Genomic DNA, 115,343 nt, shown 5'->3' with positions numbered 1-115,343 from the left:
CTATATTCAAAATTTTATTTTATTATATCACAATTATAGAAAAAAAGTTAGTTTTGCTTCCATTTTTGGAATTAAAAACTAACTTTTTCACCTATTTTTCTAAATTCTTCTGGATTTTCTGATTAGAGAAGATTGTCAATTAAGTCATCCACTTCATCTTTTTCAGCCTGCGGTGTTATCTCAGTAATCATGATTCCAGCCACTGCTCGCTCAACTAATCCTTCAACATCCATACGTGCTTCATACTGCTCTGCATTCTTAATCTTAGGATTGGTCTTAGGACGATCTGGCGCAAAAATCGTACAGCAGTCCTCAAACGGCTGGATAGAAATGTCAAAGGTATCGATTTCCTGGGCGATGTCAATGATTTCCAACTTATCCATTGTCACAACTGGACGGATGATGGGAGTGGTGGTGACTGCATTGATAGCCTGCATGCTCTCCAAGGTTTGGCTGGCTACTTGACCAAGACTTTCCCCATTGATGATTACTAAACCATTTCGTACCTCACGAATACGATCGGTAATCCGCATCATAAAACGACGGGTCAAGGTCATGAGATAGGCTTCTGGCGCTTTGGCCTTGATTTCCTCTTGAATCTCTGTGAAAGGTACTTCGATAAACTGGATATTTCCCCCAAACTTGGTTAATTTACGGGTCAAATCTTGGGCTTTTTTAAGAGCACCAGGACTCGTGTAAGGTGGGCTGGCAAAATGAACAGCCTCAATATCCACTCCACGTTTCAAAGCAAGATAACCTGCAACAGGTGAGTCGATCCCTCCTGACAACATGAGCATCCCTTTACCTGAAGTACCCACAGGCAAACCACCTGCTCCTCGAATAGTCTCATAGGAAAGATAAGCTGCTTCCTCACGAATCTCCACCTGAAGATTGATGTCCGGATTTTTCATTTGAGCTTGGACATTTGGAATAGCTTCGAATACAGCTCCACCAAGTGTTTGGTTGAGTTCACGACTGTCGAGTTCAAAGTTGTGGTCGCTGCGCTTACTAGAAATCTTAAAGGTCATGCCTTCCTTGTAGATATCTTTCATAATCTCTTGGACAGCAGACTTCAGAACTTCTACAGACTTTTCGACCTTATATACTGGAGAAAAATTCTGAATCCCGAAGACTTGTTTGAGAGATTCTGCAACTGCTGTGTAATCAGCTCCATTCAGGTAAGCGTGGGCACGGTCGCGATCAGCGGTTACCTTAACTTGGGGATAGATGGACAAGACGTCCGAAATATTATTACGAAGTTTATTGATGAAACGCATGCGGTTTTTGCCCTTGGTTGATAACTCTCCGTAGCGAATCATAATTTCTGAATACTGCATGAATGCTCCTATCTTACTTTTCTAGTTTGATTGTAAATTAATTTTAGCTTGGTCAAAAACTGCTCAACCTGACTCATATCATTTTCAAGGTCTAGGCTAAGACGCACAGCTGACTGGGCCTTATCTTTGTCCACTCCCATAGCAATCAAGGTCCCTGCAGGTTTTCCAGCCTTGGATGAACAAGCCGAGGTTGTGGAAATGAAAATATCATAGTCTTCAAAGGCGTGAACGATGACTTCACCACGAACACCCTTAATCCCAAAAGTCAGGATATGAGGGGCAAAGTCATCCTCATCTGAAAAGACAAAAATATCTGGATAATCCAGAAGGGCTTGACGAATGACTGATTTCATCTGCCCTGTCTTATTAGTAAAGATATCTAACTTTTCCATAGATAAACGGATAGCTTTGGCTGTCGCTGCAATCCCTGCCACATTTTCAGTTGTTGAACGATAATCGCGCTCTTGACCACCACCTGTCAAAAGAGGCGTAATTTTCTTACCAGACTTGATATAGACAAAGCCAACACCTCTGACACCATGAAACTTATGACTCGAAAAGGTCGCAAAATCCACTCGATCTGTCAGATATTTTTCAGTCGGAATCTTAGCGAGTGCCTGAACTGCATCAACGTGGAAGGAAATAGTTGGCTTGTCTGCCAACAGTTCTGAGATAGCCTCAATAGGCTGAATAGACCCAATTTCATTGTTTACTGCCATAATGGAAACGAGGGTCGTATCAGGACGTATCAAATCTGCTAATGCTTCAACATCCATAAATCCTTTCTCATCAACTGGAGCAATATCCACCTCAAAACCTTGATTTTTTAGCCAGAGAGCTGACTCCTTGACTGCTGGATGCTCAATAGCTGATACGATGATGTGCTTGCCAAACTGGGCTTTTTCAAAGGCCACACCCTTGATAACCCAGTTATCCCCTTCTGTTCCTCCAGAGGTAAAGAAGATTTCATCGCTCTTCTTGCCGATTAAATCTGCAATTTGCTGCCGGGAAGCATCTAAAATTCGTGTTGCCTGATCTCCCAAACGATGGAGACTAGACGGATTTCCTACAATTTTTGAAGCAACCTGCATGTAGGTTTCAAGTGCTTCAGGATAAGGCTTAGTTGTCGCCGAATTATCAAAGTAGATCATGTTTTCTCACGCTTTCTAAAATCACTCCTTCTATTGTATCACGAAAAGAGACCTGCGACAAGAAAGGGAGGTTTCTCTTTTTTTAAGATTTTTTTAAAGAAATGAGGTATAATAAATCATAATTAAAGGAGAGTATCATGTCTAACTATCGTAGAACTTCAAAACCAAAAACAGAACACATCAAAAAGGGATTTACTGTCTTTCAAAAAACGATTGCTACCATCGGTAGTATCCTTGGTCTAATCACCGCTACTATTACCATCATGAACGCTATGGATAATAACAAAAACAACAAGAAAGAACCGACGACAACTCAAACAACTGTTGTCAAGGAAATTCAAAAAGAATCCCCTCAGGAAAATACTACACCTAACAAGGACAACACTTCTACTAAAGAAAATACTCCGCAAGAAGAAACTTCTCAATCCAATAAAAAAGAGGAGAAAAAAGAAGAACAGAAAACAACAACTCAGGACTCTTCTACACCTGCTACAAATAAAGAAACAAGCGATAACGGAACACAGTCAAATACGACGAGTTCTGAAACTAAAACGAATCAGTGAGCACAAAATAGCTTCCTTCCAACTTTGGAAAGAAGCTATTTTTTATTGTTGCAATACTTTTCGTGGTTTGGTTCCTTCCGCTGGACCGATGACACCTGCCATTTCGAGTTCTTCCATCAGGCGGGTTGCACGGTTAAATCCAACCGACAAACGACGCTGAATCATAGAAGCGCTGGCTTTCTGCGTCTCGATAACCAGAGCCTTGGCTTCCTCAAAGAGCGGATCGCCACCAGCTTCACCGTCAGAGAAATCTCCCTCATTATCTGGGACATCTCCTGGGTCAAAGCTTTCATCGTAGTCAGCATCTGCCTGAGCCTTGATGAAGTTTACAATACGTTCAACATCATCATCTGAGATAAAGGATCCTTGTAGACGGACTGGGTGATTTTCATCGATTGGTTTAAAGAGCATATCTCCTCGACCGAGCAGTTTTTCTGCTCCATTTTCATCCAAGATGGTTCGCGAATCTGTGCCTGATGAAACTGCAAAAGCCACACGAGATGGGACATTGGCCTTGATAAGACCAGAGATAACATCAACCGATGGACGTTGCGTTGCGAGAATCATGTGAATCCCTGCGGCACGCGCCTTCTGTCCGAGACGAATGATGGCATCTTCTACTTCCTTGCTAGCCACCATCATGAGGTCTGCCAACTCATCTACAATGACAACAATTAAAGGCAGGGGTACTTGTTTATACTCAGATTGGCTATTAAATTCCTCGACCTTGGCATTGTAACCAGCAATATTTCGTACTCCAACCTTAGCAAAGAGTTCATAACGGTTTTCCATCTCATCCACAACCTTTTGCAGAGCCTTGCTGGCCTTGCGTGGATTGGTCACAACTGGAATCAAGAGGTGAGGAATGTCATTGTACACCGATAACTCAACCATCTTTGGATCCACCATCATAAACTTGACCTGGTCAGGTCTTGCTTTCATAAGAATGCTAGCGATAATACCGTTAACTGCGACTGACTTCCCTGATCCCGTCGAACCTGCAACAAGTAGGTGGGGCATCTTGGAAAGGTCAAAGGTTCGAGCAGTTCCATTGACCGCCTTACCTAAAGGAATTTCGAGGAGATTTTCTGGTTTAGTTTGAGACTGTTCCCAGAGTTCACGGAAGGAGACGGTCGCAATCTCAGAGTTGGGCACTTCAATTCCGACAAGGGATTTCCCGGGGATCGGAGCTTCAATCCGAACATCCTTGGCTGCTAGAGCTAGCGCTAAGTCGTCTGCCAGATTGGAAATGCGGTTAACCCGTACCCCAACGGCTGGCTTGACTTCATATTTTGTAACAGATGGACCGATTTCAGCCCGTTCCACCGTTACCTTGATACCAAAGCTGGCAAAGGTTTCTTCTAGGATTTTGATATTTTCTCGAACAATCTTCTTTTCCTTGGACTGGTCTTTGGGTTTATCTGGCGCAAAGAGTTGCAAGCTTGGTAGTTTATATTCGAGGGCTTCTTTGGCAGAAAAATCAACCTGCACCTCTTCATCCTCAAAGTCTTCTTCCACATCTGGAACTTCAACGTCAGTTTGAGGGAAGATAATCTCCGGTTCGATCCATTCCTCCTCAGGAATTGGAGGAAGATCGTAGTCTGGTGCTTCCGATAAGATTTCTCCCGTTTCAGGATCTACAGGAGGAAACGGTAATGCATCCTGTTCTTCTTGTTCTCTCTGAATTCTGGCTGCTTCTTCAGCTTCTTGACGAGCCTTCTCTTCTTCTCTCTTGATGAAGCGTTCCTGTTTTCTCTGTTCCTGTTTTTCCATGAAGGATCTAAACTGAGCTCCAATAAAGGCTGCGACATCGTAAATAGACCAAGGACTAACTAAGAGTGCCCCAACTAGAATCAAGAGAACTCCAATAAAGTACGATCCGATATTGGAGAAAAGAAAGGATATGGGGATATAGAGTCCAACACCAAGCAAGCCTCCACCGGCGAAGCTAGTTACTCGCATACCAGTCAAGTCCGTCATAACTTGAGACAGGGTCCCTTTTAGAACTGATTGCTCCAAACCATATTTCCAAACCAAGTAGGCCTCAAAAATCAAGAGTAAGCCAGCGAAGATACAGAGAAATCCTGACAGAAGTCCTTCTTGCTTACGTATCCATTTAAATAGAAAGAGATAAATGAGGAGGGCACCAATGGCCACATAGGCCAAACTTCCGACCACCAGTCGAATGAGATTGTAAAGTGTGACACCTGCCGCGCCGAGTTTGAGGGCTGCAATAATCAATAACAAGGCAATTCCTAAAGAGATCAACATCCTCTGGATAGCCTGTTTTCTTTCAAGTTCTGCTTTAGACGGTCTCCGTCTTGTTTTTGTAGTATTCTTGTTTGCCATTCTTTTATTATACCATATTTCACAGCCATTTCGAATAGAGAAAAAGATTGCACCAAATGGTAACAATCTTTCTATTCTAATCCTTTTTATGCTTGTGGTTTGCGTAAGTAACCATAAACCACACCACTTACGATTGCTCCAACCAAGACAAAGGCAAGGTAAAGAAGGGCATTTGAAGTGAGGGCGATGACGAAGATTCCTCCGTGTGGTGCCATGAGTTTGATACCAGCAAGACCAACGAGTCCGCCTGCTACTGCTGAACCAAGGATGAAGCTTGGAATCGCACGAGCTGGGTCAGCGGCACCAAATGGAATTGCTCCCTCAGTGATAAATGACAAGCCCATGATGATGTTTGTCAAACCAGAGTTGCGTTCTTCTTTGGTAAATTTATCTTTGAAAAGAAGGGTTGCGACAAAGATTGCAAGTGGTGGAACCATTCCTCCAGCCATAACTGCTGCCATGGCTACAGAACCACCTGAAGAAACAGTCGCTGCAAGCGTACCTGTACCAAAGACATAAGCAGCTTTGTTGACTGGTCCACCCATGTCAACAGCCATCATGCCTCCAAGAACGATACCAAGAAGGACAGCTGAACCTCCTCCAAGACCGCCTAGGAAGTCATTCATAGCAGTGTTGATTGCTGCCATCGGGATGTTAACAGCCAACATGACAAATCCTGTCAAGACTGTTCCAAGAAGTGGCAAGAGAAGGATTGATTTAGCACCTTCAAGTGAACGAGGAACTTTTACGTATTTCTTGATAGCAAGAACCAAGGCACCTGCGATAAATCCACCAACAAGGGCACCTAGGAAACCAGATGAGACACCTGCAAGAGTTGAAGTTGCTTCACCACCTGCGGCATAAGGAATTTTACCAAAGGCAAAACCTTCTTTAGCAATAGCACCAGCCACGAAACCAGCTACTAAACCTGGTTTTTCAGCGATAGAGTAGGCTACGTATCCTGCAAAAACTGGAAGCATCAAGCCAAAGGCTGCTCCACCAATTTTCATGAACATAGAAGCTAGTTCATGGTAGGATCCGAGATTGCCAAGACTATCCTGTGGCACACCAAAAGCTCCGTCGATTAAGAAGGCGAGGGCAATCATGATACCACCACCGATAACGAATGGCAACATTTGAGATACACCACTCATCAAGTGTTTGTAGAAAGCACCACCGATACTTTGTTTCTCATTAGATGCTGTTGCAGCTTTTGCTCCATTAGCAGCACGATAAACTTCAGCATCTCCTGAGAGAGCCAAGTTAATCAATTCTTCAGTCTTACGGATACCGTCTGCAACTGGACGGTTAACCAATGGTTTGCCATCGAAACGATCCATTTCAACGGCCTTATCTGCAGCGATGATAACAGCTTTAGCCTTGCGGATATCTTCTACAGTTAGTTGATTTCCAACACCGCTAGCTCCGTTTGTTTCAACCTTGATCCCAACACCCATTTCGGCAGCTACTTTTTGAAGAGCTTCTTAGGCCATGTATGTGTGGGCAATACCTGTTGTACAAGCTGTAACAGCTACGATAAAGTCACCAGAGTCATTAGCAGGTACTTGGACAGGCTCCTCAACTTTTTCTGAAGCTTGGTCAAAGAGTTCGATAACTTGATCTGCAGATGTTACTTGACGAAGTTTGTCAGCGAAACCATCTTTCATCAAGTATTGAGACAATTCTGCCAAGGCTGCTAAGTGAGTATCATTGGCACCTTCTGGAGCTGCAATCATGAAGAAGAGGTCTGTTGGTTGCCCATCCAAGCTTTCGTAGTCAACACCCTTGTTTGACTTAGCAAAGAGAACCGTTGCTTCTTTGACAGCAGAATTTTTGCTGTGAGGCATAGCAATTCCGTCCCCCAAACCAGTGGAAGTGAGAGCTTCACGCGCTAAAATTCCTTCCTTAAAGGTTTCAAAATCCGTCACGTAACCGTGATCTACCAGACTTTTAATCATTTCTTCGATGACAGCTGTTTTTTCAGTTGCCTGTAAATCCAGCAACATGACATCTTTTCTCAATAGGTCTTGAATTTTCATCGTTTTTCTACCTCAACTTTTTCATATGTTTCTTTAATAAATTCCGCTGTTGCCAAGTCATCCGAGAAGGTCGTTGCTGTTCCACAAGCTACTCCCCATTTGAAGGCTTCTACTGCGTCTTTAGATTTTACAAATTCACCGGTAAATCCAGCGACCATAGAGTCACCAGCCCCGACTGAATTTTTGACTGTTCCCTTGATAGGTTTTGCGAAGTAAGCTCCCTCAGATGTGACAAGAAGTGCACCGTCCCCAGCCATGGAGATAATGACGTTTTGAGCTCCCTTGGCCAGTAACTGACGAGCATAGTTCTCGATTTCATCTAAACTTTCGAGTTTCACTCCAAAGATAGCTCCAAGCTCGTGATTGTTTGGTTTAACCAAAAGTGGTTGGTAGTCCAAACTATCAATCAAGGTCTGTCCTTCAAAGTCACAAACCACTTGGGCACCAGTCTTGCGTGTCAATGCAATCAAATCCTTATAGATAACATTGCCTAGGTTCTTAGCACTCGAACCCGCAAACACAACCGTATCTTCTGCTGTCAGACTTGAAAGAATGGCTTTTAACTCTTCAAGTTGTTCGGGCTCAACATTAGGACCAGTCCCATTGATTTCTGTTTCTTGGTCTGCTTTAATCTTGACATTGATACGAGTATCTTCAGCTACTTGGACAAAACGAGTTTCGATTTCTTCCTCTGTAAGGGTATCTGTGATAAATTTACCAGTAAAGCCTCCAATAAATCCGGTCGCTGTATTGGGAATACCCAAACGCTTCAAAACACGACTAACATTGATTCCTTTCCCACCAGCAAACTTATCATCACTGTCCATTCGATTGACACTGCCGACTTCTACTTTGTCTAAGCGAACGATATAGTCAATGGATGGATTGAGTGTGACTGTATAAATCATACTTCAATTACCTCCGTTTTCTCCTTAATAGCCTGTAAGAGCTCATGCCCTTGACTTGTGATAACGATAGCGCGTTTGAGTGGTGCTACCTTGGCAAAACAAGTTTGACCAATCTTTGACGAATCGACCAAGACGTAGGTCTGTTTGGCATTCTCTAAAATAGCCCGCTTAACAGCTCCCTCCTCCATATCAGGAGTCGTATAATAACCATCGTCAACACCATTCATCCCGATAAAGGCACGGTCAAAGTGCAATTGGTTAATCTGGTTAAGGGCAACGCCCCCGATACATGCATCTGTTGCCATCTTGACACTTCCTCCAACCATGACAGTTGGAATCTGCTTTTCAACCAACTGAACCGCATGGTGAATGGAGTTGGTCACAACTGTGATATTCTTATTAACCAATTCCTTGATTAAAAAAGCAGTTGTTGTGCCAGCATCGATAAAGATAACATCTTTCTCCTTAATAAGAGAGGCTGCTTTCTGAGCCAGTAGCTTCTTCTCTTGAAGGTTTTTGACAGATTTTTCTTGGATGGTTTCTTCTTCCTGCAAGGAGTGGGGTAATTCTGCTCCACCATGCACACGGCGAAGCTTGTTTTCTGCCTCCAACTCATCCAAATCTCTTCGTACTGTCGATTCTGATGTTTCTAATAGATTAACCAATTTTTCTAGGGAAACTACATGATGTTGATTTAACTCCTCTAAAATCAGTTGCTTCCGCTCAGTTTTTAACACCAAATCACCTCCTGTTATCGTTTACACTATTCATTCTAGCACAATTTCTATCAAAGTCAAGCATTTTTTATCATTTTCTTTCAAATTCTATCATTTTTCTTATTTCCAAAATTTTTATTGCAAGATAAGTGGCTTTATGGTAGACTATTTGAGTAAGTATTGGAAGATTACTCAAGAGGCTTAAGAGGCCGTGTTGGAAACGCGGTAGGCGTGTAACAGCGTGCGTGGGTTCGAATCCCATGTCTTCCGTAGAAAAACAAAAACTGCATTTCGGTGCAGTTTTTTTATCACAAGTATTTAAAAATCAAATAATACAAACACTATATGATTTCATAAAACAAAAGGATATAGATTTCTAGGATACGACAAAAATGTTGTATCCTTTTTTAGCAAAAGAATACCAAGGAATACAAAAGGCAAAAACAAAAAACGTTGATTTAACAACGTTTTTCCAAGTTTAGCGAAAGAATAATGGAGCCGGTGGGAGTCGAACCCACGTCCAAACACCTGCCAACATATTTGTCTACAACCATAGGTTATGTATTGTTTTAACAGTCCCTCGACACATAACTCAAGCCTAGGAACTGCGAGTCTATTAATCTCTTATCAAACCACTAGACAAGGCTTGATCGTATCTCGCTAATCATAAGACCTGTCATTGAACACGAGCAATCCAAATCAGGTCACGCCTGCTGGTTTTTAGGCAGCTAAAGCGTAAGAAGTGTTATTTTTTGCAGTTATATTTAACTGAGCGTTTACGTCGCCACACGGGTTGCAAAATATGCCTCATAATGCCTGTCGAATCCGTAACGACCCCAAAAGACGATAGAACCATTATAACCTATCTTCATGAAAAATGCAAAATCAAGCCACCTCTTTAGAAAAGAACCCCTTTTAAGGCTTCCGATAAGACTTGATAACCGGCTACACTTAGATGGAGGCCATCTGTTGTATAGTCTTTTTTGAGTTGTCCTTCTGAATCTGTCAAACTATCATAAATCGACACAAAATCTACCTGCATATAGGCGGATGCTAGAGCCTCATAGGCTTGATTCCATTCTCTAATCTTTTCATTGGTTCGGATATAAACAGTCTGCTTGTATTCTTCTCCCTCATTGACTGGCAAAATGGAAAGGAGCTTTATTTGTGACAGCGGATATTCTCGGGCAATCGATTGGATTACACGCTCGAGATTATCCAAAGCATCATTCATGGGAATATCTTTTCCAATATCATTTGTCCCAATTAAGAGAACAATTTGATCGACAGCATCACCATAAAGATGGGCATCCAAATTCTCTAATAAAAGTCCCGTCTGGTAGCCTCGGATACCACGATTAACAATCGTCTTGGCAGTTCCCAACAACTCTTGAAGAGGGTAATACTCCACTATCGAATCACCAATAAAGATGATATCTGGCTCTAGAACAGATACTTGATTCAATTCACGATACTTGGTTTGAATCTTTGCCTGCTCCTTTAAGAGCCAATTCTCTAATAACTGTACTGCCATCCTATCCCTCTTTCTCTAACCAATTCTCTAGAACTTGATACACACCCGCCTGGCTGTTGGCTGGTGCCAGGGCAGTCGCAACTGCCTTGACATTATCATCTGCATTTTCCATGGCATAGGCAATACCAGCCAGCTCTAACATTTCGATATCGTTTTCGCTATCACCAAAAGCCATGATTTGTTCCGATTTCAAATTCCAGCGCTTGAGTAATTCTTCCAATCCCCATGCCTTGTGAATACCAGTTTGGAGGATGTCAATACACCCATAACCGCTAGAAACGGCTCTTATATGACCATTAAAGAGGTCATTGATTTCCTGCAAAACAGAACTAGAGCGTTCTTCACCAACAACCATACTCATCTTTAACACTCCACCGAAGAGGTCAGCTTGCAAGTCTTCCACAAAATTCATTCGTTGATAAAATTTTTCAATCATCTCTGGTGTCATAAATTTTTCTAGGTCTGTAAAAACAGTCCCTTTCTTGACAAAACCACCCTTCATACCTGTTACGACAAACTGATCTCGGCACTCTCTCCCTTTAAAATGAACTAAAGCCGTGTCAACCATAGCATCATCCCAGGTCTGCGCTTGAATCAGTTTATTGTTTTCAAAAATACGCGCCCCATTGGCAACGACCAGAACTACTCTACTCGCCAAGTGTTCTAGTAATTGCCTCATACGGTGAACTTCATTCCCCGTCGCAATGACAAAACGGATATCCCTTTGATCCAGCTGATCTAAAATCTTTTCCAAGCGGGGTAGATCTAGCTGCCCTCTCGGGTCTAGCAAGGTTCCATCCATGTCTGTTGCAATTAATTTAATCGTCATCATATCTCCTTTAGAGTGAGCGTCTACCACTTCAACCCTACATGTTCATTCATTTCTTTATAGGCCGTGTCAATTCGTTCCTTGGTCGCCTCGTCCAACTTGTCACGGTGACTGCCTCCCTCGATGAAGTCCTCTAGGATATAGGTCTGATAGAGGAAGAGCGGATAGCCTTCTGGAGAGTAAGTCCCTTTGGGTGTTCGATTGACCCATGTCGGATGTGCCTTTGCCGTTTCAATCCTAGTCTTGCCATCTTTTTTCTTAATGGTTACATCCATGAGAACACCGCGCTCCGTCCACTTGGCATTTTCCTCATCTTGCATGGTTTCAATGCGTTGATTTGAGAGGAAATTCCCCATGGAGTAGATGATCAGTTTTTTGTCACCATCTTTTTCAACTGTTTCAGCAGGTTCAACGACGTGAGGGTGCCCTCCAAAGATAATATCGGCTCCCCAGTCAATCATCTTATGGTACAGTGTTTTCTGTTCTTCCGTTGGTTCTAGCTGGTACTCAATTCCCATCTGAGGCATAATAACAGTAATATCTGCTTCCTTCTCAGCACGCTCGATTTCTGCCTTCATCTTATCTTCATTCAGATCAGAAAGATAGCGATTATAGTCCTCTTGAGAGATATACTGCTCAATGCCATTAAAACCGTAGGAATAGGCCAGGAGAGCTACCTTGATACCATTGACTTCCTTGATGACTATAGGTGCTTGGTCTCGGGATTCATGTGTGTAGACTCCGATGGGTGTCATTCCAGCCTTTTCAATAGCTTGAGCTGTTGAAACTACTCCCTCAATTTGAGAATCCAAAATATGATTATGAGCCAAATCTAGAACTTGGTAACCTGCATCCTTGATCGCATCCATGACTTCTCCTGGTGCATTAAAGAGAGGATAACCTGCCAAGTAGTGGTCCTTGTTCACTGTTCCTTCAAAGTCACCAATTACCAAATCCGCTTGCTTGAGCCAGGGTTTTACATACTCAAAATTTTCATGGAAATCATAGGTTCCATCTTCTTTAAGAGCTGTTCGGTAGATAGGGATATGGTAGAGAAGGTCGCCATTTGCCATGATACGCGCCGTCGTTTCGCCAGACTGATTTTCCTTGGATGGACCAGATGTACTAGCAGAATCAAGAGTTTGACTACTAGGACTTGTTGCCTTGTTGCCTTGTACTGCTCGAACTAATAAGTTTACCCCCATGGATAAGGAAACTGCAAGCAATAACACAATAATAAACTGGGCATTGGTCCAGGATTTATAATTCCGAAAGAAATCCACACTAGTTCTCCACACCCCATAAAGAGTTCCCTGAGACCATCTATCTTGTCGCTTTTCCATCTTTATTCCCCCTTGCCTTTTGGTGCAAGTCTTTTCTTTTATTATACCACAGACAAAAGAGGAATACCGTTTATTATATTATTTTTTAGGAACTTCTGCGACTTTCTTTCTCGCCTATTTTGTGTTATCATGTAGAGGTAATGAAAGGAGAGAAAATGTCTGCTATAGAACGTATTACAAAAGCTGCTCACTTAATTGATATGAACGATATTATCCGCGAGGGGAATCCAACTCTACGCGCAGTTGCTGAGGAGGTTACTTTTCCACTGTCTGACCAGGAAATCATCCTTGGTGAAAAGATGATGCAATTCCTCAAACATTCCCAAGATCCTGTTATGGCTGAAAAGATGGGGCTCCGCGGTGGTGTTGGATTGGCTGCTCCCCAACTCGATATCTCAAAACGCGTTATTGCTGTTTTAGTGCCCAATATTGTGGAAGAAGGTGAAACTCCACAGGAAGCCTACGACCTGCAAGCTGTTATGTACAATCCAAAAATCGTCTCTCACTCTGTTCAAGATGCTGCTCTTGGCGAAGGAGAGGGTTGCCTATCTGTTGACCGTAACGTGCCAGGCTATGTTGTTCGTCATGCTCGTGTCACTGTTGATTATTTTGACAAGGACGGCGAAAAACACCGTATCAAGCTCAAAGGCTACAACTCTATCGTTATCCAACACGAAATTGATCATCTAAACGGAATCATGTTTTACGATCGTATCAATGAAAAAGACCCATTTGCTGTCAAAGATGGACTCCTCATCCTCGAATAAAGAAAATCCCGTTGCAAGACGGGGTTTTGTGTTATAATAGAGGCATGAAAACAAATGATATTGTCTATGGCGTCCACGCCGTTACCGAAGCCCTCCTTGCAAACACTGGAAATAAACTCTACCTCCAAGAAGATCTAAGGGGTAAGAATGTTGAAAAAGTCAAGGAACTGGCTACAGAAAAGAAGGTATCCATTTCTTGGACTTCAAAAAAATCCCTGTCTGAGATGACCGAAGGCGCTGTTCACCAAGGTTTTGTTCTACGAGTGTCCGAATTTGCCTATAGCGAGCTGGATCACATCCTTGCAAAAACACGCCAAGAAGAAAATCCACTTCTGTTGATTCTGGATGGTCTAACTGACCCTCACAACTTAGGCTCTATCTTAAGGACTGCTGATGCGACCAATGTTTCAGGTGTCATCATTCCCAAGCACCGTGCTGTCGGTGTAACTCCTGTCGTTGCCAAAACAGCCACAGGTGCTATTGAACACGTACCGATTGCGCGAGTGACCAACCTCAGTCAAACCCTAGACAAACTCAAGGATGAGGGATTCTGGACCTTTGGAACGGATATGAACGGTACTCCTTGCCACAAGTGGAATACAAAAGGGAAAATTGCCCTCATCATCGGAAATGAAGGAAAAGGCATCTCCAGCAACATCAAAAAACAGGTTGATGAAATGATTACTATTCCAATGAATGGACATGTTCAAAGCCTTAATGCCAGTGTCGCTGCAGCCATTCTCATGTACGAAGTTTTCCGAAATCGACTATAATAAAAAGTTTCCAATCACTTGATTGGAAACTTTTTTGCTTAACTATGTTCTGTAATAAATTTATAGGCTTCTTGACCCGCGATAGCCCCATCTCCAACTGCTGTTGTTACTTGGCGAAGATCTTTTTGGCGAACATCCCCAACCGCAAATATACCATCAACGCTAGTTTTCATATGATTGTCTGTTAGGATCCAGCCTGCCTGGTCTTGAATATTCAAATCTTTAGCAAAATCACTAACAGGGTCCAAACCGACATAAATAAAGACACCTCCGAAGGCTTGCTCTGTTACTTGACCTGTTTTCACATTTTCAAATACGACAGATTCTACTCGATTTTCACCTTTAATTTCCTTAACTACAGAGTCCCAGATAAAGTTGACTTTTTCATTTGCAAAGGCACGGTCTTGCAAAACCTTTTGGGCACGAAGTTCATCGCGACGGTGAACAATAGTGACAGTCTTGGCAAAGCGTGTCAAGAAGAGGGCTTCTTCTACCGCTGAATCTCCACCACCGACTACGAGCAAGTCTTGGTCACGGAAGAAAGCTCCATCACAGACTGCACAATAAGAAACACCGCGACTGTTCAGTTCTTCTTCTCCGGGAACTCCTAAGAGACGGTGTTTTGACCCAGTTGCCACGATGACAGTACGTGTTTCGTAAACTTGATCATCAGTGATTACCTTCTTAAAGTCACCCTGATCTTCAATATTTTCAACATAGCCATAAAGATGCTCCACTCCAAGGTTTTCAAGTGGTTCAAACATCTTTTCAGCCAATTCAGGTCCACTGATGTTGGCATAACCTGGATAGTTTTCAATGTCAGATGTGTTATTCATTTGCCCTCCTGGCAGACCACCTTCAATCAAAGCCACTTTCAGATTGCTGCGAGCAGCATATAAGGCAGCGGTCATTCCCGCAGGTCCAGCACCGACAATAATCGTATCGTACATTTCGATTCCTTCTTTCTTGTTGTAACTATCTTTATTCTAACTCATTCTTGCTAGTCACGCAAGGATTATGCCTTGAAAACCAAGAGTAAACTCATGACGGCAAAGGATAACACCGGAACGACCAAAACACCAATCATAATCATATCATAGAGATGAGCTTGGCGAGCTTTGGCTGTCTTGTCCACACCAGACATGGCTCTCAATCCAATCCAAATCCCCAGAAAAATCACGACAAGGATGGTCGTTAAGATCAAACTCTCGAAATACAAAGAAAATAGATGCAGTAGCATGATCTCTCTCGTTTCTATCTTTTTTAAAGAGTAAACTCAGCTAGTCCAACTAACTGAGTTTTCCTTTTTCTATTATATCAAATATAAGTCCGTTTGTAACTAGCGAAGAATTCTTTTGTTCGTTCTTCTTTCGGATGATTGATGATTTCATCCGGTGTGCCAGACTCGATGATTTTCCCTTTATCTAGGAATAAAACCTTGTCAGCTACTTGGGCTACAAAAGACATATCGTGACTGACCAAAATCATGGTCTGACCTGACTTGGCAGCATCTGCAATAGACTTTTCTACTTCACCGACCAATTCTGGGTCGAGGGCTGAAGTGGGTTCGTCCAAGAGCAAGACATCTGGTTTCATAGCAAGCGCACGCGCAAGGGCAACCCGTTGCTTTTGTCCACCTGATAAGTGGCGAGGATAATGGTTTTCACGGTCAGAAAGACCAACCTTGGCCAACTCTTCCTTAGCGATTTTTGTTGCTTCCTCGTCCGATAATTTTTTAACGACAATCAAACCTTCCTTGACATTGTCAAGAGCAGTTCGGCGTTCAAACAAATTAAACTGTTGGAAAACCATAGACAACTTGCGACGAAGGGTTAGGATTTCTTCTTGGCTAATCTGAGAAAAATCAACTTTAAAATTGTCAATCTGAATCGTTCCACTATCTGGAGTTTCAAGATAGTTTAAACTTCGAAGAAAGGTTGATTTCCCAGCTCCAGATGAACCAATCAAAGCCACTACCTCACCTTTTTGGATATCCAAGTTCAGATGATTCAAGACTGTCTGTCCTGAAAAGGATTTGCTTAAATTCGAAATCTTAATCATTAACGAAGGTCTCCTTTCACATCTGTAGACACTGTATCCGGTGCTGAGATAGCCATTTTTCTCTCGATGAAACGGCCGAGGCTTTCAATTCCGATATTGACCACCCAATAAACAAGGGCTACGGAGATGAAACGTTCAAAATAGCGATAATCAGCTCCACCTAAAATCTGAGCTTGGGCAAAGACCTCCACAACACCTGCGCTAAAGGCTAGAGAAGTTCCCTTGGTCAAACCGATAAGGGAGTTAATCAAAGTCGGTGTCGCAACTACCGCCGCATTTGGAATAATCACGCGACGATAAACTTGCGCTCGCGTCATACCCAAACTGCGTGCCGCCTCAATTTCACCTGGATTAACAGAAAGGATGGCCGCACGAATCGTTTCACTTGCATAGGCCGCCTCATTAAAAGCAAAGGCCACAATCGCAAAAAGTGCCGCTGGAATCGCATTGATATTGAGACCAGTTCCCCATTGTTGGTTGATAGCTTTCAGTGCTAAAGGAATTCCGTAGTAGGTCAACATAAGTTGAACTAGGATTGGGGTACCTTTTAAGAAGCTGACGAAAAAGGCCTGCAAGGGATATAAAATCTTAACACGATTGATCTTAACAATGGCAAAAATTAGGGCAAGTAGCAAACCAAAGAGTGCACCTCCAAGCGTCAACATCAAGGTTGTAGGCAATTGTTGGACAATCCTTGGAATTCCATCAAAGACCGAACGCAAACTAAAGAGCTTACCATCCGGAATGAGTTGCATCAAACTTTGGTACCAATCTGATGCTAAAAATGTTGTAACAGTCATAAAAACATCCTCTCCTGATAATGATTCATTCTATCATACTTCTGCTCGCAAGCAAATTATTTGCTACGGGCTGCTCAGACTTTGTCTATCTTCTAGTTTATCACACTTTAAAACAGGGAGGCTATATATTTTACCTATCAAGGAGATAAATAAAAACTATCTCAAACCTAAGTCCTCATAGGTTTTTCTATAGCCAATTTGTTTAACAGCACCATTCTCCACCAAAATTGGACGTTTCAATAACATACCATCACTCGCTAGAAGCTTGGCTGCTTCTTGTTTTGACAAACTTCCCACCTTATCTTTTAGGCCCAGTTCGCGGTATTTGATCCCGCTGGTATTGAAAAATTGTTTCACTTCAAAACCGGAAGTTTCCAACCAGTTCAAAATCACGTCTTCACTTGGTGTTTCTTCTACGATGTGGACATCTTGGTATTCCAGTCCAAGTTTATCCAATTCATTTTTTGCTTTCTTACAAGTTGAACATTTTGGGTATTCGATAAATTCTAACATCTTCTTTTCTTTCTATTCTTTATTTTCTTGAAATGCTGCACCTTCATGTTGCAAGAGCCAGGCTTTCTTTTCGACTCCAGATGCATAGCCTGTCAGACGATTGCCTGATCCCAGCACACGATGGCAGGGTACGAGTATGGACCAAGGATTACGCCCCACTGCTCCGCCAATCGCTTGAGCAGAAGCCACTTGCAGATCTTGAGCTATTTGTCCGTACGTCACTGTTTGACCATAAGGAATGGCTTGTAAGTAAGTCCAGACTCGCTTTTCAAAATCTGTTCCAATAGGAGCCAAAGGTAAGTCAGATAGATCCTGAACACTGCCTTCGAAATAGGTATCTAAATAGGAAATAACCTGGTCTAGGACGGGATGTTTCTTAACTACTTCTATACTATCTCCAGCGATTCCCCTCTCAAAATGAGTTTGGTCCTGTACCCAAATTCCATACAGATATTGCTCGTCAGCAACTAAGGATAAGGTTCCAATCGGCGACGGGTAGAGCATTTTTGCGTACTTTTTCTGCTTCATTTTTTTAATTTCTGATAGGCCAAACGTTCCCCATCAACTGGAACCCCTTACCAACCTGTTGGAAGCCTAGCTTTTCAAAGATATGCTGCATGGCCTTGTTTTGTGCATGCGTATCTGAACGAAAATCTAGATAATCAAAACCTTCAATCAAGCCTTCTAGGAAAGTCTGAGCAACACCTTGTCCTTGGACATCTGCTGCCACAGCGATACGGTGAAAGACCAGATATTCTGATTCTCCCCCCTGCCAACTCCCTTCATAAATGGCTTCATAGGCTTCCTCTGGGCTCTTGGTCACAGCAGCATAAGCTAGCAGTTCTCCTTCTTCCAAGGCCACATAAGCTTGACCTGAGATGATATCATCGATAATGATGTCGGCATTTGGATAGCCATTTTGCCACTGGTCACTACCAGACTCAGCTAAGCACTTTTTGGCATCCTCCATCACCTGCATAATCGCATCTACTTCGTTTGGAAAAGCTAAACGAATCTCCATCTTTTCCCCTCATTTCTAACTATTTTCTCTCATCATAGCATAATTTAAAGCTTTCTACAAGCAGTTGAAACTTGACTTTTGTTTTTTATTATTTTATAATCTAGTTATCAAAACTAGATAAAAAGGAGTTGGAAATGAATTCTAACTTTTCCTACCCAAAATGGGAAGACATTCCAAACATTGACCTCTATCTGGACCAAGTTTTACTTTATGTCAATCAAGTCTGTGCCCCTATCTCTCCAGATAAGGACAAGGGACTAACAGCATCCATGGTCAATAACTATGTCAAACATGGTTACCTGACAAAGCCAGACAAGAAAAAATACCAACGCAAACAGATTGCACGTTTGATTGCCATCACCACTCTCAAGTCTGTCTTTTCAATCCAAGAAATCGCTCAGACACTGAATACTCTACAAAGTCAAGCCAGTTCAGACCAGCTCTACGATGCTTTTGTGGACTACATGAACCATGGGATTGATCCAGATAATCCTATTATCCAAACCAGCTGTCAAACGGTTAAACTCTATCATCAAACTCTAGACTTAATCCTTATCAAAGAAGAGGAGAAAATCCAATGAATACCAGTCTAAAGCTCAGTAAAAAACTCAGTTTTGGAGAGGAAATTGCTAATAGTGTGACCCATGCTGTGGGTGCCGTTATCATGCTCATCTTGCTCCCTATTTCATCCACCTATAGTTATGAAGCACACGGGTTTTTATCATCCTTTGGTGTTTCAATCTTTGTTATCAGTCTCTTTCTCATGTTCCTCTCGTCAACCATTTACCACTCTATGGCCTATGGTTCGACCCACAAATACGTCTTGCGAATCATCGACCATTCTATGATTTATGTGGCTATCGCAGGCTCTTATACGCCGGTCGTATTGACTTTGATGAACAACTGGTTTGGCTATCTGATCATTGCCATTCAGTGGGGAACGACCATCTTTGGCATCCTCTATAAAATCTTTGCTAAAAAGGTCAATGAGAAATTCAGCCTTGCTCTTTATTTGATCATGGGCTGGTTGGTTCTGGCTATCATTCCTGTCATTATCAGTCAAACAACGCCAATTTTCTGGAGTCTCATGGTAACTGGCGGACTCTGTTATACAGTTGGAGCTGGATTTTACGCTAAGAAAAAACCTTATTTTCACATGATTTGGCATCTCTTTATCCTAGCAGCATCTGCACTTCAATATATCGCGATTGTTTATTACATGTAAAAAAGTTGAGAATCTTTTCTCAACTTTTTTCTTTACACATATTGATAAAATACTGGTGCAAGCGAGCATCATCTGTTAACTCAGGATGAAAAGAGGTCACCAGCATATTCTTTTCTTGAGCTGCAACGATTTGATCATCAACTGTTGCTAGAATTTCTACACCCTCTCCAACACTACTGATAATCGGACCACGGATAAAGGTCATGGGAATCTTGCCAACTCCCTTACATTCTGCTTCTGTATAAAAACTTCCTAGTTGGCGTCCATAAGCATTACGCTCTACTACTATATCCATAGTCGCTAGATGACTTTCTTCCTGAGAAGTAATTTTCTTAGCCAGCAAGATTAAGCCCGCACAAGTTCCAAAGACTGGTAAGCCAGAAAGAATGGCTTCTCGGATGGGAATCAGCATAACTTGGTCACGCAAGAGTTTGCCCATGGTTGTAGACTCACCGCCAGGCAATATCAAACCCGCCAAGTCACTCTGATGTTTCTGAAAATCATCTAAATTCCTGATTTCGACACTAGCGACTCCTAGTTTATCTAGCACTTTTGCATGCTCTGCAAAAGCACCTTGCAAGGCTAATATTCCGATTTTCATCTATTTTCCTCGCTCTGCCATGAGAATTTGAATTTCATTCTCATTAATACCAACCATGGCTTCCCCTAGGTCTTCAGAGATTTGAGCCAGAATTTGAGGATTTTGGTAGTTGGTTACGGCTTTGACAATAGCACTTGCTCGTTTAACAGGATCTCCTGACTTGAAAATACCTGAACCGACAAAGACGCCCTCTGCCCCCAATTGCATCATCAGCGCAGCATCTGCTGGTGTTGCCACACCTCCAGCTGCGAAGTTAACAACTGGCAACTTCCCATGTTCATGAACGTATTGGACCAATTCTACAGGAACTTGCAAGTCCTTGGCAGCAACATAAAGTTCATCCTCGCGAAGATTTTGAATACGGCGGATTTCTTGATTCATCATGCGCATATGTCGAACGGCTTGAACGATGTCTCCTGTCCCCGGTTCTCCTTTTGTCCGAATCATGGAAGCTCCCTCAGCGATACGACGCAAGGCTTCACCCAAATCCTTAGCTCCACAGACAAAAGGAACTTGGAATTCCTTCTTATCTACATGGAAACGATCGTCTGCTGGAGACAGCACTTCACTCTCATCGATATAGTCAATCTCAATAGCCTCTAAAATCTGAGCTTCAACAAAATGCCCAATTCTGACCTTGGCCATCACTGGAATGCTGACCGCTTCTTGGATTTCCTTAATCATCTTTGGATCGCTCATACGGGAAACCCCACCAGCTGCACGAATATCAGCTGGAATCCGTTCCAAGGCCATAACAGCTGCCGCACCAGCAGCCTCTGCGATACGAGCCTGTTCAGGGTTTTGAACGTCCATGATAACCCCACCTTTGAGCATCTGTGCTAAGTTTTTATTTAGTTCATAACGATTTTCAGTCATTTCTTAATCCTCATCATTTGTATTGGTAGCTACCATTTCATTTTAAGCCAGATTAGAATGAAGTACAAGATAAAAAAAGGATAATTGTATGGGTACAGATTGATACTCAATGAAAATCAAAGAGCAAACTAGGAAGCTAGCCGCAGGTTGCTCAAAGCACAGCTTTGAGGTTGCAGATAAAGCTGACGTGGTTTGAAGAGATTTTCGAAGAGTATAACTAAAAAGCTATCTGACCTTAACTTAAGGCCAGATAGCTCGTCAATTTTTATTTTTCAGCTGTAAGTGCAGCCATTGTAATGTAGTTGTATGGTTTGTTGAAATGTGGCAAGAAGAATAGGTCTGTCAAGGCCAATTTATCAATGGTTACATGCTCTTGGATAGCAAGCGAGAACATGTGGATTCCCATACTGATAGCAGCATCATGTGAAACCATTTGTGCACCAAGGATTTCGCGACTGTCTTTGTCAAAGACAATCTTGATGGCAACTTCGTGGTTGTCATGTTTGATAAATTCTGGTTTTTGAAGATCGTTAAAGCCAGTTTCAGTTGCGTTATAGCCTGCAGCTTTGGCTTTTTCAAGAGTCAAACCAGTCGAAACCATGTGAAGACCGTAGATAGAGATACCGTTTGATCCTTGAACTCCGATTCCTTCTAATTCATGTCCACAAGCGTTATAAGCACCAACGATACCAGTACGAACAGCATTAGATGCAAGAGCGATGTAGCTTGTATCTTTACGAGCATTGTCATAAACAGTGGCACAGTCACCAACAGCGTATACACCTGGGATAGATGTTTCTTGTTTCTTATCTACAAGGAAGGCACCGTTACGGAAGAGTTCAATCTTACCGTCAGCAAGAGCTGTGTTTGGACGGAAACCAACAGCAAGAACCACCATATCTACATCAAATGTTTCTTTGTCTGTTACCAAGCGTTCAACTTTTCCATCACCTTGAATTGCTTTGACTGTTTGACCAAGAGCCAAGCGGATGTTGTGGTCTTCCAAGTTCTTTGCCATCATTTGAGTGAAGTCTTTGTCATAGTAGCCGTTCAAGACAGTGTCTACGATATCGACAAGCACTACTTCTTTTCCAAGACGCTCGAAAGCTTCGGCAAGTTCTACACCGATGTAACCACCACCAACAACGGCAATGCGCTCAAGGTGTTTGCTCTTGTCTTCAAGTTTTTCAATAACTTCTTCAGCGTTTTGGTACAATTTAACAAATTGTACATTTTCAAGAGTCGCTTTGAATTCGCGGTTGCCCTTAACGATTTCAACACCTTCGATTGGAGGCAAGATTGGAGTTGAACCGGTTGCAAAGATCAATTTATCATAAGACTCTTTGTGCTCTTTACCTTCAACTTCTGCAGTCACAACTTTGTTATCGTAGTCAATTGAAAGAACTGGTGAGTTCATGTAAACTTTAGCACCTTTTGCTTCCAATTTTTCTTTATCAGAGTAGAAGAGACCTTCTGGGCCATCAATTTGTTCCCCGATCCAAAGCGCCATTCCACAACCAAGGAATGAAATATTTGAGTTTTGATCAAATACTACGATTTCGTTCTCATGTCCGAAGTTGTCCAACATCGTATTAATACAAGCTGTACCAGCGTGGTTAGCACCAACTACAACGATTTTACTCATAGAAAAATTCCTACCTTTAATTTTTGATTTACCTTCCTAGTATATCATTTACTGTTAGCGTTTACAAGGCATTTGCTCAGAATTCTCTTTTTTTCAGAAAAAAATACACTTAACATTGATAAATCTAATTTTTCTATCGTTTTCATATTAATTCTGAGCATATTTCTTGACTTTTTGTCAAAATTTATTTGTGAAAACGCTGACTTTATGATATGCTAGATACATGGAAAGAAAATGTAAGGGGTTTAATTTTTCTTTAACGACCTTATATTGAATGATTTCCTATAAAGAGAAAGGAGCTGGTAGCTTGCCTCTTCATTCACGTTCTGAACGGCTAATGGGAACAACTATCACGATTTCATTAGTAGATGAACAGGCTGATTGCCTACTTCAAGGAGCCTTTGATTTACTCAAGGAGCTCGAATACCGCTTCAACGCCAATAGTCAAGAATCCGAACTGATGGAAATCAACTACCAGGCTGGAATCGCACCTGTTAAGGTTCATCCTGACCTGTTTGAACTGATTGCTCTTGGACTGGAGCATAGCCTAGCTCCGTCTAGCCATCTAAATATCAGTATTGGTCCCTTGATTCAAACCTGGCGAATCGGATTTGCAGATGCACGGCTTCCAGACTCTAAAGAAATCGAAGCTGTCTTGCCTCTAGTTGACCCGCATTTTATCAAGTTGGATCCGACTAGCTCTACTGTCTTTTTAGAGAAGAAAGGAATGAAGCTTGATTTAGGTTGTTTAGCTAAGGGCTATAGTGCAGATAAGGTTGCCCAGTATTTGAAAGAACACGGTGTCACCTCTGCCTTGATCAATCTCGGAGGAAATATCCTCACCATCGGGAATAACCAAGCCAAAGAAGGGAATGCCTGGCAGATTGGGATTCAAGATCCGCGAAATCCTCGTGGCAACCATCTCCTAACCATTCCTGCTTCTAACAAATCCGTTGTCACTTCAGGTATCTATGAACGCCACCTGACAGTAGATGGAAAAGACTATCATCATATCTTTGATAGTGAGACAGGATTTCCTGTCGAAACCGATCTCGCTAGCCTAACGATTGTCTCTGATAAATCCGTAGATGGTGAGATATGGACAACACGCCTTTTCGGAGAACGAAGCGCTTCTATCCTCTGGCAAGTCGAAAGTATAGATGGGATTGAAGCCATCCTCATCGACAAAGAGGGACGCCTTGCATGTTCTTCAGGCCTTCAAAATTGTATTATGTAAAAAGAGAAAGGAAATCTCATGCTAAAACTTATTGCTATTGTTGGAACGAACTCTAAGCGTTCTACAAACCGCCAATTGCTCCAATACATGCAAAAACACTTTGCGGATAAAGCTGAAATTGAACTCGTTGAAATCAAGGATATCCCTGTTTTCAACAAACCAGCAGATAAGCAACTTCCAGCTGAAATTCTTGAAATTGCAGCTAAAATTGAAGAAGCTGATGGTGTGATTATCGGTACTCCTGAGTACGACCACTCTATCCCTGCAGTTTTGATGAGCGCTCTTGCTTGGCTATCTTACGGTATCTACCCACTTTTGAACAAACCAATCATGATCACTGGTGCTTCTTACGGTACACTTGGTTCATCTCGTGCCCAATTGCAACTTCGTCAAATCTTGAACGCTCCTGAAATCAAGGCAAATGTTCTTCCAGATGAATTCTTGCTCTCACACTCTCTTCAAGCATTTAACCCAAATGGTGACTTGGTTGACCTTGATGTCATCAAGAAATTGGATGCCATCTTTGATGACTTCCGTATCTTCGTGAAAATTACTGAAAAATTGCGCAATGCACAAGAATTGCTTCGCAAAGATGCAGAAGAATTTGACTGGGAAAATTTGTAAGATAGGAGACCGAAAGAATGAAATTTGTTGGACTTGTTGGATCAAACTACGATCAATCATATAACCGCAAACTCTTGGAATTTATCCGTCGCAATTTCAAATTCAAATTTGAATTAGAAGTTCTTGAAATCGACGAAGTTCCAATGTTTAACCAAGACGAAAAATGGGACGAAAGCTTCCAATTGCGTTTCTTGTATAACAAGATTACACGTGCTGATGGTGTCATTATCGCCACTCCTGAGCACAACCACACTATCTCAGCTTCTCTCAAATCTGTACTTGAATGGCTTTCATACGAAGTTCATCCATTTGAAAACAAGCCTGTTATGATTGTGGGTGCATCATACTATGACCAAGGAACATCACGTGCCCAAGTTCACCTTCGTAAAATCCTTGACGCTCCAGGTGTCAATGCCTACACGCTTCCAGGTAACGAATTCCTTCTTGGTAAAGCTAAGGAAGCTTTTGATAACAACGGAAATATCACCAATGAAGGAACTGTTAAATTTCTTGAAACTTGCTTAGATAACTTTGTAAAATACGTAGGAGTCGTTTCGAAATTGAAAAAACCAAAACCAATCGAACCAGAAGACTTGGATTGTGGAAAACCAATTGCAACAACCATTACAGAAGTTGATCCTGACGATCCAGAATGGGTAGAAAAAGTTGCAGCAATCACTGGAGCTGTTTCTGGTGATACCTATGTCAAATTGGACCACGGTATCCTGACAGTTAACCAAATCGATATGTTCTTGAAAGCTATGCCATTTGAATTGACATACGCTGACGACAACAACCAATTCCTCTACTACAACAACGCTCACCAAGATCCAGATACCATGTTTGCTAAACGTGTACCACCTCAATCAGGTAACCGTATGTCTACTGTTCACAATTCTCTTCCACCAGCACGTATGAAGAATGTAGAGTGGGTTATCGGAACACTTCGTAACGGAAACCAAGAATACGTCCGCACGATCGTTCCAGGTTCTCCTGCAGGTGTTATCAACACTCACAACTACCAAGCAATGTACTATCCTGATGGATCATACGCTGGTATCAATGAAATCGTCTTTAACTTCCAACCATGGCTTGACTGGTACCTAAAAGAAACGGGTCAACGTTTGGTGGGTCCATTTGCTCCTGCTGCTGGAGGTCATGGAGACGCCGATGCAACTTCTGGCGCTTCTGATTCAGGTGACGCTGGAGGCCACGGTGGAGACGCAGACGCTACTTCTGGTGCAAGCAACTAAGAAACCAAAAAGGAGCCATTTGGCTCCTTCTTTTTTATTGAAAAAGAAAAGGGGCTTGTAAATTATCTACAACCCCCTTTCGTTTTATGAGTTAGGATCATCTAAACTACGGCCGTGTAAACCTTTTTCACGTTGTACCTGACGTAGTTTTTCTGGTGTGACGTCATTTCCTTCCTCGTCCACAATTTTTATTCCCTCGACGTGGTGACGAACAGAACGACGATAGCCTTCGATGTACTCCTCACGAAGTTTAGCTTGTTCCACTTTTTCAGCAGAAGTTAAGCCTTCTGTTTTTTTCTTTTTAGCAAGCTCATTGATACGAGCGATTTTTTTCGGGTCCATTTCTTCTCCTTTGTGATAAGATACAGTCCGTTTGACTGAGTTTATTTAGTATTGATTTGGTTAAAACGAGCGAGCTTAGCTGCTTTCTTGGTTAATTGTGACAAGATAGCCAAACGATTTTGTCGGACAGCCTGGTCTTCAGCCATTACCATGGTATTTTCAAAGAAAGCATCAATTACTGGGCTAAGCGCAAAGAGCTGTTCTAATTGCTGACTTGCAGTTCCTGACAAAACGAGTGATTCTACTGCTTCCGCCAAGGCTTTCTCTTCTTCATTCTCAAAGAGAGCAGGATCGACCGTGTCAGAACCTTCTGCCTTCTCAGCCAAGTTGAAAGCACGTGAGAGGGATTCGACAGACGATTTGAAATCTTCTTTCTTGCTTGCTTCTACGAGAGCACTTGCTACTTCTAGCATATCTGCCACAACAAAGTTCGAACTTGCAAGAACTGCTTCCTTGATATCTTTTGGAGTAGAACCCATCATCTTATCAACACGGGCCTTGATAAAGTCCATAACCTCAGCTTTATTTTCATAAGTCAAGCTGTCAAATTTCAAACTGTAAAGGCTATCAATCAACTCATCCATAGCAATGTGCCAACCAAAAGCATCCAAGATACGAACTACACCTTGCGTCGCACGACGAAGGGCATAAGGGTCATTAGAACCTGATGGAATCAAGCCTACTGAGAAGAAACTCAAAATCGTATCCAATTTGTCTGCAATGGCTAGAATGGCTCCAACCTTGCTCTCTGGAAGTTCTCCGTCAGCAGATGTCGGCATGTAGTGTTCACGAATGGCTGCTGCAACTGCTGGAGTTTCCCCAGCAAGGAGGGCATATTTCTCACCCATAATCCCTTGAAGTTCATCAAACTCACCAACCATCCCCGTCAACAAGTCAAACTTGTAAATAGCTGCTGCACGAGCAAGGTCAACTGTTTCATCCACTGACAAGCCAGCTTTTTCTGCCAAGAGAATGGCAATCTGCCCCGTACGAATCATGTGTTCACGAAGAGAACCAATCTTTTCGTGGAAGGTGACGTTGTTTAATTTTTCAACAAGGTCTGATATAACCAATTTTTGGTCTTCACTCCAGAAGAATTCTCCGTCTTCCAAACGAGCAACTAAGACTTTTTCATTACCCTTGATGACATTTTCCAAATACTCTGCATTTCCGTTACGGACAGAAATAAAGTTCGGTAAGAGTTTTCCATCTTGATCACGAACAACGAAGTAACGTTGGTGTTCTTTCATTGAAGTCACCAAAACTTCTTCTGGAACTTCAAGGTATTTGGCATCAAAACTTCCCATGAAGGCAGTTGGGTATTCAACCAAGTTCAAGACTTCATTCAGCAAGTCGCCATCAATTTCGATACGTACACCATGTTTTGCCTCGATTTCTTTGATTTGGTCAACAATCATTTGCTCACGTTCACGAGGATCTGCGATTACAAACTGTGCGCGAAGGTCTTCTTCGTAGCTCAATGCTGACTGAATCTTGGTTTCTTGTCCCAAGAAACGATGACCACGACTGACACGCGCCCCCTTGATATCAAGGAAGTCCAAGTCAAATTCTTCTTCATCTAAAAGAACAGTTAAAGTGTGAACAGGGCGGATGTATTCAAAGGTATTGTTAGCCCAGTGCATGCTGACAGGGAAAGTTAGGGATTTTAAGACATCTACAACACCAGGAACAATGGTTTCAACTGCTTGACCAATTTCTTCCTTGGTAACATAGACATATTCTTCACCCTTGATTTCACGGAATTCAATATCTTCAACCGTCAAGCCTTTCCCACGGACAAATCCTTGAGCTGCTTTGGTGAAGTTTCCATCACTATCCAAGGCAATTTTCTTTGCTGGTCCCTTGAAATCTTCTGTCAAATCAGACTGCTTGTCTGCAAGCCCAGTCACACGAACAGCCAAACGACGTGGTGTTGAGAAGGTTTGAATGGCTTCAAAAGACAGGCGGTTTTCCTTGAGGAAGGCTGCCATTTTTTCACCTAGTTGTTTTTCACTTGGAGTTACTACGTAGGCTGGTAACTCTTCAAGACCGAGTTCTACTAATAAGTTTTTTGTCATGTTTTTTCTCCGAAAAGTATCTTTTTATTTTCCAGTTTGCCTTATGTGATTGGCACGCAAGCAACCAACTTCGTTGTTTCATTGCTAAAATTGGAGCCGAAAGTCTCCAATTTTGCCTAGTATCCTTAGCTTCACTAAGGATACCTTCATCACTACGGCAACTGGCTAAGAGCTCACTCTGTTCGCCCATTTTCGTAATTTGTCACTCTCTTTATTCTGCGTCTTCTGCTAAGAGTTTAGCTCGTGTTGCTTCATCCAAAAGTGGGTAGCCTAGGCGTTTGCGTTCTGCGACAAAGGTTTTGGCTACGACACGGGCCAAGTTACGGATACGAGCGATATAGCCCGCGCGCTCCGTTACGGATACGGCACCACGCGCATCAAGCAGGTTAAAGGTGTGTGAACATTTGAGAACATAGTCATAGGCAGGGTGAACCAAGCCCTCTTCCAAGGCACGACCAGCTTCTTTTTCAAACTTATCAAAGTTTTCAAGCAACATTTCCTGGTCCGAAATTTCAAATGAATATTTTGAATGCTCATACTCAGGCTGGATGAAGATTTCTCCGTATTTTACACCATCAGCCCACTCGATATCATAGACAGAGTCTACTTCTTGGATGTAAGAAGCCAAGCGCTCCAAACCATAGGTAACTTCCGCAGTCACAGGGCCAGTTGCCAATCCACCGACTTGTTGGAAATAAGTGAACTGAGTAATTTCCATCCCATCAAGCCAAACTTCCCATCCAAGACCAGCTGAACCAGTTGATGGGTTTTCCCAGTTGTCCTCAACGAAACGAATATCGTGCTCCAAAGGATTGATACCCAATTTTTCCAAAGACTCAAGGTAAAGCTCTTGGATATTTGATGGAGAAGGCTTCATAACAACTTGGAATTGGTGGTGTTGGTAAAGACGGTTAGGGTTTTCCCCGTAACGACCGTCAGCGGGACGACGTGATGGCTCTACATAAGCCGCATTCCATGGCTCAGGCCCGATAGCACGAAGGAAAGTGTACGGACTCATGGTTCCCGCACCTTTTTCATTATCATAAGCCTGCATAAGCATACAACCTTGGTCATTCCAAAATTGTTGCAAAGTCAAAATAATTTCTTGAAATGTTAATTTCTTAGACATTGAATACTCCTTAATAAAAAATGATTTTTTGCGACACGAGTCTGCCTCGTCGATCATACGAGGCAAGACGAGTTAGTACTGCGTCTAGCTCAGACACCCTAGTGCTGAGCGTGGGGCAGTCCGACTGTAAGGAGGTCTCTGCCACTGACGCAGTGGAAAGTCAATTTTTTAGACATTATTTACTCCTTTAATTTATATTATCTTTTTAGATTTATTCATCAAGCAACCAAGAAAAAGCTGGATCCTGAAAAATATGACGTTTGGGAAGCGTTTGTAAATTCTGATTGCATTCGTCTATTGTACCTAGTTTCAAAGCACAGACTTCTGGTATATTTTCTTGAGCAGTGAAAATTTGACTATGACAGTTCTGACAGTAATAGCGTTGTTTTCCTGGAGATGAACTATAGGTAACCAACTGTTCTTTTCCATGCAATACTAGGTTTTTACTGCTAACTTTGGCATTCACTGTATAGGCAGACGCAGTTGCTTTCCGACAGAATGAGCAGTGGCAAAAAACTAATTCCGACAATTCCTCATCTAAAGTGTAGGTCACTGCTTTGCATAAACAAGATCCTTTAAGCATTATGCTCCTTTCTACTTAGGCATTAGACGAAATTCAAAAAGAACCGAATTTCAACACCCAAGCCTTGCGACTAGGGGCGTCTGAAACGCGGTTCCACCCTAATTTATTACTTCATTGTTTTTAAAAATACGACAGAAAGCGCCAGTTTCTTACCTTGTTCTACTTGGCTCCCACTACCCCAAGCTCGCTGAAGAACGCCATAAGACTTTCTTTCCTAGCTAGTATTATAGCAGATTTTCTAGCTAGTGTAAACCAAAAATGAGTCTGAAAACAAAGTTCCAGACTCATTTATTAGTAAAGCTTCAGAAACTCCTGTTTAAGGATGTCTTTTCGCTTTTGGTTTTTTGCCATGTAAATTTCTCTTGGCTTGTTTCAATGCTGTAATGGCATCTTTGACATCTTCTTGGCTCGCTCCTGGATCTTTAAGGAGTTCCTGTGCCTCTTTAAAAGTTAAAAGATAAGCTGCTTTTTCTTTCTTGTCAGCATAGATAAATCTCGCGTTCTTTTCTTGGAAAAGGCGTTCATCCTTGACCAGTTTCTTCAGACTAGAGAAGTCAGTAGCTTTGCCATTTAATTTGCTTTTAGCCGTCGCTAAGGCAATGAGAGATTGGTCAATTTGATCCTGTTTGACTTTAGGATCTACAGCTAGTAAGGCAATTTCTTGGAAGGCACGATCATAAGCTCGACGTACTTTTTCCTTGGCATTAGCATATCGTCCAGTTTTAGTCGTTGCATAGTATGCTTTCATAGCTTCTTTCAAAGCTGTAACGTTCGAATCTTTTCCATCCAAAGCTTTACCAGCAGCCTCAAGGCTAGCGAGAACGCTATCAATCAATTCTTGCTTTAATTTGCTTGACAAGGCTGACTGTGCCACTTGGAAAGCTTGATCATAAGCTTTTCTCTTATCTGCACTACTATTAAAGTAACGAGACGTTTCTACCAGTTCTTTTTGTTGATTTACCGCAGCAAGCAAGGCCAACTTAGACACAACAGATAGACGCAAAGCATTATTTCGACCTGGCTGAACGAGCAAGGAAACGAGATCTTCAAGGAGTTCATATCCAGTTGGCAAGGTGACTTGTACAGTATAACGACCTGTAGCAACTTTCTTACCAAAGGCGTATTGACCGTATTTTTCAGCAGGAAGAGTGATACTTGTCCCATCTTCTCCTTTCAGAACCACAGTAGTCGTCTTTGGAACTGCTTGATTGAAGGAAACAGACACAGGTGCATATTCTAGGAGATTTGCTAGGAAGGTAATGGTTTGGAAACTATTTTCTTCCGTCAAGTCAAACTCTTGGGACAAGGCACTGATAAATTTCAATTCCGTTCGATCATAACTGAAAATTTCTGCTGTATAATGACCAAACTGTAAGAAATGAATCGCTTTTGTCTTGTCAACATCAACATATTGTCCCTTGCTATTTTTGATTCGATAGACGTATAGGGTATCAATATCTTGGTTTGTTTTCGCATCCTTCAAGGCGATTTTCACTCGACCACTATTTTGATCGCGCACAAGTTCGGCAAGCGAGATATAGTCTACATTTCCTGCATAGTCCTCAACAAGATAGTAAATATTAGCCTTGTCAACATCCTTAGGAAGTGTATAACTACCATCAGCATTGGCCTTAATCAGATGGGTGTTCTCAAGCGCACGAGTTCCAGACTGGTCTTTCCCAGATAGAACCATAGTCCCTTTCTGGTCAAATGGTGTGAGGTAGAAGACTTTTTCTGAAAGGATACCGCCTTGACCCACATCTTTTGGTTTGCGAGCTACGAATTCTTGATTTCCATCTTTAAAGCGAATATAACCACTTGTGATGACTGGTTTTTGAGTATCAATTTGAATTTTAAAGGTCGTGTATTGTTCTTTAGCTCCTGGAACGTCTGGTGTATAACTGATAACATAATCATATAAACCATCTGCAACAGTATTGCCATCAAAATCCTGACCTCTCCAAGCGGTATTATCTAGAATATAACTCTTCAGATTTCTACTGTCACCATCAAAATAATTCTTACGAAGATCCTTTGCATCGCCCTCCCAAATAGGATGTTCATGTTTAGTATCCGTAGCCGCATAAACTGTTGCACGAAGATTTACAAGATTTCTCAAAGCAACCGTTTTGTATTCAACTAGGTCTTTGTTTCCATCATCATTTGGAGAAATGGCAATACGGACATTCCCTTTTTCGTCCAACTGAAGAACATGCTTACCTTCAGCATTTTGTTCAATCCCAAGAACGGTAATTCGGCGTCCTTGGCGTTGACCTTTAGAAACTAGAAGGTCATTTTGCAAGGTGGCTAGATAGGTCGCATCATTAGAGTAGTTAACTGCAGGATTTTCCTTGTCTACTTCTGTGTAAAATCCATTTTTTCCTTCTCGTACAAGGTTGTAAATTGGTTTTTCGACAGCGGGGAGATTTTGAAATTCACCTCGGAAGCCCATAAATGCAAGACTCACAATATCCCCATCATCTGCTGGATCTACAAAGCGAACAAAACCTTCAAGGAAATAGCCATTTGGCATTTGTTTGCTGAGTTGATCAGCAAATTTTCGAGCATCCACTTTAACAGTGACTGTTTGACTGCTGTGGGCTTTGACCGTCACTTCAGGCCAGACTGTCTCCGTTAGTTTTCGAGGTCGAAGGGTGAATTTTCCATCTTGGACCTCGTCTGTATTGGTATTCACTACCATCTTGAGAGTACGGTCAGTATCTGAAATATTGTGTACAGTGACCTTGAAAGTAAATTGATCTCCAACATTTCCCAAAGTCACGCTTGGATAACCATTTTTACCCGTTACATAGAGGTCTGTTGACACTGCAGCAGCTGTATCCACAATACCAGAACCTTGCTGACGAGGAGAGGTATAAGTGCCTGTATCCTTATTAACATGTGGTTTTGCAGTTGACATGATCAAGGCCTTGACAGTCTCTGATACTTGCTCAGGAGTCAATTCTGGATGGTGTTTTTGAAGGTATTCCTTAACCAAAACTGCAACACCCGTAACGTGAGGAGCCGCCATACTGGTTCCGCTGATACTACCATAGGTATTGTCATTAAAGGATGAGTAGATATTGCCGCCAGGAGCTGTCACGTCTGGTTTCAATTGTCCATCGGTAGTCACTCCCCAACTTGAAAAGTCAGATAGCTGATTGGCTACATCAGAAGGACGATTATCCATCTTGTCATTAAAAACAATCTTGTAGTTCCCAGATTTTAAGGCTTCACCATACTGTTTAGAAATAAATACAGAAGGAATTTTCTTTGCTTCATCATCAATAGCCATATTGATGTTTGCGCCCTCTACATTATTGTAGATCAAAGCACCAACTGCACCGTGTTTTCGTGCATTTTTGATCTTCTCTGAAAAGTTCATAGCTCCTCGCTGAATGAGGGCAAGTTTCCCAGTTAAATCCAACTTCGCAAAGTCTTCTTCACGACCTAACCCTGCTTCGACGTATTCGTACTCTTTTCCTTTTTCAAAGTCCTTATCTGCTTCAGGTTGATTATAATCAAATTTTCCGTTATGAAGGCCGGCATTTCCCTCTAGACCTTTGACTTCAAAAACCGCTGTTGTCAATGTTTTGTTGTTGACAGAAGCAACTGAAATCGAATCCTCAACAGTGGATGGATTTCCAACCAAGCCATAGTCTGGGTTTTCAGCTAGCGGTTTTGAATAACCATTTCCGAATGTATTGCTATTTCCTGCTGAGATAAGAACAGACACTCCCTTGGCACGAGCCCGTTTGATGGCATCCACAATATCAGAACCAGCATCGACCATAGAACCAGTGCTAGATCCCAAACTCATATTAATGGCATCTGCTCCCAAGGCAACTGCGTCATCAATCGCCTTTACATAAAGGGCAGAACTGGTTGTTTTTTGGCGGTCTGAAAAGACACGCATAAACATAACTTGAGCTTCTGGCGCCACACCATAGACCTTTTCACCATTCGGTGCTTCTTTATCAGGGTTTCCAGCTGCAATCCCTGTGACGTGCATCCCATGAGAAGTTCTTTCTGCTTCTTTGATCTTATCTGTTCCGTCAAAGTAATCGTAGGCATAGACAACCTTATCACTATACCATTTACCGTAGTCGATGCCAGCAGCCTTTTTAGCTGCTTCGATGGCTTCCTTGTTTTTAAATTTTGCTTTTGACGGGTCCGAAATTCGAAGAACCTCATGATTCAAATCAAGCCCAGAGTCAATAATGGCAACAACGGTCCCTGTCCCCTTGTAACCAGCCTTCCAAGTTTTTGGTACTGTAATGATATCATTGCTTGAAAGACTATTGGGTTTTGCAGACTCAGTCTTTTCTTGTTCTTTTTCAGTAGTTGCTGTTTCTCCAGTAGTTTTCGGAGCTGTCGTTGCTGGAGCCTCTTTTTTCTCTACGGTAGAGACCTTCTCCGTGGTAGGCGCGGTACTGGTATCGACTGTTGTTTCTTTTTGGACGACACCTTGATTTTCATCATTTGTAACTGCGCTATCTTTTCCTGATCCTTGAGCTTCAGCAGTTTTATCAATCGGAGCTTCTACCTTAGCATCTTGTTTACTAGCATCCTCTTTAGAAGTTTCAACTTCTTGTTTCTCTCCAACTACTAGAGCTATCCCATTAGTGGTAGTTAAGTCAGTCGCAGAGTTTGAGTGTTTATCGTCATTTAGCTCTGTCTTGATTGCCTGAGTTTGAGCTTGATTTTCACCTGTACTCTGCTCATTGGCACTGACTTGACTTGCTCCAAAAACCAAAGCAGTTCCTAGTAAAACCGAAGCAAGACCAAATTTGTATTTCCGCAATGAAAAACGTTGTCGTCTATTCATACATAATCTCCTTTTTCTTTAAAGTATACCTATTATAACGCAAATAATCATAAATTTTCATAAAAATCTGAATTGTCACAAAAATGTAATATTTACGTATATATTTTACTTGATTAATTTTATCATTCGTGTTATTTGTTCTATCAAACCAATATTTTCTACATTCGTTCCTATATTTCAATCCATAAAATTATTTTATTATACAAACAATTTAGATTTTTTATACACAAAAAGACTAGGATTTAAAATTCCTAGTCTTTGTTATTTCGGTATAAATCGATTTTACAAACTAAAAATCCATCTCATCCACACGAGGTGCGCCAGAAGTCACCGAGATTTTCTTTAAGATTTCTCGTTCTTCTTTGCTGAGTTCAATCCCAAAACAGTCAAGATTGCTCTGGATACGAGAGGCTGTCACTGACTTAGGTAGGGGTAAAAAACTTTCTGCCAAACTCCAAGCCAAGGCAATTTGAGCCACTGATTTCCCATGCTTAGCAGCAATTTCTTGGACTTCTTTCTGTTCAAACAGCTCTCCTTGCCCAAATGGTCCCCAAGCCTCTAAGAGAATTCCTTTCTCTCTACAGTAGTCAACCACTTCCTCTTGATAAACTCCTGGTGCCAAGCGCACCTGATTGACCGCTGGAATGATTCTTGCTGTCTCAAGTAAGGTATCCAAATGATGGGGAAGGAAATTACTAACGCCGATAGCACGAATTTTACCTTCTTGGTACAGGTCCTCCATCGCTCTCCAGACTTCAGCATTGCGAGTTTTCCATTGATCATTTTCTCTTAGTGGTTTTGGATTTGGCCAATGGATAAGGTACAAATCTAGATAATCCAATCCCAGTTTTTCCATTGATTCTTCAAATGCTTGGCGAGCTTCATCATAGCTGTGATTGATATTCCAGAGTTTGGTCGTTACAAAGATTTCTTGTCGTGGAATACCGCTATCTCGAATAGCACGACCAACGCTCTCCTCATTTTTATAGATAGCTGCAGTATCGATATGATGATAGCCGGTCTTTAAAGCTTCTAAAACGGCTTGGTAGGCTACCTCTCCATTTTCAGCTTTCCATGTTCCAAATCCTAGTACGGGAATTGAAACTCCATTATTAAGGGTGTATGATTTCATCGTTTTTCCTTTCTATGTGAAGAAAATCTAAAGAAACAAAATTCTGATTATCAGAACACTTGCTCCTTTAGATTTTAACAATTATTGATCACGATCGTAATAGATCTCGTGAGCTTTCAAGCGAGAATTGAGCAATTCAGGAACAGTCACAAAGGTATATCCTTCACCCTTTAAATACTCAATAACACTTGGTAGAGAATTAACAGAAGGACCATGGATATCATGCATAAGAATGATAGAACCATTGCGAACTTGGTGCTGAATCTCTGTCAAAATAGCAGCTTCATTCTTACTCTTCCAGTCCAAACTATCCACATCCCACATGATAAAGCTTAAGTCAAGGCCGTTTCGAATATCATCAGTGATGGCACCATAAGGTGGGCGCATCAGTTTAGAGCTTGATCCTAAAACTTGAGTTAGCAAATCTTCTGTATCGGTGATTTGCTTTTTAGCATCTTCGAGGGATAATTTAGAAAGGACAGGATGATCCCAGCTATGATTTCCCACAACATGGCCTTCTGATTTCATTCGTTTCAGAAGATTTTCATTACCTGAAATGTTTTTTCCAAGTACAAAGAAGGTTGCCTTTACACCGTACTTAGCCAAGGTATCCAAGGCTTGTGGAGTTGTAGTCGGATTTGGACCATCGTCAAAGGTCAAGGCTACAACCTTTTTATTTTTCTTTGCAAAGTAAGCTTGGTAGAGTTCAGCATCCTTTTCTAATAGATAAGAGGACTCAATGACATCAAAGAAACTGGATATTGGTAAAGCAATTTCCTCAACAGTCTCTCCAGGGTTAGCAGGATAAAGGATAATTTGACTATCTTTATAATCAAAACTCCAAGATGCCAAATCCTGATCTGTGAAGTTTTTGACAACCTGATCAATTTTTGTCTGGTCAAGTTTCTTATCTTCTAGAGTTGTTTTGATTTGACTCAGCAAGAGTTCCTTAGCCTTGCTTGCATCCTTGAAGAGTTTACTGAGGTTAAAATCTTTCCCATCTTCGGTCAAGAAAATTTTCCCTAAGGAGGTCTTTTCTTTTTCTTCAACCTTTGATGCAGACAAATCGTAGATTTGCTTGCTGATATTACGAGCAACAACTCCCTTTAAGACAGGATCCAACTGCTCAGTATAATAAAAGACCAAATCCTCTTTATCTTCCAGCTTTTCTTTGATATCCTGGTTGATTTTTTCTCTAACAGACGCAATGACTTCCTCTCCTTGCAGAGGGTAGTAGGCAATCACCTCAGCTTGACCTTTTCGGAAATGGTCCTTCTGACTACCTGAGTTGAATTGCTGGTCCTTTTCGCTTTTTAGCGCTTCAATTTTTTGTTCGTAAGATTGCTTTTGTAACAGCTTATAACCAATAGCACTCCCTAATAGAATCGTAGCAATTCCTAAGATTCCAACAAGGGAAAGCAATAGCCTTCTCGTTTTATCGTGAGAAACACGTTTCGCTCTATTTTTTTTCATATTTCCATCATATCAAATCAAGACTATTATTTCAATGATAAACAGGGATTCTGTCTTCTTTTTAGGGAAATAAAAAAGCTTAGAAATCTCTAAGCTTCTATTTTAAAAACGAATCGCTTCACGTGTTTTTTCATATGAAGTTACAAAACGGTTTGTAACCCCTGGTTCAGCAACTTCCAATGCTTGTGAAATTTTTTCAAATGATGCCTGGTAGTCAAATTCTTTTTCAAAAATTTCAAGCGCTTCGTTAAAGGCCTCTTGGATACGCTCATCGAATGAACGGTAACGGTTTGAGTATTGCAAGAGTTGCTCAGTCAAGGTTGCATATTGAACGATATCATAGGTTTCTGTTTCAAGTGCTTCCATATCATTTGTTGCAATTTCAAGAACGCGTTTAACCGATTCAATATTGACTTGTGGTTGTTCTAACTCTGCCATCAAATCTTCAGTGTTATGACTTGCAGTAAAGAAAAGTTTCAAGAAAATTTGAGGGATTCCTGGCAAGTTTCTCTTCTCCATGTAACGTTTGATCGTATGCAAACGGTTCACATAGACATTTGCTCTTTGGCGAGCATTGAGGTCGTCTTTTTCGATTTGCGCAAGTCGTTCACTAACAGAGATTTGCTCATCCTCAATATCCTTGAGGTTGCTTTGAAGCATTTCCAACTGTTCTTCAAGAGCAGAGTAGGCTTGTGTTGACTCACCTTGATCCTCTGTAACTTCCATGATTGCCTTATCAAGTGCAGCCAATTCTGCTTGAAGACGACGAACATGATTGCCATCACTTTCAGGAAGAAGGTAGATTTTAGTCAAGCGTTCAAGGTCTTGAACAAGCACCTGATTATTTTCTTTCAAATGATTGAGATAAGTTGGTAATGTCGAAAGAAGACTTTCAACCACTTTTTGAGCTGCAATTTCACGAGTGAAGATATTGTAAAGTGCGTTGATTTCTTCTTGAATGCGATTATTTTCATACTCTGCATTGTCCAATTCCAACTGACGAATATTTTCTTGATTATTTTTCAAAGATTCATGCAAAAGTTGGAAACGAGACTCGATATCTGTTTCTGTAAAGTGGTAGTTGGCATCCAACAGCTTGCGATAGCCTTCTTCCAAATCTGCCAATTGTTCTGGCAGTTCTTTTGTCAAGGTTTCAACAAGAGCTGGAATTCGCTCAACGATGTGTGTCAAAGCAAGAATATGATTTTCAGTTGAATCAAGAATTGCTGCCGCTTCAACTGGGTCACCTGATGAGTTCAAGGTAACGAATTGAGAGAATTCAGATTGAATGTTTTCCAATTGTTTCTCAATCTCAGGAAGGGCCTTACCATATTTCTCCGAATCTTCTGCAACGGTATGTTGAAGGGATTCAAACAAGTCCAAGGCATGAAGGACACGGCCACTATTCTTAGATTCTTGCTTTTCAAGTTCTGAGAGAGCATTGCGAATAGCAGCAATGTCTTCTTCAATCAAGCCGATTTGGCTCTCAATTTGATCAAGTTTGTGTGTTGCCTTAAAGAAACGGAAAGAATTGTTGTAGCTTTCAGCTTCAAAAAGATGATTCTCAATATCAGCAAATGAGTTTAGAGATAAATCAACCCATTTTTGATTCCATTCACGGAAGGTCACCTGACTTTGACCAATCAAGTGCATGTTTTTAACGGCTTCAACCTCATCATTTACAGGAAGGTTGTAGAGTTCTTCTTTTCTTTCTTCAAGGGCCGTTAATCTGCTTACATTACGCTTACGTAAAAAGATGGCTGTTACATAAGCTAAGATCAGAATGACTGCAATCGCAACCATTAGATAAATTAGTTGTCCATTAGACATATCAAACTCCTTTTATACTAGAAACAATCGTAATGATTATATCATATTTTTTAAACCAAGGGAACTATTTCCCACATTTTTTAGACGTCAAGTGTACTGTAAACAGCGTTTTCTTCGATAAATTCGCGACGAGGTTCTACTCGATCCCCCATCAACATATCAAAGATTTTATCTGCTTCGGCAGCATCATCTACCGAAACACGCGCCATCAAGCGATGTTCAGGATCCATGGTTGTTTCCCATAATTGGTGGTCATCCATTTCTCCCAAACCTTTATAACGTTGGATGGTTGGTTTTGAACGCCCTTCACTATGACGTGCTAAGGCTTCTTGGAGTTTAATTTCTTGATCTGCACCAGGTTGAATGTATTCTTTGATCTCACTTCCAACTTTAACCCCATAAATCGGTGGTTGGGCAATGTAGACATAACCAGCCTCTAAGATTGGTTTCATATAGCGGTAAATCAAGGTTAGCAAGAGAGTTCGAATGTGGGCTCCATCAACATCGGCATCGGTCATCAAAACGAGTTTTTGGTAACGAGCCTTAGTGACATCAAATTCTGCACCAAATCCTGTTCCCATGGCTGTGAAAAGGCTTCGAATTTCTTCGTTGGCAAGGATTTTATCCATGCTAGCTTTTTCAACGTTCAAGATCTTACCACGAATTGGAAGGATAGCCTGGAACTCACGGTTACGACCAGATTTAGCTGATCCACCAGCTGAGTCTCCCTCAACAATGAAGAGTTCGGTTTCAGCTGGGTTATTTGAAGAACAGTCTGCTAGTTTTCCAGGAAGATTGGAAATTTCCAAACCAGATTTCTTGCGTGTGACTTCACGCGCACGCTTGGCAGCTACACGAGCCTTGGCAGCCAAGATTCCTTTTTCCACGATACGCTTGGCAATCTGCGGATTCTCCATGAGGAAATCAGAGAAGGCATCGCTGAAGAGGCGATTGGTAATCTTGACTACTTCACTATTCCCCAGTTTGGTCTTGGTTTGTCCTTCAAACTGCGGGTTTGGATGCTTAACTGAGATAACTGCAGTCAAGCCTTCACGGACATCTTCCCCTGTTAGGTTATCTTCATTGTCTTTTAGTAGTTTATTCTTGCGGGCATAGTCATTGATAACACGTGTCAGTGCTGTACGGAAACCTTGCTCATGCGTACCACCTTCATGGGTGTGAATGTTATTGGCGAAACTCATGACGTTTTCGTGGTAACCGGTTGTGTACTGCATGGCTACTTCAACTGTGATATCATCCATCTCACCGTCTGTGTAGATTGGTGTATCAAAGATAACATCCTTGTTCTCGTTGATATATTCAACGTAGCTAGCAATCCCACCCTCATAGTGGTAATGTTTAGTCTGTTCGAGACCTTCACGCTTATCTGTTATGGAGATTCGAAGACCTCGGTTCAAAAAGGCTAGTTCTTGAATACGTTTGTTTAATTTTTCAAAGTCAAAAGTTGTTGTTTCTGTAAAAATCTCTGGATCTGGTGTGAAGTGAACTGTTGTTCCTGTTTTATCCGTATCTCCAACCACCTCAAGATCAGCAACAACATGACCACGACGGTATTCTTGGTAATGAATCTTACCGTTTTTATGGACATGAACATCTAGTTGAGTTGAAAGAGCGTTTACTACTGATGAACCTACACCGTGCAATCCACCTGAAACCTTGTATCCGCCACCACCGAATTTTCCTCCAGCGTGAAGAACTGTAAAAACGGTCTCAACAGCGGGACGTCCTGTCTTTTCCTGAATATCAACAGGAATTCCACGCCCATCATCCACTACGGTGATGGAGTTATCTGGCTCTATAAAGACTTGGATGTGACTGGCAAATCCAGCTAGGGCTTCGTCAATTGAGTTATCAACGATTTCCCATACTAGATGGTGAAGACCTTCTTTTGAAGTAGATCCAATATACATACCTGGACGCATACGAACAGCTTCAAGTCCCTCCAAAACTTGAATTTGACTGGCATCATAATCCTGTGCCTGTTGATTTTTGATTTCTTCTGTCATTTTTTCCCTTTTCTTACATGTCTATTGCTTGTCTCAATGTCGCAACGTTATTAAAAAGATAGGCATCTAAGCCAGCAGCTTTACCTGCTTCTACATCAATATTTCTGTCACCAATGACCAAACCAGATGTAATATGATATTTATCACGTAAATAAATCATGGACTCAGGATCTGGTTTTCGTTTAAAGCCAGAACTGGCAGTCACCACCTCGGTGAAGTAGTTCGCTATCTGGGTCTTAGCAAGAAGTTCTAGCACTTGGTCATTTCGATGAGAAACCAAGAAATGGCGACCACCCTTGTCCGAAATGTCTTTGAGTAATTCTGGAATTCCCTCAAACAAAACTGGATGCTCTAGCTCACGCGCTTCATTTTCTTTGTAGTTCTCTAAAAAATCCTCGATATCTGGTGCAAACTTCTCGATGGCAAAAGCTGTCGAAACCTTCAAAGCTTCGTAGACACGGTCGTGTTCTTGCTCTATTCCATATTGGGCTAAGGTTTCTACAAAGGCTGCAGTAGAAGTCTCATAATTATCCAATAGGGTACCACCTAAATCCCATATATAGTCGTGATATTTCATACCCTTCATTATACCATTTTTTTATGAAAAAAGCGATGATTTCCTAGATTTTTCCAAGTAAAAAACGAGAGCCGAACTCTCGTTTTACTGTTGATTTCCAAAGACATCTCGATAGAGCATGCCGTCTCGTAAACTTTCAGCATCTCCTCCCAACTGCTCTACCAACTCATAGGCAAAGGCAAGTGCGGTTGATGGTCCTCGGCTAGTTGTTAGATTGCCATCTACAACCACTGTTTGCTTTTGATAAGTTCCATCAGTAATTTGCTCCTGAACTCCGTCATAACAAGTAAAGTGCTTGTCTTTCAGGACACCTGCTTGTTGAAGAGCAATTGGGGCTGCACAGATGGCAGCAATTTTCTTTCCTGCTCGGTTAAAGGCTTGAATTTCAGAAATGAGGGCTTGATTATCCCGTAGGTGAGCTGAGCCTGGCATACCTCCTGGAAGAACGACCAAGTCATAGTCGGACAAATCACCATCAAAGACACGGTCGGCTTTTACCTGAATGTCATGCGATCCTGTCACCTGCTCTTCAAATCCTACCATATCACAAGAAATGTTTGCTCGACGCAAGACATCAACTACTGTAAAGGCTTCAATTTCTTCAAAACCCTGGGCTAAGATAACTGCTACATTTGCCATAGTGGCCTCCTTATTTGATTTGTTTTAGGACGACTTTCTTTCGTTTGAATGGAATTTTTCCACTTTTCTCCTCCGCTAGGTTTGTCTGGTAACTCATAGACAAGAGGAGACCGACACCGATGAGGTTACTAATAATTGCGGATCCCCCTTGAGAAATAAATGGCAGAGGAATCCCTGTCAAAGGAAGTAAGCCTGTCACGGCACCGATATTTTCAAAGATATGGAAGAGCAACATCATGATAAAACCAGTCGAGATATAGGTGTAGAACTGATTGTTTGACTTAAGTGTAATCTTCAACATCCGATAGATGAGAAGCAAGTACAGAGCAACCACAAAGACTGAACCAATAAAGCCAAAGTCTTCAGCAATTACGGTGAAAATCATATCGCTCTCGCGTACTGGAATGAGGAGATTGGACACATTGAAACCTTGTCCAAACAAGCCACCACTTCCAATCGCAATTTGTCCCTGCGCCTGTTGATATGTTGTTGTTTGTGCAAAGTCAAAGGGATTGAGCCAAGCCAAGATGCGGTTGATCTGGTAAGTTGGCATCCCAATCTGATGCAAGAAGGCACGTCCATCCTTGCTTATAAAGATGGCCATGAAGCCTGCAACAGCAGTCACTCCTGTCGCAAAAACAGGAATGATAATCTTCCACGAAACACCTGAAAGGAGAACCATACCGGAAAAAATAGCTACAAAGACCAAGGCAGTCCCCAAGTCACTTTGTAGGGCTAAGAGGATCAAGACTGGGATGGTAAAGGCGATCATCCAACCAATCAGTAGGAAATCCAAGGGAATAGTCCGTCGCCATTCCTTGTGTTTTTGAGTGAATCTTACAATGGCTCGAGCCAACATCAAGATATAGGAAATCTTCATGAACTCCGATGGCTGGAAAAGTGTCGTTCCACCAATCGATACCCAGTTCTTGGCACCTGTTGACGCTACAAGATTTGGATTGTAGAAAACAAGGGGGAGGACCATCAAAGCCAACCCTAGACCATAAAGATAGGGAGTCACCTTCCATAAAAACTCGGTATTAAAGAACATGACCACAAATCCAATAACAAGCCCCAAGGAAATCCAAGCGATTTGCTGACCTAGAATTGGTAATACATTATTTGGATAGTCATGACTAACTGCTATATAAATGGCCACTACTCCAATCACCAGTAAACAAAACACTGGTAGGAGGAGGCTATAATCGACTCGAGAGTCGAAGGAACGTTTCATATTTTTTACCTTTTCTCTTTCTGGGATTTTTCTTTCATTCTATTGCGACGGGATTGGAGAAAATCAGCTACAGCAGGCTCTAGCTGTTCTCTAGAAAGAACCTGAACAGCCCTTTCTTTTGACAAGGTCTGGGCGATTTGTTTGCCGTAACGCTTGCTGACAACACGACTGTCTAAGATTACAGCAACCGAACCTTGATCAGATCGTCTAACAGTACGGCCCAGAGCTTGTTTTAGTCGAATGATCGCCATCGGTAACTGATAATCATAGAAAGGATTTTTCCCTTCTTGACGCAGTTCTTGGTTTAATTTTTTGGTTAACGGTTCTTGGGGATTTTGGAAAGGCAATCTCGGAATCACTTGAATCACGTAAGGATGGGTTGAAAAATCAACCCCTTCCCAGAAACTACCTGTTCCAAGCAAGATCTGGCGTTCACCTTTTTCAAAACGTTTTTTTAGTTGGCTTGGTTCCCCATTTTTATACTGAGCTAGATGCGGTTGGTCGAGCAGGTCCGAAACTGCCAGCAGCATTTCTTTTGAGGTAAACAAGACCAATAAGGGTTCTTGAAAGGCTTGTAAGCTTCGAATGACAGAAGCCACTTCACTAGCATAGTCAAAAGGCGAAACTTCTGTCACAAGAGGAAAGTCATTGACTAGAAAGACTTCTTGTTGCTCCTGCTTTGCTACATCAAGCCTAACAAGTGGAGCTTCTGAAAAGCCCAATAAATCTGCTAGGGAAACCCGATTGCTGATTTCAAGAGTGGCCGATACTCCTAGAAGTCTACAATCTTCTGGCAATAGGTCTGCTAGTATAAAGCGGCCTTTTTTGCTTGAACAAATCAAGACATCCTTGCTCGATTTTTCTGCTGTAGCAAGCCAAAATTCACGGTCCGACGTAAAAAAGTTTGCAATCTCTCTATACTCTGGGAGAGCTAACTCTGAAAAATGTTGGCGCAAGTGTTCGAGAGAATCCAACCACTTTCCATTCTTCAGACCTGACTGATAGTGCTCTATCAAGTATCGACATTCAAAGCTAATACTCTCAAGCAAGCGTTTCTGAATCAAATCTTCCTCTGTCTCCAAGGACTTTTCAATTTGAGTTACAAGATCCTCAAGGCGATAAGCCTGCTGGGCTAGATTTTCAAGAGCTAGGAGCATTTTTTGAGCTTCATCCAAGATCAGCAAACGGTTGTTGACAAACTCTGGATTGTCTTCCAAACGAGTGACCAGATAGGCATGATTTGTCAAGAGAACACGACTAGTCTTGGCTTTTTCCTGCCCTCGTTTCCAAAAATCCTCTGTGGCAAATAAACTTTTCTTTGAAAGCTTGCCATCGTGGACTAGTTCTGGTAGAAAATGCTGGTAGCGATAAAGCTGCCCGATTTCGTCCAAATCACCAGTCTCTGTCTCTGTTAGCCAGATGAGCAGTTGCATTTTAAAACGTGTGAAAAGGCGATTGGACTCCGTTCGATGGAGGACTCGGTGAAAAGCATCCAATTTCAAGTAATTTTGAGGACCCTTGAGACTATGAATTTCCAGATGGAAAACCTCTTTTAAGCGCTGACCTTCTTCTTGCATGATTTGATTTTGAAGAATTTTGGTCGGAACGCTCACTAAGATACCTGCTTGACTCTCCAAGTTCAAAGCTGGGAGGAGATAACCATAAGTCTTGCCCAGTCCCGTTTGGGCTTGGATAAAGGAAGTCTGGTGTTCTTCCAATAATTGCTCAATCTTCTCCGCAAATTCCAGCTGTTGTGGACGCTCCTCCAGCCCCAATAAAGAAATGTTTTTAGCAAAATCTTTGGATAACTTTCGTGGGACTAAGGCTTTGCTTTCCTTTCTGAGGAAAAGCCCATGAAGCTCCATCAAGTCGGGCGAAGATAAGAGAGATTGTTGCTGGTAAACCTCCTCAATCAACAGATAACTTTCATAGAGAAGGTTGTCTGCGAGGTCTAACAAGCTTTCTAAGAGCCCTTTAGGTAGCTCAAAAAGTTTTTGACGCATGTAAAGCAAGAGTTCAGCTGTTGCCTGAGCATCTGACAGGGCAGTGTGGGCATGTTCCAGCTCAATTCCCAACTCTTGACAAAGTATACCTAAGTTATACTTTTCAAACTGAGGATACAGAACCTGGGCAAGCTCAACTGTATCCACCCGCGGTGTGCGCAATTCATATCCTTCAAAAAAGAGAAATTCCGCAAGAAGGTTGGCATCAAACTGTACATTGTGCGCAACAAAAATACCGTCCTTAACCAATTCAAAAATTTTTCCGGCCACCTGAGAAAACTCTGGTGCCGCAGCCAAACGCTGATCGGTCAGACCCGTTAATTCTTTGATATGAGAATCCAAGGGTTCATGGGGATTGACATCGGTCGCATACTGATCAATGATTTCACCATGCTCAATCACCACAATGCCTACTTGAATAATTTTTGCCTTGCTTCCGGTGCTGGTCGCCTCTAAATCAACGACCACATACCGATTATTCCTCGCATTCATCATTAAAAATTATATCAAAAAAAGCATGATTTGACACCCCTCAACTTTGATAACAATCTCGCTTTAATTGCGAGTTTGACTAAAAATCAAGACCTTAAAAGTGAGAATTTCACGCAAGTACAGCAGTTGGTCGCTGGTTCTGAGGTATTTGAAAACTTTATCAACAAAGCTACATCAACATAAAAAGACAACCAAGATATTAGCTGCCTTTTTGAGATATTTTTTTCATTGCTCTCGGAAGTAGCTTGCTAATTTCTGTTGGCAAGACAAGATAGTTTTCTTGAGCTAGTTCTTGCGCGATAGCTGAATGAAGATAGGTCGCTACCACCACTCTCTCATAGAGACTGACTTGATGAAACTGACCTGCAAAACCTGCAATCATCCCAGCAAGTGTATCTCCCATCCCACCAGTTGCTTGATAAGGGCCTCCGACTTCTAATTGATAATATTCAGGCTGCCCAGCTTGCCAGATACGAGTCGCTGGACCCTTCTCAACTAAAATCGTCCCTTGAGGAAACGCTGAAAGAGCACTAGCAGTCGTCTCTTTATTTTGATGGTCAAGAACTATACCAGACAATCTTTCCCATTCCTTTTGGTGGGGGGTTAGGATGAGCTGACTAGATGGGAATGTCAAATGAGCTTTTGCTAAGATGCCCAAAGCACCGCCGTCTGCAATCAAAATCTGGTCTTTTCTAAGGCTGTCACAGACCCGTTTTACGAGTTCTTCTCCGAATGCATCCTCTCGCAAACCCGGACCTAACAAGACAACTTCTGCCCTCTCTATCTGTTCCTTTAGTAATGCTGTATCCTCTAGAGAAAAAGCCATAGCTTCAGGTAAATGACTGTGCAAAGCCGGAATATTCTCCTTATCCGTACCAACAGTCACCAACCCTGCCCCACTTTTGACAGCTGCAATGGCTGACATGATGATAGCTCCCCCATAAGGATAGGTCCCTCCTAGTAAGAGCAGGTGACCGTAATCTCCCTTATGACTGTGACGAGAACGTTCCATAATGACTTTTTCTAGTAAAGTTCGATCAATCACTTTCATCGTTTTTTCCTCTCACTCCATTATACTACAAAAGGAGGGCAAACCTCCTTCTACACTATTTTCCCTTAAATTCCGCAAAGGTCTGTAATATTTTAGCTGCTACTGCTGGAGAAGGTTCTCCTTTTAGCTCTAATGTTTCATCTGCATATGGAGTAAGGCCAGCAAAATCTCCAATCTGGACAGAATAGAGAGACGTCTTAAACAGTTCAATATCGTTTTGGTCATTTCCAAAAGCAATGAAGTTCTCCCCACACAACTTTTCAACAGTTGTCGCCTTATGAGTATCCAAGGGATTAACATAAAGGCACTTTTCATGCGCATGATAGGAGAGATGAGCCTGTCCTAGTCTTTCTAGCTGACCAAGCAGATCATCAAGCAACTCCTCGTGGTCACCCATATAAACGACTACCTTAATCGGAGTACCCAAATCCTCGAGTTTCTGATGACGAGCTACCTTTAGGGGATCCACACTGGAAATAAATGGAATCTTCTCTACAATCTGCCCACTATAATCAAAGCAATCATCTACAAAGAAAGGGAGATTATAAGTCTGACAATAATCCACTAGCGCCTGATAAACTCTAGCATCGAGATTCCTTTCGAAAACAGCCTTCCCTAGATGATAGGCTACGCCACCATTCAACCCTATAACCAAGCGCTGACTGAGTTCAGGACCTAATAAACCCAAACAATCCCGATAAGAGCGGGCTGAGGCAAACACAAGCTCATGCCCATAATCTTCAGCCTTTAACAGAACCTGCTGAATCCCCTCATCTATGGTCATGTAGTCAAAAGACAGTGTCCCATCCAGATCAAATACGAATTTCATCTTCCTAGTCCTTGTTTAGTGTCCGAAGCGCTGCCTGATAGGTTTGCTCCATTAGCATGGTAATAGTCATAGGACCAACTCCACCAGGTACAGGTGTGATGTGACTAGCAAGTGGTGCAACAGCATCATAATCAACATCTCCACAAAGCTTGCCATTTTCATCTCGGTTCATCCCAACGTCAATGACAACCGCTCCTGGTTTGACAAAGTCAGCAGTCACAAACTTGGCGCGACCGATTGCAACCACAAGAATATCCGCCTTAGCAGCAACCTTAGCAAGATGATGGGTACGTGAGTGGGTCAAGGTCACAGTCGCATTTTTAGCCAAAAGAAGCTGAGCCATGGGCTTTCCAACAATGTTTGAACGACCAATAACAACCGCATTTTTACCTTCTAGATCAATCCCATACTCATGAAACATCTCCATAATTCCTGCAGGTGTCGAAGGAATCATAACTGGGTGACCAGACCAGAGGCGACCCATGTTTAGGGGATGGAAACCATCCACGTCTTTTTCGGGATCAATGGCTAATAAAACTGCCTCTTCATCAATATGTTTTGGTAAGGGCAACTGGACCAAAATCCCATGCCAAGCTGGATCTTGATTGTATTTGGCAATCAAGTTCAACAATTCCGCTTGGGTAATGGACTCAGGAACTCGCACTACTTCACTACGGAAGCCAGCAGCAAGAGCTGACCGTTCCTTGTTACGAACGTAGACTTGGCTGGCGGGATTGTCCCCCACCAAAATCACCACCAATCCTGGAACTAGACCTGTTTCTTCTTTTAGTTTGGCCGTCTTTTCAGCCAACTGTCCTTGTAACTTAGCTGCTAAAGCCTTCCCATCAATAATCTGTGCCATATCTCTTCTCTTTTCTATCAAATATCCTCTATTATATCAAAAATTAACTCGCCATTCTAACACTTCTTGCCTAATGGACCTTATAGTCAAAAACTATAAGAAAAAGCTCGTATCGAGCTTTTTAGCCTATTTACGTTAGGCGAATATGTCAGGCTTTCTTTTTAACTTTTGGAGCCGGTAAGACTTCATACATCTCCTTTATTAATCTCGTTAGAAATGACTTATCTTCAATGTCTTCTATCAAAATCATCTCCTTAGCTCCTTCATAAGGACATTCAAGCCTAGTCTGTCCCAGTTGATCCATGACTACCTTCACAGACTTCAGTAACAAACGATTATCATAGATTCCCCCAATAATCTTCCCACGATAATAAAGGATATACTCTCCCATCATTGGACGATAACTCATCTCCTCTAGCTCTGATAGCTGTTCGAGAATAAAATCTAAATATTCTTTACTGGAAGCCATGATGCCTACTCCATTTCTTCTAAAAATGAGGTCTTACAAAACCTTACTCAAAAATTCCTTGGTCCGTTGTTCTTTTGTTTGATCGAAAATCTCTTCTGGCGTTCCATCTTCGACAACAACGCCATCCGCCATAAAGATAACACGGTCTGCTACCTCACGCGCAAAGCCCATTTCATGAGTCACAATCACCATGGTCATCCCTGATTTGGCAAGGTCTTGCATAACAGCTAGAACTTCTCCAACCATCTCAGGGTCCAGGGCTGAAGTCGGCTCATCAAAGAGCAAAACATCTGGTTCCATAGCAAGTCCACGTGCAATGGCAATCCGTTGTTGCTGACCACCTGACAAACTCTGTGGATAGGACGTCGCCTTATCTGGCAAACCAACTTTTTCTAGCAGTTCCTGTGCTCTCTTCTCCGCAACTTCCTTGCTTTCACCTTTGGTTTTAATTGGTGACAAAGTGATATTTTCTATCACTGTCATATTGGGAAAGAGGTTGAATTGTTGGAATACCATCCCCATCTTTTCACGCATGGCAAAAAGGTCATTTTTCTTATCAGTGATATCAACTCCTTCAAAGATAACCTTACCTTTACTTGCTTCTTCAAGGAGATTCATCGAACGAAGGAGAGTTGATTTCCCACTCCCTGACGGACCGATAATGACCACAACTTCTCCTCGTTTAATCTCAAGATTGATGCCTTTTAAAACTTCATTTTTCCCAAAAGACTTATGTAGTTCTTCAATTTTAATCAAGGTTTCTGTCATTATTTCTTGTCTCCTTGTCCAATATGTTTTTCAAATGCTTTCAACGCCACTGTCAAAACAGAGGTCATAATCAAGTAGTAAAAGGCTGCAAATAAAAGAGGAGTCAACGGTAAATAAGTTGTTGTCGCTACAGTCGTTGCACCATTCCACAACTCCATCACCCCAATCGCAGACAAGAGGGAACTATCCTTGATAATGGTGATAAATTCATTTCCCAGAGCTGGAAGAATATTTTTGATAGCTTGTGGCAAAATGACATAACGCATGGCATTTTTCGGACGAATACCTAGAGAGTAAGCGGCCTCTAACTGCCCTTTAGGAACCGCATTGATCCCCGCACGAACAGTTTCTGAAACGTAAGCACCACTGTTCATAGAAATAATCAGAATACCAGGAATCAAACGAGAAAGATCAACTCCTAAAATTCCCACTTGGATAGTCGGAGCATTGATATGCATAAGAGCAAAGGCAATCATAATCTGAACCATCATTGGAGTACCACGGAAAATCCAAACATACACATTGGCAAACCAAACGAGCGGTTTAAAGCGTGAACGTTGGGCAAAGGCCAGTAACACACCTATAATGGTTCCTAAGCAGACAACAAGGATGGAAATCAATACGGTAATCAGAGCACCATAGTTAAAATATGGTAAATACTTTGGTAAAAAAGAAAAATTCATATTCAATCAACTTTCTATGTATTGGATTGTATGATTATAACATGAATTGAATTAAAATGCAATCTTTTTTCACCAATTTTAACAATTAACTTGTTAGAGTGGAGAAATAGAGAGAAATCACAGTTTTTTTCTAGTCAACTACCTCTTGTTTATGGTAAAATAGAAACGATAAGAAATGGAGGAGAATCAAAATGGAATCACATTTGGTTAGAATCATTAACCGCCTAGAAGCAATGACAAAAGATGGTGGAAATCTAAAACGTAATTTTGAACGTGAAGGTGTTGTTGTCGCAGAAGTTACATACAGCCACGACGAAGAAAACGGATCACTCTTCACCCTTCGCGATGTAGAAGCTCGTGAAACTTATACCTTTGATAGCATTGATTTGATTGCAATGGAGATCTACGAACTCCTTTACTAATATAAAAACAACGGGCAGTAAGGCCCGATAAATGAGAATCCTTTTTGTCACCGCAAATGGGATTTTTTCTTACCTTCAATGTCGCTTGATTCTCCATAAATCCTTCTTTTAAAAACGACCACTTCCCAATCTTTTTACTTGCTTTACACCTTAATCATGCTATAATGAAAGTATAAAACTTTGACTATTCTTGACCTTTTTCTTAGGCCGAGAATAAGAATGAAATGAGGTAGATGTATGCTCTGTCAAAACTGTAAAATTAACGACTCAACAATTCATCTGTATACCAATATCAATGGACAGCAAAAGCAAATTGATCTCTGTCAAAATTGCTATAAAATTATCAAAACAGATCCAAATAATACCCTCTTTAAAGGAATGACTGACTTAAACAATCATGACTTTGACCCATTCGGCGACTTTTTCAATGATTTGAACAATTTCAAACCTTCTTCTAATAACATCCCTCCAACTCAATCTGGTGGGGGATATGGAGGAAACGGTGGTTATGGACCTCAAAACCGAGGTCCGCTTCAAACACCACCTAGCCAAGAAAGAGGACTCCTTGAGGAATATGGTATCAATATTACTGAGATTGCTCGTCGGGGAGATATTGACCCTGTTATCGGTCGAGATGAGGAAATTATCCGCGTTATCGAAATCCTCAACCGTCGAACCAAGAACAATCCTGTCCTCATCGGAGAACCGGGTGTTGGTAAAACAGCCGTTGTGGAAGGTCTAGCTCAGAAGATTGTCGATGGCGATGTTCCCCATAAACTTCAAGGCAAGCAGGTCATCCGCCTGGATGTGGTCAGTCTAGTACAAGGAACAGGGATTCGAGGCCAATTTGAAGAACGTATGCAAAAACTCATGGAAGAAATCCGCAAACGTGAGGACATCATCCTCTTTATCGACGAAATCCATGAAATTGTTGGCGCAGGATCAGCAGGTGATGGCAATATGGATGCAGGCAATATCCTCAAACCAGCCCTTGCCCGTGGTGAATTGCAACTGGTCGGAGCCACTACTCTCAATGAATACCGCATCATTGAAAAAGATGCTGCTCTAGAGCGCCGCATGCAACCTGTCAAGGTAGATGAACCAACTGTCGAAGAAACCATTATCATCCTTAAAGGAGTTCAAAAGAAATACGAAGACTACCATCACGTCAAGTATACTGATGCTGCTATCGAAGCTGCTGCAAATCTTTCCAACCGCTACATCCAAGACCGCTTCTTGCCAGACAAGGCTATTGACCTGTTGGACGAAGCTGGTTCAAAGATGAATCTAACACTGAACTTTGTTGATCCTAAAGTGATTGATCAGCGTTTAATTGAAGCCGAGAATCTCAAGGCTCAGGCTACTCGAGAGGAAGATTTCGAAAAGGCTGCTTATTTCCGCGATCAGATTGCCAAGTACAAAGAAATGCAAAAGAACAAGGTGACCGATCAGGATACTCCTATCATCAGTGAGAAAACCATTGAACATATCATTGAGCAGAAAACCAATATCCCTGTTGGAGAACTCAAAGAAAAAGAACAGTCTCAGCTTATCCATCTAGCAGACGACCTCAAGGCCCATGTTATAGGTCAAGATGAAGCTGTCGATAAGATTGCTAAAGCCATCCGTCGTAATCGTGTTGGACTTGGAACTCCTAACCGGCCAATCGGAAGCTTCCTCTTTGTCGGACCAACTGGTGTCGGTAAAACAGAACTTTCCAAACAACTAGCCATTGAGCTCTTTGGTTCTGCTGACAGCATGATTCGCTTTGATATGAGTGAATACATGGAAAAACACAGTGTGGCTAAATTAGTCGGAGCCCCTCCAGGTTATGTTGGCTATGATGAAGCTGGTCAGTTAACGGAAAAAGTTCGTCGCAATCCCTACTCTCTCATCCTTCTCGATGAAGTCGAAAAAGCCCATCCAGATGTGATGCACATGTTCCTTCAAGTCTTGGATGATGGTCGTTTGACTGATGGGCAAGGACGTACAGTTAGCTTCAAGGATGCCATCATTATCATGACCTCAAATGCAGGTACGGGTAAGGCCGAAGCTAGCGTTGGTTTTGGGGCAGCTCGTGAAGGTCGAACCAACTCTGTTCTCGGTGAACTCGGCAACTTCTTTAGTCCAGAGTTTATGAACCGTTTTGATGGCATCATCGAATTTAAACCTCTCAGCAAGGACAACCTTCTCCAAATCGTCGAACTCATGCTAGCGGATGTCAACAAACGCCTCTCTAGTAACAATATCCACCTCGATGTGACAGACAAGGTCAAGGAAAAGTTGGTTGACTTGGGATATGACCCAAAAATGGGAGCACGGCCACTCCGTCGCACCATTCAAGACCATATCGAGGATGCCATCACTGACTTCTACCTTGAAAATCCAAGCGAAAAAGACCTCAAGGCAGTTATGACAAGCAATGGCAAAATTCAAATCAAATCTGCCAAAAAAACTGAGAAAACAGAAGAGATTGCTTCTGAAATAGAAGAATAAACTTCATAAAAAGAACAGGAAACAAGATTTCCTGTTCTTTTTTAATTCTCTTCTTGAACTTGATAGCGAAGAATTGTTTTTAATTTGCTTGGCTCCGTTCGATGAAGATTAGTGAGATAAATTTCTCGATGGACTTCCGAAGTTCTTTTGAGCTTATGAAGTTGACAAAAATGCTCCATCTCTGCAAAAGTCTCATTTTCAGTATCAAAAGGTCCTACATGAAGCATAGCAAGGCTTTGGCCTTCTTCCATTTTTTCAAAACGAATAGACTCATAGAGTAGACTTGGCTTCTTGATTTTGACCTCTTCCAAAGCTTTTTCATATAGTTCTCTCGTAATAAAATCGGGTTGCCCAATCATAATGCTATAAGAAAGCTCACTTTTTACCAGTTCTCCCTCCTTCTCCTTTTTCCATACACCTTCTAAAGGAAAGACAGTAAAATCAGTGTAAACCTCATCCATAGGAGCTTTTTTATACTTCATCTTTATCGCATAGGCTAAGGCATATAAGGCCCCTACGCGTTCTGAAAAATCTTCTTGATTTGGATCACCTTTACCATCAATCACGATATAGGATTGACCTGGTACCTGCAGGATGCTGGGCCTGGCTTTCACTTGATAAAGATCTTTCGATTCTTTTCTCCATTCGTATTTCATTTGGTTCTTCTCCTTTCTATCTCTAGTATAGCACCAAAACCCTGACATCTTTTGTCAAGGTTTGTAAAGTTTTTGGATTTTTTCTAATCTAGAAAGCAATTCCTTCTTCAGATGATTGGGGGCGAGTATTTCCACTCCATCTAGATAAGACAGGAGGTAAGTATACAGACTTTCATGCTCTGGTAGGACTGTCTTGACATAATAACATCCATCTTTCCCCAAGCTAATCTCATCTTCTGAAAAATCTTCATAAACCCGGAAAGCAAGCTTGGGGCTAAACTTCAAGGAAACTTCGATTTGATTTGCCACTTGATCTGAACTATCGACGCAATCCATCACATTTTTCTGCTTCACAGTTTCAGTTGTTAGGTGATAATTCCTAATTCTGGATAATTTGAAAAAATGCCACTCTTCTTTCAAACAACAGTAGGCATAAAGATACCAATCTCTCTTTTTAAATATGAGTCTAAAGGGCTCGACTGTACGAATCGTTTTCTGACCACTTCCACCTAGATAAGTGATCACCAGTTGCCTTTTCTCTAGAATAGCATGTTTGATGTTATCGAATAATTCTTTTTGACCTTCTCGCTTTCTCCAGTCAGTCAAGTCTACTTCTATCCAAGGGCTGGTAGAAACTTGAAAAATAGATTCCAATTTTTCAAGTAACAGGTCTTGCCTATCATCGGTCAGGGCTTGAATTCCTTGCAAAGCTGACAGAAGTTCTAATTTTTCATCCTCCGATACGAGAGTACGATCCAGAACAAAGTCCTTCATTAAAAAGATTCCGCCCGCCTTTCCAGGTACTGAATATAGAGGGATTCCCGCCATACTCAACCGCTCAATATCGCGATAAATCGTTCGTACAGATACTTCAAATAATCGGGCTAATTCAGGAGCCGTTATGCTACCTTTTTCTAAAAGTAGATATAGGATACGAAATAGTCTTGATTCTGCCATAAAATCACCTCTCTTTTATTATACCAGTTATAGTACGAGAGTTGGAAAGTTTAACTAGATAAGTATTGATCAAGACAAAGTAGCTATTTCTACACAAGTTCGTTGGTTTATTCTTGACAGCTAGCCCCTTGTCCATTATGATAATAATAAAGATACTAGAGAATGAGGAAAATACAATGTCAAACCCAACTTTTGGTGATAAAAAAGAGAATGTGACCTACCAGCCCCGCTATGGTGTGTACGCAGTTATTCCGGATGCGGAGAAAAAACAAATTGTCCTAGTTCAAGCCCCCAATGGTGCTTGGTTCTTGCCAGGCGGAGAGATTGAAGCAGGCGAAGATCATCAAGAAGCACTGAAGAGAGAACTAATCGAAGAACTTGGCTTTACAGCTGAGATTGGAACCTATTATGGGCAAGCTGATGAGTATTTCTACTCTCGCCACCGTGATACCTACTACTACAATCCAGCTTATCTCTATGAAGCTACTTCTTTCCAAAAAGTACAAAAACCATTGGAAGATTTTAATCATATTGCTTGGTTTCCTATTGATGAAGCAATTGAAAAACTCAAACGTGGTAGCCATAAATGGGGAATAGAAGCTTGGAAAATCCAGCATGGAATTGGCTAAAATACACGATTTTATCCAAAAAGTGCTATAATAGAGTTAGAAAATCGGAGGAACTGTTATGAAGCTTATCAACACGACTAATTCACACTCGCAACTTGTTAAAAGCCAATTAGAAAGTACTGACGCAACTCTTGTCGAGGTCTATTCTGCCGGAAATACAGATGTGGTTTTCACACAAGCCCCGCTTCACTATGAAATCCTCATTTCCAATAAACACCGTGCTATTCGTGAACCTGAAATTGAAACCATCCAAGACTTCTTCTTAAAGCGTAAAATCGACAAAGGAAGCATTGACGAAGCCAATATCAAGACCCTCTATTCGGATAAATTGATTGAGATTTCAATCCCTATAAAATAAGAAGACCAGCCAAAAGCTGGTTTTCTTTTGCAAAAAAGATTGGTAGTGCACAGCTACCAATCTTTTAGTTTTATTTCACCGCTTCTTTCAAAGCATCTACCTTGTCCAAACGTTCCCATGGAAGGTCAATATCTGTACGTCCCATGTGTCCATAAGCCGCTGTTTGACGGTAAATTGGACGTTTGAGGTCTAGCATTTGGATAATTCCTGCAGGGCGAAGGTCGAAGATTTGACGCGCTGCTTCTTCAAGCTTGCTTTCAGCTACTGTTCCTGTACCAAAAGTATCGATACGAACAGAAACAGGCTGTGCCACCCCAATAGCATAAGCCAATTGCACTTCTGCCTTCTTAGCAAGACCTGCTGCAACAATATTCTTAGCAATGTAGCGAGCCGCATAAGAGGCTGAACGGTCCACCTTCGTCGCATCCTTACCAGAGAAGGCACCACCACCATGGCGAGAGTAGCCACCATAGGTATCCACGATAATCTTACGACCAGTCAAACCTGAGTCCCCTTGAGGTCCACCGATTACAAAGCGACCAGTTGGATTGATGAAGAATTTGGTTTGCTCATCCAAGTAAGAAGCTGGAATAACTTCCTTGATAACTTTGCTAATCACATCATTGTGAATTTGTTCATTGCTAACTTCTGGGTCGTGCTGAGTTGAAATAACGACTGTATCCACACGTACTGGACGATCATTTTCATCATACTCAACCGTAACTTGTGATTTAGCATCTGGACGAAGATAGCTGATTTCACCAGACTTACGAAGTTCTGCCAAACGACGAACCAACTTGTGGCTAAGTGAGATTGGTAATGGCATGAGTTCCTCTGTCTCATCTACTGCAAATCCAAACATGAGCCCTTGGTCACCAGCACCAATCAAGTCCAGTGGATCTTGATCTGCATTCCCACGAACCTCTAAAGCTTCGTTAACACCTTGGGCAATATCTGGTGACTGCTCAACAAGTGACGGATGAACCCCCACCGTCTCCGCAGAAAAACCATACTCTGTATTGGTATAACCAATCTCTGCAATGGTATCACGAACCACACGGTTGATATCCACATAAGCATTTGTAGAAATTTCACCAAAAACATGGACGGAACCTGTGTAGACAGCTGTCTCAGCAGCAACGTGCGCATCTGGATCCTTTGCTAAAATAGCATCCAAAATCGCATCTGAAATTTGGTCTGCAATCTTATCCGGATGCCCCTCAGATACAGATTCAGACGTGAATAATTTACGTTCTGACATAAAAATGTCCCCCCTTAAAAAATATTGTTATAGAGTTACAAAGTACTGATAGGAAAACTACTAGTAATGAATACCTACCATCTTATCGGGACTATATAACCTTATCATTATACCACTTTTTACTCATTTTTGCATTCTTTTCGATAATTTATAAAACAAAGTTACAAAAAGGAGCCATTCAGCTCCAATTTTGTTTTTAAAATGTTTGGCGTTTGGCTTTTCGCTCTGCACGGCCACGTGCGCGATTTTCAGCACGCTTGGTTTTGCGGCGTTTTTCATCCACCGCCCATTGAATCTTCTTCTTATAGCCAGGTTTGACTTTTTTCTTTTTCTTTTTGACCAAACCAATCATTTCGATATCAAGCTTATCCTGCTTCTTTTCACGGTTGGCACGACGATCACGGTCATAGGTATCTTGAAACTCTCCGTCTTTGACCATCTTAGGAATAAACTTGATTCCTAATTTCTCCAACTCACGGATATCCGAGTCATCGCTTGGCTGATAAAGGGTAATCGCTGTACCAGGTAGACCATTACGTCCAGTTCGTCCAACACGGTGAACAAAGAAAGACAAGTCTTGCGGAATGACATCATTGATAACATGGCTGACCCCTTCAATGTCAATTCCACGCGCTGCCAAGTCTGTTGCAACAATGTACTCAAAATCCAGATTTTTCACCTGATTCATGATCCGTTTGCGTTCACGAGGAGCAATATCTCCATGAATCTTAGCCACCTTCAATCCTTGAGCAGTCAAGTAGGCATGTAACTCATCAGCACGCGTTTTGGTGTTAACAAAAATCATTGCCAAATAAGGCTGCATCAACTGAGTCAGCTGGTAAATTTGAGCATTCTTGTCGCGGCCCTTGGTCGAAATCAACCAATTATCGATCGTATCTGAGATAACTGTTTTAGTCTTGATTTTTTCCATGACAGGATTTGACAAGTATTTTTTCAAGAACGGTTGCAATTTTTGTGGAATAGTTGCTGAAAAAACCATGAATTGCAAGTCTTTTGGAAGGCTTCCTGCAATCTTATCAACAGTTTCCAAGAATCCCATATCTAAGGTCATATCGGCTTCATCGATAACAAAGGTCTTAGCCTTGTGAATAGCCAAATCACCAGATTTGACCAAATCATAGATACGACCTGGAGTCCCGATGACAATGTGGGGCTGGCTACTCGCTAATTTATCAATCTGACGCGCCTTATCCGTACCACCCACATAATTAACCACACGAACTTCGATATCTGAGTGAGCTGCAATCTGACGAGCTGCTTGGTAGATTTGAGTAGCCAACTCACGACTTGGTGCAGTAATGACCGCTTGCACACTATCGCTAGTTTCATCTAATTGCTGGAAAATGGGTAATAAGAAAGTATGAGTCTTTCCTGAACCAGTTTTTGACTCGCCCACCAAGTCACGACCTGCCAAGACAATAGGAATCAACTTTTCCTGAACTTCGGTAGGAGTCGTAAACTTCAACTCCTCCAAGGCTTCTACTATATAATTTTTAAATTGAAATTTCTTAAATGACATACTATCCTCGATTCTATCCTTTCAATTATACCATATTTTGTCCTATTGCAGTAGCCCCATTTGAGTCTCAGTCCTGTAGTAAAGATTCAAGTAGCTTAAAAGGTTGGAACCTCTGATTCCAACCTCTTTCATTATTTCCAGGTCAATACAGCATTCAAACCATAATGATCACTGACTTGTGGACTATTTTGGCCATCAAAAACTACTTGTAAACTCTCTACTTCTAACTCTTTGGTCGTAAAGACGTAGTCGATTCGTAATGGCTCGGTATTGCCTTTCCAACCATCAATTTCTGGTGGAACGGTGTAGCTACCACTTCTTTCTTTCGCAACTTCAAACGCGTCTTGCAATCCTAATGGGCTAGCTAAAATCGCTTGATAGCCTTCCTGACCAGCTGGATTATTAAAATCACCTGCTAAAATCAGAGGTTTGTTCAACTCTTTTAGTACAGCCTCAAATCGTGCCCATTCTTCTTGGAAACCTTTATCCCACCAAGAGAGATGAACGCTTGCAAGAGCAAGTTCCTTACCTTCAACCTCTGTCTCAGCCAAGGCAACACGGCGAGTATGGTAGTCCGTTGGATCATCTACATCTGATACTAAAATCTCACGCGCCTTAATAGGTGTTTTGGATAAGATTGCTACGCCTTCATGGTAGCGGTCATATCCAATATGATTGTAAGCCCAAGTCCAGTAGTAGTTTTTCCCTTTCTCAGCCAATTTTTCAACCAGAAGTCGGACATAGTGATCCTGATGAATGGGTTCTGCTGATGGTAAAGCTTGATAGTAATTGTTAACCTCTACCTCAGGCGAAGTCATTTCTTGATTGATTTCTTGGAAACAAATCAAATCATAGTCCTTTTCGAGGATGTCTTGGAGTAAGATTTGGAATTTTTCCTCTGATTCCTTCTCCATCCAACTGTGGGTATTGAGTGTTAGAAATTTCATGCTTTTCTCCTAAAACAAGAGGTTGGAAAACAGCTTCCAACCCCAAGTATATTACAATTCTACTTTAGCAACTGCTGTTTTAGCTGCAAGAGAACCTGTTTGTTCTAATTTAACTGATTTGAGGACATCACCATTTGTGAAGACAACCACTGTTGATGTTTTACGTCCTGCTTCTCGAATAGCATCCAAGTCAGCTGTAACAAGAAGATCACCAGCAGCCACTTTTTGTCCTTCAGAAACATGAACAGTAAATGGTTTTCCTTCAAGACTTACTGTATCCAAACCGATATGAACAAGCACTTCAAGACCTGAGTCTGTGACAAGACCAAGAGCGTGTTTTGTTGGGAAGATACTTGATACAGTACCAGTAACTGGAGATACAATGTTGCCATTTGCTGGCTCTACTGCAAATCCATCACCCATCATTTTTTGAGCAAAAACTGGATCTTCCACTTGTTCCAAGGCAATAACTTGACCGTCAGCTACTGAGTAAACTTCCTCAGTTACACCTTTGAAATGGACAGTATTTTGTTGAGTTTCTGTCATTTGACTTGGAAGAGTTTCAGGAATTACTTCACCTGAGTCAAGGATATCTTGGATATCAGATTTCAATACGTCAGCTTTTGGTCCGTAGATAGCTTGGACTCCTTGTCCTTTCATGACAAGACCCATAGCTCCTTCTGCTTTCCATTGTTCCTCAGTACCAACGCGATCTGCGTCTTTAACAGTTACACGAAGACGAGTCATACACGCATCCACATCTACGATATTTGCACGGCCACCAAGAAGGTTAATGATATTTACGGCTTGAGAAGCTGCTGCAACTTTTGGAGTTCCAGGAGCTGCTTCTTCTGATGCTCCTTCAGCAGTTTCGTAGTTTCCGTTACGTCCTGGAGTTGCGTAGTTAAATTTCTTAATCATGAAGTTAGCAATGAAGTACATGATAACCGCAAAGAGAACAGTTACCCAGATAAAGTTAACGATATCCATACCAATACCAGCATTAATTGCCAATGGTGTACGAGTCAAGAATTCAATTGAACCGAATGAGTGGACACGAAGGTGAACAATATCTGCCATAGCAAAGGCAGCACCTTGAACTACTGCATAAACAAGGTAAAGAGGCGTTGCGATGAACATGAACATATACTCGATAGGTTCAGTAACCCCTGTCAAGAATGTTGCAAGAGCTGTCGCAATCATCATACCCTTGTATTGGTGTTTCTTGTCAGCATCAACATTGCGGTAGATAGCAACGATGATACCCATCAAGATACCAAATGAACCAATCATTTGTCCAACTTTGAAACGAGCTGGAGTGACTGTTGTAAGAAGGTGTTGGTATTGGTCAGCATTTGAACCCTTAAGGTTAACAAGGTCAGTTACCCATGCAAGCCAAAGTGGATCTTGACCAAATACTTGTGTTCCTTTTGCTGCACCAGTTAACACTTCGTATGTTCCACCAAGAGCTGTGTAGTTCATTGGGATTGTCAACATGTGGTGAAGACCGAATGGCAAAAGCAAACGTTCCAAAGTACCATACAAGAATGGTGCAAGAACTGGAGCAGTTTCTTGTGAGTTGGCAATCCAAATACCGAAGTTGTTGATACCTGTTTGAACTACTGGCCAAAAGGCAGCAAGTAAAATTGCAGCAATAGTTGAACGAAGAATAACGACGAATGGTACAAAACGTTTCCCGTTGAAGAATGAAAGGGCATCAGGAAGTTTACGGTAGTTGTAGTATTTGTTATAGGCAGTTGCCCCTACAAAACCAGAGATAATCCCTACGAAAACCCCCATGTTAAGCGCTGGTGCCTCAAGAACGCTGATAAAGTAGTCAGCAACCTTGATTGAACCACCAAAGAAGGTAGTAACCATTGCTTCAGGGTTTTTCAACATATCACCTGTAACACCGAAGATAGTACCTGTAATACGGTTAATCAAGATAAAGGCAAGTCCGGCTGCAAATGCACCACCTGCACGTTCTTTTGCCCAGCTTCCCCCAATAGCAAGGGCAAACAAGATATGAAGGTTACCGATAACCCCCCAACCAATTTGCTCAAGGATTCCACCTGTAATCACTAGAGGAGCAAGGTTTGGGTCGATCATCACGATTGATTTACCGATTGAGATCATCAATCCCGCCGCTGGCATAACGGCGATAACCACCATTAAAGCCTTACCGAATTTTTGCCAAAATTCGAAAGACAAGACATTTTTGAATGTAGCTTTCATCATTCAAATCTCCTTTATTTTATTTAGGCAAACGTTTTACGAAAACGTTTGCATTTGGTTATGTATTAATTATACCACTTTTATTTTTTTTGTAAAGGCTTTTATAAAAAAATTGTCTATTTTTTTTAATTTTTAAAAAGGAAAAAGAGAAGTTTACGAAAACTTCTCTTTTAAAAATGTATTATTTTTCTGATTTGTTCTGCAATTTGCATTTAAATCCAACTAGATCTTCAAGAATCGACGCATCGAAATCCCCGAACCAATTGAACCAATGAAAATTCCAATTATAAATAATAGGACTGTCATCAAAGGAATAAACACATCTGGTGTAATCATTGACAAGTTTTGACCTACCAAGGATTTATTGACCGATTGATAAACCATATTGTAAACAAAGAAAACAAGGACAGAAGGAATCGCTGCACCAAGCAAGCCAATAAAAGCACCTTCTAGCAAGAATGGACCACGGATGTAGCCATTTCTCGCTCCTACCAGACGCATAATCTGAATCTCACGACTACGTGAAATAATAGTGATACGAATGGTATTGGAAATGAGGAAGACTGCGATAAAAATCAAGAGCCCTGCAATAACCAATCCCCAAACACGGATAAAGGAAGCCAGTTCAAAAAGTCGTTGAGTGTTGGCTCCACCATCTTGAACCTCTGATACTCCCTCAATTTTCTTAGCTTCTTCAGCTACCGTTTTAACATCACTCGGAGAATTTGTATCAACGATATAAGCATCATAGAGAGGGTTTGCATCCCCTTCAAAGACCTTCCAATCGTCACCCATTGTTTCCGTTAGTTTTTCGTACTGTTCTTCTTTACTTGAGAAGGTAACACTCTTAACAGCAGGTATAGCTTTCAAAGCATCATAAACCTTGTGGTAGTCATTATTGGTAACTGTCTGACCTTCTTTTTCAATCGTTTCACTGTTATCAGCTACATCCTTACGAATGTATACCATGACCCGAACGTTGTTTTCAATATCGGTAGCCAGTTTTGCTGTATTAAAAATTACAGATGCAAACAGGGCAACGAGGGTCAAGGTAATCATAACCGAACTCACTGCTGCTACTGTCATCCAGCCATTTCGTTTTAAACTTTTTAATGATTCAAATAAATGGCGAAAAAATCTACTAATCATCGTATCCATATTCTCCTTTAGCTTCGTCACGAACGACACGGCCATTTTCAATGGCAATGACACGGTGGCGCAAGGTATTTACAATCTGGCTATTGTGAGTCGCCATCAAGACAGTAGTACCTTGGAGATTGATGCGTTCCAACAGATTCATAATTTCCCATGAATTATCTGGGTCCAAGTTTCCTGTTGGCTCATCGGCAATCAATACTTTAGGATTGTTGACAATCGCACGCGCAATCGCAATCCGTTGCTGCTCTCCACCTGAGAGTTCATTAGGGAAAGAGCGAACCTTATGTTTCAAACCAACCAGGTCCAATACTTCCATAACACGTTTTTTGATGTTGCGACGGCTCTCACCGATTACTTCCATTGCATAGGCAATATTCTCATAAACGGTCTTCTTAGGCAAGAGTTTGTAATCCTGAAAGACTACCCCGACACTACGACGTAGTAATGGGACATCTTTCTTCTTAATTTTAACTAAATTAAAGCCTGCAACTGATAGGCTTCCTTTTTCGATCTTTACTTCACGATATAAAGCTCGAATAAAGGTTGACTTCCCTGCCCCAGAAGGTCCTACAATATAGGCAAACTCTCCTGGTTCAATGGTAACAGACACTCCACGCAGGGCAGTCGTTCCATTGTCATACTTTTTGACAACATCTCTCATTTCAATGATTGACATATGAGTTCCTTTCTATCTTAGCTGATTCGCCACTTGAGGTAGGCATCGATAAAACCATCAAGATCTCCATCCATCACCTTATCTACCTGAGCAACTTCAAAGCTTGTACGGTGATCTTTTACCATAGTATAAGGCGTAAAAACATAAGAACGGATTTGGCTTCCCCATGTGATTTCTTTTTTCTCACCTTTAAGGGAATCGACTTCCGCAGCTTTCTTTTCTTGCTCCATTTGATAGAGCTTAGCCTGCAACATCTTCATGGCACGATCTCTATTTCCATACTGGGTACGATCGACCGTTGATTGGACGACAGTTCCCGTAGGAATGTGTGTCAAACGCACACCAGTTGAAACTTTATTGACGTTCTGTCCTCCAGCACCACCTGAACGGAAGGTATCCATTTTGATATCATCTTCACGAATCTCCACTTCGATGGTATCATCCAACTCAGGCATAACCTCTACGGATGTAAAGGAAGTATGGCGACGTTTGGCAGAGTCAAATGGCGAGATACGGACCAAACGGTGAACACCCATTTCTGATTTAAGTAGGCCATAAGCATTGGGTCCTTCAAAAGACAAGGTCACAGATTTGATACCTGCTTCATCACCAGCTTGGTAATCCAAGACTTCTACTTTAAAGCCTTTGGCATTTCCATAACGAGTATACATACGAAGCAACATATCGCCCCAGTCCTGTGCCTCAGTACCACCAGATCCTGGATGGATTTCCAAGATTGCATTATTATGGTCATAAGGTTCTGACAAGAGAAGGGTCATCTCGTAGCTGGTCATCATCTTATCCAGTTCCGTCAACTGTTCGACCAGTTCATCATGGACTGACTCGTCTTCTGCTAAAAAGTCCAATAAAATCTCAACTTCATCCTGCAACTCTTCCATTTTACGGAAGGTGTTGTAAGTGTTTTTTAATTCATTTAATTCTTGCGACGTTTTTTGGGCCGCGATATTATCGTTCCAAAAATCAGGTTCTGTCATCTTGTTTTCCAAGATGGCAATCTCTTCCTCTAAGCCTTCGAGGTCAAAGAGACCCCCTAAAAGAAGCTAATTTTTCACGATTAGCGTCAATTTTTTGACGAATTTCTGAAATGTCCATAGATACTCCTTTTCATATCGTTTTATTATACCATAATCTCTCATTTCTTTCCATATTTTGCTCTTCACCGCTTTTGATGGCATAAGAAAAGAGGCTCTAAAGCCTCTGGTTTAAAGGACTTTTGCAGAGGTATGAGTGATCTCCTCTACTTGAATTCCTTCTTTTTCAAACTTATCCTTTAATGCAGTCAAATCGATTTTTCCATCAATTTGAACTTCGATGACGACCTTGCCATCCTTACGTGGAATGTTTACAGTATGGGAAATATTTAAATCCTCATCTACAATTAAAGCTACAATTTTCCCCAGTACTCCTACTTCATTTTCTGTAATGAAACGAACACGAATCCCCTCTTCTCCGTATCCAGCGATTTCCAAGAAAGCCTGAAAAACATCGCGATCTGTAATGACGCCGTAGACCTGATGATTGTCTACGACTGGTAATATCCCAATTTTATTTTTCAGCATAAGGTAGGTCGCATCTTCTAGACTAGCATAGCCAGAAACCGTCACGACATCTCGAATCATTACATCTTTTACTTTGGTTTTATTCAGAAGATAATTCATCTCATAGATAGAGAGACTGGTTGCTTTAGATGGGCTGGCTTCCGCGATGGTTCCTTCTGTTACCAATCCGACTAATTGATCGTTTTCGATAACAGGTAAACGGTGCAAACCTTGCTCGCGCATCAAATCTGCTGCGTGTGCTACAGTCGTATCTGGACTGATATAAACTACCTTACGGGTCATGAAATCTTTAACTGCCATGAGACTTCTCCTTCTATATTGCTACTTTTATTATACACTTTCTTAGAAAATCTATCAAACGCTTTCATCTCTTTTTCAAGATTTTGAGTCTTTTACAAAAAAGAGCTCTAATTTAGAGCTCTATATTTGCAAGTTAGCAAACATTATTTATATTTCTTTCAGTTGTTAAGGATACTAGCAACTAGTATTGAAAACCTATTATCATCTCCGTCCGCAACCTAAACTAGGCTCCCAGACTAGAGGAGAATTTCTTGCGCAATCCTTATCTGAGACTAAAACAATCCACTGGATTGGATGATTACTTACGTAATCCTTATCTGCCGACTAAAAAGGTCCCCCGGACCTTTTTAGCCACCTAGATATGCTTTTCTGACTTCATCTGATGCTGCGAGTTCTTTTCCTGTTCCTGATAGGACAATCTTTCCTGTTTCAAGTACATAACCACGGTCAGAGATAGCAAGGGCCTTGTTAGCGTTCTGTTCAATTAGAAGAACTGTTGTTCCTTGCTTCTGAATATCTTGAATGATATCAAAAATTTCTTGTATAAAGATAGGGGCAAGTCCCATTGACGGCTCATCCAAGAGAAGGAGCTTAGGTGTAGACATAAGAGCGCGTCCCATAGCCAGCATCTGCTGTTCACCGCCTGAAAGAGTTGCCGCATCTTGGTTTTTGCGTTCTTCCAGACGAGGGAAGCGTGAGAAAACTTTTTTCAAGTTGGCTTGATTTTCTTCACGATTTTTCTTTAAAAAGGCTCCCATTTCTAAGTTTTCCATAACAGTCAATCCTGGGAAAACATGGCGTCCCTCAGGAACTTGTGAAAGCCCACCTGCCACGATTTTTTGTGCAGGCAACTTTTGAATTTCTTTTCCTAAAAACTGAATTTTACCAGCACTTGGGCGAACCAAACCTGAAAGGGTACGAAGAATGGTTGTTTTACCAGCACCATTGGCACCTATCAAGGAAACAACTTCACCTTCATTAACCTCGAAACTTACATCACGAACTGCTTGGATCATACCGTAATGCACAGAGAGGTTTTCAACTTTTAACATAGACATTAGGCTTCACCTCCTAGATAAGCTTCGATAACGCGTTTGTTGTTCTTGATCTCATCCGGAGTCCCATGAGCAATCAACCGACCATATTCAAGAACATAGATACGCTCAGTGACTTCCATAACCAAATTCATGTCGTGTTCGATGAGCATGATGGTAATTTTAAATTCATCTTTGATACGACGGATCAATTCTGTCAATTCAGCTGTTTCTTGAGGATTCATCCCAGCTGCAGGTTCATCCAAAAAGAGGATTTTAGGTTCAGTTGCCAGAGCACGAACGATTTCTAATCGACGTTGTTGGCCATAGGCCAGATTCTTCGCAAGAGTATCTGCATCACCATCCAAATCAAAAATCTTCAGCAAATCCAAAGCTTTGTTTTTTAATTCTTCCTCGTTCTTATAAAAAGCTGGTAGGCGTAGGAAGCTCGCAAGGACATGTTGTTTATGATGATTGCTAAATGCAATCAAAACATTTTCCAAAACTGTCAAGTCCTTGAACAAACGAATATTTTGGAAAGTACGACTGAGTCCAAGTGAAGCAATCTTATAGGGAGTTTTCCCATTTAGGAGGTGACCATCTAGTGTCACAGTACCCTCGCTTGGTTCATAAACACCAGTCAAGAGATTGAAAAGGGTTGTTTTACCAGCCCCGTTTGGTCCGATCAAACCAACCAATTCTCCCTCGTTCAATTCAAGAGTGACATCTCCAACAGCTGTTAGACCGCCAAAATGTTTGGTTAACTGTTTAACTTCAAGTAGTGCCATTAGTTTTGTCCCTCCTTCTTCGATTTTTTAAAGAAACGTGATAGACTCAATTCCCATGTCCCAAGAAGTCCACCTGGTCTGAAAATCATGACCAATACAAGAGCCAAAGCGTAGATAATCATACGTACGCTAGCTACATCTTGAAGGAGCATATTTAAAATTCCTAAAACAATCGCTGAAACGATGGTACCAGTAATAGAACCAAGTCCACCAAATACAACGATAATCAACACGTTGATGGAATTAATAAAGGTGTAATCTTTTGGTACAACAGATCCGATAAAACCAGCCTGAAGTGAACCAGCAATACTTGCTGTAATGGCTCCAAAGACAAAAGCGATAATCTTGATCTTTGTAGTGTTTACCCCAACGGACTCTGCAGCAATCTCATCCTCACGAACAGATAGAGTAGAGCGTCCAATTGGACTACGTAAGAAGTTGAGAGTTGCAATAGTTGTGATCACCACAAATAGATAAACCATTTGCCAGTTGGTAAAGTTTGGAATACCCAAGATACCAGCGGCACCGTTGGTCAAACTTCCACCATTAATGATAAAGATACGAATGATTTCTGAAACACCTAGTGTCGCAACAGCCAGGTAGTCACCCTTTAAACGGAGTGTTGGAATCCCAACGAGCAAAGCGACTGCACCAGAAATCAAGGCGCCCAAGGCCATTGCTCCAAAGAAGGCACCATAGGTTGGTGATTTTGAACCAATAATCGCTGCTGCATAAGCCCCAATCGCCATAAAACCTGCATGACCAAGTGAGAATTGTCCTGAAAAACCAACGATTAAGTTCAAGCCTACTGCAAGGATGATATTAATCCCAATTTGTTCTAAAATTTGGACATGGAATAGATTGAGAACACCAGCAGAAACCAGTACACTAATCAATCCATAACCCGCTAACAGAAGGAATAACCAGAGAATATTTACTTTAAGATTTGTCTTCATTGTTTACACCTTCTCTTTCACATTCTTACCAAGGATACCCGCAGGTCGAACAATTAGAATCAAAAGCAAGATTCCATACACGATAGCATCACGGAAATCAGACATACCGAAGGCAGTAGCAAATGTTTCCAACAAGCCAATCACAAATCCCCCTAGAGCTGCACCAGGAATAATTCCGATACCACCAAGTACGGCCGCAACGAATGATTTTAGACCCGGAGTCACGCCCATCAAAGGTTCAAGAGAGTTGTAGTAAAGGGCAATGAGGACACCTGCTGCACCAGCAAGAGCTGAGCCCAAAGCAAAGGTAAAGCTGATTGTGCGATTTACATTAATTCCCATCAATTGAGCTGCGTCACTATCAACTGATACCGCACGCATGGCTTTTCCCATTTTTGTTTTTTGGACGATCAATTGCAATAAAACCATCAAGAGTACAGAAACTGCTAAAATCATCAATTGAACATTTGTCAAGCTAATTGGTCCCAAGTCAAAGCGGACTGTTTCAATTGCTTGAGGGAAGGCACGAGTATTGGCGCCTACTAGATAAACCATTCCGTATTCCAGTAGGAAAGACACTCCGATGGCAGTAATCAATACAGCAATACGTGTAGAGTGTCGTAAAGGACGGTAGGCAAGAAACTCAATCACAACACCAAGTAGTGCGGTTCCTGCCATTGAAATAATTAAAGCTAAAAAGAAATCCATTTGGAAAGAATTAATCAAAAAGTAACCAATAAAGGCACCCATCATGTAAATATCACCGTGGGCGAAGTTGATGAGTTTGATAATTCCATAAACCATGGTATAACCCAGAGCCAAAAGTGCATAAACACTACCCAGAATTAGACCATTCACAAGTTGTTGGAGCATAGCATTCACTCTTTTCTATCCTTATTTTTTAGAAAATTTCATTATTTTCACAAGTTCATAAACACCGAAACAGGGAGTGAGTCAAAGGCTCATTCCCCATTTTAAGTACTATTCTAATGTTATGGTTTTACAACTTCTGCTTCTTCAACTTTACCATTGTTCATGGTCATCATGTAAGCAGTTTTCACTGTATTGTGGTCAGCATCAAAGCTTGTTTGACCAGTTACACCATCAAAATCTTTGGTTTTAGCAAGGTTGTCCTTGATTTCACCTGAGTTTTTAGCACCTTTTGCAGCATTTGCTACTAGGTAAACTGAGTCATAGGCCAAAGCTGAAAATGTTGAAGGCTCTTCGTTGTATTTAGCACGGTATGCTTCAAGGAAAGCTTTAGCTTTTGCAGAAACATCAACAGTAGTTGAGAATCCTGAGATGAAGTAAATGTTTGATGCTCTTTCAGCAGTTGCTTGTTGAACAAATTCTTCACCGTTAAATCCATCACCACCAATGATTGGCTTATCAATTCCCATACCACGAGCTTGGTTTACAATTTTACCAGCTTCTGTGTAGTAACCTGGAACTACGATAGCGTCAAACTCTTTCCCTTTCATTTTAGTAAGGGCTGCTTGGAAGTCAGTATCACCTGCTACGAATGTTTCATCTGCTACAATCTCACCCTTGTAGGCTTCGCGGAAAGATTTAGCAATACCTTTTGCATAGTCACTAGCATTGTCAGTATAAAGAACAACCTTCTTAGCATTCAATTTGTTTGTTACATAGTTAGAAATAATCTTCCCTTGGAAGCTATCTTGGAATGTTCCGATAAATAGATAATCTTGACCTTTAGTCAAACCGTCTTGAGTAGCACTTGGTGAAATCAATGGCACTCCAGCTTTAGTAGCGTTAGCTACAGCTGCAGCAGTTGCACCAGATGTCGCAGGTCCTACAATAGCTGCTACTTTTGATTGGGTAACAAGGTTTGTTGTAACAGAAGCTGCTTCAGCAGTTTCTGACTTATTGTCTTTGTCTACAACTTCGATTTGTTTTCCATCAATTCCACCTGCAGCGTTGATTTCGTCTACAGCAAGTTGGGCACCTTTTTGTTCAGCTGTACCATAAGCTGCAACAGCACCTGTCTCTTCAAAGTTAAAACCGATTTTAATTGTTTTCTCGTCTACTGGATTTCCAGTTGTGTTTGACGCTCCTGACTTGACCTCTCCACAGGCAGCAAGAAGAGCCATACTAGCAAGAGCCACAAAAGATAGGGCAATTTTTTTCTTCATTTTTAATCTCCTTATAGTTGTTTCAAAAATTGTATGTTAAGAATATACCGAATTATCAGAAAATTGTCAATGTATTTGTTCAACTTTTTAAATGATAACGTTTTCTTCAGTCCGATAGAGATTCCCAACGAAGGGAGTTTCTAGCTCTTGAATATGGCAACGTCTAATTTTCTTGATATATCTTTCCTTACCTAATCTCTCAACTAAGTCATCTAGCTCCTCAGTTGGAACATAGAGCTGCAAGTAACGATGTTTTTTGGAATGGTAACAGATATCACCGTATTCCTGAAGTTTTTTTGCATCTCGATTATAGTAGAGATAGATGATTAATCCTGATCGATTTGTTTTTTCAAACATGAGGGATCCTCTTTCTAAGAAATCTTCTCCTATTATATCAAAAAAAGCAAACTCCGTCGAGTTTGCTTTCTAGGTTGCTTAGCTTAAAGAATTATTGGCCATGATTTCATCAATAAAGCCATATTCAAGTGTTTCTTGGGCACTCATCCAGTAATCACGTTCCGCATCTGCATGAACTTGCTCGACTGATTTACCAGAGTTATCTGCAAGGATTTGCTCCAAAGTCTTACGAGTTTTGAGCAAGTGCTCTGCAGCGATTGCCATATCGGTTTGTTGGGTACCACCACCTGTACCACCCATTGGTTGGTGAATCATGTACTCCGCATTTGGAAGCATGAAACGTTTGCCTTTTGCTCCACTTGATGCAATGACAGTCCCCATGGATGCAGCCATCCCCATAACGATAGTTTGGACATCTGCTTTGATAAAGTTCATGGTATCAACGATTGCCAAACCAGCTGAAACAGAGCCTCCAGGTGTGTTGACATAAAGGTAAATATCTTTTGTGCTGTCTTGGGCATCCAAGAAAAGTAACTGGGCGATAACGGAGTTGGCCATGTTGTCTTCAACTGGACCTGTTAGCATGATGATGCGGTCTTTCAGAAGACGAGAGTAAATATCATAGGAACGTTCTCCACGGCTTGTTTGTTCAATAACTACAGGAATCATTCATTTCTCCTTTTATGTTTTATGTTGAATTTTCTTAGTCTTGCGACTCAATACAGAACTATTATATCTTTTTGGTCAAAAAAGGTCAAATTTTTGCTCTATTCTCTAAACAGAAACAAAAACTCAACCTCCTTTCAAGTCAAAAACGAACTTCTAGTTTCACTATTTACTTTGGGATTTTATTTAGTACCGAACAAGCGGTCTCCAGCATCTCCAAGACCTGGAACGATATAACCGTGTTCGTTCAAACGTTCATCCAAGGCTGCTGTAAAGATTTCTACATCTGGGTGGGCTTCTTGGAGGGCTTTCACACCTTCTGGAGCAGATACTAGGCAGACAAACTTGATATTGGATGCGCCACGTTTTTTAAGGGAATCTACTGCCAAGATTGCTGAGCCACCTGTTGCCAACATTGGATCAACGACAAAGATTTGACGTTGGTCAATATCCTCAGGCAATTTCACCAAGTATTCAACTGGTTGAAGGGTTTCTTCATCACGGTACATACCGATATGACCAACTTTGGCTGCTGGAACCAAGCTCAAGAGGCCATCTACCATGCCGATACCTGCACGCAAGATTGGGACAATCGCCAATTTTTTACCAGCCAATTGTTTTTGAACGGTCTTTGTGATAGGTGTTTCGATTTCCACATCTTCAAGTGGAAGATCACGAAGTACTTCATATCCCATCAACATTGCAATCTCATCTACTAGTTCACGAAAAGCTTTTGTAGAAGTATCTGTACGTCGCAAGATTGACAATTTATGTTGAATGAGTGGATGATTAATGACTTCAATTTTTCCCATTTTCTGAGTTCCTTCTTTCAATTTATTCTTCTTATTATATCAAAAAACGGTTTAAAAAGCTTTCTAAACCATTTATTTTTATTAATTTTTAAATCAAATCTGCCTCTTGAAGAGCTGTCTGAACAGTCTCTAATGGTAAATGGGTTAACTCGGTGCCTTTTTCTTGATAAAGGTACTGGGCATAGTCATCCATTCGGTACTGGTTGATATAAACCACGCGCTTGCAACCAACTTGTAGCAGTTGTTTGGTGCAGTTCAGACAAGGGAAGTGGGTCACATAAGCTGTAAATCCTCTGGGAACCCCTCGCTCAGCCCCTTGGAGAATAGCATTAACCTCGGCGTGAAGGGTTCGAACACAGTGACCTTCAATGACCAGACATTCGTGGTCAATACAGTGCTCCGTTCCTGATACGGAACCATTATAGCCAGTTGAAATGACTTTATTGTCCTTGACTAGGACAGCTCCCACCTTGGCACGTTTGCAGGTCGAACGATTGGCAATCAGTAAAGCCTGGGCTGCAAAGTACTCATCCCAAGCCAGTCTTTTTTCTGTCATAATTCTTCTCCTTATCCCCTATTTTTTGAAAAATGGCAAGCGTAAATCTGCAATCTTTTCAGCTGGAATCTTCATGCCATCCTTGATCCATTTGAGCAGAACCGATACGATGGCAGAACTCCAAAAGGAATGAAGGTAGCTGCTGACACCTTTTGATTTTCCGTGATATTTTTCTAGAAATTCCTGCATGGCTTGGACAAAAATCTTTTCCAAATGGTAGTCCAGAGCAAGTTGAATAACCTTGGCTTCTTTCTTGGCTGCGCGGAAAAGGTGTACCCAGACTAGATAAAGATCGGTTTTGACATCGTAATGGCTCAACTGTTCCATAATGTTATGGACACTGCGTTTAAAGACGCTTTCCAAAATCTCTTCTTTGGAGTCATAGTTACGATAGAAGGCGGCACGAGAGACGCCAGCCCGTTTGACCAGCTCCGAAATGCTGATCTTGGCCAAATCTTTTTTCTCTAGAAGTTGCAAAAGAGCCGTCTCGATTGCTTCTCTGGTTAAAAAATTGGATTCTTGATTTGATTTTCTGAGATTTTCAAGAGATTTTTCAGATATTTTACGTTCAGACATAACAATTTCTTTCTACTTGTGACAACAGAGAGGTGGTACTTTTGTTTCAAGGGCTTTCATGATATAATTGTAAAAAAAGACAGAACCTTTGTCAATGTATAAGTGACAAAGATGGAGAATTTCTATGACTTGGAAGATTGTAGCTGACTCTGGTTGTGATTATCGTCAACTGGCAACTCCTGCTATTGATACGGAATTTGTTAGCGTTCCTTTAACCATTCAAGTAGCTGATCAGGTCTTTATCGATGATGCCAATCTCGACATTAACCACATGATGGAAACCATGTATGCGACTTCTGAGGCTTCAAAATCAGCTTGTCCTAGCCCTGATGATTACTTGCGTGCATTTGAAGGTGCTAAGCATATCTTTGTCGTTACTATCACTGGTACTCTTTCAGGTAGCCATAATAGTGCACAGCTCGCTAAGAATATCTATCTGGAAGAACATCCTGACACTCAGATTCATGTGATCGATACATTGTCTGCAGGTGGTGAGGTTGACTTGATTGTCGAGAAAATCAATAGTTTGATTGATCAAGGACTTTCTTATGAGGAAATTGTTCAAGCTATTACAGCCTACCAAGAAAAAACGAAGTTGCTCTTTGTCCTTGCTAAGGTCGATAACTTGGTCAAAAATGGTCGTTTGAGTAAGCTTATCGGTACAGTTGTTGGCCTTCTCAACATCCGTATGGTTGGGGAAGCAAGTGAAACTGGAACCCTAGAACTACTCCAAAAAGCGCGTGGACCAAAAAAATCCCTTCAAGCAGCCTATGAAGAACTCATCAAGGCTGGTTATGCTGGTGGCCGTATCGTCATGGCTCATCGCAGCAATGAAAAATTCTGTCAGCAATTGTCGGAACGCTTGCTGGAAACCTTCCCACAAGCCAATATCAAAATCATCCCAACGTCTGGTCTCTGCAGTTTCTATGCAGAAGATGGCGGTTTGTTGATGGGATATGAAATTAACTAAGATTATGAGCAACAAGAGATGCCAAGCATCTCTTGTTTTTTGTGGTACAATAGAGCTATGAAACATTTTGATACTATTGTCATCGGTGGTGGACCTGCTGGCATGATGGCTACAATTTCCAGTAGCTTTTATGGTCAGAAAACTCTTCTCATCGAAAAAAATCGAAAACTTGGCAAAAAATTAGCTGGAACAGGCGGTGGTCGTTGTAATGTAACCAACAATGGAACTTTAGATGACCTAATGGCTGGAATTCCTGGTAACGGGCGCTTTCTATACAGTGTCTTCTCTCAGTTCGATAACCATGATATTATCAACTTTTTTACGGAAAATGGTGTTAAACTTAAGGTTGAGGATCACGGACGCGTCTTTCCTGCTAGTGACAAGTCTCGGACCATTATCGAGGCGCTAGAAAAGAAAATCACTGAACTCGGTGGTCAAGTTGCTACTCAAACAGAAATTGTTTCGGTTAAAAAGATAGACGACCAGTTTGTCCTCACGTCCGCAGACCAAACCTTCACTTGTGAAAAACTCATTGTCACAACTGGCGGAAAATCCTATCCTTCTACTGGTTCGACTGGTTTTGGTCATGAGATTGCCCGTCATTTTAAACATACCATTACTGAGCTTGAAGCCGCTGAAAGTCCTTTATTGACAGATTTCCCCCATAAGGCCTTGCAGGGAATTTCACTAGACGATGTGACCCTAAGCTACGGCAAGCATGTCATCACTCATGATTTGCTTTTTACCCACTTTGGTCTATCCGGTCCTGCTGCCTTGCGTATGTCCAGCTTTGTCAAGGGCGGGGAGGTTCTCTCGCTAGATGTTTTGCCTCAACTTTCTGAAGAGGACTTGATTACATTTCTAGAAGATAATCGGGAAAAATCCTTGAAAAATGCTTTAAAAACTTTGCTTCCAGAACGCTTGGCAGAATTTTTGGTGCAAGGCTATCCTGAAAAAGTCAAACAACTGACTGAAAAGGAACTCAAACAACTTCTCCAGTCCATCAAGGCCCTCAGAATCCCTGTGACCGGAAAAATGTCCCTTGCCAAGTCCTTTGTCACCAAAGGCGGTGTCAGTCTCAAGGAAATCAACCCTAAAACACTGGAAAGCAAACTGGTCCCTGGGCTCCACTTTGCTGGTGAGGTACTGGATATCAATGCCCACACGGGTGGCTTTAACATCACTTCTGCCCTCTGCACCGGCTGGGTGGCAGGCTCAAATCCAATAAATACCAAATAAGAAAGGAAGTCCTTTGGAACATATTATTTTACTAAGAGGTGTTACTCCTAATGGAAAGAATGCTATCCCGAAAATATCTTATTTGGTAGATATTCTGACAGAAGCTGGTTTTCAACACGTTCGAACCTATATTCAAAGTGGGAATATCATTCTTGAAAGTGACTTAGATTTAGAAGAAATACGAGAACGCGTTCATACTCTGATAAAGGAAAAAATTGGGGCCGACTTAAAAATGGTTATCAAGAATAAGAACGATTTTGAAAAGATTGTTCATGAGAATCCATTTAGAGAAGACTATCTTTACGATCGTATACATGTGATTTTTTATCAGGGATTTATCCAAAGTCTGCCACTAGAAAAATTGAAAGCTGACTACGGTGAAGAAGAAATTTGTGTAGGTGATCACTGTCTCTACCTCTATCTCCCTAGAACTGCAAAACAAAAAAAGCTCAATACCAACTATCTTGAAAAATTGTTTGGCCTGGATCTGACCATGCGAAAGTTAAACGTAGTGGAAAAGTTACTAACAAAATAGGAGAACAAGATGAACAGAAAAGAAACAGTCGAATTTGTCAATATGTGTATGATTAAAAACGGAGACCAAGTTCTGGTCCAAGATCGAGTTAATCCTGACTGGCCTGGCATTACTTTTCCTGGTGGTCATGTTGAACATGGCGAATCCTTTGTCGATGCTGTCATTCGTGAAGTGAAAGAAGAAACTGGTCTAACCATTTCCAAACCCCAACTCTGTGGTATCAAAAACTGGTACGATGACAAGGATTATCGTTATGTCGTCCTCTTTTACAAAACAGAACACTTTACTGGTGAACTCCAGTCTTCAGACGAAGGGAAGGTTTGGTGGGAAGAATTTGACAATCTATCTCATCTAAAACTTGCAACCGATGATATGTCTGATATGCTTCGTGTGTTTCTAGAAGAAGATCTCAGTGAATTCTTTTACTACAAAGACGGTGACGACTGGCTTTATGACTTGAAGTAAAAAATAGGCTAGGAAATTCCTAGCCTATTTATTCTGCATTTGTCTGAACGTAAGTTGCAATGACATCTGATGTGTACTGGGCTGTTCCAGAACCAAACTTATCAATGTTTTCCTTAAACTCTGGGTTGTAGACGTAGCCTTTACCGATATGACCGAATACCTCAATAGAGCAGTCAAATCCATAAGTACGAAGGGCTTGCAAGAGCTTAGCTGCTTGCTCTTGGTTTTCGGTTGCTTTTGCAGGTAAACCAGCTTGAAGATTTTGTGACAAGGCTCGAAAGACTTGATTGAAGGCAGCCGTAGCTTCGTCTTCGTGACCTTTTTGGCGCTCGAGCGCTTGGTCCATGACTTCTTGTCCATATTTCTCTACCGCCTCTTGGTGGTATTTTTGATGGTCTTGGTAGTTAAATCCAGCAAATTTCTCTTGAATGCTCATTTCTCTTTCTCCTTTTTGTTCTTGAATGGTTTTTTGTAAGGTTGAAATCAAGGTATCCAGATGTTGCCTTTCGCGAGTTAGATAGTCCAACTGCCTAGTCAAATGGGGCAATAAATCTGTCCTTTCTTCCTTTAACAGCTCTGCTATTTTCTCTAAAGAAAAGCCTAGGTATTTGTAGTAAAGAATGACCTGAAGGCGTTCCAAATCCTCTTGACTATAGGTTCGATAGCCGTTTTCCGACTTTAAGGGAACCAGAAGTCCTATCTTATCATAGTGGTACAGGGTCTTGACAGAGACACCTGAAAGCTGCGCAGCTTCTTTTATATGGTACATGATTTCCTCCTTACAAGAAATAGTATAACCCCTCCCCTTAGGTCAGAGTCAAGCGTTTTTGCGAAAAATTTTTAACTTTTTGAGAAAGGTGTGAAAACTTGAAAATGGTTTTCTTGACAGACCTTTGAAAACATGATAGGATAGTCAAGTCTATCAATCAAACAGAAGGCTCATGAAGAGCCATTGAGAGAAGGCTATTTGACAACTCAAGTAGCCTTTTCTTATTTTAAAAAAGGAGATCGGAGTTTCAACTATGTCAGAAAAATCGCAATGGGGCTCGAAACTAGGCTTTATCTTAGCATCTGCTGGTTCAGCCATCGGACTTGGTGCCGTTTGGAAGTTCCCCTACATGACTGCTGCTAATGGCGGTGGAGGCTTTTTACTGGTCTTTCTCATTTCCACTATTTTAATCGGTTTCCCGCTCCTGCTGGCTGAGTTTGCCCTTGGCCGTAGTGCTGGCGTTTCCGCTATCAAAACCTTTGGAAAACTGGGCAAGAATAACAAGTACAACTTTATCGGTTGGATTGGTGCCTTTGCCCTCTTTATCCTTCTCTCCTTTTACAGTGTCATTGGAGGATGGATTCTAGTCTATCTGGGTATTGAGTTTGGGAAATTGTTCCAACTTGGTGGAACGGGTGATTATGCTCAGTTATTTACTTCAATCATTTCAAATCCAGCCATTGCACTAGGAGCTCAAGCTGCCTTTATCTTATTGAATATCTTTATTGTATCACGTGGGGTTCAAAAAGGGATCGAAAGAGCTTCGAAAGTCATGATGCCCCTGCTCTTTATCATCTTTGTCGTGATCATTGGGCGCTCGCTCAGCTTACCAAATGCCATGGAAGGGGTTCTTTACTTCCTAAAACCAGACTTTTCAAAACTGACCAGTGCTGGTCTCCTCTATGCTCTGGGACAATCTTTCTTTGCCCTCTCACTAGGGGTGACAGCCATGCTGACCTATGCTTCTTACTTGGACAAGAAAACCAATCTGGTCCAGTCAGGGATTTCCATCGTAGCCATGAACATCTCGGTATCCATCATGGCAGGTCTAGCCATTTTCCCAGCCATGTCAGCCTTCAATATCCAGTCTGAAGGGGGACCAAGCCTGCTCTTTATCGTCTTGCCTCAACTCTTTGACAAGATGTCTTTTGGAACCATTTTCTACATCCTTTTCCTCTTGCTCTTCCTCTTTGCGATGGTCACTTCTTCTGTCGTTATGCTGGAAATCAATGTGGGCAATATCACCAACCAGGACAACAGCAAACGTGCTAAATGGAGTGCTATTTTGGGGATCTTGACCTTTATCTTTGGAATTCCTTCAGCCCTTTCTTACGGTGTTATGGCGGATGTTCACATTTTTGGGAAGACCTTCTTTGATGCTATGGACTTCTTGGTTTCCAACCTCCTCATGCCATTTGGGGCTCTCTGTCTGTCTCTTTTTACTGGCTATATCTTTAAAAAGGCCCTTGCCATGGAGGAACTGCATCTTGATGAAAGAGCATGGAAACAAGGACTTTTCCAAGTCTGGCTTTTCCTCCTTCGTTTCATCATTCCTATTATCATCATTGTGGTTTTTATCGCCCAATTTATGTAATCAAAAAGGACTTGAGTAGTAAACTCAGGCCCTTTCTTTTTATGGATGGCTAACAATCAATTCCAAACCTTGCCCTTCCAAGGTCCAAGTTTCAACATCACTTGGTAGGATAAAGTGGCTCCCTTTTTGGATTGGATAGTTTTTCCCATCAACTGTTAGCTGACCTTCCCCATCCAAGACACTCAACAAGCTGTAGTCAGCTGTCTTTTCAAAGTCAACTTTTCCAGTGATTTCCCACTTGTAAACTGCGAAGAAGTCATTAGACACCAGAAGAGTTGAACGCAAATCATCAGCTTTGATAGTTACAGGACGGCTATTGGCAGGCTCTCCAATGTTTAAAACATCGATAGATTTTTCAAGGTGAAGTTCACGCAAGTTACCCTTGTCATCCTTACGGTCAAAGTCATAGACACGGTAGGTGGTATCGCTAGACTGCTGGGTTTCAAGAATCAAGATACCTGCCCCAATAGCATGCATGGTCCCACTTGGTACATAGAAGAAATCACCAGCTTTAACTGGTACTTTTGTCAACAGGTCATCCCAGTTCTTATCTTCGATTTGCTGGCGGAGTTCTTCTTTTGACTTGGCATTATGACCGTAGATAATCTCTGATCCTTCATCTGCAGCGATGATGTACCAGCATTCTGTTTTTCCGAGTTCACCTTCGTGCTCTAGTCCATAAGCATCGTCTGGGTGCACTTGGACACTGAGCCAGTCGTTGGCATCGAGGATTTTTGTCAATAGTGGAAACACAGGTTCTGGACGGTTACCAAACAATTCACGGTGTTCCGCATACAAAGTAGCGAGGTCTGTTCCCTCAAAACGCCCATTAGCGACCTTAGAAACTCCATTTGGGTGAGCAGAGATAGCCCAGTATTCCCCGATTTTTTCACTTGGAATGTCGTAACCAAACTCATCACGTAGCTTGGTACCACCCCAGATTTTTTCTTGCATAACGGATTGTAAAAATAATGGTTCTGACATGTCGATCTCCTGTCTGATTTTTCTCCCCTCATTATAGCAAAAAAAAGAGTTCGAATTGAACTCTTTTCCACATCTTATAAAGTAGGGAGAAGATTTTGTAAAAATAGTAACGAAATAATCTTTTACTTGATGGAGGAACCTCTAAAGCAGCACTCAGAAAACTCGTTATCAACGGCTATTCTCCTCAGCTCTCATTAGACCTTCTTTACTTGAGAATCTATTTTTATGTACAAAAAAAGACTGAAACCAGACTTCTTTTTAAATCAATGCCGTGATAGCCGTTACTAGACCAAAAACGATACCTGGTGCATTAGCAGCCGCAAGTGGAATATCTCTTTCTTTCTTGAAAAGACCGTAGTATACCCAAAGACTACAGTTAATAGCTGCGACCAAGGGTTGGATGAAATTTCCTTTTTGACCAGCCAAGTTGTTCATGATTTGTGGGAAGTAAGAGACATACATCATAACGGACATAAAGGTCGCTACCCAACCCAAAATTTTCATTTGTTTTTCAGACATTTCCAAATCCTCTTTCATTTTTTATGAATCATATTTTATAATCTTTTTTCAAAATAATCAAGACTTTGAAGCTTTTGTTATGAAGATGTAAACTATCACAATCTTGTGATAAGAAAGAGAAAACAGAAAAAGACCGGATTGCTCCGATCTTTTCAATAGTTCATATTCTCAATTTCTGTTTTAAAAATAGCTAAGGTTAACGTCAAATGACTACGCGCCCTATTTCATACGATAAAAGTCAATCACTAGGCCAGCAGGGCCTTTAACTAGTAGCGATTCCGTTCCCCAATCAGTTACAGCCGGACCGTGTAAAATCTCGACACCAATTTCTTTCAACCGTTGATAGTTCTGGTCTAGATCCTCAACCTCAATGTGAAGAATGATTCCTGACTGAAAATTGTTCAAAGGAATCAAATGATTTTGGGACAACATAAGACAATGACTGCCAATCGTAAACTGAGCAAAAGCATCATCAGCATAATCAGCCTTTTTATCCAAAATACGCTCCAAGTCAGCACAGACTTGGGGAACATCTGAAACGATGATATCTAATTGATTTAAATTCATTTACTATCCTCCATAAAAAGACCGGATTGCTCCGATCTTTTCAAGTTCCGCTCTATGAAAATCAAAGAATAAACAAGGAATCGAACCGCAGGCAGTACTGGGGTACGGCAAGGTGAAGATGACACAGTTTACATTTGATTTTCGACGAGAGGAATTATTTAATTGCGCGTGATTGCAATCCTTCTTCTTCCAAGAAGAGGCGGAATGGTACGAGTTCTTCTGCTTCGTATTTTTCCTTGAAGGCTTTGATTGATTCTTCTGAGTGAAGTTTTGGATCGAGTTCAAGTACTTCTACTGGAAGTGGACGATGTTGAGAGATGCGAGCATCAATCACAACAGTTTTACCTTCTTTGTTGAGTTTCACAGCTTCTGCAACAACTGCATCGATGTCTTCGATACGGTCAACTGTAAATCCTACAGCACCTTGCGCTTCAGCGATTTTCGCATAGTCAGCATTAGGGAAGTCACAACCAAACAAGTGTTTGTTTGTGTCTTCATATTTGTCCTTGATGAAGGCATATTTACCATTTGAGAAGACAACGTTGATAACTGGAAGGTCGTATTGAACGTTTGTGATCACGTCTGGGTAGCACATGTTGAATGCACCGTCACCCATGATGTTCCATACTTGGCGATCTGGATTGTCTTTCTTAGCAGCGATACCACCAGGAAGGGCAATACCCATTGTCGCAAAGAGTGGAGATGTACGCCACATGTTCTTAGGTGTCATGTGAAGGTGACGAGTAGATGTTTGAGTAGTGTCACCTACGTCTATTGAGTAGATAGCGTCTTGATCAGCATGTTTGTTGATTGCATTGTAAACTTGGTACAATTGCAATTCACCCTCAGTTTTACCTTCGAGTTTGTTCATGTAATCACGCCAGTTTTGGTTGTTCTTAACGTTTGCACGCCACCATGGAGTAGATTCTACTGGGTTTACTTTGTCAAGGATAGCTTTCGCTGCTTGACCTGCGTCACCAAGGATTGAAGCGTCAAGGGCATGACGTTTACCAAGTTTGTAAGGGTCGATATCGACTTGGATGAATTTTTCAGTGTTCTTGAAGGCTTCGTAAACTTCAGCAAATGGGAAGTTTGAACCAAGGAAAAGAACTGTGTCTGCTTCAAAGACCACTTCGTTGGCTGGTTTCCAACCAACACGGTAAGCAGAACCTGTCAAACCTTCGTAGTTCCATTCGAAAGCTTCAAAGTTTTTACCAGTTGTGATGATTGGTGCTTTGATTTTACGTGACAATTCAGTAATCACTTCACCTGCTTTAACACCACCGTAACCAGCGTAGATAACTGGGCGTTCAGCATTGTTCAAGATTTCAACAGCTTTGTCGATTTCAACTTCGTTCAAGGCAGGAGCGATGAAGGAACGTTCGTATGAACCTGAACCGTAGTATGAGTTTTCGTCGATTTCTTGGAAACCGAAGTTTACTGGAATTTCAACAACAGCTGGACCTTTTTTAGAAACTGCAGCACGGCAAGCTTCGTCGATTACTTTTGGCAATTGCTCAGCGTAAGCGACACGTTTGTTGTAGACAGCGATACCGTTGTACATTGGGTTTTGGTTCAATTCTTGGAAGGCATCCATGTTGAGTTCGTTAACTGGACGTGATCCAAGGATAGCAAGGAATGGAGTGTTATCCATAGCTGCATCGTAAACACCGTTAATCAAGTGAGTCGCACCTGGACCACCTGAACCAACTGCAACCCCGATTGAGCCGCCGAATTTAGCTTGCATGACCGCTGCAAGAGCACCTGTTTCTTCGTGGCGAACTTGCAAGAAGCGGATATCTTTGTCTTCAGCCAAAGCATCCATGAGTGAGCTGAGTGTTCCTGATGGGATACCGTAGATAGTGTCTACGCCCCATGTTTTCAATACGTTGAGCATTGCTGCAGATGCAGTAATTTTTCCTTGAGTCATAATGATAACTCTCCTTCAAATATTTTTAAAACTTGATAAATCCGTTTTCATATACTAATTGGAAACGTTTCAGCAAATTTTTACTCTACTACTTTACCACATTTGTTTTTGGTCTCCTAAGAATGTGCTCAGAAGTTTTTATTCTCTATTACAGTACAGTTTGAAAACGTTTTATGTAACTGTTTTATAATAAAAAGCGAGCAAGCCCGCTTTTAGTCTATTTTACTAAAGTTTAGCATGAGTGAACTGGTTAAAACAGATACAGAACTAAAGGCCATGGCTAGACCAGCCAGTTCTGGATTGAGAACGAGACCAATTCCTGAAAAGACTCCTGCTGAAATCGGAATGCCGATGACATTGTAGATAAAGGCCCAGAAGAGGTTGAGCAAAATACGATTGAAGGTTTTCTTGCTCATATCAAAAGCACGAACAACTCCAGTCAAATCATTGTGAGTAAGAACAATCCCTGCTGACTCAATAGCAATATCAGTTCCTGCGCCCATGGCAATCCCGACATCTGCCACACTGAGGGCTGGCGCATCATTAATACCATCTCCGATAAAGGCTACTTTACCAGTCTGTTGTAGTTGATGGATTTCATGGGCCTTTTCTTCTGGCAAGACACCAGCAATGATCTCTTCGATACCAATCTGGTCTGCAATAGCTCGCGCCACTCCAGCATTATCTCCTGTCAACATCACTGTTCGGAGACCACGTTTTTTCAGCTGACTGATGGCGAGCTTGGCATTTTCTTTGGGAATATCTTGTAGGGCAAGTAAGCCTTTAATTTCATTGTCAACAGCCAAGTACACAACTGTCTTAGCTTCTTTTTCCAGTTCTTCTAGTTTTTCCTGATAAGCACTCGAAATATCCATTCCATCTAGCATTTTAGCATTTCCAAGTAAGACTTGCTCCCCATTGATTTGCCCTGAAACACCTTTTCCGTGTAGGGCTTGGAAATTTTCTACAGGTTGAAGCTCAAGTCCTGCCTCACTCGCCCGCTTGACAATAGCTTGAGCCAATGGGTGTTGAGAGGCTTCTTCTAAAGAGGCAGCTAAGCCGAGAACTTCTGTCTCGTCGCCAATGATATTAGTAACAACTGGTTTTCCTTCTGTCAAAGTTCCTGTCTTATCAAAGACAAGAGTTTGGACTTTCTGGATTTCCTGTAAGACGGTTCCATTTTTTAGGAGAACTCCCATCTTGGCACTCCGTCCTGTTCCCACCATGAGGGCCGTTGGTGTTGCAAGACCTAGTGCACAAGGGCAGGCGATAATCAACACTGCCACCCCATAAAGTAGAGAAGTCACAAAGCTAGCTCCAAGCAAGACAAACCAAATCCAAAAAGTCAGAATCGCTAAAATGACAACTACAGGGACAAAAATTCCTGAAATCTTATCCGTCAAATCCTGAATCGGTGCACGGCTGGTCTGGGCTTTCTTCACAAAGTCCACAATCTGTGCCAATACAGTCTCTGAACCAACCTTTTCTGCTTTAAAAATAAGAGTGCCGCTGTTATTGATAGTGGATCCAATCACAGTATCTCCAACTGTTTTGTCTACTGGCAGGCTCTCACCTGTCACCATGGATTCGTCAATACTGGACATACCTTCGACTACAACCCCATCAACCGCAATCTTTTCACCGGGACGCACTCGAATCAGATCACCTGCCTTGACTTGCTCCAAGGGAACTTGAACATAGCGATTATCACGCAAGACTTCTGCTGTTTTAGCTTGCAAATCCAGTAATTTCTCCACAGCTTGGGAAGTATTTTTTCGCATTTTTTCCTCAAAAACGGCTCCCAAAAGAACGAAGAAGAGGATAAATCCAGCACTTTCAAAGTAAACAGGGAGCCCAGCAAAGAGAGCAACTAGACTATAAAGATAGGCTACTAGAGTTCCCAGCGCTACCAAGGTATCCATGTTGGCATTGTGCTTTTTAAAGCTAGCCCAAGCGCTCTGGATATAAGGACCACCTGCCACTAGCATGATAGGGGTTGTGGCTAGAAAGGTTCCCCAATGCATGACTGGGTGACTGATAGTCCCTGTCAACATCCCAATCATGAGAAAAACAAGAGGCAGGGTAAAGATGCTAGTAATCCAAAAACGTTGCAAAAGCGACAAAGATTTTCGCGTCTTCTTAACGACTGTATAGCTTCCCTTTTGCATCTTCATTCCACAAGAAAATTCATGTTGGCCTAATTCTTGAGGTGTAAAACGAATTGTCTTCTCTTCATCCACACCAATTGGTTCTAGAATTCCTTCTTCTTCAAAAAGGATTTCCTTGTAACAGTTTGAAGGGGTGGTACGATGAAAGGTAATCTCCGCTGGAATCCCTTTTTGAAGTTGGATATGGGCTGGATGATAGCCTTTTTCAGCTGTGATACGGATTTTTTGAATACCATTTTCTAGGCTTGCTTTCACAATTTCAGTCATAGTCTCCTCCTACTCTACAATCATCTTGCCGTGCATCATGTTCATACCACATGCGAAGCCAAACTCCCCAGCCTGCTCAGGTGTGATTTCTACTACATATTCCTCTCCTATTGGCAAGTCCGCATGTACACCAAAATCTGGAAAAACAATTTGGTCCAAACATGGTGAAGGATCCTTGCGGTCAAAGACAATACGGGCTGGCACTGATTTCTTGAGAATAATCAACTCAGGCGTATAGCCCCCCATGACTTCCACTCGAATCTCTTGGTAGCCCTTTTTCTGCTGGGCCTTTTGTCCAGATTTTTCAGGCTTTTTGAAAAACCAAAACAAGATAAACGCGATAAGGGCAATACAAATAATGGTTACAATACTATTTAACATGATGTCTCCTTTACATACAATTACATTTTACTTCAACAACTGCGCTAGCTTTTTTCTCAGAAATCACAACTTCCAATCCTTCCAAGTCAGACTGAGTGAAATCACATTCGACAATCAAATCAGCCAACAAGTTCTTCATCCTACGAGAACAAACCTTGTCTTTGATATCTCGGACAAGCAAGTCTCGACTTTGATCCAGAGTTAAAAGGGCTGAATAGACAAAGGACTTGCCCACTTTTTTCCTAGTCAAACACTCTTTCTCAACCAGACGAGCCAAAAGGGTCTGAACCGTGGACTTGGACCAGTCAAACCGCTCCGCCAGAACCCTGATCAAATCCGTGCTGGTCTGCTCCCCCTGCATCCAAATAATCTTCATAACCTGCCATTCTGCATCTGAAATCTGCATCAGCATCCCTCCATAATCTACATTTGTCAATTATAACTCTAAGTATACTCTCAAAATCTACATTTGTCAACTATAAAAATTGATTTTTATATAACACTAGAAATGTTAAATATATTCTAAGACATCAAAAGCCTCCACATTTAGTGGAGGCCGTCTTCTTTATCAATACAATTTCAAATCACGAGGGTCAACTGGGAAGGTTGGGTTATATGGATTGTGACGGAGTTTGAAGTGTTTGACATCCTCAATAGTCTGAGTTCCAGATAACTGCATGACTGTCTTCAATTCTGCATTCAAGTGCTCAAAGACTTGACGCACACCAACACTACCACCAAGGGCCAAACCATAGATAACAGGGCGGCCAATAGCTACCAAGTCTGCTCCTGAAGCCAAGGCTTTAAAGACGTGCTGACCGCGACGAACACCAGAGTCAAAGACAATTGGCACACGTTTATCAACTGCTTCAGCCACTTCTTGAAGCGAGTCAAAGGATGCTGGTCCACCGTCGATTTGGCGGCCACCGTGGTTGGTTACCCAGATACCAGAGGCACCTGCGGCAAGTGAGCGTTCAACATCCTCACGGCATTGTGGCCCCTTGACATAAACAGGAAGACCTGAGTATGAAGCGATAAATTCGACATCGCGAGGAGACAAGCGTTGTTTAGCTGATTTGTAAACAAAGTCCATCGATTTACCAGCACCTTCTGGCAGGTATTCTTCAACAATCGGCATGCCAACGGGAAAGACAAAACCATTACGCTTGTCGACCTCACGATTGCCCCCTACAGTTGCATCTGCCGTCAAGACAATCGCTTTATAACCTTCAGCCTTCACACGGTCCATGATATGGCGGTTGATGCCATCATCTTTACTAAAGTAAAATTGGAACCAGTGAGGTGTCCCTTGAAGAGCTTCCGTAATTTCAGGAAGGTCGACAGTAGAGTATGAGCTGGTTGTATAAAGAGAACCAAACTCATGTACACCACGCGCAGTAGCCACTTCCCCCTGTTCATTTGCCAATTTATGAGCCGCAACAGGCGCCATAATAATTGGTGAAGATAATTTTTCACCTGCAAATTCAATCTCTGTACTTGGATTTTCAACATCACAAAGCGTATGAGGAACAATAAGTTTGTGGTTAAAGGCACGGATGTTCTCGCGTAGAGTGAAAGTATCCTCTGCTCCACTAGCGATATAACCAAAGGCAGCTTTAGGAATGACTTGTTGCGCCATTGGCTCCAAATCATAGGTGTTAATAAAATCTACAGGTCCTTCTGCATTGCTTGTTTTATATGACATAAAGTGTCCTCCTTATTAAGTAAGCGTTTACTTTTTCTTACATAAACTATCTTACCTCTTTTTCAGAATCCTTTCAAAAATTTTGTCTGGAAATTTCAAACTGATTATCTGAATATGCCCCAAAAAAGAGAGGGTTCTCATTCTATCATTATCCTATATTCTTCTTTCCCTTTAGGGAGCTTTGTTTTATTGCCCACATATAAAAAATCAGGTAATCCTAGTGACTACCTGATTTTCTATGTCTTATACTCTTCGAAAATCAAATTCAAACCATGTCAACGTCGCCTTGCCGTACTCAAGTACAGCCTGCGGCTAGTTTCCTAGTTTGCTCTTTGATTTTCATTGAGTATTAGGCATTTTGCCAATTTTCTTGGTCTTCTTTAAAGCGTTTTAGGAGGTCGAGTCCTTCTGGTGTGATGTAACCTTCTTCTTGGGCTAGGTGGATCAGTTCACTGTAGTTAGAAAGCGTCACAAGTTTGACACCAGCATCTGCAAAATTCTTATCTGCTTTCGGCAATTGATAGCTGAAAATCGCTACGACACCAAGAACATCGGCTCCTTCGCGTTTAGCAGCTGCTACGGCTTCAAGAACAGACCCACCAGTTGAGATGAGGTCTTCAACAACAACCATCTTTTGCCCCTGAGCTACACGACCTTCGATTTGGTTACCAGCTCCGTGGTCTTTTGGTTTGCTGCGGATGTAAGCAAAAGGCAAGCTCATCTTGTCAGCGATGATAGCTCCGTGAGGAATTCCTGCTGTCGCAGTTCCTGCAATCACTTCTACTTCTGGAAATTCTGCTTTAATAGCTTCCACAAAACCATTTTCAATCAAGCTACGAGTCTCTGGATAGGCTAACGTCACACGATTGTCAGTATAAATCGGTGACTTGATACCTGATGCCCAAGTGAAAGGTTCTTCTGGTTTGAGGTAAACGGCTTGGATTTTCAAGAGGTGGCTAGCGATATCTTTAGCAAGTGTCATAGTATTCTCCTTTTGTTTTTATAATCTATTTCTTTCATTTCAGCCTTGGTTCCATTCATCCTTGATAGCATGATAAGCTGCAACAGGATCCTCAGCTTGGGTAATGGGACGTCCCACTACGATATAGTCACTACCGATTTGATAGGCGTCCGCTGGCGTCATGACGCGTTTTTGGTCTCCAACCGCTGCTCCCGCTGGACGAATTCCTGGTGTCAGACAGATAAAATCTTTGCTTGTTGCTTCTTTGATAAGCTTGACTTCCTGAGCTGAGCAAACGACACCGTCCAAGCCCGCTTCAGCTGTCTTCTTGGCATAGTGAATGACCGATTCTTGAAGACTGGTTTGGATATTTTGAAAATCCTGCATCTGGGCTTCTGACGTTGATGTAAGCTGGGTCACAGCGATCAATTTTGCTTGTGTCCCAAGACCTTCACGCGCAGCCTTCATCATCTCCACACCACCAGCAGCATGAACATTGGTCATGTCAACACCAAGCTGAGATAAGACCTTCATAGCCGATTTAACTGTATTGGGAATGTCATGTAGCTTGAGGTCCAAAAAGACACTATGCCCCAATGACTTCAAATAACGGACAACTTCAGGACCTTCCGCATAATAAAGCTCCATCCCTACTTTTAGATAAAGACTTTCGTCTGCTGGGAAAAGAGATAAAAATTCCTTGACCGCCTCAAAACTAGGAAAATCAAGAGCAATAACTGGACGATGTTCACGCATACTTTTCTCCTTTTACCTTTACGAACAAGAGAGTATGGTCAAAAACAAACCACGAAAAAAGGAACCTGCCAACAGCAAGGTTCCACGAAAAATGGGTAGTCTCCACCCTTTCACCGTCTAACCTTAGCTGCCTCTCTGGACTGCTTTAAAGGTTTTTTTCTATTCTATTATTTATAGTAGGACTTGTCAAGCAAAAACTCGAAACTAGACTTCTATACCATTCAAAATCAAGAGGAAAAGTTAGTCTAACGACTCTGTGATTGCTGGCTCGTTTGGCTTTGATTTCCTTGTTCTTCTTGTTTTTTCTTTTCTTCTTCCTGGTTTTTCTTCTCAGCTTCCTTGGCCTCTTGCTTGGCTTTTTCCTCAGCTTCTTCTATCAGTTTATCTGCTATAGTATAGCTGTATACTCCAGCTTCCATATCGACTACACTTGGTTCAGACAATTGTGGCTTGATTTTGCTGTAATAAGGCAATTTCTTGCTCAATTCTGACAAGGGAACCAAAACCTCATCTGTATCCAGCATAGTAATTTTTAAAAGATCTGCTGTTGCCTTGCTCGGCGCTAATTCGATTTTCTGGATTTGACTCTTGATATCCTCACTGATGGTAGACAATCCTGTTATCAGCTCTTTCACCTGCTGCTCATCGTTAAAGGTAACTGTCAGATAAGTCTCAGGCAAGTTTAAGCGATCAACAGGAGTTGACTCTACTGTACCACTAGACAGAATAGGATAATGTTCTTCACCAGACACATAATAACCAACAATATCGAATTCCTTGACCTCAATCGTAAAGTTAGTCGGAAATTGATAGTTAATCTTCGCTGATTCTATCCAATGATTGGACTTGATTCGCTCAGCGTATGTTTCCTTATCCAACAATAGGGCTAAGGTATAGTCGCTATCTTGAATCCCAGAAGCCTGTTTGATGTCATCCGCCTGCGTGTTACTATTTCCCTTAACCTCGATATTTTTGATGATCGAAAGTGGAGTCAATAGATAGACTGAAAGAAGAAGGACCAGGACACTGGGTACCAAGATACTCACAGCTCGCCAAATATGAACAGGCGCAATTTTAGGCTTGGCTGGTTTCTCTGGTTTTTTGGATTTTTCTTTTTTCTTCTTCTCTTTTTCCTCTTTGACTTTAGGGGCATCCTTTTGAGATTTTTCTTCTTTTTCGGATGGTTCCTTGCTTGGACTTGAGGCTTCCTCATCTGACTCACTCGATGATTTCTGGGCTTCTTCTAGCAGTTTCGAGTTAGCTTCCTTACGAGCTTGTTTTTCCTTTTCCTTCTCTTCAGCTAGGGCAGCTTCTTCCTCAGCCTTCTTCTTCAGGTATTCCTGGTTTCGTTTCTGCCATTCAGACAATTCTTGCTTCTGGTTTGATTCTTTTTTCTTATCCTTTGACATTGATATTCCTTATGCTAGGTCTTTTCTTAGTAGATCGTAAAAATCTGCAAGAGATTTCAATTCAGTCGAAGCTTTCATGCTAGCTTGGTACTGATCCTTGTGACTAAGCAAGTGACTGAGTTTCTCCTCCAAGCTTTCCAAAGTCAAGTCACTTTCTTGAAGTTCTTCTGCATAGCCTTTCTTAACAAAATAGGCTGCATTTTCAATCTGATCTCCTCGACTTGCTTCACGACCCAATGGTACGATGAGATGGAGTTTCGCCATGGCCAAGAGCTCGAAAATCGTATTGGCACCGCCACGCGTCACCACCACATCTACCATCTCCATCAAGGGTTGATAGAGATCCGTCACATAGTCAACACGAAAGAGATTTTGACTCAACTCATTGAGGCTAGAATCTCCAGTGAGATTGATAATATTGTAGCGCTCTGTCAGTTCTTTCTTATGATCTGTCACCAATTGGTTAAATACACGAGCTCCTGCAGAACCACCGACAAATAATACCGTTGGCAATTTAGGATTAAAGTGGGTTTGAATATCCACCAATTCATCTGGTTCAGGAGTTTTTTGGTCTGAAACCTTGGTGACAGCCCCCACATGTTCAACCTTAGACAAACTTGAAGCTTGCTCAAAGGTTGAATACATCTTGGTCGCAAATTTATAGGCAATTTTATTGGCCAACCCCATGGACAGGTCCGATTCGTGAATAAAGACTGGCACTCCTGATACACGCGCTGCGATTACAGGCGGTACAGAGACAAAGCCCCCCTTTGAAAAAAGAGCCTGTGGACGCAGTCGTAACATGATAAAGAGGGATTGGACAATTCCCCAACCAACTTTAAACACATCCAGCATATTTTGCCAAGAGAAATAGCGACGCAACTTCCCAGTCGCAATGGAGTGGAAGGTCACATTCAAGCCTGACTTGAGGATTTCTTGGTGTTCAATTCCGTGTTTATCACCAATATAGTGAACTTCCCAGCCATCTTCGATGAACTTAGGCATTAACAAAAGGTTGAGGGTGACATGTCCAACCGTCCCCCCACCTGTAAAGACAATTTTTTTCATATTATTCCTTTAACTCCGCTACTGTGTCGATAAAGAGGTCGCCACGTACTTCAAAGTTAGCATACATATCCCAGCTAGCATTGGCAGGACTGAGGAGAACCACATCTCCTTGAGTCGCTAGTTCATAAGCCTTGCGGGTCGCATCAGCAATATCAGTCGCATCTACATAAGCCACACCAGCCTTATCCGCTGCCCGTTTGACACGTTCTGCAGATTGACCGAGGATAACCATCTTCTTGAGCCCAGTGATATCTGGCACCAATTCGTCAAACTCATTGCCGCGGTCCAAACCACCTGCGATTAAGATAACCTTACTATTGTCAAATCCTGACAAGGCTTTTTGAGTAGCCAAGATATTGGTTGACTTGCTATCGTTATAGAATTTAACACCCTGAATTTCATCCACAAACTGGAGACGGTGTTTGACACCACCAAAGGCTGATAGAGTTTCCTTGATGGTTTGATTGTCCACGCCACGGAGCTTAGCTACAGCAATGGTCGCAAGGGCATTTTCTACATTGTGGCTACCTGGAACACCGATTTCACTAGCTGCCATGACCACTTCCCCACGGAAGTAGAGTTGACCATCTTCCAGATAAGCTCCATCAACCTTTTCAAGTGTTGAAAATGGAACAACAGTAGCCTGTGTTTTAGTAGCCAATTCTTTTGCCAAATCTTGGTTAAAGTTCAAGACAAGGAAATCAGCTGCTGTCATCTTGTTCTGGATATTCCACTTAGCTGCCACATACTCCTCAAAAGAACCATGATAGTCGATATGAGTGGGCATGAGGTTGGTAATAACCGCAATCTCAGGATGGAATTCTTGGACACCCATCAGCTGGAAAGAAGAAAGTTCCATGACGAGCGTGTCTTTATCTGAAGCAGTTTGAGCCACTTGACTAGCAGGATAGCCGATGTTCCCTGACAAGAGACCACGTTGACCAGCAGCAGTCAAAACTTCCCCAATCATAGTCGTTGTGGTTGTTTTCCCATTTGAACCAGTAATACCGATAATCGGCGCTTCTGAAATCAAGTAAGCCAACTCCACCTCAGTCAAGACTGGAATTCCCTTTGCCAAAGCCTTTTCAATCATGGGATTGCTGTATGGAATACCTGGATTTTTCACCATAAGAGCGAAATCCTCATCCAACAATTCCAAAGGATGCCCACCAGTGACAACCTTGATTCCCTCTTCTAGCAAGCTTTGAGCAGCAGGATTTTCCTCAAAAGGCTTGCCGTCATTTACTGTTACAATAGCACCCAGCTTGTCTAGCAAACGGGCCGCAGACTCACCAGACTTAGCCAAACCTAAAACAAGTACTTTCTTATTTTTAAATTGATCGATTACTTTCATGTCTCAAACTCCATTTCTACTCCTACTATTTTACCATTTTTATGGAAATAATACTAAACGAAAATGCTCTAGTCCTCATTTCTACCATAGAAAAAGAGAGCCGTAGCTCTCTTTCTATTTATCTTCTTTTGCTATTTTTTACAGACATGACTGTAATGTCTCTCAAGCTAAAGTAAGCTAGGGCCAACATGGCGATTGTGACAAAGAATTCTGTCGGTAATTGGAAGATTTGCAAGATGGACAACATCAGCAAAATCAAGAGTGCAACAACTACAAAGACCAAGATAACGATGTTGACTGTTCCTTTGATACTTTGGGGTGTAGCAAATACATAGAGTAGTAATAAGAGTATCCCTATGATTAAATAGACCATCTTTATCTCTTTCTAGCTCTTATTCAGCTGATTTTTTCTTTTTGTTGGCTTTCTCGCGCTCTGCCTTGTTAAGGATTTGTTTACGCAAACGGATAGACTCAGGCGTTACTTCCATGTACTCATCGTCATTCAAGAACTCAAGAGACTCTTCAAGTGTCAAGATACGAGGTGTCTTGATAACCGCTGTTTGGTCCTTGGTTGCAGAACGTACGTTAGTCATCTGCTTAGCTTTAGTGATATTAACAGTCAAGTCGTTTTCACGAGAGTTTTCACCGATGATCATTCCTTCATAAACCTCAGTACCTGGGTTGACAAAGATGGTTCCACGTTCTTCGATAGACATGATTGAGTAAGTTGTAGCTTTACCAGCATCGATGGAAACAAGGGCACCACGGTGACGTCCACCAATTTCACCTGGAATCAATGGCAAGTATTGGTCAAAGGTATGGTTCATGATACCGTAACCACGAGTCATTGACAAGAACTCAGTTGAGTATCCAATCAAACCACGCGCTGGAACGAGGAAGACCAAACGAGTTTGACCATTACCAGTTGAGATCATATCCAACATTTCACCCTTACGTTCAGAAAGGCTTTGGATAACAGATCCTTGGTACTCTTCTGGAGTGTCGATTTGAACACGTTCAAATGGCTCACATTTCACACCATCAATTTCTTTTACGATAACTTCTGGACGAGATACTTGAAGTTCATAACCCTCACGACGCATGGTTTCGATAAGGATAGACAAGTGCAATTCTCCACGTCCTGAAACCGTCCATTTATCTGGTGAATCAGTTGGATCAACACGAAGGGAAACGTCTGTTTGCAATTCTGCTTGCAAGCGTTCTTCCACCTTACGAGAAGTCACCCATTTACCTTCTTTACCAGCAAATGGTGAGTTGTTGACCAAGAAAGTCATTTGAAGAGTTGGCTCATCGATGTGAAGGATTGGAAGAGGCTCAACTGCATCCGTCGGAGTGATGGTTTCACCGACAAAGATATCTTCCATACCTGATACGGCAATCAAGTCACCCGCTTTAGCTTCTTGGATTTCACGACGTTCCAAACCAAAGAAACCGAAGAGTTTTGTGACACGGAAGTTCTTCGTTGTACCATCTAGTTTAGAAAGGGTAACTTGGTCCCCAACCTTAACAGTACCACGGAAGACACGACCGATACCGATACGACCAACGAAGTCATTGTAGTCCAAAAGTGACACTTGGAACTGCAAAGGCTCATCTGAGTTATCTACTGGAGCTGGGATATGATCGATAATCGTGTCAAAGATTGGCGCCATTGTTTTTTCTTGATCAGCTGGATCATCTGACAATGAAGAAGTCCCATTGATAGCTGAAGCATACACCACTGGGAAATCAAGCTGGTCATCGTCTGCACCAAGCTCAATGAAGAGCTCCAAGACTTCATCCACTACTTCAGCTGGACGAGCTGATGGTTTGTCGATTTTGTTGACAACCACGATTGGGACAAGGTCTTGTTCCAAGGCTTTTTTCAATACGAAACGAGTCTGTGGCATGGTTCCTTCGTAGGCATCTACGACCAAGACAACACCGTCAACCATTTTCATAATACGCTCGACTTCTCCACCGAAGTCCGCGTGCCCTGGTGTGTCCATGATATTGATACGAGTTCCCTTGTAGGCAACGGCTGTATTTTTAGCAAGGATAGTAATTCCACGCTCTTTTTCGATATCGTTTGAGTCCATAGCGCGCTCTGCTAATTCAGTACGTGCATCAAGAGTTTCAGATTGTTTCAATAATTCGTCAACGAGGGTTGTTTTACCGTGGTCAACGTGGGCGATAATCGCAATGTTACGGATATCTTCTCTTAATTTTGTCATGATTTCCTCTAATATTTTAAATTTTTATTTCTAACTGAACAATTATACCACAGTCTCATTCAAAAATCACAGTTCAGCTAAGTGTAAATGTTTTCACTCCGCTTTTCTAGTCAAGGCAACTCTTTTCAAAGTTAGAGACTTATGATAAGATAAGCTGGTATGCGTTTAGATAGATTATTAGCCCAAGAAAAGGTCAGTCGCAAGGCTATGAAACAGGCTTTATTAAAAAAAGAAATCCTAGTAGATGATTGTCCAGCTCGCTCACTCGCTCAAAATGTCGACACTGGGTTGCAGAAATTAGTCTTTCAAGGACGACAAATCCAAGGCTACGAGCACAACTACCTCATGCTTCATAAGCCAAACGGAGTCGTTACAGCGAGCAAGGATAAGAAACTTCCCACCGTCATGAACCTACTCCCACCTGACATCCAGTCTGACCAGCTCTACGCTATCGGCAGACTAGACCGCGATACGACGGGACTGCTGCTTTTGACAGACAATGGACCTTTAGGATTCCAACTCCTTCATCCCCAGTACCATGTCGATAAATCCTATCAAGTGGTAGTCAACGGACCACTCACGTCAGAACATATCCGACTGTTTAAGGAAGGAATCGTCTTTTTAGATAGGACCACTTGTAAACCTGCTCAGCTCGAAATTCTGTCCGCAAGTCCAACAAAGAGCCATGCCTCTATTACCATCTCAGAAGGAAAATTTCATCAGGTTAAAAAAATGTTCCTCTCAGTTGGTGTCAAGGTGACTGCCCTAAAACGAGTCCAGTTCGGTGATTTTACATTAGACCCAGAACTAGCAGAAGGGCAATACCGTCCCTTGAATCCAGAGGAATTGGAAATCATTAAAAACTATTTAGAGATGAGTCGATAAAACAAAAAAGATTGCAATGGCTAGAATCCAGTTAAGAACAGAAACTACAAGTCCTATGATATTGAGAATTTTTTCTGTTTTATAGTCCAGTCCAGATTCTTTTTGGTATGAAAAAGCCAAGACCAATCCTATGATCCCCAAAATCAGACCTACTATTAGAGATAGCAAACCAAGGACGATAGATAAGATACCTAAAATAAGTGAAGATTTTTTCTTTTGTTGTGAATTCATATTATAAAATCTCCTTAAAATTAATATAAATGATGATACCATAAAATGCAAGCTTTATCACTCATTCGACAGTTTTTAACAGAATGTTAGCTAGTCTTGACCTTCCCAATCCAAGAATCCAATCCATAAGAAAGGATATAAATCTCAGAGAAACCTTGTTTCTTCAAATAAAGTGCTGCATTGGTCACTCGTTGTCCGCGTTGGTTTTCGTAGAGAAGGACAGGTTTATCCTTGCGAAGGGCTGCAAGGCTTGACTTCAACTGATTTGAAGGAATATTGCGGGCTCCGAGGATATGTTTTCTGTGAAATTCTGCTGTATCACGGACATCAATCAATTGCCCTTTCCGAATCAAGGCTTCAAATTCTGCATTGTCCACAATCTTAGCCGCACGACGAATACGAAGGTAGTTATACCCCATCCATGCCGCCATCGCTAGTACGATTCCCCACAAAACCCAAATTGTCATAAGTTCTTATCTCCATTTTTCTCTATGTAGTCTAATTCTATCTTGTGCTCTCTACGAAGAACAGCTTCCGCCTCTAAATAGTCTAGCTTATCCATCAGACCTGCATCATAGATCCGAGAGAGTTCGAGCTTCATCAGTTCAATATCATACAAGCGCTTCCCCATGTAAACAATAATGCCAAACTGTTTGAGAAATTGCTGCACATCATAGAATGTTTTCATAGCTTCCATTTTAGCAGATTCTAGACTTTTTTTCAATACTAGACCGGCTCTTTTCCCCTATTTTCTTCGTCTTCATTGCCCATTCTTCCGCAAGTATGGTACAATAAAAACATGAGAATTCAACAACTACACTATATTATCAAAATTGTCGAAACTGGCTCTATGAATGAGGCAGCTAAGCAACTCTTTATCACCCAACCCAGTCTTTCAAATGCCGTTCGAGACTTGGAAAATGAAATGGGCATTGAAATCTTTATCCGCAATCCCAAGGGGATTACCTTAACCCGTGATGGGATGGAGTTTCTCTCCTACGCTCGTCAAGTTGTCGAGCAAACTCAGCTTCTGGAGGAACGCTATAAAAATCCTGTTGCCCACCGCGAACTATTCAGTGTTTCCTCTCAGCACTATGCCTTTGTAGTCAATGCCTTTGTCTCTCTGCTCAAGAAAAGTGATATGGAAAAATACGAACTTTTCCTTCGTGAAACTCGGACTTGGGAGATTATCGATGACGTCAAGAACTTCCGTAGCGAGGTCGGTGTCCTCTTCCTAAACAGCTACAACCGCGATGTTTTAACGAAAATGCTAGATGACAATCACCTGCTAGCTCACCACCTCTTCACAGCCCAACCCCATATCTTTGTCAGCAAGACCAACCCTCTAGCTAAAAAAGACAAGGTCAAACTGGCTGATTTGGAAGACTTCCCTTATCTGAGTTATGACCAGGGGACGCACAACTCCTTCTACTTTTCAGAGGAGATTCTTTCACAAGAGCATCACAAGAAATCCATCGTAGTCAGTGACCGCGCCACTCTCTTTAACCTCTTGATTGGTTTGGATGGTTACACCATTGCAACAGGGATTTTGAACAGCAACCTCAACGGAGACAATATCGTTTCCATCCCGCTGGACATTGACGACCCGATTGAACTGGTCTATATCCAACATGAAAAAACCAGCCTGTCTAAGATGGGCGAACGCTTTATCGAATACTTACTAGAAGAAGTTCAATTCGATAATTAATAGGAAAAATGAAAAAGGCAAAAAGAAAAAGTTAGGAAATAGAAAGTGAAAAAGATACTACTGACCAGTGCTTTAATCCTTTCAATCGCAGGATTAGCACCCGCATCCGTCTTAGGAGAAGAAAACACAACTCAATCCACATCTGCTGTCAAGGAAGCAATTGCCAAAGAAGAAAAGAAAGAATCAAGTGTTGAGGAAAACTCTAAATCAGAAACTCTTCCGAAAGTAGATGTGCAAGAAGACAAGCCCCAAAAAGAAGGGTGGTACCAAGAAAATCACCACTGGCGTTTTTACCAAGATGATAAACCTGCTTTGAACTGGAAACAAATCCAAGGCAAATGGTACTACTTCGATCAAGATGGTAATCGTCTTCATTCTACTGTCTACAAAGGTTATGCCTTTGACCAAGATGGTGTCATGATAGAAAATAGCTGGACCAAACTGGACAATCAATGGTATTATGCTGATTCCTCTGGACGACTAGCTCAGAACACCTGGAAAAAAATTAACGGCTCCTGGTACTATTTTGACCAAACTGGAAGCATGCTCAGCAACACCGCCGTTGACGGCTATCTTCTCACAAAAAGCGGAGCTATGGCAGAAAAGGGCTGGACTAAATTAGACCAAATTTGGTATTATGTCGCTCCTTCTGGAAAGATCTCACAGGATAAATGGGAGAAAATCAACGGTTCTTGGTATTACTTTGACAAAGACGGTGGAATGCTGAGTGCGACAACCTTCAAGGGCTACCTCTTTGACCAGAGTGGAGCTATGGCAGAAAACAACTGGGTCAAAATCAAGGATACTTGGTTCTATGCGAACGGGTCAGGGAGATATGTCCAAGAAAATTGGCAAAAGATTCAGGGTTCCTGGTACTCATTTGACCAGAATGGTGGGATGCTAGCAGACAAATGGAAAGGAAGCTACTACCTCAAAGCCAGTGGAGCCATGGCGGAAAAAGAGTGGATCTTTGATAAAACCTATAAGAGCTGGTTCTATCTAAAAGCGGATGGCCGTTATGCAAATCAGGAGTGGATTGGAGCATACTACCTCAAGTCAGGTGGTTACATGGCAAAGAGCGAATGGATTTACGATAACTCTGACAAAGCACGCTACTACCTGGATGATAATGGGCATTATGTTTCAGGAACTTACAAAATAAACGGAAAGGAACACTTGTTCCAAAAATACGGCCAATGGATCTCTGAAGTTTCAACTGAAGGCGGATTTACAAAAGGACTATACAGCAATACCATTTTCCTAGATCCTGGGCATGGTGGTCGAGATTCAGGAGCTTTTTACTACAATGTAGCTGAAAAAGATCTCAACATGCAGGTTTACCGTAAGCTTCGTACTAAGTTGGAAGAACTGGGCTACAAGGTCCTCACTTCTCGTGATAGTGATATTGACGTTGACTTTGTTACTGAACGTTCTCGTATGGTTAATAAAACCAACTCTGATATTTTTATCAGTATTCACTTCAACGCTACTGGTAATACCTACTCAAAAGCGAGCGGTATTCAAACCTACTCCTATAGCGATGAACCTGATTATCCAAGTAAGATTAATAAATACTGGCACAATCACCCTGATCGTATGAGTGAAAGCAAACGCCTCGCCGCTGCCATCCACTCCTCTCTTCTAGCAGAAACAGGGGCCAAGGATGCTGGCCTGTTGGAAAGCAGCTATGCCGTCCTACGCGAAACAGCTAAACCAGCTGTCCTCCTAGAGCTTGGTTATATGGATAATTTCACTGAAAGCCAACAAATCAGAGATAGCCGCTACCAAGATAAACTGGTCGCAGGCATTGTGAAAGGAATCCAAAAATATTACGCTGGTCAGTAAAAAAAGTCTCGAGAAATCTCGAGACTTTTCTATTTGCCTTCTTTTTTATCTTTATCAGGAAAGAGATAGCCAAGTCCTACACAAGCTAGCACACCAGCACCAATCACCAAACCACTTGAAATTGGTAAGAGATCAAAAATAGCATTTGCAATGATAAAGGCAATGATCAAGCACATCAAGCTAGCCTTGTAGTCTTTTTTCAAAAAGTTTTCTAGCGTGAAATAAAGGAACAATCCTACCGGAATGAGTGACCAGAGGTTGACATCCAAGCTTGGCCATCCAACAGAACCGAAATACAATACTAGCGCTGCTGCTACTAAAAATACAAGTCCCAATAATTTTTTCATTTTTATGTCTCCATTTTCTTTTTTATTGACTTGAGTTGTCTGATACTGATCCCTCATGTCCCTTACATGAACCATTATAGCAGAGGAATTTTTCAAGAACAAGCCCTTTTGCCTATCTGGTCAATATCTCTGTCTAAGTGGTTGAGTATTTGTAACAAAAGAAAAAGAAGCCCTAATGGGCTTCTTGATTCTGCCGATTGCAGGGCTTGAACCTGTGACCTACGCGTTACGAGTGCGTTGCTCTACCAACTGAGCTAAATCGGCTATTACCCTTTTAGTATAGCACTCTGAGAAGAGATGTCAAGAAATTTTCATCACGATTAAAAAAGCCCGTCCTGAGACAAGGCTTTGAGTTTCTTCCTTTTACGAACCCGCACTTTCGTAGGCATCCAAGCCCTTGTCCCATAGTTTCAAAGAAATGACAAAGAAGACAAGGGAAATTAGTATCAAACCTCCGATATTAAAGAGCCCATCCTTGTCCTCTAAGAAATAGCTGGCAGGATAATAAGCCGTAAAGGCGAAAGGCACGAGAAAGCTAATCAACCAACGAAGAAGGGAATTGTAAATGGAAATCGGGTACTTAGCAAAGTCATTAAACATATAAAAAATGTAAATCATAGCACCTGACTGCTTGGTCCAAAAAGCGATGCTGGCTGTCGCGATTTTCAAGGAAGTATAAATCAAGGTCGCAAAGGGGATACAGACTAAGAAAAGCAGGAATTTGGGAAGAGTCCAAGCAATGCTAGTAACCGTAGTCGCTAGTAAAATGCCACCGACCAAGAGTTCACCCAAGGCATCAATCTGAAAGGTCTCAACGAGGATATGAAAGAGCGGATTGATTGGACGCGTCAGATACTTATCAAACTCCCCTTTTCGCACCAGTCGTTGACCTAAAGCCCAGAGATTGTCAAAAAAGAGATGGTCCAGTCCCTTGGGAACCAAGGAAAATCCATAGATAAAGGCGATTTCTTGAAAAGTCCATCCTTCTAGCGATGGAATGTGTTGAAAGATGACATTGAGAAACAAGAGGTTCAAACCTTGGGTCAGAAAGACACCTAAAACACCAACCACAAAATCAACCTTGTATTCCATGATTTGCTTGATGTATTGTCTGATAAAAATCAGGTGCATGCGTTGATATTTTTTCATACTAACCTCCCTGAATAGTGATAAATGACTGGACTCGTTTCCAAATCAACTGAGACAAGCCAAGCATCACTAAGAGCCAGAAAAACTGCAAAACGAGTGCCTGAAGAATCTGACTAGCATCGTATTTTCCAACAATGATCATGACTGGAGTGTAGATCAAGGATGAGAAAGGCAAGAAGGACAAAATATCTGAAACAACCTTGGGAAAGAAAGCTAAGGGAATCAAACTCCCAGACATAAAGGCCACTATAGAAGTCTTGAGTAGATTGGAACCCCATAGATTTTTAAATACAAAGGCTGAAAATCCAAAGCAGATATTAAAGAAAAAGTTAATCAGGTAGGCTAGGGCTAAGCTAAAGAGATAAAGGACAGTTAAGCCCAGTACTTCTACAATACCTTGCCCTGAAAGGATTTTCATCAAGACAATAACACTCAAGAAAGGAAGTCCGACACTGACAAAAATCAACCACTTGGAACCAAGCTCGGTGAAGAGATATGAAGCCGCAAAATGCACTGGTCGCAGCAAGCGCATGATAATGGAACCATCCTTGACCTCCTCCCCAATCATAAAGGAGCTATCAGACCTGGTCAAAAGATTGGTCACAAAACTCATGATGATGTAGAGGGTGATATCTGCCATACTGAAGCCCTGAATCAAAGACTCCTGCGAGGAATCAAAGACGGCCTTCCAGAGATAGAAAGCCACAAAAGCCCCCATCACATCGCCAATCCGATAGAGAAGAAAATTGACTCGATAGCTAATCAACTCCTGAATCCCTGCATTGATAAAGGGTTTATAACGTCTCCAAAATTTGACCATCTTAGAGCTCCTTTCGGTAGAAGCGTCGGATAATATCCTCAATATCCGTATCTACCATCTTCAAATCACGGATTTCAAAATCAGACAGAGTTTGTTTGATAATATCAGCTGAATGGTAGCGGGAACTATCGAATTCAATATTGAGGCTATTTCCTTGTCTATCAATGGTTATATCAGGCAGGCCTTCATATTGAGAAAGGAGATGACTTTGACCTGGTAACAGTTCAAAGGAGAGAGTCTTCATCTTGCCAAAGGTCTCCTTGAGCTGGCTCACCGTTCCATCAAAAATCTCCTGCCCCTTGTCAATCATGAAAATCCGATCACAGAGTTGCTCAATATCACTCAGGTCATGAGTGGTCAAGAGAATGGTTGTTTCTTCCTCTTGATTGATCTGAGTAATGGCCCGACGAATGTTATCCTTGACCGACACATCCAGACCAATGGTCGGCTCATCTAAAAAGAGAACCTTGGGATTGTGGAGCAAGGAAGCCGCAATGTCCGCCCGCATCCGTTGCCCCAGTGAAAGAGTGCGCACGGGGTCCTTGATAAAGTCCTTCAAATCCAAGACTTCATTCAAAAAGTCCATGCGCTTGCGGAAGAGCGAGTCCGGCACATCGTATATCTCTTTCAAAACCGTGTAGGTCTCTTGCAGAGCCAAATCCCACCATAGCTGAGTGCGTTGTCCAAAGACAACCCCAATATCCTTGACATAATCTTGGCGATTGTCTTGCGGAATCTTGCCGTTAATCCGACAAAAACCAGACGTCGGTTTCAAAATCCCTGTCAGCATTTTGATGGTTGTCGACTTCCCAGCACCATTGGCCCCGATAAAGCCTAGAATCTGGCCCTTGGGTACCTCAAAAGTCAAATCCTTGACTGCTTCAAAGGTCTGCTTTTCAGGATGAATAAAGGAGCGCAAAGCTCCCTTTAACCCCGGCTCCTTTACTGTCTTCACAAAATTCTTCTGAAGGTGTTCCACTTCTATCATTGCCATATCTATCTCCCTACGGTAAGGAATAGCAATATTTTATTATTGACTACAAATATTCTAAATCCTTACTTTCTAAACCCTTTACATTTTATTCTTACAGAAGGCTTTATACCAACCTATTATAGTCCAATAAAAAATGGAATGCAAGCGTTTGCCAAAAGATTATGAAATTAGAGATTTCACTCTTAAAATAATAGTTTTAATCAAAAATCATGGTTTAGTAGTTTCCTTAAACCACAAAAAAGGGCTATATTCAGGTATTCTTCCACCCACACTGTATTAGAAATATACTTCATTATTCCCTTTAGTTCTTAAAAAAGTGTGGCAAAATAGGGGCAAAATCTTAGGTTGAATTTGCCATAAATCCTAGTATAGACAGAAGAAATTTGGAGAATGTTGAATAAGCTTCTTTTGCAGTGAATATGAATCATACTAACAAACTGGAACTCTCCCTATAAAACAGAATTTTATAAGATCTTTAAATATCTTTTGTTCTTCAGTGCTAGATAAATAAAGATCTAAATCATGCTTTTTATATTCGGCTACAGCTTCTTCGAAATCTCTATAATAACCATGTGATGACAATTGGACATCAGTGTTATTCAGAACAGATACTAATAGACTATAACAATTAGAATGATTTCTTAGCTTAAGAGGTAAAACATTCTGAGAAAAATTCTCCTCATATTCGATAATTTCAGATTCTGAAGGATAAATTACATCTTGAAGAAATTTACTATTATTATATAGCCAAAATCTAGCTTCATCAATCCCTCTAGCCTTAACGATAGACAAAAGAAACTTGTCTAGAAGTTGAATATTATCATACCCTATGATATCAATTATTTTTTTCAAAGTTCGATATCTAATTTCAGGAGGTAAAACAGAGAACAATGTCAAGATATTTTTGTCTGTTTTTAAATTCAGACCATATTTCAAAAAATATTGTACAAATAAATAAGAAAATAAATCCCAAATGGAGTCTTCGGCTATACTCAATTCATCTACATTAGCATCCGATATATTTGCTGTATGAGTGTATTTATTGCCTAATTTTCTTAACCTATCTATAGTTTTTTCAAAATCCTTGACTAATCGTTTATCTACCTTTTTATACCTTTCTGTTATTTTAAACTTTTCATTTTTTTCATGAGTAGTTATATCTCCCAGATTCATGGGTTCTCCTGCTCCCAAATTCAAAAATTTGCGAGCTAATAACTCTGTCAATTTTCTGAGTAATATTATCCTACTTCCCATACTGATAGTTGAATAATATATATCTGCAATTAAATCAGATAAAACTAATTCATAATCGTAATTTTTAAAAGGAGCAATTGCCATAATTCGACCTCTCTAAAATGGGATATAGTAACACTCTAATACCATAAAATTGCAGAAGGATGTGCTTATTTTTTCTTACTAACTCAGACTCCTTTTGACAAGTTTATTGGCTTGATATCTAATAATACTTTATCTATGGATAGACAAAAGATATATCATACTTAATTATTTATAATTTAATATGAGAAATTTATTTATCAACAGGAAGCTCGTTACCATTTTTAAATAAAAATTTATTATATTTATTTCCCCATCTATTCATTTCAACTACTACTGGTTCTAAAGTTCTCCCAAGTTCAGTTAGTGTATACTCTGTTATCGGAGGCATGATAGAGTAAATATCTTTATGAATAATTTTGTCCAACTCCAATTCTTTAAGTTGCAACGCTAACATCCTTCTAGAACAACCGGGCATTAATTTTTCTAATTCGCCAAATCGACAAATTTTATTATTTAATAAGTGAAATAATATTACGCATTTCCATTTGCCAGAAATTACTTGGAGAGTGGTTTCTACTGGACATCCATTAGCACAATCATAAATTTTTCTTACCATAATCTACCCATCTTTCTATCTTAAGTTACTAAAATATCACTAGTTACAAAAACTTCAATATTGTTATCTTGCAGTATTTGCCTATAATTAACATTATACCAAATAAAATAACGAAAGGAAATTGAACTATGGCAACTATGAAAGGGGTCGGATTATACAGATATTTACCTATTGATGATAAGAGAAGTTTTGAAGACGTTGAGTTAGATAAACCTTTTGCTAAAGGAAAGAACTTACTTGTTGAGGTTAAAGCGATTTCAGTAAATCCAGTAGATTATAAAGTTAGATCTCCAAAAAGTAAAGTCGAAGAATCCCCGAGAATCTTAGGATGGGATGCTTCCGGAATTGTCTCAGAGGTAGGGGAAGATTGCGAGTTGTTTTCTGTTGGCGATGAGGTATTCTATGCGGGAGATATAACAAAATCGGGGTCCTATGCTGAATATCAACTTGTAGATGAGCGTATTGTTGGGAAAAAACCAAATACTTTATCTTTTGAAGATTCTGCGGCCTTACCCTTAACTTCCTTAACAGCATATGAGGGTTTATTTGAAAAATTAAAAATCCCATTTGATAAAAGCAAAAATTATACTAAGAGTATATTAATCATCGGAGCAAGTGGTGGAGTAGGATCAATAGCTTGTCAGTTAGCTCATAATGTAGGGTTAACTGTTATTGGAACTGCTTCCAGATATGAAAGTAAAAAGTGGGTTTTGGAGCATGGAGCTGAATTTGTAATTAATCATTTTGAAGATATGGATAAAGAGCTTAATGAAATTGGATTCTCAACAGTTGATTACATTTTCTGTTTAAATAATACTGAAAAGCATTGGGATTTTATGGTAAAAGCTATTAAACCTCAAGGAAAAATCTGTTCTATTGACGAAACTAAAGAAAAAGTCAATTTGTCTGCACTACAGTCTAAAGCAGTTAGTTTTTCATGGGAATTTATGTTTGCAAAATCAATGTGGCAAACAGAAGATTTGATTAGTCAACATTATATTCTTAATCAAATTGCAGATATGATTGATAATGGAGAGCTAAAAACGACTGTTACAAAAAGATTATCTCCAATGAATTCAATAAACATTAAAGAGGCTCACAGGCTTCTAGAAACCGGTCGAACCATAGGAAAAATTGTTATCAGCAATCCAAAAGAGTAAAAAATTAGAATTAATTAATGGAGAAAGAAAGAATAAATAGGTATAATGAGTCTCGTGTAATTAAGGATAGCATAGTAAAGCAATAGGTCTGTGAATTTTTTTCAAGAACAGATTCGACTTTTATTTCATAGAAAGGGATATTCCCCGAAAAAGTAAAATGATTGTCAGTACTACCTGTCTTAAACTTGTAAAATTACTTTGATATAATAAAAATGGAGTAAGCAAATGTAAGAATTTGCCACATTATTTTTAGTGCCTCTATCTGCAATTTTATTAATTGCCTGTTCTAACCAATCAAGTAATTCTTTAGATGGTGAATACTACCGTCAATTGAAACAAGAACAAGACAAAAGAGCCTAGAAAAAAGGTATTACAACTTGGTAATACCTTTTTGGGGTGCTATTTGATACGAGCCCATGTTTTCTCAATAAGATTGTACTCAGGTGAGTAGGGAGGAAGTGGTAAAGGTTTATGCCCAAACTCTTCATAAGAGCTCTAGCTTACCCATTCTATGGAATCTTGCATTATCCATAATAATAACTAATGGTGTATTTAATATTGGTAGGAGAAACTTCTGAAACCAAGCTTCAAAAAAGTCGCTCGTCATCGTCTCTTCGTAAGTCATTGGAGCGATTAACTTACTATTTGTTAGACCTGCAACCAAAGAAATCCTCTGATATCTTCTTCCAGATACTTTACCTCCTATTAACTGACCTTATAATGAGCGACCGTATTCTCGACAAAAATAAGTATCGAATCCCGTTTCATCAATATAAACAGGTGCTAAGCGCTTTAAACTATTAATTTTTTTGAAAGTTCTATCATTCATTTAGCTACTCAGCATTCCTAAAAAATTAGATGTTCCAATTTACTTTGGGAAAGACAGTGATTTCCTTTGAAAACAGGCGTAAAGTTATTATATTCGTTCGCCAAGGGTAGTCTTAGAATAATTACATTAATTTAGCAACTTTGGATATAGTAGTCTTAAGTATATTCTCTATAAAAGAAAACACAAAAACCCACCCAATGGGCAGGTTCTTTCTGTATTGTTCAGCTAGATTATGCTTTACCTTCTGAACCGAATACGTCGATACGTTCTTCAACTGATGCTTGGATAGCTTTTACACCGTCAGCCAAGAATTTACGTGGGTCGAAGAGTTTTTTCTTGTCGTATTCTGCTTCGTTTGCTTCGTAGTCACGAGCAAATTTACGAGTTGCGTTAGCGAATGCGATTTGGCATTCAGTGTTAACGTTAACTTTCGCAACACCAAGTTTGATAGCTGCTTGGATTTGGTCATCAGGAATACCTGAACCACCGTGCAATACGATTGGGAATCCTGGTACAGCTTCAGTCAATTTTTGCAAGTGGTCAAGGTGAAGACCTTTCCAGTTTGCAGGGTAAGGACCGTGGATGTTACCGATACCAGCTGCCAAGAAGTCGATACCAGTTGCAACCATTGCTTTAGCATCTTCGATTGGAGCCAATTCACCATCACCGATGATTCCGTCTTCTTCACCACCGATAGTTCCAACTTCAGCTTCTACTGATACACCATTTGCATGAGCAAATTCTACAACTTTACGAGCTTTTTCAAGGTTTTCTTCAACTGGAAGGTGTGAACCGTCAAACATTACTGAAGTATAACCAACTTGAATACACTCAAGTGCATCTTCGTAGTGACCGTGGTCAAGGTGGATAGCTACTGGTACAGTGATACCCATTGATTCAACAAGGTTAGCGATCAAGTTGCGAGCAACTTTGTAACCACCCATGTATTTAGCAGCACCCATTGAAGTTTGGATCAAAACTGGAGCTTTTTTAGCTTCTGCTGCGCGCAAGATAGCTTGAGTCCACTCAAGGTTGTTTGTGTTAAATCCACCAACTGCATAACCGTTGTCACGAGCTGCTTGGACAAATTTTTCTGCTGAAACGATTGCCATTTGTCAGGCCTCCTATATATTTTTTGGGACATCCCATTTACATTGTTCATTTTATCACTTTTTGATAAAAAAAGCTAGTTTTTCCCATACTTTAGATTGAATTTCTTCCAGTCCAATCAATGTAAACCCTTTCTTTCCCTTAGTCTTGCACGACTTTAGGATAACGCATGAAGAAGGTCAAGCGATCATCTTGCATCTCAAAATGATAAGGTATTTTCTCGTGTTCTAATAGACTTTTGACCACAAAGAGTCCCATCCCCGAACCCTTGGCCTTGCGACTAGCATTTTCAGAAAAAGACTGGGCCAATTTTTCTTGTTCTTCAGGACTACAGTTATTCTCGATAGAGAGCTCCCCTTCTCTTTCTCCAATGCTGACCAGGCCGCCTGGAGTGGAGTGCTTGATAGCATTACTGATGAGATTCGATAGGATTAATTTCATGACAGATGGGTTTATGTAAGCTTGCTGATGGGTTAGGCTAATGTCTACCTGAAGTTCTCTCTCCTTGGCAAGCAAAGCATAATCCTTGACCAGACTTTGCGTCATCTGAAGGAGGTCAACCTCTTCTTTCTCGTCTCGTAATTCCTGAACAGAAGAAAGTGACAATATCTGGAGAACGTGGTGACTGAGGTCATCCACAATCCCCAAGGCAACTCCAAGATAATGGTCTCTATCCTTATAACGACCGACATTTTCTTTCATATTTTCAATCAGAATTTTCAAGCTAGCCAGAGGTGTTTTCAATTCATGAGAAGCCCCTCGTAGGAACTCAACCTTCATCTTCTCCAGCTGGAGAATAGCTTCATTCTTGTCATGCAAGTCCGCAATAACTGTCAAAAGGTGCTGGTAAAGGCTATTGATTTGTTCCTTGAGATCACCAATCTCATCCTTAGAATCCACACGCAACCGTACTTGAGCATCCAGATCCATCATCCGACGGGTCACCCGCTTGATTTCCAAAATCGGTGCAACAATGGTCCGAGCATAGATGTAGGCCACTAAAAGTGAAATCAGAAAGGATGCCAACAAGGTATAGGGGAGAAATTGGAGACTAATCTGCTCTGCTTCCTTTTGCAGGTCCATGGAAGCTAGAAATTGGAGAGTCATCGTGCTACCATCTTGCGTTTTCACCTCACGCTCCTCGATAAAGAGGGAAGTTGTCTGGCGGTCCGTATCCAGAGGAAGATTGTCCTTGACCTCTAACTTGTCCTCAGTCATTTCTCCCTTGACAGCTCCTTTGATATCACTGCTCTGGGAATACAAATCTAACACTTGCTCGATACTCTGCCTATCCTTTCCTTCTAGGGACTGGGCAATGGCTGTCGCTTTCTGGCCAATGGTTTCCTGACGATGGCTCAGATAAGTTGACGGAAAGAGAAAATAAATGGCTAAATGAAGACAAATAACCAGAACACTAAAAATCGAGAAGGTATAGATAAATATCTTTGTAAATAGACCTGTTCGTTTCATTTTCTCTCCAATTTATAACCAACATTGCGCACAGTGAGGATACAATCCAAGTCTAGCTTTTTCCGCAGTTCTTTGATATAGACATCAATAACACGGTCAAAGGGAACCTCATCTGTCGCCTTCCAGACAGCATCAATTATCTGAGAACGAGTCAAGGCCCGGCCTTCATTTTTCACCAGATAGTCCAGAATTTCCAACTCTTTGGCATTGATGGCCACTTCTTGACCTGCGAGGCTTGCACTATAACTCTCAAAGTCCACCTTGGTATCCTTATAAGAGAAGACTCGTCCCGTATCGTAGTAGCGCTTGAAAATTGCATCTACCCTCACTTTTAGAAGGGAGAGAGAGAAGGGCTTTTCCAGATAACCATCTGCTAGAGAAGCAAAAGCACTCATCTTGTATTCCTCATCCTGAAAGGCGGTCAGCATCAAGACAGGAACCTGACTGGTCTTGCGTATCTCAGCTAGTACTTCCAGACCATTGAGCTTAGGCATCTGGATATCCAGTAGTACTAGAGCTACTTCATAGCTGGAAAATTGTTCCAAGGCTTCTTGACCGTCCGCAGCCTCGATGGTTTCATAACCACAATCCGTCAAATAGTCACTGATCCCCTCACGGATCATCTCTTCATCTTCTACAATTAAAATTTTCATAGAAAAACGTTTCACATTCCTTTAAATTTCTTGTAAATCTTCTCTGTTTCATCCTGATAGGAAGAAGCCTTATCAGGATGAAATAGATAAAAATGCTACCTATATTATACCCCATTTAGGGGAGAATAGGTAGCAAGTTTTTTATTCGCTATCGAGCAAGAGCTCTTTTGGTTGTTTTCTAAGGAGATTGCTTGAGGCAAGCGCCATAACGAGAACCACTAGAACCAAGGCAAGGACAAAGACGATGATAAAGTCTGATGTCTGAATGGAAATGTCTAGGCTCGACAAGGTCTTGCTAAAGCCATCTACTTCTGCACCACCACCAAGGTTAGAAGCTTGAGCAGCCTTGCTGGCTTGCTTGGCAACACCTGAAGTGACATTGGCAAGAACAGTGTTTCCGATGGCACGAGCTGTGTAGTTGGCTAGGAAGTATGCAGAAACAAGAGCAGGGATGGCAATCAAGATGGATTCGGTGATGAATTGACCCAAGATACTTGCCTGCTTGAGACCGATAGAGAGGAGAATTCCCACTTCCTTGCGACGAGCATTGATCCAAAGACTAAGCAAGAGAGCAAGGAGAAGAACTGAAAAGCTCAAGCTACCCCAGAAGAGGAGGTTGGCCATCTTGTACATACCAGAGATGGATTGCTCAAGAGCTGGGTAGTTAGAGGAGCTCTTCACAAGTGTGTAGCTCTTCCAGTTGATACCACTGATACCGTTCAACTCTTTCATGACATCATCCAAGTTCTTGTCTGCTGTTACAAAGAAGGTTGCGTCCCCATAAATAGCTGTGTCTTCTGTGTATCCATAAAGTTTTGCAGCAGTGTGAATGTCTGTGATGGCTGTATTTTCATAGAGTTCTTGTGAGTAGGTTACTGCTGACTTATTGTGACCATCAAAGAGTCCCTTGATTGTCACTTCGACTGTTTCCTTGGCACCTTTTTCATTGTCTGCATCATAGACATTAGAGTCCAATTTGATCTTATCTCCGACTTTCCAACCGTGTTTGGCTGCCAAGTCCTTGTGCATGAGAATCTTGTCCTTGTCGTCGTTGGTTAAGTGCTCACCTTCGACCAGCTTATATGAACCAGAGACAAACTTATCTTCTTTAGAGGAGTCATTGACACCTGTAATCATCAAGCTGCTTCCAAACCGTTTGGCACGGTCAGCAGTGAGATTTTTCTTGGTTTCTGGCGTTTCGATGAGGTCGTATCCAGTCAAATCTCCGATGGCGTTGATGCGTTTAACATAAGACTCGATGGCCTTGTTTTCGGTGATTTTTTTGATATCCTCACCCTTGATATTCCCAGAACCACGTGGCGTTCCTTGATTGACGCGACGATTGATTTGCATGGAGAAGCTATTGGTGATATTTTTAAATGTCTCCTGAGAAGCCTTGGCAGTAGCTCCCTTGATCGACAAGCCGACCAAACTCAAGCTCGCCATGAGGAGAATAATCAGGAAGATAACAATCGATTTGAAAAACTTCCTTGTAACATAGGCAAATGCGTTGTGTAACATAGGTTCCCTTTCTAGATTTGATTCGTTTTTATCATTCTATCAAAACAAACTCATCTTATTTTGTAGTATTGCGAGTTTCAGTTAGTTTCTTATCCTTCAATTCAAGTGTAATATCTGACGCTTGTGCCACTTCTTTACTGTGGGTGACGACGATCACACATTTACCTGTTTTCTCGGCAAGTGACTTGAGCAGTTCGATAATATCTCCAGCAGTTTTAGGATCCAGATTTCCTGTTGGCTCATCAGCTAGAATAACTGGAGCTTCTGAGACCAAACTGCGAGCGATGGCTACACGTTGTTGTTGACCACCTGATAACTGGAGAACGTTCCGCTTGATCTGACTTTCATCCAAACCAAGCTCAAGAAGTGTATCCTTGCTTGCCTTTTTGTTGACCAAGCGGATATTTTCCAGCGGAGAAAGATAATCTATCAAGTTATAATTTTGAAAGACCAGGGAAATATGGTGCATGCGATGGTAAGAATATCCCTTATTCCGAATATCCTCTCCTTGGAAAAGGATAGAACCTTCAACAGGACTATCTAGACCAGCCAGTAGGGACAAGAGAGTGGATTTTCCAGCTCCTGACTCACCAATGATACTATAAAATTTTCCGGGTTCAAAATTATACTTGATCTGATATAAAACTGCCTCAGCAGTGTTCTTATAACGGTAGGTAACATCTTGCAATTGTAATAAAGTCATGATTTCTCCTTCTTATACTCAATGAAAATCAAAGATTAAACTAGGAAGCTAGCCGCAGGCTGCTCAAAGCACAGCTTTGAGGTTGCAGATAAGACTGACACGGTTTAAAGAGATTTTCGAAGAGTATTAACTAATAGATGATAAAATTTCCTTAGGCGATTTTCTAAATAGAAATACGAAACAAAGGGCTACTGATAAGCAACCAATCAGGAGCAGAAAGACATAGGATTCTGCAAAGGATAGGAGACTGGTTGATAGACCGCTTGCTTTGGCCAGCGTGTCCTGTAAGGTTGCCTGATCTCCACTGGCTAGTACAGTTTGGAGTAGATAGGATGTAATGGCATTTCCAGCGATAAAGGATGGAAGCAAAGCTCCGAGAGATACCAAAACTACCTCTAAACAGAATTGTAGGAAGATTGAGATCTTGCTTTTTCCAAGTGCGAGTAGAATCCCCACTTCGTAGACCCTTTCTCTCAACCAGAGGGACAAGACCAAAATTAAGGCTCCTGCTCCTGCTATCAACATCCCATAAAGGAAGATGGTGAGGAAGGTTTGGAAGGTTGCCACTGAGTCTTTGATTTGTTCAAAGGCCTTGTTTTCCTTCTCGACTTGGTAACCTTGACTTTCCAAAGCCAAGTTTTCCACCTGCTTCATGAGTCCGTCCATTTCCTTAGGATTTTCAACATAGAAGCGTGCTGCACTGACTTGAGGTTCACTATTTCCCAGAAGGGTCTGGCTACTTTCATAGTCTGTAAAGACCTGGTTTTCACTGAAGTCAGAGGACAAGCCTGTGAATTTTTCTTGTTTCTTACCAGAAAAGATGCCGACAATCTCAAACTCTACTGTTTGCCCTTTTCCAGATTCGGACTGACCAGCGTCCAAGCGAATCTTGTCATGAAGCGAAAGACCGTTCTTCTTGGCCAACTCTTCGTGAATCAGGATTTTCTTGGAATCCCCTTTTTGAAGGTGTCGCCCTTCTTTTAGATTGAAAGCCGAACTGGTAAAGGTGACATCCTTGGAGGAATCCTCAAGAGCCGTTAAGCTAACCAAGTTCTTGTCCGCGGCTGACAAATCATCTCGTTCTACGCTCTGCTCACCACTCACCGCTTCCTTGTCTTTCAGTTTTGCGATCGTCTCGAGTTCAGGAGAGACATTTTCCAGTCCCTTAATCTTGCTCACGGATGCTAGGTCTGACAACTTGAAGGTCTGTCCATTTTCTATCTTTTTGATAGAAAAAGATGTATTGAGTGATTTGTAAAGATTGCTTTCTACTGTTTTGTTGGACTTCATAAGAGTCAAACAGGCTGAAATTCCTGCTAAAAGGACAAATAAAATAAGAAATAAAATAAAACTTCTCAGTCGTTTTCTGCTGACATAAGCCCAAGCTCTTTGGATTGGATTCATTTGTCACCTCCATATTTGTAAGACTATTATAAAATCTAAATATGAAATGTTTATGAAATCAAAAAATTTTTTTGATTTATTTTGAAAAAAAGCTGGTATTTCTACCAGCTCCATTTTTATAACTTTATCCACTCAAAGCAAAGAAAATGCAGAAACTAAACCAGAGAGGATGTTGGCTGTGGCATGCATTAGCCAACTTGGTAAAATTGATCCTCCTGCTATCTTTTCATTAACAAAACCAAGATAAGCTGCTATTGCTCCAGTAAAGAATATAATGAAAAAAGTGACTTCCAAACTTACTACTGAAGCAAACAATACTCCATGAAGCAATCCAAAAGTGAAGGCCTGTATGGTATTTGCAAAGACAAACGGCATGTGATTTGCCATTCGTTTGAGTAGAAAACCTCTAAATAGTAGTTCCTCTGGCAAAGATGTTTG

The 115,343-nt window shown here is 41.4% G+C and carries 109 protein-coding genes, 2 tRNA genes, 1 other RNA gene and 3 pseudogenes (1 of these 115 only partly in view); 22 read left to right on the top strand and 93 right to left on the bottom strand.

The features are described 5' to 3' along the window. Window positions 1–122 precede the first annotated feature (122 nt). Together thiI and NML69_RS02190 are read right to left on the bottom strand one after the other, a co-directional pair. A complete protein-coding gene (gene thiI / locus NML69_RS02195) occupies window positions 123–1,337 on the bottom strand; it encodes a tRNA uracil 4-sulfurtransferase ThiI (RefSeq protein ID WP_254725180.1) in 1,215 nt (404 codons plus the stop codon). Window positions 1,338–1,345: 8 nt separating this feature from the next. Beyond that, window positions 1,346–2,488 carry a cysteine desulfurase family protein gene (locus NML69_RS02190; protein WP_254725179.1) on the bottom strand — a complete coding sequence of 381 codons (1,143 nt, stop codon included), beginning with the start codon at window positions 2,486–2,488 and terminating at the stop codon, window positions 1,346–1,348. Window positions 2,489–2,625: 137 nt separating this feature from the next. Between NML69_RS02190 and NML69_RS02185 the strand changes: the two genes are divergently transcribed. Then, window positions 2,626–3,051: a DUF6556 family protein gene (locus tag NML69_RS02185; protein ID WP_045592089.1), complete on the top strand. Its 426-nt coding sequence runs from the start codon at window positions 2,626–2,628 to the stop codon at window positions 3,049–3,051. 42 nt (window positions 3,052–3,093) lie between these two features. Here NML69_RS02185 and NML69_RS02180 read toward each other — a convergent pair whose 3' ends face one another. The 4 genes and pseudogenes from NML69_RS02180 to NML69_RS02165 all read right to left on the bottom strand — a co-directional run bounded on the left by NML69_RS02180 (window position 3,094) and on the right by NML69_RS02165 (window position 9,084). Next, window positions 3,094–5,400 carry a DNA translocase FtsK gene (locus NML69_RS02180; RefSeq protein WP_302851677.1) on the bottom strand — a complete coding sequence of 769 codons (2,307 nt, stop codon included), beginning with the start codon at window positions 5,398–5,400 and terminating at the stop codon, window positions 3,094–3,096. Window positions 5,401–5,486: 86 nt separating this feature from the next. Next, a pseudogene (locus NML69_RS02175) lies at window positions 5,487–7,439 on the bottom strand (fructose-specific PTS transporter subunit EIIC). Next, the gene (gene pfkB, locus NML69_RS02170) at window positions 7,436–8,347 is read right to left on the bottom strand and encodes a 1-phosphofructokinase (RefSeq protein WP_254725177.1); all 912 of its coding nucleotides are present in this window, start codon (window positions 8,345–8,347) and stop codon (window positions 7,436–7,438) included. The pseudogene NML69_RS02175 and the gene pfkB overlap by 4 nt, the downstream one beginning before the upstream one ends. Next, the gene (locus NML69_RS02165; protein ID WP_002877167.1) at window positions 8,344–9,084 is read right to left on the bottom strand and encodes a DeoR/GlpR family DNA-binding transcription regulator; all 741 of its coding nucleotides are present in this window, start codon (window positions 9,082–9,084) and stop codon (window positions 8,344–8,346) included. The genes pfkB and NML69_RS02165 overlap by 4 nt, the downstream gene beginning before the upstream one ends. Before the next feature lie 161 nt (window positions 9,085–9,245). Between NML69_RS02165 and NML69_RS02160 the strand changes: the two genes are divergently transcribed. Continuing rightward, window positions 9,246–9,333: transfer RNA gene (locus tag NML69_RS02160), tRNA-Ser, on the top strand. A gap of 220 nt (window positions 9,334–9,553) precedes the next feature. Here NML69_RS02160 and ssrA read toward each other — a convergent pair. From ssrA to NML69_RS02140, 4 genes are all read right to left on the bottom strand, one after another. Then, window positions 9,554–9,901: a transfer-messenger RNA gene (ssrA, locus tag NML69_RS02155) on the bottom strand. Window positions 9,902–9,961: 60 nt separating this feature from the next. Then, window positions 9,962–10,597: an SGNH/GDSL hydrolase family protein gene (locus NML69_RS02150; RefSeq protein ID WP_254725176.1), complete on the bottom strand. Its 636-nt coding sequence runs from the start codon at window positions 10,595–10,597 to the stop codon at window positions 9,962–9,964. Between the two features lies 1 nt (window position 10,598). Continuing rightward, the gene (locus tag NML69_RS02145) at window positions 10,599–11,426 is read right to left on the bottom strand and encodes an HAD family hydrolase (protein WP_254725175.1); all 828 of its coding nucleotides are present in this window, start codon (window positions 11,424–11,426) and stop codon (window positions 10,599–10,601) included. Window positions 11,427–11,449: 23 nt separating this feature from the next. Next, window positions 11,450–12,769, bottom strand: a complete 1,320-nt coding sequence (locus tag NML69_RS02140) for a CapA family protein (protein WP_254725174.1) — start codon at window positions 12,767–12,769, stop codon at window positions 11,450–11,452. Between the two features lie 155 nt (window positions 12,770–12,924). On the opposite strand from NML69_RS02140, the gene def reads away from it, so the two are divergent. Further along, window positions 12,925–13,536 carry a peptide deformylase gene (gene def / locus NML69_RS02135; protein WP_254725173.1) on the top strand — a complete coding sequence of 204 codons (612 nt, stop codon included), beginning with the start codon at window positions 12,925–12,927 and terminating at the stop codon, window positions 13,534–13,536. Window positions 13,537–13,580: 44 nt separating this feature from the next. Beyond that, window positions 13,581–14,309 carry a 23S rRNA (guanosine(2251)-2'-O)-methyltransferase RlmB gene (gene rlmB, locus NML69_RS02130; protein WP_000855742.1) on the top strand — a complete coding sequence of 243 codons (729 nt, stop codon included), beginning with the start codon at window positions 13,581–13,583 and terminating at the stop codon, window positions 14,307–14,309. Between the two features lie 38 nt (window positions 14,310–14,347). Here the strand turns inward: rlmB and trxB are convergent, their stop codons facing one another. The 7 genes and pseudogenes from trxB to NML69_RS02095 all read right to left on the bottom strand — a co-directional run bounded on the left by trxB (window position 14,348) and on the right by NML69_RS02095 (window position 18,704). Then, window positions 14,348–15,259 carry a thioredoxin-disulfide reductase gene (trxB, locus tag NML69_RS02125; protein WP_254725172.1) on the bottom strand — a complete coding sequence of 304 codons (912 nt, stop codon included), beginning with the start codon at window positions 15,257–15,259 and terminating at the stop codon, window positions 14,348–14,350. Between the two features lie 65 nt (window positions 15,260–15,324). After that, window positions 15,325–15,549: a DUF4059 family protein gene (locus NML69_RS02120; RefSeq protein ID WP_000924294.1), complete on the bottom strand. Its 225-nt coding sequence runs from the start codon at window positions 15,547–15,549 to the stop codon at window positions 15,325–15,327. A 77-nt stretch (window positions 15,550–15,626) separates the two neighbouring features. Then, entirely contained in the window at window positions 15,627–16,370 is a 744-nt protein-coding gene (locus NML69_RS02115) for an amino acid ABC transporter ATP-binding protein (protein ID WP_125397927.1), read from the bottom strand. Next, complete coding sequence (locus NML69_RS02110) at window positions 16,370–17,170, bottom strand: amino acid ABC transporter permease (protein ID WP_000219166.1); 801 nt, start codon at window positions 17,168–17,170, stop codon at window positions 16,370–16,372. The genes NML69_RS02115 and NML69_RS02110 overlap by 1 nt, the downstream gene beginning before the upstream one ends. A 156-nt stretch (window positions 17,171–17,326) precedes the next feature. After that, complete coding sequence (locus NML69_RS02105; RefSeq protein WP_049520741.1) at window positions 17,327–17,683, bottom strand: arsenate reductase family protein; 357 nt, start codon at window positions 17,681–17,683, stop codon at window positions 17,327–17,329. A gap of 12 nt (window positions 17,684–17,695) precedes the next feature. Next, the gene (locus NML69_RS02100) at window positions 17,696–18,211 is read right to left on the bottom strand and encodes a methylated-DNA--[protein]-cysteine S-methyltransferase (protein ID WP_223327463.1); all 516 of its coding nucleotides are present in this window, start codon (window positions 18,209–18,211) and stop codon (window positions 17,696–17,698) included. Next, window positions 18,208–18,704, bottom strand: a pseudogene (locus NML69_RS02095) (N-acetyltransferase family protein). Before NML69_RS02095 ends, NML69_RS02100 begins: the two are co-directional and overlap by 4 nt. A gap of 134 nt (window positions 18,705–18,838) precedes the next feature. Between NML69_RS02095 and NML69_RS02090 the strand changes: the two are divergent. Continuing rightward, window positions 18,839–19,285 carry a DUF1836 domain-containing protein gene (locus NML69_RS02090; protein WP_254725171.1) on the top strand — a complete coding sequence of 149 codons (447 nt, stop codon included), beginning with the start codon at window positions 18,839–18,841 and terminating at the stop codon, window positions 19,283–19,285. Then, window positions 19,282–19,929 (top strand): hemolysin III family protein, encoded by a 648-nt coding sequence (locus NML69_RS02085; RefSeq protein WP_254725170.1) that lies wholly within the window; start codon window positions 19,282–19,284, stop codon window positions 19,927–19,929. The genes NML69_RS02090 and NML69_RS02085 overlap by 4 nt, the downstream gene beginning before the upstream one ends. Window positions 19,930–19,948: 19 nt before the next feature. Here the strand turns inward: NML69_RS02085 and pdxT are convergent, their stop codons facing one another. The 3 genes from pdxT to nox form a co-directional block, all read right to left on the bottom strand. Next, window positions 19,949–20,530, bottom strand: coding sequence for a pyridoxal 5'-phosphate synthase glutaminase subunit PdxT (gene pdxT, locus NML69_RS02080; RefSeq protein WP_254725169.1), 582 nt, complete (start codon window positions 20,528–20,530; stop codon window positions 19,949–19,951). Continuing rightward, window positions 20,531–21,406 carry a pyridoxal 5'-phosphate synthase lyase subunit PdxS gene (gene pdxS, locus NML69_RS02075; protein ID WP_000138520.1) on the bottom strand — a complete coding sequence of 292 codons (876 nt, stop codon included), beginning with the start codon at window positions 21,404–21,406 and terminating at the stop codon, window positions 20,531–20,533. 265 nt (window positions 21,407–21,671) lie between these two features. Next, window positions 21,672–23,051, bottom strand: a complete 1,380-nt coding sequence (gene nox, locus NML69_RS02070) for a H2O-forming NADH oxidase (protein ID WP_000036761.1) — start codon at window positions 23,049–23,051, stop codon at window positions 21,672–21,674. 307 nt (window positions 23,052–23,358) lie between these two features. Here nox and NML69_RS02065 point away from each other — a divergent pair, with 307 nt between their 5' ends. From NML69_RS02065 to NML69_RS02055, 3 genes are read left to right on the top strand one after another with little or no spacing between them, the layout of a single operon-like run. Continuing rightward, window positions 23,359–24,288 carry an FAD:protein FMN transferase gene (locus tag NML69_RS02065; RefSeq protein WP_254725322.1) on the top strand — a complete coding sequence of 310 codons (930 nt, stop codon included), beginning with the start codon at window positions 23,359–23,361 and terminating at the stop codon, window positions 24,286–24,288. Between the two features lie 18 nt (window positions 24,289–24,306). Next, window positions 24,307–24,912, top strand: coding sequence for an NADPH-dependent FMN reductase (locus NML69_RS02060; protein WP_254725168.1), 606 nt, complete (start codon window positions 24,307–24,309; stop codon window positions 24,910–24,912). A gap of 17 nt (window positions 24,913–24,929) precedes the next feature. Then, window positions 24,930–26,165 carry an NAD(P)H-dependent oxidoreductase gene (locus NML69_RS02055; RefSeq protein WP_254725167.1) on the top strand — a complete coding sequence of 412 codons (1,236 nt, stop codon included), beginning with the start codon at window positions 24,930–24,932 and terminating at the stop codon, window positions 26,163–26,165. Window positions 26,166–26,249: 84 nt separating this feature from the next. On the opposite strand, the gene NML69_RS02050 is transcribed toward NML69_RS02055, so the two are convergent. From NML69_RS02050 to NML69_RS01960, 19 genes are all read right to left on the bottom strand, one after another. After that, entirely contained in the window at window positions 26,250–26,507 is a 258-nt protein-coding gene (locus tag NML69_RS02050; RefSeq protein WP_000371292.1) for a DUF896 family protein, read from the bottom strand. A gap of 41 nt (window positions 26,508–26,548) precedes the next feature. Next, window positions 26,549–28,585, bottom strand: a complete 2,037-nt coding sequence (gene glyS / locus NML69_RS02045) for a glycine--tRNA ligase subunit beta (protein WP_254725166.1) — start codon at window positions 28,583–28,585, stop codon at window positions 26,549–26,551. Window positions 28,586–28,796: 211 nt separating this feature from the next. Continuing rightward, window positions 28,797–29,714: a glycine--tRNA ligase subunit alpha gene (glyQ, locus tag NML69_RS02040; RefSeq protein ID WP_000038733.1), complete on the bottom strand. Its 918-nt coding sequence runs from the start codon at window positions 29,712–29,714 to the stop codon at window positions 28,797–28,799. 211 nt (window positions 29,715–29,925) lie between these two features. Next, window positions 29,926–30,297 (bottom strand): GFA family protein, encoded by a 372-nt coding sequence (locus tag NML69_RS02035; RefSeq protein WP_254725165.1) that lies wholly within the window; start codon window positions 30,295–30,297, stop codon window positions 29,926–29,928. A 316-nt stretch (window positions 30,298–30,613) separates the two neighbouring features. Further along, a complete protein-coding gene (locus NML69_RS02030) occupies window positions 30,614–35,125 on the bottom strand; it encodes a S8 family serine peptidase (RefSeq protein ID WP_254725164.1) in 4,512 nt (1,503 codons plus the stop codon). A 289-nt stretch (window positions 35,126–35,414) separates the two neighbouring features. Beyond that, on the bottom strand, window positions 35,415–36,257 hold the full coding sequence (locus tag NML69_RS02025; protein WP_254725163.1) for an aldo/keto reductase: 843 nt from the start codon (window positions 36,255–36,257) through the stop codon (window positions 35,415–35,417). An 81-nt stretch (window positions 36,258–36,338) separates the two neighbouring features. After that, window positions 36,339–37,730 carry a peptidoglycan-N-acetylglucosamine deacetylase PgdA gene (pgdA, locus tag NML69_RS02020; protein ID WP_198459818.1) on the bottom strand — a complete coding sequence of 464 codons (1,392 nt, stop codon included), beginning with the start codon at window positions 37,728–37,730 and terminating at the stop codon, window positions 36,339–36,341. 102 nt (window positions 37,731–37,832) lie between these two features. Further along, window positions 37,833–39,560 (bottom strand): septation ring formation regulator EzrA, encoded by a 1,728-nt coding sequence (ezrA, locus tag NML69_RS02015; protein ID WP_254725162.1) that lies wholly within the window; start codon window positions 39,558–39,560, stop codon window positions 37,833–37,835. An 80-nt stretch (window positions 39,561–39,640) separates the two neighbouring features. After that, window positions 39,641–41,587 (bottom strand): DNA topoisomerase (ATP-hydrolyzing) subunit B, encoded by a 1,947-nt coding sequence (gene gyrB / locus NML69_RS02010; protein ID WP_000134074.1) that lies wholly within the window; start codon window positions 41,585–41,587, stop codon window positions 39,641–39,643. Between the two features lie 13 nt (window positions 41,588–41,600). Then, on the bottom strand, window positions 41,601–42,164 hold the full coding sequence (locus tag NML69_RS02005) for a hydrolase (RefSeq protein WP_008278047.1): 564 nt from the start codon (window positions 42,162–42,164) through the stop codon (window positions 41,601–41,603). Between the two features lie 84 nt (window positions 42,165–42,248). Then, complete coding sequence (locus tag NML69_RS02000) at window positions 42,249–42,803, bottom strand: DJ-1 family glyoxalase III (RefSeq protein ID WP_254725161.1); 555 nt, start codon at window positions 42,801–42,803, stop codon at window positions 42,249–42,251. 10 nt (window positions 42,804–42,813) lie between these two features. Beyond that, complete coding sequence (locus NML69_RS01995) at window positions 42,814–44,037, bottom strand: FtsW/RodA/SpoVE family cell cycle protein (RefSeq protein WP_254725160.1); 1,224 nt, start codon at window positions 44,035–44,037, stop codon at window positions 42,814–42,816. Between the two features lie 5 nt (window positions 44,038–44,042). Continuing rightward, entirely contained in the window at window positions 44,043–46,535 is a 2,493-nt protein-coding gene (locus NML69_RS01990) for a bifunctional DnaQ family exonuclease/ATP-dependent helicase (RefSeq protein ID WP_254725159.1), read from the bottom strand. A 196-nt stretch (window positions 46,536–46,731) separates the two neighbouring features. Then, window positions 46,732–47,583, bottom strand: coding sequence for an NAD(P)H-hydrate dehydratase (locus tag NML69_RS01985; RefSeq protein WP_254725158.1), 852 nt, complete (start codon window positions 47,581–47,583; stop codon window positions 46,732–46,734). 55 nt (window positions 47,584–47,638) lie between these two features. Then, window positions 47,639–48,412, bottom strand: a complete 774-nt coding sequence (locus tag NML69_RS01980; protein ID WP_254725157.1) for an HAD hydrolase family protein — start codon at window positions 48,410–48,412, stop codon at window positions 47,639–47,641. Window positions 48,413–48,416: 4 nt separating this feature from the next. After that, on the bottom strand, window positions 48,417–49,274 hold the full coding sequence (locus NML69_RS01975; RefSeq protein ID WP_254725156.1) for a bifunctional methylenetetrahydrofolate dehydrogenase/methenyltetrahydrofolate cyclohydrolase: 858 nt from the start codon (window positions 49,272–49,274) through the stop codon (window positions 48,417–48,419). Between the two features lie 148 nt (window positions 49,275–49,422). Then, window positions 49,423–49,743 (bottom strand): TfoX/Sxy family protein, encoded by a 321-nt coding sequence (locus NML69_RS01970; protein WP_254725155.1) that lies wholly within the window; start codon window positions 49,741–49,743, stop codon window positions 49,423–49,425. A 33-nt stretch (window positions 49,744–49,776) separates the two neighbouring features. Next, window positions 49,777–50,511 carry an amino acid ABC transporter ATP-binding protein gene (locus tag NML69_RS01965; RefSeq protein WP_254725154.1) on the bottom strand — a complete coding sequence of 245 codons (735 nt, stop codon included), beginning with the start codon at window positions 50,509–50,511 and terminating at the stop codon, window positions 49,777–49,779. Beyond that, window positions 50,511–51,194 carry an amino acid ABC transporter permease gene (locus NML69_RS01960; protein ID WP_001011622.1) on the bottom strand — a complete coding sequence of 228 codons (684 nt, stop codon included), beginning with the start codon at window positions 51,192–51,194 and terminating at the stop codon, window positions 50,511–50,513. The genes NML69_RS01965 and NML69_RS01960 overlap by 1 nt, the downstream gene beginning before the upstream one ends. Window positions 51,195–51,385: 191 nt before the next feature. On the opposite strand from NML69_RS01960, the gene NML69_RS01955 reads away from it, so the two are divergent. Further along, window positions 51,386–51,616 carry a YkuJ family protein gene (locus tag NML69_RS01955; RefSeq protein WP_084946744.1) on the top strand — a complete coding sequence of 77 codons (231 nt, stop codon included), beginning with the start codon at window positions 51,386–51,388 and terminating at the stop codon, window positions 51,614–51,616. A 237-nt stretch (window positions 51,617–51,853) separates the two neighbouring features. Then, entirely contained in the window at window positions 51,854–54,112 is a 2,259-nt protein-coding gene (locus tag NML69_RS01950) for an ATP-dependent Clp protease ATP-binding subunit (protein ID WP_254725153.1), read from the top strand. A 41-nt stretch (window positions 54,113–54,153) separates the two neighbouring features. Here the strand turns inward: NML69_RS01950 and NML69_RS01945 are convergent, their stop codons facing one another. Together NML69_RS01945 and NML69_RS01940 are read right to left on the bottom strand one after the other, a co-directional pair. After that, entirely contained in the window at window positions 54,154–54,768 is a 615-nt protein-coding gene (locus NML69_RS01945; RefSeq protein WP_254725152.1) for a GyrI-like domain-containing protein, read from the bottom strand. 54 nt (window positions 54,769–54,822) lie between these two features. Next, window positions 54,823–55,725, bottom strand: coding sequence for a YafY family protein (locus NML69_RS01940; RefSeq protein WP_254725151.1), 903 nt, complete (start codon window positions 55,723–55,725; stop codon window positions 54,823–54,825). Window positions 55,726–55,901: 176 nt separating this feature from the next. Between NML69_RS01940 and NML69_RS01935 the strand changes: the two genes are divergently transcribed. Together NML69_RS01935 and NML69_RS01930 are read left to right on the top strand one after the other, a co-directional pair. Continuing rightward, the gene (locus NML69_RS01935; RefSeq protein ID WP_254725150.1) at window positions 55,902–56,354 is read left to right on the top strand and encodes an NUDIX hydrolase; all 453 of its coding nucleotides are present in this window, start codon (window positions 55,902–55,904) and stop codon (window positions 56,352–56,354) included. A 58-nt stretch (window positions 56,355–56,412) separates the two neighbouring features. Next, complete coding sequence (locus NML69_RS01930) at window positions 56,413–56,712, top strand: DUF1827 family protein (protein WP_000767205.1); 300 nt, start codon at window positions 56,413–56,415, stop codon at window positions 56,710–56,712. Window positions 56,713–56,782: 70 nt separating this feature from the next. On the opposite strand, the gene metK is transcribed toward NML69_RS01930, so the two are convergent. The 18 genes from metK to NML69_RS01840 all read right to left on the bottom strand — a co-directional run bounded on the left by metK (window position 56,783) and on the right by NML69_RS01840 (window position 74,307). Continuing rightward, on the bottom strand, window positions 56,783–57,973 hold the full coding sequence (gene metK / locus NML69_RS01925) for a methionine adenosyltransferase (protein WP_254725149.1): 1,191 nt from the start codon (window positions 57,971–57,973) through the stop codon (window positions 56,783–56,785). 196 nt (window positions 57,974–58,169) lie between these two features. Then, window positions 58,170–59,513: a DEAD/DEAH box helicase gene (locus tag NML69_RS01920; protein ID WP_254725148.1), complete on the bottom strand. Its 1,344-nt coding sequence runs from the start codon at window positions 59,511–59,513 to the stop codon at window positions 58,170–58,172. 131 nt (window positions 59,514–59,644) lie between these two features. Continuing rightward, window positions 59,645–60,460: an endonuclease/exonuclease/phosphatase family protein gene (locus NML69_RS01915; protein WP_254725147.1), complete on the bottom strand. Its 816-nt coding sequence runs from the start codon at window positions 60,458–60,460 to the stop codon at window positions 59,645–59,647. Window positions 60,461–60,511: 51 nt separating this feature from the next. After that, window positions 60,512–62,698: a PTS transporter subunit IIBC gene (locus tag NML69_RS01910; RefSeq protein WP_254725146.1), complete on the bottom strand. Its 2,187-nt coding sequence runs from the start codon at window positions 62,696–62,698 to the stop codon at window positions 60,512–60,514. Between the two features lie 219 nt (window positions 62,699–62,917). Then, window positions 62,918–63,844, bottom strand: coding sequence for a permease-like cell division protein FtsX (gene ftsX / locus NML69_RS01905; RefSeq protein ID WP_000625554.1), 927 nt, complete (start codon window positions 63,842–63,844; stop codon window positions 62,918–62,920). Next, a complete protein-coding gene (ftsE, locus tag NML69_RS01900) occupies window positions 63,837–64,529 on the bottom strand; it encodes a cell division ATP-binding protein FtsE (RefSeq protein ID WP_000022272.1) in 693 nt (230 codons plus the stop codon). The genes ftsX and ftsE overlap by 8 nt, the downstream gene beginning before the upstream one ends. A 17-nt stretch (window positions 64,530–64,546) precedes the next feature. Continuing rightward, window positions 64,547–65,642, bottom strand: a protein-coding gene (gene prfB, locus NML69_RS01895; protein ID WP_096753628.1) for a peptide chain release factor 2 whose coding sequence is annotated in 2 segments (ribosomal slippage) — window positions 64,547–65,569 and window positions 65,571–65,642 — 1,095 coding nt in all. Because the reading frame shifts where the segments join, the coding sequence is not laid out codon by codon here. 110 nt (window positions 65,643–65,752) lie between these two features. Continuing rightward, the gene (locus NML69_RS01890) at window positions 65,753–66,409 is read right to left on the bottom strand and encodes a CBS domain-containing protein (RefSeq protein WP_254725145.1); all 657 of its coding nucleotides are present in this window, start codon (window positions 66,407–66,409) and stop codon (window positions 65,753–65,755) included. 347 nt (window positions 66,410–66,756) lie between these two features. After that, a complete protein-coding gene (locus NML69_RS01885; RefSeq protein ID WP_000062207.1) occupies window positions 66,757–67,467 on the bottom strand; it encodes an ABC transporter ATP-binding protein in 711 nt (236 codons plus the stop codon). After that, entirely contained in the window at window positions 67,467–68,231 is a 765-nt protein-coding gene (locus tag NML69_RS01880) for an ABC transporter ATP-binding protein (RefSeq protein ID WP_084943777.1), read from the bottom strand. Before NML69_RS01880 ends, NML69_RS01885 begins: the two co-directional genes overlap by 1 nt. Continuing rightward, complete coding sequence (locus NML69_RS01875) at window positions 68,231–69,187, bottom strand: branched-chain amino acid ABC transporter permease (protein ID WP_000856256.1); 957 nt, start codon at window positions 69,185–69,187, stop codon at window positions 68,231–68,233. The genes NML69_RS01880 and NML69_RS01875 overlap by 1 nt, the downstream gene beginning before the upstream one ends. Window positions 69,188–69,190: 3 nt before the next feature. Further along, on the bottom strand, window positions 69,191–70,060 hold the full coding sequence (locus NML69_RS01870) for a branched-chain amino acid ABC transporter permease (RefSeq protein WP_000941413.1): 870 nt from the start codon (window positions 70,058–70,060) through the stop codon (window positions 69,191–69,193). A 119-nt stretch (window positions 70,061–70,179) separates the two neighbouring features. After that, window positions 70,180–71,340, bottom strand: a complete 1,161-nt coding sequence (locus tag NML69_RS01865) for an ABC transporter substrate-binding protein (RefSeq protein ID WP_254725144.1) — start codon at window positions 71,338–71,340, stop codon at window positions 70,180–70,182. Window positions 71,341–71,427: 87 nt separating this feature from the next. Then, window positions 71,428–71,697, bottom strand: coding sequence for a YlbG family protein (locus NML69_RS01860; RefSeq protein WP_042902526.1), 270 nt, complete (start codon window positions 71,695–71,697; stop codon window positions 71,428–71,430). A gap of 78 nt (window positions 71,698–71,775) precedes the next feature. After that, window positions 71,776–72,366, bottom strand: a complete 591-nt coding sequence (clpP, locus tag NML69_RS01855; protein ID WP_000613468.1) for an ATP-dependent Clp protease proteolytic subunit ClpP — start codon at window positions 72,364–72,366, stop codon at window positions 71,776–71,778. Window positions 72,367–72,545: 179 nt separating this feature from the next. Further along, window positions 72,546–73,175 carry a uracil phosphoribosyltransferase gene (gene upp / locus NML69_RS01850; protein WP_000515974.1) on the bottom strand — a complete coding sequence of 210 codons (630 nt, stop codon included), beginning with the start codon at window positions 73,173–73,175 and terminating at the stop codon, window positions 72,546–72,548. An 88-nt stretch (window positions 73,176–73,263) separates the two neighbouring features. After that, on the bottom strand, window positions 73,264–73,731 hold the full coding sequence (locus NML69_RS01845) for a cytidine/deoxycytidylate deaminase family protein (protein WP_000136994.1): 468 nt from the start codon (window positions 73,729–73,731) through the stop codon (window positions 73,264–73,266). Between the two features lie 18 nt (window positions 73,732–73,749). Further along, window positions 73,750–74,307, bottom strand: a complete 558-nt coding sequence (locus NML69_RS01840; RefSeq protein ID WP_254725143.1) for a TetR/AcrR family transcriptional regulator — start codon at window positions 74,305–74,307, stop codon at window positions 73,750–73,752. A 124-nt stretch (window positions 74,308–74,431) separates the two neighbouring features. On the opposite strand from NML69_RS01840, the gene NML69_RS01835 reads away from it, so the two are divergent. From NML69_RS01835 to NML69_RS01820, 4 genes are read left to right on the top strand one after another with little or no spacing between them, the layout of a single operon-like run. Then, on the top strand, window positions 74,432–75,277 hold the full coding sequence (locus NML69_RS01835; protein WP_254725142.1) for a DegV family protein: 846 nt from the start codon (window positions 74,432–74,434) through the stop codon (window positions 75,275–75,277). Between the two features lie 57 nt (window positions 75,278–75,334). Beyond that, entirely contained in the window at window positions 75,335–76,516 is a 1,182-nt protein-coding gene (locus NML69_RS01830) for an NAD(P)/FAD-dependent oxidoreductase (RefSeq protein ID WP_302851676.1), read from the top strand. A gap of 13 nt (window positions 76,517–76,529) precedes the next feature. Beyond that, window positions 76,530–77,051, top strand: a complete 522-nt coding sequence (locus NML69_RS01825) for a DUF1697 domain-containing protein (protein ID WP_254725140.1) — start codon at window positions 76,530–76,532, stop codon at window positions 77,049–77,051. Between the two features lie 9 nt (window positions 77,052–77,060). Beyond that, complete coding sequence (locus NML69_RS01820; protein ID WP_198459843.1) at window positions 77,061–77,516, top strand: 8-oxo-dGTP diphosphatase; 456 nt, start codon at window positions 77,061–77,063, stop codon at window positions 77,514–77,516. Between the two features lie 28 nt (window positions 77,517–77,544). Here NML69_RS01820 and NML69_RS01815 read toward each other — a convergent pair whose 3' ends face one another. After that, entirely contained in the window at window positions 77,545–78,285 is a 741-nt protein-coding gene (locus tag NML69_RS01815) for a MerR family transcriptional regulator (RefSeq protein ID WP_198459844.1), read from the bottom strand. A 253-nt stretch (window positions 78,286–78,538) separates the two neighbouring features. Here NML69_RS01815 and NML69_RS01810 point away from each other — a divergent pair, with 253 nt between their 5' ends. Further along, on the top strand, window positions 78,539–79,879 hold the full coding sequence (locus NML69_RS01810; protein WP_254725139.1) for a sodium-dependent transporter: 1,341 nt from the start codon (window positions 78,539–78,541) through the stop codon (window positions 79,877–79,879). A 39-nt stretch (window positions 79,880–79,918) separates the two neighbouring features. Here NML69_RS01810 and manA read toward each other — a convergent pair whose 3' ends face one another. From manA to typA, 15 genes are all read right to left on the bottom strand, one after another. Then, window positions 79,919–80,863, bottom strand: a complete 945-nt coding sequence (gene manA, locus NML69_RS01805) for a mannose-6-phosphate isomerase, class I (protein WP_254725138.1) — start codon at window positions 80,861–80,863, stop codon at window positions 79,919–79,921. A gap of 258 nt (window positions 80,864–81,121) precedes the next feature. Further along, window positions 81,122–81,382: a SemiSWEET family transporter gene (locus NML69_RS01800; RefSeq protein WP_001291473.1), complete on the bottom strand. Its 261-nt coding sequence runs from the start codon at window positions 81,380–81,382 to the stop codon at window positions 81,122–81,124. Between the two features lie 219 nt (window positions 81,383–81,601). Then, entirely contained in the window at window positions 81,602–81,949 is a 348-nt protein-coding gene (locus NML69_RS01795; RefSeq protein ID WP_198459848.1) for a VOC family protein, read from the bottom strand. A gap of 154 nt (window positions 81,950–82,103) precedes the next feature. After that, complete coding sequence (gene spxB / locus NML69_RS01790; protein WP_125414056.1) at window positions 82,104–83,879, bottom strand: pyruvate oxidase; 1,776 nt, start codon at window positions 83,877–83,879, stop codon at window positions 82,104–82,106. A gap of 212 nt (window positions 83,880–84,091) precedes the next feature. After that, window positions 84,092–86,314, bottom strand: a complete 2,223-nt coding sequence (locus NML69_RS01785; protein ID WP_254725137.1) for a heavy metal translocating P-type ATPase — start codon at window positions 86,312–86,314, stop codon at window positions 84,092–84,094. A gap of 9 nt (window positions 86,315–86,323) precedes the next feature. After that, on the bottom strand, window positions 86,324–86,695 hold the full coding sequence (locus NML69_RS01780; protein WP_254725136.1) for a cupredoxin domain-containing protein: 372 nt from the start codon (window positions 86,693–86,695) through the stop codon (window positions 86,324–86,326). 10 nt (window positions 86,696–86,705) lie between these two features. Further along, window positions 86,706–87,101: a CopY/TcrY family copper transport repressor gene (locus NML69_RS01775; RefSeq protein ID WP_254725135.1), complete on the bottom strand. Its 396-nt coding sequence runs from the start codon at window positions 87,099–87,101 to the stop codon at window positions 86,706–86,708. A gap of 162 nt (window positions 87,102–87,263) precedes the next feature. After that, a complete protein-coding gene (lctO, locus tag NML69_RS01770; protein WP_254725134.1) occupies window positions 87,264–88,400 on the bottom strand; it encodes an L-lactate oxidase in 1,137 nt (378 codons plus the stop codon). Between the two features lie 349 nt (window positions 88,401–88,749). Beyond that, window positions 88,750–89,382, bottom strand: coding sequence for an orotate phosphoribosyltransferase (gene pyrE / locus NML69_RS01765; RefSeq protein WP_254725133.1), 633 nt, complete (start codon window positions 89,380–89,382; stop codon window positions 88,750–88,752). A 39-nt stretch (window positions 89,383–89,421) separates the two neighbouring features. Next, the gene (pyrF, locus tag NML69_RS01760; protein WP_254725132.1) at window positions 89,422–90,117 is read right to left on the bottom strand and encodes an orotidine-5'-phosphate decarboxylase; all 696 of its coding nucleotides are present in this window, start codon (window positions 90,115–90,117) and stop codon (window positions 89,422–89,424) included. 245 nt (window positions 90,118–90,362) lie between these two features. Then, entirely contained in the window at window positions 90,363–91,526 is a 1,164-nt protein-coding gene (locus NML69_RS01755) for a cell division protein FtsQ/DivIB (protein WP_254725131.1), read from the bottom strand. 9 nt (window positions 91,527–91,535) lie between these two features. After that, a complete protein-coding gene (locus NML69_RS01750; protein WP_254725130.1) occupies window positions 91,536–92,594 on the bottom strand; it encodes a UDP-N-acetylglucosamine--N-acetylmuramyl-(pentapeptide) pyrophosphoryl-undecaprenol N-acetylglucosamine transferase in 1,059 nt (352 codons plus the stop codon). A gap of 1 nt (window position 92,595) precedes the next feature. Beyond that, window positions 92,596–93,948, bottom strand: coding sequence for a UDP-N-acetylmuramoyl-L-alanine--D-glutamate ligase (murD, locus tag NML69_RS01745; RefSeq protein ID WP_254725129.1), 1,353 nt, complete (start codon window positions 93,946–93,948; stop codon window positions 92,596–92,598). A 118-nt stretch (window positions 93,949–94,066) separates the two neighbouring features. Further along, window positions 94,067–94,321 carry a DUF3165 family protein gene (locus NML69_RS01740; protein WP_254725128.1) on the bottom strand — a complete coding sequence of 85 codons (255 nt, stop codon included), beginning with the start codon at window positions 94,319–94,321 and terminating at the stop codon, window positions 94,067–94,069. A 19-nt stretch (window positions 94,322–94,340) separates the two neighbouring features. Further along, window positions 94,341–96,182 carry a translational GTPase TypA gene (gene typA, locus NML69_RS01735; RefSeq protein ID WP_254725127.1) on the bottom strand — a complete coding sequence of 614 codons (1,842 nt, stop codon included), beginning with the start codon at window positions 96,180–96,182 and terminating at the stop codon, window positions 94,341–94,343. Window positions 96,183–96,341: 159 nt separating this feature from the next. Here typA and NML69_RS01730 point away from each other — a divergent pair, with 159 nt between their 5' ends. Beyond that, entirely contained in the window at window positions 96,342–97,067 is a 726-nt protein-coding gene (locus NML69_RS01730) for a 16S rRNA pseudouridine(516) synthase (RefSeq protein WP_254725126.1), read from the top strand. On the opposite strand, the gene NML69_RS01725 is transcribed toward NML69_RS01730, so the two are convergent. From NML69_RS01725 to NML69_RS01715, 3 genes are all read right to left on the bottom strand, one after another. Beyond that, entirely contained in the window at window positions 97,050–97,298 is a 249-nt protein-coding gene (locus NML69_RS01725) for a DUF4190 domain-containing protein (RefSeq protein WP_254725125.1), read from the bottom strand. The two genes, NML69_RS01730 and NML69_RS01725, sit on opposite strands and share 18 nt — an antisense overlap. 86 nt (window positions 97,299–97,384) lie before the next feature. After that, a complete protein-coding gene (locus tag NML69_RS01720; protein WP_254725124.1) occupies window positions 97,385–97,765 on the bottom strand; it encodes a rhodanese-like domain-containing protein in 381 nt (126 codons plus the stop codon). Continuing rightward, window positions 97,762–97,995: a YqgQ family protein gene (locus tag NML69_RS01715; RefSeq protein WP_044135604.1), complete on the bottom strand. Its 234-nt coding sequence runs from the start codon at window positions 97,993–97,995 to the stop codon at window positions 97,762–97,764. The genes NML69_RS01720 and NML69_RS01715 overlap by 4 nt, the downstream gene beginning before the upstream one ends. 102 nt (window positions 97,996–98,097) lie before the next feature. Between NML69_RS01715 and NML69_RS01710 the strand changes: the two genes are divergently transcribed. Continuing rightward, the gene (locus NML69_RS01710) at window positions 98,098–99,006 is read left to right on the top strand and encodes a LysR family transcriptional regulator (protein ID WP_001222584.1); all 909 of its coding nucleotides are present in this window, start codon (window positions 98,098–98,100) and stop codon (window positions 99,004–99,006) included. 45 nt (window positions 99,007–99,051) lie between these two features. Continuing rightward, on the top strand, window positions 99,052–100,851 hold the full coding sequence (locus NML69_RS01705) for an N-acetylmuramoyl-L-alanine amidase (RefSeq protein WP_254725123.1): 1,800 nt from the start codon (window positions 99,052–99,054) through the stop codon (window positions 100,849–100,851). A gap of 29 nt (window positions 100,852–100,880) precedes the next feature. Here NML69_RS01705 and NML69_RS01700 read toward each other — a convergent pair whose 3' ends face one another. The 7 genes from NML69_RS01700 to NML69_RS01670 form a co-directional block, all read right to left on the bottom strand. Then, window positions 100,881–101,198, bottom strand: a complete 318-nt coding sequence (locus tag NML69_RS01700; RefSeq protein ID WP_000734660.1) for a hypothetical protein — start codon at window positions 101,196–101,198, stop codon at window positions 100,881–100,883. A 191-nt stretch (window positions 101,199–101,389) separates the two neighbouring features. Then, window positions 101,390–101,462: transfer RNA gene (locus NML69_RS01695), tRNA-Thr, on the bottom strand. A 99-nt stretch (window positions 101,463–101,561) separates the two neighbouring features. Next, window positions 101,562–102,347 (bottom strand): ABC transporter permease, encoded by a 786-nt coding sequence (locus NML69_RS01690; RefSeq protein WP_254725122.1) that lies wholly within the window; start codon window positions 102,345–102,347, stop codon window positions 101,562–101,564. A 1-nt stretch (window position 102,348) separates the two neighbouring features. Further along, a complete protein-coding gene (locus NML69_RS01685; RefSeq protein WP_254725121.1) occupies window positions 102,349–103,167 on the bottom strand; it encodes an ABC-2 family transporter protein in 819 nt (272 codons plus the stop codon). Between the two features lies 1 nt (window position 103,168). Then, entirely contained in the window at window positions 103,169–104,161 is a 993-nt protein-coding gene (locus tag NML69_RS01680; protein WP_254725120.1) for an ATP-binding cassette domain-containing protein, read from the bottom strand. Between the two features lie 429 nt (window positions 104,162–104,590). After that, window positions 104,591–105,499 (bottom strand): hypothetical protein, encoded by a 909-nt coding sequence (locus tag NML69_RS01675; protein WP_254725119.1) that lies wholly within the window; start codon window positions 105,497–105,499, stop codon window positions 104,591–104,593. A 190-nt stretch (window positions 105,500–105,689) separates the two neighbouring features. Beyond that, window positions 105,690–106,055, bottom strand: coding sequence for a helix-turn-helix domain-containing protein (locus tag NML69_RS01670; protein WP_254725118.1), 366 nt, complete (start codon window positions 106,053–106,055; stop codon window positions 105,690–105,692). A 128-nt stretch (window positions 106,056–106,183) separates the two neighbouring features. Between NML69_RS01670 and NML69_RS01665 the strand changes: the two genes are divergently transcribed. Further along, on the top strand, window positions 106,184–107,215 hold the full coding sequence (locus tag NML69_RS01665; protein WP_254725117.1) for a zinc-binding alcohol dehydrogenase family protein: 1,032 nt from the start codon (window positions 106,184–106,186) through the stop codon (window positions 107,213–107,215). 326 nt (window positions 107,216–107,541) lie between these two features. Here NML69_RS01665 and NML69_RS01660 read toward each other — a convergent pair. From NML69_RS01660 to NML69_RS01625, 8 genes and pseudogenes are all read right to left on the bottom strand, one after another. Next, window positions 107,542–108,026: pseudogene (locus tag NML69_RS01660) on the bottom strand (transposase); the annotation flags it as partial. A gap of 248 nt (window positions 108,027–108,274) precedes the next feature. Then, window positions 108,275–109,156 carry a class II fructose-bisphosphate aldolase gene (locus NML69_RS01655; protein ID WP_001019005.1) on the bottom strand — a complete coding sequence of 294 codons (882 nt, stop codon included), beginning with the start codon at window positions 109,154–109,156 and terminating at the stop codon, window positions 108,275–108,277. Window positions 109,157–109,295: 139 nt separating this feature from the next. Continuing rightward, window positions 109,296–110,624: a sensor histidine kinase VncS gene (gene vncS, locus NML69_RS01650; protein ID WP_254725116.1), complete on the bottom strand. Its 1,329-nt coding sequence runs from the start codon at window positions 110,622–110,624 to the stop codon at window positions 109,296–109,298. Beyond that, complete coding sequence (gene vncR / locus NML69_RS01645; protein ID WP_254725115.1) at window positions 110,621–111,277, bottom strand: response regulator transcription factor VncR; 657 nt, start codon at window positions 111,275–111,277, stop codon at window positions 110,621–110,623. The genes vncS and vncR overlap by 4 nt, the downstream gene beginning before the upstream one ends. 141 nt (window positions 111,278–111,418) lie before the next feature. After that, on the bottom strand, window positions 111,419–112,798 hold the full coding sequence (vex3, locus tag NML69_RS01640) for an ABC transporter permease subunit Vex3 (protein WP_254725114.1): 1,380 nt from the start codon (window positions 112,796–112,798) through the stop codon (window positions 111,419–111,421). Between the two features lie 55 nt (window positions 112,799–112,853). Beyond that, window positions 112,854–113,501 (bottom strand): ABC transporter ATP-binding subunit Vex2, encoded by a 648-nt coding sequence (gene vex2, locus NML69_RS01635; RefSeq protein WP_000173735.1) that lies wholly within the window; start codon window positions 113,499–113,501, stop codon window positions 112,854–112,856. A gap of 126 nt (window positions 113,502–113,627) precedes the next feature. Continuing rightward, the gene (locus NML69_RS01630) at window positions 113,628–114,905 is read right to left on the bottom strand and encodes an ABC transporter permease (RefSeq protein WP_198459887.1); all 1,278 of its coding nucleotides are present in this window, start codon (window positions 114,903–114,905) and stop codon (window positions 113,628–113,630) included. A 132-nt stretch (window positions 114,906–115,037) separates the two neighbouring features. Further along, window positions 115,038–115,343 carry the end of a CPBP family intramembrane glutamic endopeptidase gene (locus tag NML69_RS01625; RefSeq protein WP_254725113.1) on the bottom strand. Its footprint extends 306 nt past the window's final position, so only the last 306 of its 612 coding nucleotides appear in the window; its start codon lies beyond the right edge, outside the window; its stop codon occupies window positions 115,038–115,040.

The sequence above is a fragment of the Streptococcus sp. CF8-6 genome (assembly GCF_024295845.1).
GTDB lineage: Bacteria > Bacillota > Bacilli > Lactobacillales > Streptococcaceae > Streptococcus > Streptococcus oralis_BO.
The sequence above is the reverse complement of the archived record's forward strand: the minus strand, read 5'-3'. Positions and strand labels throughout refer to the sequence as shown.

What these genes read in the sequence shown, in the direction of transcription:
- thiI (WP_254725180.1), bottom strand. Translation starts at nt 1,337, where the DNA reads ATGCAGTATTCAGAAATTATGATTCGCTACGGAGAGTTATCAACCAAG.
- NML69_RS02190 (WP_254725179.1), bottom strand. Translation starts at nt 2,488, where the DNA reads ATGATCTACTTTGATAATTCGGCGACAACTAAGCCTTATCCTGAAGCA.
- NML69_RS02185 (WP_045592089.1), top strand. Translation starts at nt 2,626, where the DNA reads ATGTCTAACTATCGTAGAACTTCAAAACCAAAAACAGAACACATCAAA.
- NML69_RS02180 (WP_302851677.1), bottom strand. Translation starts at nt 5,400, where the DNA reads ATGGCAAACAAGAATACTACAAAAACAAGACGGAGACCGTCTAAAGCA.
- pfkB (WP_254725177.1), bottom strand. Translation starts at nt 8,347, where the DNA reads ATGATTTATACAGTCACACTCAATCCATCCATTGACTATATCGTTCGC.
- NML69_RS02150 (WP_254725176.1), bottom strand. Translation starts at nt 10,597, where the DNA reads ATGGCAGTACAGTTATTAGAGAATTGGCTCTTAAAGGAGCAGGCAAAG.
- NML69_RS02145 (WP_254725175.1), bottom strand. Translation starts at nt 11,426, where the DNA reads ATGACGATTAAATTAATTGCAACAGACATGGATGGAACCTTGCTAGAC.
- NML69_RS02140 (WP_254725174.1), bottom strand. Translation starts at nt 12,769, where the DNA reads ATGGAAAAGCGACAAGATAGATGGTCTCAGGGAACTCTTTATGGGGTG.
- def (WP_254725173.1), top strand. Translation starts at nt 12,925, where the DNA reads ATGTCTGCTATAGAACGTATTACAAAAGCTGCTCACTTAATTGATATG.
- rlmB (WP_000855742.1), top strand. Translation starts at nt 13,581, where the DNA reads ATGAAAACAAATGATATTGTCTATGGCGTCCACGCCGTTACCGAAGCC.
- trxB (WP_254725172.1), bottom strand. Translation starts at nt 15,259, where the DNA reads ATGTACGATACGATTATTGTCGGTGCTGGACCTGCGGGAATGACCGCT.
- NML69_RS02120 (WP_000924294.1), bottom strand. Translation starts at nt 15,549, where the DNA reads ATGCTACTGCATCTATTTTCTTTGTATTTCGAGAGTTTGATCTTAACG.
- NML69_RS02115 (WP_125397927.1), bottom strand. Translation starts at nt 16,370, where the DNA reads ATGATTAAGATTTCGAATTTAAGCAAATCCTTTTCAGGACAGACAGTC.
- NML69_RS02110 (WP_000219166.1), bottom strand. Translation starts at nt 17,170, where the DNA reads ATGACTGTTACAACATTTTTAGCATCAGATTGGTACCAAAGTTTGATG.
- NML69_RS02105 (WP_049520741.1), bottom strand. Translation starts at nt 17,683, where the DNA reads ATGTTAGAATTTATCGAATACCCAAAATGTTCAACTTGTAAGAAAGCA.
- NML69_RS02100 (WP_223327463.1), bottom strand. Translation starts at nt 18,211, where the DNA reads ATGAAGCAGAAAAAGTACGCAAAAATGCTCTACCCGTCGCCGATTGGA.
- NML69_RS02090 (WP_254725171.1), top strand. Translation starts at nt 18,839, where the DNA reads ATGAATTCTAACTTTTCCTACCCAAAATGGGAAGACATTCCAAACATT.
- NML69_RS02085 (WP_254725170.1), top strand. Translation starts at nt 19,282, where the DNA reads ATGAATACCAGTCTAAAGCTCAGTAAAAAACTCAGTTTTGGAGAGGAA.
- pdxT (WP_254725169.1), bottom strand. Translation starts at nt 20,530, where the DNA reads ATGAAAATCGGAATATTAGCCTTGCAAGGTGCTTTTGCAGAGCATGCA.
- pdxS (WP_000138520.1), bottom strand. Translation starts at nt 21,406, where the DNA reads ATGACTGAAAATCGTTATGAACTAAATAAAAACTTAGCACAGATGCTC.
- nox (WP_000036761.1), bottom strand. Translation starts at nt 23,051, where the DNA reads ATGAGTAAAATCGTTGTAGTTGGTGCTAACCACGCTGGTACAGCTTGT.
- NML69_RS02060 (WP_254725168.1), top strand. Translation starts at nt 24,307, where the DNA reads ATGCTAAAACTTATTGCTATTGTTGGAACGAACTCTAAGCGTTCTACA.
- NML69_RS02055 (WP_254725167.1), top strand. Translation starts at nt 24,930, where the DNA reads ATGAAATTTGTTGGACTTGTTGGATCAAACTACGATCAATCATATAAC.
- NML69_RS02050 (WP_000371292.1), bottom strand. Translation starts at nt 26,507, where the DNA reads ATGGACCCGAAAAAAATCGCTCGTATCAATGAGCTTGCTAAAAAGAAA.
- glyS (WP_254725166.1), bottom strand. Translation starts at nt 28,585, where the DNA reads ATGACAAAAAACTTATTAGTAGAACTCGGTCTTGAAGAGTTACCAGCC.
- glyQ (WP_000038733.1), bottom strand. Translation starts at nt 29,714, where the DNA reads ATGTCTAAGAAATTAACATTTCAAGAAATTATTTTGACTTTGCAACAA.
- NML69_RS02035 (WP_254725165.1), bottom strand. Translation starts at nt 30,297, where the DNA reads ATGCTTAAAGGATCTTGTTTATGCAAAGCAGTGACCTACACTTTAGAT.
- NML69_RS02030 (WP_254725164.1), bottom strand. Translation starts at nt 35,125, where the DNA reads ATGAATAGACGACAACGTTTTTCATTGCGGAAATACAAATTTGGTCTT.
- NML69_RS02025 (WP_254725163.1), bottom strand. Translation starts at nt 36,257, where the DNA reads ATGAAATCATACACCCTTAATAATGGAGTTTCAATTCCCGTACTAGGA.
- pgdA (WP_198459818.1), bottom strand. Translation starts at nt 37,730, where the DNA reads ATGAAAAAAAATAGAGCGAAACGTGTTTCTCACGATAAAACGAGAAGG.
- ezrA (WP_254725162.1), bottom strand. Translation starts at nt 39,560, where the DNA reads ATGTCTAATGGACAACTAATTTATCTAATGGTTGCGATTGCAGTCATT.
- gyrB (WP_000134074.1), bottom strand. Translation starts at nt 41,587, where the DNA reads ATGACAGAAGAAATCAAAAATCAACAGGCACAGGATTATGATGCCAGT.
- NML69_RS02005 (WP_008278047.1), bottom strand. Translation starts at nt 42,164, where the DNA reads ATGAAATATCACGACTATATATGGGATTTAGGTGGTACCCTATTGGAT.
- NML69_RS02000 (WP_254725161.1), bottom strand. Translation starts at nt 42,803, where the DNA reads ATGGCAAATGTAGCAGTTATCTTAGCCCAGGGTTTTGAAGAAATTGAA.
- NML69_RS01995 (WP_254725160.1), bottom strand. Translation starts at nt 44,037, where the DNA reads ATGAAACGTTCCTTCGACTCTCGAGTCGATTATAGCCTCCTCCTACCA.
- NML69_RS01990 (WP_254725159.1), bottom strand. Translation starts at nt 46,535, where the DNA reads ATGATGAATGCGAGGAATAATCGGTATGTGGTCGTTGATTTAGAGGCG.
- NML69_RS01985 (WP_254725158.1), bottom strand. Translation starts at nt 47,583, where the DNA reads ATGAAAGTGATTGATCGAACTTTACTAGAAAAAGTCATTATGGAACGT.
- NML69_RS01980 (WP_254725157.1), bottom strand. Translation starts at nt 48,412, where the DNA reads ATGAAATTCGTATTTGATCTGGATGGGACACTGTCTTTTGACTACATG.
- NML69_RS01975 (WP_254725156.1), bottom strand. Translation starts at nt 49,274, where the DNA reads ATGGCACAGATTATTGATGGGAAGGCTTTAGCAGCTAAGTTACAAGGA.
- NML69_RS01970 (WP_254725155.1), bottom strand. Translation starts at nt 49,743, where the DNA reads ATGGCTTCCAGTAAAGAATATTTAGATTTTATTCTCGAACAGCTATCA.
- NML69_RS01965 (WP_254725154.1), bottom strand. Translation starts at nt 50,511, where the DNA reads ATGACAGAAACCTTGATTAAAATTGAAGAACTACATAAGTCTTTTGGG.
- NML69_RS01960 (WP_001011622.1), bottom strand. Translation starts at nt 51,194, where the DNA reads ATGAATTTTTCTTTTTTACCAAAGTATTTACCATATTTTAACTATGGT.
- NML69_RS01955 (WP_084946744.1), top strand. Translation starts at nt 51,386, where the DNA reads ATGGAATCACATTTGGTTAGAATCATTAACCGCCTAGAAGCAATGACA.
- NML69_RS01950 (WP_254725153.1), top strand. Translation starts at nt 51,854, where the DNA reads ATGCTCTGTCAAAACTGTAAAATTAACGACTCAACAATTCATCTGTAT.
- NML69_RS01945 (WP_254725152.1), bottom strand. Translation starts at nt 54,768, where the DNA reads ATGAAATACGAATGGAGAAAAGAATCGAAAGATCTTTATCAAGTGAAA.
- NML69_RS01940 (WP_254725151.1), bottom strand. Translation starts at nt 55,725, where the DNA reads ATGGCAGAATCAAGACTATTTCGTATCCTATATCTACTTTTAGAAAAA.
- NML69_RS01935 (WP_254725150.1), top strand. Translation starts at nt 55,902, where the DNA reads ATGTCAAACCCAACTTTTGGTGATAAAAAAGAGAATGTGACCTACCAG.
- NML69_RS01930 (WP_000767205.1), top strand. Translation starts at nt 56,413, where the DNA reads ATGAAGCTTATCAACACGACTAATTCACACTCGCAACTTGTTAAAAGC.
- metK (WP_254725149.1), bottom strand. Translation starts at nt 57,973, where the DNA reads ATGTCAGAACGTAAATTATTCACGTCTGAATCTGTATCTGAGGGGCAT.
- NML69_RS01920 (WP_254725148.1), bottom strand. Translation starts at nt 59,513, where the DNA reads ATGTCATTTAAGAAATTTCAATTTAAAAATTATATAGTAGAAGCCTTG.
- NML69_RS01915 (WP_254725147.1), bottom strand. Translation starts at nt 60,460, where the DNA reads ATGAAATTTCTAACACTCAATACCCACAGTTGGATGGAGAAGGAATCA.
- NML69_RS01910 (WP_254725146.1), bottom strand. Translation starts at nt 62,698, where the DNA reads ATGATGAAAGCTACATTCAAAAATGTCTTGTCTTTCGAATTTTGGCAA.
- ftsX (WP_000625554.1), bottom strand. Translation starts at nt 63,844, where the DNA reads ATGATTAGTAGATTTTTTCGCCATTTATTTGAATCATTAAAAAGTTTA.
- ftsE (WP_000022272.1), bottom strand. Translation starts at nt 64,529, where the DNA reads ATGTCAATCATTGAAATGAGAGATGTTGTCAAAAAGTATGACAATGGA.
- NML69_RS01890 (WP_254725145.1), bottom strand. Translation starts at nt 66,409, where the DNA reads ATGGCAGTTAAAGATTTCATGACCCGTAAGGTAGTTTATATCAGTCCA.
- NML69_RS01885 (WP_000062207.1), bottom strand. Translation starts at nt 67,467, where the DNA reads ATGTCTATGTTAAAAGTTGAAAACCTCTCTGTGCATTACGGTATGATC.
- NML69_RS01880 (WP_084943777.1), bottom strand. Translation starts at nt 68,231, where the DNA reads ATGGCACTACTTGAAGTTAAACAGTTAACCAAACATTTTGGCGGTCTA.
- NML69_RS01875 (WP_000856256.1), bottom strand. Translation starts at nt 69,187, where the DNA reads ATGAAGACAAATCTTAAAGTAAATATTCTCTGGTTATTCCTTCTGTTA.
- NML69_RS01870 (WP_000941413.1), bottom strand. Translation starts at nt 70,060, where the DNA reads ATGCTCCAACAACTTGTGAATGGTCTAATTCTGGGTAGTGTTTATGCA.
- NML69_RS01865 (WP_254725144.1), bottom strand. Translation starts at nt 71,340, where the DNA reads ATGAAGAAAAAAATTGCCCTATCTTTTGTGGCTCTTGCTAGTATGGCT.
- NML69_RS01860 (WP_042902526.1), bottom strand. Translation starts at nt 71,697, where the DNA reads ATGTTTGAAAAAACAAATCGATCAGGATTAATCATCTATCTCTACTAT.
- clpP (WP_000613468.1), bottom strand. Translation starts at nt 72,366, where the DNA reads ATGATTCCTGTAGTTATTGAACAAACAAGCCGTGGAGAACGTTCCTAT.
- upp (WP_000515974.1), bottom strand. Translation starts at nt 73,175, where the DNA reads ATGGGAAAAATTGAAGTCATTAATCATCCACTCATTCAACATAAATTG.
- NML69_RS01845 (WP_000136994.1), bottom strand. Translation starts at nt 73,731, where the DNA reads ATGACAGAAAAAAGACTGGCTTGGGATGAGTACTTTGCAGCCCAGGCT.
- NML69_RS01840 (WP_254725143.1), bottom strand. Translation starts at nt 74,307, where the DNA reads ATGTCTGAACGTAAAATATCTGAAAAATCTCTTGAAAATCTCAGAAAA.
- NML69_RS01835 (WP_254725142.1), top strand. Translation starts at nt 74,432, where the DNA reads ATGACTTGGAAGATTGTAGCTGACTCTGGTTGTGATTATCGTCAACTG.
- NML69_RS01830 (WP_302851676.1), top strand. Translation starts at nt 75,335, where the DNA reads ATGAAACATTTTGATACTATTGTCATCGGTGGTGGACCTGCTGGCATG.
- NML69_RS01820 (WP_198459843.1), top strand. Translation starts at nt 77,061, where the DNA reads ATGAACAGAAAAGAAACAGTCGAATTTGTCAATATGTGTATGATTAAA.
- NML69_RS01815 (WP_198459844.1), bottom strand. Translation starts at nt 78,285, where the DNA reads ATGTACCATATAAAAGAAGCTGCGCAGCTTTCAGGTGTCTCTGTCAAG.
- NML69_RS01810 (WP_254725139.1), top strand. Translation starts at nt 78,539, where the DNA reads ATGTCAGAAAAATCGCAATGGGGCTCGAAACTAGGCTTTATCTTAGCA.
- manA (WP_254725138.1), bottom strand. Translation starts at nt 80,863, where the DNA reads ATGTCAGAACCATTATTTTTACAATCCGTTATGCAAGAAAAAATCTGG.
- NML69_RS01800 (WP_001291473.1), bottom strand. Translation starts at nt 81,382, where the DNA reads ATGTCTGAAAAACAAATGAAAATTTTGGGTTGGGTAGCGACCTTTATG.
- NML69_RS01795 (WP_198459848.1), bottom strand. Translation starts at nt 81,949, where the DNA reads ATGAATTTAAATCAATTAGATATCATCGTTTCAGATGTTCCCCAAGTC.
- spxB (WP_125414056.1), bottom strand. Translation starts at nt 83,879, where the DNA reads ATGACTCAAGGAAAAATTACTGCATCTGCAGCAATGCTCAACGTATTG.
- NML69_RS01785 (WP_254725137.1), bottom strand. Translation starts at nt 86,314, where the DNA reads ATGACTGAAATTGTGAAAGCAAGCCTAGAAAATGGTATTCAAAAAATC.
- NML69_RS01780 (WP_254725136.1), bottom strand. Translation starts at nt 86,695, where the DNA reads ATGTTAAATAGTATTGTAACCATTATTTGTATTGCCCTTATCGCGTTT.
- NML69_RS01775 (WP_254725135.1), bottom strand. Translation starts at nt 87,101, where the DNA reads ATGCAGATTTCAGATGCAGAATGGCAGGTTATGAAGATTATTTGGATG.
- lctO (WP_254725134.1), bottom strand. Translation starts at nt 88,400, where the DNA reads ATGTCATATAAAACAAGCAATGCAGAAGGACCTGTAGATTTTATTAAC.
- pyrE (WP_254725133.1), bottom strand. Translation starts at nt 89,382, where the DNA reads ATGACACTTGCTAAAGATATCGCTAGCCACCTCTTGAAAATCCAAGCC.
- pyrF (WP_254725132.1), bottom strand. Translation starts at nt 90,117, where the DNA reads ATGCGTGAACATCGTCCAGTTATTGCTCTTGATTTTCCTAGTTTTGAG.
- NML69_RS01755 (WP_254725131.1), bottom strand. Translation starts at nt 91,526, where the DNA reads ATGTCAAAGGATAAGAAAAAAGAATCAAACCAGAAGCAAGAATTGTCT.
- NML69_RS01750 (WP_254725130.1), bottom strand. Translation starts at nt 92,594, where the DNA reads ATGAAAAAAATTGTCTTTACAGGTGGGGGGACGGTTGGACATGTCACC.
- murD (WP_254725129.1), bottom strand. Translation starts at nt 93,948, where the DNA reads ATGAAAGTAATCGATCAATTTAAAAATAAGAAAGTACTTGTTTTAGGT.
- NML69_RS01740 (WP_254725128.1), bottom strand. Translation starts at nt 94,321, where the DNA reads ATGGTCTATTTAATCATAGGGATACTCTTATTACTACTCTATGTATTT.
- typA (WP_254725127.1), bottom strand. Translation starts at nt 96,182, where the DNA reads ATGACAAAATTAAGAGAAGATATCCGTAACATTGCGATTATCGCCCAC.
- NML69_RS01730 (WP_254725126.1), top strand. Translation starts at nt 96,342, where the DNA reads ATGCGTTTAGATAGATTATTAGCCCAAGAAAAGGTCAGTCGCAAGGCT.
- NML69_RS01725 (WP_254725125.1), bottom strand. Translation starts at nt 97,298, where the DNA reads ATGAATTCACAACAAAAGAAAAAATCTTCACTTATTTTAGGTATCTTA.
- NML69_RS01720 (WP_254725124.1), bottom strand. Translation starts at nt 97,765, where the DNA reads ATGACAATTTGGGTTTTGTGGGGAATCGTACTAGCGATGGCGGCATGG.
- NML69_RS01715 (WP_044135604.1), bottom strand. Translation starts at nt 97,995, where the DNA reads ATGGAAGCTATGAAAACATTCTATGATGTGCAGCAATTTCTCAAACAG.
- NML69_RS01710 (WP_001222584.1), top strand. Translation starts at nt 98,098, where the DNA reads ATGAGAATTCAACAACTACACTATATTATCAAAATTGTCGAAACTGGC.
- NML69_RS01700 (WP_000734660.1), bottom strand. Translation starts at nt 101,198, where the DNA reads ATGAAAAAATTATTGGGACTTGTATTTTTAGTAGCAGCAGCGCTAGTA.
- NML69_RS01690 (WP_254725122.1), bottom strand. Translation starts at nt 102,347, where the DNA reads ATGAAAAAATATCAACGCATGCACCTGATTTTTATCAGACAATACATC.
- NML69_RS01685 (WP_254725121.1), bottom strand. Translation starts at nt 103,167, where the DNA reads ATGGTCAAATTTTGGAGACGTTATAAACCCTTTATCAATGCAGGGATT.
- NML69_RS01680 (WP_254725120.1), bottom strand. Translation starts at nt 104,161, where the DNA reads ATGGCAATGATAGAAGTGGAACACCTTCAGAAGAATTTTGTGAAGACA.
- NML69_RS01675 (WP_254725119.1), bottom strand. Translation starts at nt 105,499, where the DNA reads ATGGCAATTGCTCCTTTTAAAAATTACGATTATGAATTAGTTTTATCT.
- NML69_RS01670 (WP_254725118.1), bottom strand. Translation starts at nt 106,055, where the DNA reads ATGGTAAGAAAAATTTATGATTGTGCTAATGGATGTCCAGTAGAAACC.
- NML69_RS01665 (WP_254725117.1), top strand. Translation starts at nt 106,184, where the DNA reads ATGGCAACTATGAAAGGGGTCGGATTATACAGATATTTACCTATTGAT.
- NML69_RS01655 (WP_001019005.1), bottom strand. Translation starts at nt 109,156, where the DNA reads ATGGCAATCGTTTCAGCAGAAAAATTTGTCCAAGCAGCTCGTGACAAC.
- vncS (WP_254725116.1), bottom strand. Translation starts at nt 110,624, where the DNA reads ATGAAACGAACAGGTCTATTTACAAAGATATTTATCTATACCTTCTCG.
- vncR (WP_254725115.1), bottom strand. Translation starts at nt 111,277, where the DNA reads ATGAAAATTTTAATTGTAGAAGATGAAGAGATGATCCGTGAGGGGATC.
- vex3 (WP_254725114.1), bottom strand. Translation starts at nt 112,798, where the DNA reads ATGTTACACAACGCATTTGCCTATGTTACAAGGAAGTTTTTCAAATCG.
- vex2 (WP_000173735.1), bottom strand. Translation starts at nt 113,501, where the DNA reads ATGACTTTATTACAATTGCAAGATGTTACCTACCGTTATAAGAACACT.
- NML69_RS01630 (WP_198459887.1), bottom strand. Translation starts at nt 114,905, where the DNA reads ATGAATCCAATCCAAAGAGCTTGGGCTTATGTCAGCAGAAAACGACTG.